Annotated in this window: 96 protein-coding genes; 52 read left to right on the top strand and 44 right to left on the bottom strand. The window is 72.1% G+C overall.

The genetic code is table 11. The features are described 5' to 3' along the window. Positions 1–208, bottom strand: a 208-nt coding sequence (locus tag ABD999_RS39720) for a hypothetical protein (RefSeq protein ID WP_345483162.1), incomplete at its 3' end; no start/stop codon positions are given. A gap of 96 nt (positions 209–304) precedes the next feature. On the opposite strand from ABD999_RS39720, the gene ABD999_RS39725 reads away from it, so the two are divergent. From ABD999_RS39725 to ABD999_RS39755, 7 genes are all read left to right on the top strand, one after another. Beyond that, a complete protein-coding gene (locus ABD999_RS39725) occupies positions 305–1,549 on the top strand; it encodes an RNA polymerase sigma factor (RefSeq protein WP_271280207.1) in 1,245 nt (414 codons plus the stop codon). A 270-nt stretch (positions 1,550–1,819) separates the two neighbouring features. Then, entirely contained in the window at positions 1,820–3,148 is a 1,329-nt protein-coding gene (locus ABD999_RS39730) for an ABC transporter substrate-binding protein (RefSeq protein WP_148032448.1), read from the top strand. Between the two features lie 69 nt (positions 3,149–3,217). Then, positions 3,218–4,174 carry a carbohydrate ABC transporter permease gene (locus tag ABD999_RS39735; protein WP_148032449.1) on the top strand — a complete coding sequence of 319 codons (957 nt, stop codon included), beginning with the start codon at positions 3,218–3,220 and terminating at the stop codon, positions 4,172–4,174. Then, the gene (locus ABD999_RS39740) at positions 4,171–5,022 is read left to right on the top strand and encodes a carbohydrate ABC transporter permease (protein ID WP_148032450.1); all 852 of its coding nucleotides are present in this window, start codon (positions 4,171–4,173) and stop codon (positions 5,020–5,022) included. The genes ABD999_RS39735 and ABD999_RS39740 overlap by 4 nt, the downstream gene beginning before the upstream one ends. Next, positions 5,019–6,428, top strand: a complete 1,410-nt coding sequence (locus tag ABD999_RS39745; protein ID WP_148032451.1) for a GH1 family beta-glucosidase — start codon at positions 5,019–5,021, stop codon at positions 6,426–6,428. Before ABD999_RS39740 ends, ABD999_RS39745 begins: the two co-directional genes overlap by 4 nt. Further along, positions 6,409–7,407, top strand: a complete 999-nt coding sequence (locus ABD999_RS39750; protein WP_148032452.1) for a LacI family DNA-binding transcriptional regulator — start codon at positions 6,409–6,411, stop codon at positions 7,405–7,407. Before ABD999_RS39745 ends, ABD999_RS39750 begins: the two co-directional genes overlap by 20 nt. 63 nt (positions 7,408–7,470) lie before the next feature. Beyond that, positions 7,471–8,508: a phosphotransferase family protein gene (locus tag ABD999_RS39755; RefSeq protein ID WP_271280264.1), complete on the top strand. Its 1,038-nt coding sequence runs from the start codon at positions 7,471–7,473 to the stop codon at positions 8,506–8,508. Here ABD999_RS39755 and ABD999_RS39760 read toward each other — a convergent pair. Together ABD999_RS39760 and ABD999_RS39765 are read right to left on the bottom strand one after the other, a co-directional pair. Then, a complete protein-coding gene (locus ABD999_RS39760) occupies positions 8,452–10,707 on the bottom strand; it encodes a M64 family metallopeptidase (RefSeq protein WP_271280265.1) in 2,256 nt (751 codons plus the stop codon). The two genes, ABD999_RS39755 and ABD999_RS39760, sit on opposite strands and share 57 nt — an antisense overlap. A gap of 94 nt (positions 10,708–10,801) precedes the next feature. Then, positions 10,802–11,557: an anti-sigma factor gene (locus tag ABD999_RS39765; RefSeq protein WP_345483163.1), complete on the bottom strand. Its 756-nt coding sequence runs from the start codon at positions 11,555–11,557 to the stop codon at positions 10,802–10,804. A 154-nt stretch (positions 11,558–11,711) separates the two neighbouring features. Here ABD999_RS39765 and ABD999_RS39770 point away from each other — a divergent pair, with 154 nt between their 5' ends. Together ABD999_RS39770 and ABD999_RS39775 are read left to right on the top strand one after the other, a co-directional pair. Continuing rightward, on the top strand, positions 11,712–13,046 hold the full coding sequence (locus ABD999_RS39770) for a class II 3-deoxy-7-phosphoheptulonate synthase (protein WP_271280020.1): 1,335 nt from the start codon (positions 11,712–11,714) through the stop codon (positions 13,044–13,046). 91 nt (positions 13,047–13,137) lie between these two features. Next, positions 13,138–13,905, top strand: coding sequence for an SAM-dependent methyltransferase (locus ABD999_RS39775; RefSeq protein ID WP_148032459.1), 768 nt, complete (start codon positions 13,138–13,140; stop codon positions 13,903–13,905). A 45-nt stretch (positions 13,906–13,950) separates the two neighbouring features. Here the strand turns inward: ABD999_RS39775 and trxA are convergent, their stop codons facing one another. Together trxA and ABD999_RS39785 are read right to left on the bottom strand one after the other, a co-directional pair. After that, entirely contained in the window at positions 13,951–14,325 is a 375-nt protein-coding gene (gene trxA / locus ABD999_RS39780; protein WP_148032460.1) for a thioredoxin, read from the bottom strand. Between the two features lie 138 nt (positions 14,326–14,463). Continuing rightward, complete coding sequence (locus tag ABD999_RS39785) at positions 14,464–16,155, bottom strand: ExeM/NucH family extracellular endonuclease (RefSeq protein WP_271280021.1); 1,692 nt, start codon at positions 16,153–16,155, stop codon at positions 14,464–14,466. A gap of 106 nt (positions 16,156–16,261) precedes the next feature. Here ABD999_RS39785 and ABD999_RS39790 point away from each other — a divergent pair, with 106 nt between their 5' ends. Further along, on the top strand, positions 16,262–17,311 hold the full coding sequence (locus ABD999_RS39790) for a pentapeptide repeat-containing protein (RefSeq protein ID WP_219544538.1): 1,050 nt from the start codon (positions 16,262–16,264) through the stop codon (positions 17,309–17,311). Between the two features lie 64 nt (positions 17,312–17,375). Further along, positions 17,376–18,035: a permease prefix domain 1-containing protein gene (locus tag ABD999_RS39795; RefSeq protein ID WP_271280022.1), complete on the top strand. Its 660-nt coding sequence runs from the start codon at positions 17,376–17,378 to the stop codon at positions 18,033–18,035. Here ABD999_RS39795 and ABD999_RS39800 read toward each other — a convergent pair. Beyond that, on the bottom strand, positions 18,013–18,357 hold the full coding sequence (locus tag ABD999_RS39800) for a PadR family transcriptional regulator (RefSeq protein WP_148032464.1): 345 nt from the start codon (positions 18,355–18,357) through the stop codon (positions 18,013–18,015). The two genes, ABD999_RS39795 and ABD999_RS39800, sit on opposite strands and share 23 nt — an antisense overlap. An 87-nt stretch (positions 18,358–18,444) precedes the next feature. Between ABD999_RS39800 and ABD999_RS39805 the strand changes: the two genes are divergently transcribed. The 8 genes from ABD999_RS39805 to ABD999_RS39840 all read left to right on the top strand — a co-directional run bounded on the left by ABD999_RS39805 (position 18,445) and on the right by ABD999_RS39840 (position 26,462). Further along, the gene (locus ABD999_RS39805; protein WP_148032465.1) at positions 18,445–19,611 is read left to right on the top strand and encodes a cytochrome ubiquinol oxidase subunit I; all 1,167 of its coding nucleotides are present in this window, start codon (positions 18,445–18,447) and stop codon (positions 19,609–19,611) included. Between the two features lie 10 nt (positions 19,612–19,621). After that, positions 19,622–20,386: a cytochrome d ubiquinol oxidase subunit II gene (locus tag ABD999_RS39810; RefSeq protein ID WP_148032466.1), complete on the top strand. Its 765-nt coding sequence runs from the start codon at positions 19,622–19,624 to the stop codon at positions 20,384–20,386. A gap of 7 nt (positions 20,387–20,393) precedes the next feature. After that, a complete protein-coding gene (gene cydD / locus ABD999_RS39815) occupies positions 20,394–22,142 on the top strand; it encodes a thiol reductant ABC exporter subunit CydD (RefSeq protein WP_148032467.1) in 1,749 nt (582 codons plus the stop codon). Continuing rightward, positions 22,139–23,818 (top strand): thiol reductant ABC exporter subunit CydC, encoded by a 1,680-nt coding sequence (cydC, locus tag ABD999_RS39820; RefSeq protein ID WP_345483164.1) that lies wholly within the window; start codon positions 22,139–22,141, stop codon positions 23,816–23,818. The genes cydD and cydC overlap by 4 nt, the downstream gene beginning before the upstream one ends. An 86-nt stretch (positions 23,819–23,904) precedes the next feature. Beyond that, the gene (locus ABD999_RS39825; protein WP_148032468.1) at positions 23,905–24,528 is read left to right on the top strand and encodes a hypothetical protein; all 624 of its coding nucleotides are present in this window, start codon (positions 23,905–23,907) and stop codon (positions 24,526–24,528) included. Then, the gene (locus ABD999_RS39830; protein ID WP_148032469.1) at positions 24,525–24,848 is read left to right on the top strand and encodes a winged helix-turn-helix domain-containing protein; all 324 of its coding nucleotides are present in this window, start codon (positions 24,525–24,527) and stop codon (positions 24,846–24,848) included. Before ABD999_RS39825 ends, ABD999_RS39830 begins: the two co-directional genes overlap by 4 nt. Further along, positions 24,845–25,729 (top strand): ABC transporter ATP-binding protein, encoded by an 885-nt coding sequence (locus ABD999_RS39835; RefSeq protein WP_271276454.1) that lies wholly within the window; start codon positions 24,845–24,847, stop codon positions 25,727–25,729. The genes ABD999_RS39830 and ABD999_RS39835 overlap by 4 nt, the downstream gene beginning before the upstream one ends. Next, positions 25,722–26,462: an ABC transporter permease gene (locus ABD999_RS39840; RefSeq protein ID WP_271276455.1), complete on the top strand. Its 741-nt coding sequence runs from the start codon at positions 25,722–25,724 to the stop codon at positions 26,460–26,462. The genes ABD999_RS39835 and ABD999_RS39840 overlap by 8 nt, the downstream gene beginning before the upstream one ends. A gap of 88 nt (positions 26,463–26,550) precedes the next feature. On the opposite strand, the gene ABD999_RS39845 is transcribed toward ABD999_RS39840, so the two are convergent. The 8 genes from ABD999_RS39845 to ABD999_RS39880 all read right to left on the bottom strand — a co-directional run bounded on the left by ABD999_RS39845 (position 26,551) and on the right by ABD999_RS39880 (position 34,693). Then, positions 26,551–27,789, bottom strand: coding sequence for a S1C family serine protease (locus ABD999_RS39845; RefSeq protein WP_271276456.1), 1,239 nt, complete (start codon positions 27,787–27,789; stop codon positions 26,551–26,553). A 141-nt stretch (positions 27,790–27,930) separates the two neighbouring features. Next, positions 27,931–29,457, bottom strand: a complete 1,527-nt coding sequence (locus ABD999_RS39850) for an AMP-binding protein (protein WP_219544530.1) — start codon at positions 29,455–29,457, stop codon at positions 27,931–27,933. A 95-nt stretch (positions 29,458–29,552) separates the two neighbouring features. Further along, positions 29,553–30,122, bottom strand: a complete 570-nt coding sequence (locus tag ABD999_RS39855; RefSeq protein WP_271276457.1) for a hypothetical protein — start codon at positions 30,120–30,122, stop codon at positions 29,553–29,555. A 93-nt stretch (positions 30,123–30,215) separates the two neighbouring features. After that, complete coding sequence (locus ABD999_RS39860; protein ID WP_271276458.1) at positions 30,216–31,028, bottom strand: MetQ/NlpA family ABC transporter substrate-binding protein; 813 nt, start codon at positions 31,026–31,028, stop codon at positions 30,216–30,218. Between the two features lie 10 nt (positions 31,029–31,038). Then, entirely contained in the window at positions 31,039–31,695 is a 657-nt protein-coding gene (locus ABD999_RS39865; RefSeq protein WP_219544527.1) for a methionine ABC transporter permease, read from the bottom strand. Then, positions 31,692–32,642: a methionine ABC transporter ATP-binding protein gene (locus ABD999_RS39870; protein ID WP_271276459.1), complete on the bottom strand. Its 951-nt coding sequence runs from the start codon at positions 32,640–32,642 to the stop codon at positions 31,692–31,694. The genes ABD999_RS39865 and ABD999_RS39870 overlap by 4 nt, the downstream gene beginning before the upstream one ends. A 291-nt stretch (positions 32,643–32,933) precedes the next feature. Then, positions 32,934–34,079 carry a Fic family protein gene (locus tag ABD999_RS39875; RefSeq protein ID WP_271276460.1) on the bottom strand — a complete coding sequence of 382 codons (1,146 nt, stop codon included), beginning with the start codon at positions 34,077–34,079 and terminating at the stop codon, positions 32,934–32,936. Positions 34,080–34,102: 23 nt separating this feature from the next. Beyond that, positions 34,103–34,693: a TetR/AcrR family transcriptional regulator gene (locus tag ABD999_RS39880; protein ID WP_271276461.1), complete on the bottom strand. Its 591-nt coding sequence runs from the start codon at positions 34,691–34,693 to the stop codon at positions 34,103–34,105. A gap of 77 nt (positions 34,694–34,770) precedes the next feature. On the opposite strand from ABD999_RS39880, the gene ABD999_RS39885 reads away from it, so the two are divergent. Next, positions 34,771–35,652 carry an alpha/beta hydrolase gene (locus tag ABD999_RS39885; RefSeq protein ID WP_271276462.1) on the top strand — a complete coding sequence of 294 codons (882 nt, stop codon included), beginning with the start codon at positions 34,771–34,773 and terminating at the stop codon, positions 35,650–35,652. Between the two features lie 51 nt (positions 35,653–35,703). Here the strand turns inward: ABD999_RS39885 and lon are convergent, their stop codons facing one another. Then, complete coding sequence (gene lon, locus ABD999_RS39890) at positions 35,704–38,064, bottom strand: endopeptidase La (protein ID WP_271276463.1); 2,361 nt, start codon at positions 38,062–38,064, stop codon at positions 35,704–35,706. A 174-nt stretch (positions 38,065–38,238) separates the two neighbouring features. Here lon and ABD999_RS39895 point away from each other — a divergent pair, with 174 nt between their 5' ends. The 5 genes from ABD999_RS39895 (at position 38,239) to ABD999_RS39915 (ending at position 43,583) form a co-directional block, all read left to right on the top strand. After that, positions 38,239–39,489, top strand: a complete 1,251-nt coding sequence (locus tag ABD999_RS39895; RefSeq protein ID WP_271276464.1) for a sensor histidine kinase — start codon at positions 38,239–38,241, stop codon at positions 39,487–39,489. Continuing rightward, positions 39,486–40,142: a response regulator gene (locus tag ABD999_RS39900; RefSeq protein WP_271276465.1), complete on the top strand. Its 657-nt coding sequence runs from the start codon at positions 39,486–39,488 to the stop codon at positions 40,140–40,142. The genes ABD999_RS39895 and ABD999_RS39900 overlap by 4 nt, the downstream gene beginning before the upstream one ends. 31 nt (positions 40,143–40,173) lie before the next feature. Then, entirely contained in the window at positions 40,174–41,532 is a 1,359-nt protein-coding gene (locus ABD999_RS39905) for a phenylacetate--CoA ligase family protein (RefSeq protein ID WP_271276466.1), read from the top strand. 212 nt (positions 41,533–41,744) lie between these two features. Continuing rightward, complete coding sequence (locus tag ABD999_RS39910; RefSeq protein ID WP_271276467.1) at positions 41,745–42,506, top strand: alpha/beta hydrolase; 762 nt, start codon at positions 41,745–41,747, stop codon at positions 42,504–42,506. 333 nt (positions 42,507–42,839) lie between these two features. Next, complete coding sequence (locus ABD999_RS39915; RefSeq protein WP_271276468.1) at positions 42,840–43,583, top strand: SDR family NAD(P)-dependent oxidoreductase; 744 nt, start codon at positions 42,840–42,842, stop codon at positions 43,581–43,583. A gap of 113 nt (positions 43,584–43,696) precedes the next feature. On the opposite strand, the gene ABD999_RS39920 is transcribed toward ABD999_RS39915, so the two are convergent. Next, a complete protein-coding gene (locus tag ABD999_RS39920) occupies positions 43,697–44,086 on the bottom strand; it encodes a DUF4180 domain-containing protein (RefSeq protein ID WP_271276469.1) in 390 nt (129 codons plus the stop codon). Between the two features lie 363 nt (positions 44,087–44,449). After that, positions 44,450–44,851: a helix-turn-helix domain-containing protein gene (locus ABD999_RS39925; protein WP_271276470.1), complete on the bottom strand. Its 402-nt coding sequence runs from the start codon at positions 44,849–44,851 to the stop codon at positions 44,450–44,452. Positions 44,852–44,950: 99 nt separating this feature from the next. Between ABD999_RS39925 and ABD999_RS39930 the strand changes: the two genes are divergently transcribed. Further along, positions 44,951–45,643 carry an MBL fold metallo-hydrolase gene (locus ABD999_RS39930; RefSeq protein ID WP_271276471.1) on the top strand — a complete coding sequence of 231 codons (693 nt, stop codon included), beginning with the start codon at positions 44,951–44,953 and terminating at the stop codon, positions 45,641–45,643. Positions 45,644–45,923: 280 nt separating this feature from the next. Further along, on the top strand, positions 45,924–47,321 hold the full coding sequence (locus ABD999_RS39935) for an MFS transporter (RefSeq protein ID WP_271276472.1): 1,398 nt from the start codon (positions 45,924–45,926) through the stop codon (positions 47,319–47,321). Here the strand turns inward: ABD999_RS39935 and ABD999_RS39940 are convergent. Further along, a complete protein-coding gene (locus ABD999_RS39940) occupies positions 47,303–48,532 on the bottom strand; it encodes a cytochrome P450 (RefSeq protein ID WP_271276473.1) in 1,230 nt (409 codons plus the stop codon). The genes ABD999_RS39935 and ABD999_RS39940 overlap by 19 nt on opposite strands. Before the next feature lie 67 nt (positions 48,533–48,599). Between ABD999_RS39940 and ABD999_RS39945 the strand changes: the two genes are divergently transcribed. Beyond that, positions 48,600–49,949, top strand: coding sequence for an FG-GAP-like repeat-containing protein (locus ABD999_RS39945; protein WP_271276474.1), 1,350 nt, complete (start codon positions 48,600–48,602; stop codon positions 49,947–49,949). A 16-nt stretch (positions 49,950–49,965) separates the two neighbouring features. Here the strand turns inward: ABD999_RS39945 and ABD999_RS39950 are convergent, their stop codons facing one another. From ABD999_RS39950 to ABD999_RS39960, 3 genes are all read right to left on the bottom strand, one after another. After that, positions 49,966–51,474: an alkaline phosphatase D family protein gene (locus ABD999_RS39950; RefSeq protein WP_271276475.1), complete on the bottom strand. Its 1,509-nt coding sequence runs from the start codon at positions 51,472–51,474 to the stop codon at positions 49,966–49,968. Positions 51,475–51,565: 91 nt separating this feature from the next. Further along, positions 51,566–52,144: an HAD family hydrolase gene (locus tag ABD999_RS39955; protein WP_271276476.1), complete on the bottom strand. Its 579-nt coding sequence runs from the start codon at positions 52,142–52,144 to the stop codon at positions 51,566–51,568. Further along, positions 52,141–52,947, bottom strand: coding sequence for a hypothetical protein (locus tag ABD999_RS39960; RefSeq protein ID WP_271276477.1), 807 nt, complete (start codon positions 52,945–52,947; stop codon positions 52,141–52,143). Before ABD999_RS39960 ends, ABD999_RS39955 begins: the two co-directional genes overlap by 4 nt. A gap of 168 nt (positions 52,948–53,115) precedes the next feature. On the opposite strand from ABD999_RS39960, the gene arfB reads away from it, so the two are divergent. After that, positions 53,116–53,523 carry an alternative ribosome rescue aminoacyl-tRNA hydrolase ArfB gene (arfB, locus tag ABD999_RS39965; protein ID WP_148032495.1) on the top strand — a complete coding sequence of 136 codons (408 nt, stop codon included), beginning with the start codon at positions 53,116–53,118 and terminating at the stop codon, positions 53,521–53,523. Here arfB and ABD999_RS39970 read toward each other — a convergent pair whose 3' ends face one another. From ABD999_RS39970 to ABD999_RS39980, 3 genes are all read right to left on the bottom strand, one after another. Beyond that, positions 53,524–54,057 carry an NADPH-dependent FMN reductase gene (locus tag ABD999_RS39970; RefSeq protein ID WP_271276478.1) on the bottom strand — a complete coding sequence of 178 codons (534 nt, stop codon included), beginning with the start codon at positions 54,055–54,057 and terminating at the stop codon, positions 53,524–53,526. An 83-nt stretch (positions 54,058–54,140) separates the two neighbouring features. Further along, on the bottom strand, positions 54,141–56,120 hold the full coding sequence (locus tag ABD999_RS39975; protein WP_271276479.1) for an ABC1 kinase family protein: 1,980 nt from the start codon (positions 56,118–56,120) through the stop codon (positions 54,141–54,143). A 24-nt stretch (positions 56,121–56,144) separates the two neighbouring features. Next, on the bottom strand, positions 56,145–57,068 hold the full coding sequence (locus tag ABD999_RS39980) for an acyl-ACP desaturase (protein WP_148032498.1): 924 nt from the start codon (positions 57,066–57,068) through the stop codon (positions 56,145–56,147). Between the two features lie 81 nt (positions 57,069–57,149). Here ABD999_RS39980 and ABD999_RS39985 point away from each other — a divergent pair, with 81 nt between their 5' ends. Next, positions 57,150–57,650 (top strand): NUDIX domain-containing protein, encoded by a 501-nt coding sequence (locus ABD999_RS39985; RefSeq protein ID WP_148032499.1) that lies wholly within the window; start codon positions 57,150–57,152, stop codon positions 57,648–57,650. Here ABD999_RS39985 and ABD999_RS39990 read toward each other — a convergent pair. After that, positions 57,613–58,236, bottom strand: coding sequence for a globin family protein (locus tag ABD999_RS39990; protein ID WP_148034703.1), 624 nt, complete (start codon positions 58,234–58,236; stop codon positions 57,613–57,615). The two genes, ABD999_RS39985 and ABD999_RS39990, sit on opposite strands and share 38 nt — an antisense overlap. A gap of 26 nt (positions 58,237–58,262) precedes the next feature. After that, positions 58,263–59,018 (bottom strand): HAD-IIA family hydrolase, encoded by a 756-nt coding sequence (locus tag ABD999_RS39995; protein ID WP_219544626.1) that lies wholly within the window; start codon positions 59,016–59,018, stop codon positions 58,263–58,265. 100 nt (positions 59,019–59,118) lie between these two features. Here ABD999_RS39995 and ABD999_RS40000 point away from each other — a divergent pair, with 100 nt between their 5' ends. The 8 genes from ABD999_RS40000 (at position 59,119) to ABD999_RS40035 (ending at position 68,096) form a co-directional block, all read left to right on the top strand. Next, entirely contained in the window at positions 59,119–60,330 is a 1,212-nt protein-coding gene (locus tag ABD999_RS40000; RefSeq protein WP_271276480.1) for a M20 metallopeptidase family protein, read from the top strand. Positions 60,331–60,364: 34 nt separating this feature from the next. Next, positions 60,365–61,288, top strand: a complete 924-nt coding sequence (locus ABD999_RS40005; RefSeq protein ID WP_378583837.1) for a zinc-dependent alcohol dehydrogenase family protein — start codon at positions 60,365–60,367, stop codon at positions 61,286–61,288. 163 nt (positions 61,289–61,451) lie between these two features. After that, positions 61,452–63,275: an ABC transporter substrate-binding protein gene (locus tag ABD999_RS40010; protein WP_271276482.1), complete on the top strand. Its 1,824-nt coding sequence runs from the start codon at positions 61,452–61,454 to the stop codon at positions 63,273–63,275. Between the two features lie 2 nt (positions 63,276–63,277). After that, on the top strand, positions 63,278–64,288 hold the full coding sequence (locus ABD999_RS40015; RefSeq protein WP_148032504.1) for an ABC transporter permease: 1,011 nt from the start codon (positions 63,278–63,280) through the stop codon (positions 64,286–64,288). Beyond that, a complete protein-coding gene (locus ABD999_RS40020; RefSeq protein WP_261808644.1) occupies positions 64,285–65,187 on the top strand; it encodes an ABC transporter permease in 903 nt (300 codons plus the stop codon). Before ABD999_RS40015 ends, ABD999_RS40020 begins: the two co-directional genes overlap by 4 nt. A gap of 2 nt (positions 65,188–65,189) precedes the next feature. Beyond that, positions 65,190–66,176 carry an ABC transporter ATP-binding protein gene (locus tag ABD999_RS40025; RefSeq protein ID WP_261808645.1) on the top strand — a complete coding sequence of 329 codons (987 nt, stop codon included), beginning with the start codon at positions 65,190–65,192 and terminating at the stop codon, positions 66,174–66,176. Next, positions 66,173–67,183: an ABC transporter ATP-binding protein gene (locus ABD999_RS40030; RefSeq protein ID WP_219544506.1), complete on the top strand. Its 1,011-nt coding sequence runs from the start codon at positions 66,173–66,175 to the stop codon at positions 67,181–67,183. Before ABD999_RS40025 ends, ABD999_RS40030 begins: the two co-directional genes overlap by 4 nt. Before the next feature lies 1 nt (position 67,184). After that, positions 67,185–68,096: a GNAT family N-acetyltransferase gene (locus ABD999_RS40035; RefSeq protein ID WP_271276483.1), complete on the top strand. Its 912-nt coding sequence runs from the start codon at positions 67,185–67,187 to the stop codon at positions 68,094–68,096. Between the two features lie 2 nt (positions 68,097–68,098). Here the strand turns inward: ABD999_RS40035 and ABD999_RS40040 are convergent, their stop codons facing one another. Beyond that, complete coding sequence (locus tag ABD999_RS40040) at positions 68,099–69,211, bottom strand: exo-beta-N-acetylmuramidase NamZ family protein (RefSeq protein WP_271276484.1); 1,113 nt, start codon at positions 69,209–69,211, stop codon at positions 68,099–68,101. Between the two features lie 57 nt (positions 69,212–69,268). Here ABD999_RS40040 and murQ point away from each other — a divergent pair, with 57 nt between their 5' ends. Together murQ and ABD999_RS40050 are read left to right on the top strand one after the other, a co-directional pair. Further along, positions 69,269–70,168 (top strand): N-acetylmuramic acid 6-phosphate etherase, encoded by a 900-nt coding sequence (gene murQ, locus ABD999_RS40045; protein ID WP_219544504.1) that lies wholly within the window; start codon positions 69,269–69,271, stop codon positions 70,166–70,168. Between the two features lie 62 nt (positions 70,169–70,230). Next, a complete protein-coding gene (locus ABD999_RS40050; protein WP_271276485.1) occupies positions 70,231–71,379 on the top strand; it encodes a serine hydrolase domain-containing protein in 1,149 nt (382 codons plus the stop codon). 98 nt (positions 71,380–71,477) lie between these two features. Here the strand turns inward: ABD999_RS40050 and ABD999_RS40055 are convergent, their stop codons facing one another. Continuing rightward, positions 71,478–71,882, bottom strand: a complete 405-nt coding sequence (locus tag ABD999_RS40055; RefSeq protein ID WP_271276486.1) for a type II toxin-antitoxin system PemK/MazF family toxin — start codon at positions 71,880–71,882, stop codon at positions 71,478–71,480. Between the two features lie 308 nt (positions 71,883–72,190). Then, complete coding sequence (locus ABD999_RS40060; RefSeq protein ID WP_271276487.1) at positions 72,191–73,084, bottom strand: TIGR03619 family F420-dependent LLM class oxidoreductase; 894 nt, start codon at positions 73,082–73,084, stop codon at positions 72,191–72,193. A 17-nt stretch (positions 73,085–73,101) separates the two neighbouring features. Between ABD999_RS40060 and ABD999_RS40065 the strand changes: the two genes are divergently transcribed. Further along, positions 73,102–73,953, top strand: a complete 852-nt coding sequence (locus ABD999_RS40065) for a phosphotransferase family protein (RefSeq protein WP_271276488.1) — start codon at positions 73,102–73,104, stop codon at positions 73,951–73,953. Positions 73,954–74,009: 56 nt separating this feature from the next. Then, positions 74,010–74,273, top strand: a complete 264-nt coding sequence (locus tag ABD999_RS40070; RefSeq protein WP_148032515.1) for a TFIIB-type zinc ribbon-containing protein — start codon at positions 74,010–74,012, stop codon at positions 74,271–74,273. 45 nt (positions 74,274–74,318) lie between these two features. Here ABD999_RS40070 and ABD999_RS40075 read toward each other — a convergent pair whose 3' ends face one another. Together ABD999_RS40075 and ABD999_RS40080 are read right to left on the bottom strand one after the other, a co-directional pair. Then, on the bottom strand, positions 74,319–75,296 hold the full coding sequence (locus ABD999_RS40075) for a hypothetical protein (protein WP_148032516.1): 978 nt from the start codon (positions 75,294–75,296) through the stop codon (positions 74,319–74,321). A 38-nt stretch (positions 75,297–75,334) separates the two neighbouring features. Then, positions 75,335–75,865, bottom strand: a complete 531-nt coding sequence (locus ABD999_RS40080) for a CGNR zinc finger domain-containing protein (RefSeq protein ID WP_148032517.1) — start codon at positions 75,863–75,865, stop codon at positions 75,335–75,337. Between the two features lie 25 nt (positions 75,866–75,890). Between ABD999_RS40080 and ABD999_RS40085 the strand changes: the two genes are divergently transcribed. Continuing rightward, positions 75,891–76,079 carry a hypothetical protein gene (locus ABD999_RS40085; RefSeq protein WP_148032518.1) on the top strand — a complete coding sequence of 63 codons (189 nt, stop codon included), beginning with the start codon at positions 75,891–75,893 and terminating at the stop codon, positions 76,077–76,079. Positions 76,080–76,112: 33 nt separating this feature from the next. Further along, on the top strand, positions 76,113–77,885 hold the full coding sequence (locus ABD999_RS40090; RefSeq protein WP_148032519.1) for an AMP-dependent synthetase/ligase: 1,773 nt from the start codon (positions 76,113–76,115) through the stop codon (positions 77,883–77,885). 10 nt (positions 77,886–77,895) lie between these two features. Here the strand turns inward: ABD999_RS40090 and meaB are convergent, their stop codons facing one another. The 5 genes from meaB to mtnA all read right to left on the bottom strand — a co-directional run bounded on the left by meaB (position 77,896) and on the right by mtnA (position 84,683). Then, positions 77,896–78,855 (bottom strand): methylmalonyl Co-A mutase-associated GTPase MeaB, encoded by a 960-nt coding sequence (gene meaB, locus ABD999_RS40095; RefSeq protein WP_148032520.1) that lies wholly within the window; start codon positions 78,853–78,855, stop codon positions 77,896–77,898. A 106-nt stretch (positions 78,856–78,961) separates the two neighbouring features. Continuing rightward, a complete protein-coding gene (gene scpA / locus ABD999_RS40100; RefSeq protein WP_148032521.1) occupies positions 78,962–81,100 on the bottom strand; it encodes a methylmalonyl-CoA mutase in 2,139 nt (712 codons plus the stop codon). Beyond that, a complete protein-coding gene (locus ABD999_RS40105) occupies positions 81,097–82,830 on the bottom strand; it encodes a methylmalonyl-CoA mutase family protein (RefSeq protein WP_271276489.1) in 1,734 nt (577 codons plus the stop codon). The genes scpA and ABD999_RS40105 overlap by 4 nt, the downstream gene beginning before the upstream one ends. 55 nt (positions 82,831–82,885) lie before the next feature. Continuing rightward, positions 82,886–83,662 carry a peptidoglycan recognition protein family protein gene (locus tag ABD999_RS40110; protein WP_271276490.1) on the bottom strand — a complete coding sequence of 259 codons (777 nt, stop codon included), beginning with the start codon at positions 83,660–83,662 and terminating at the stop codon, positions 82,886–82,888. An 82-nt stretch (positions 83,663–83,744) separates the two neighbouring features. Next, on the bottom strand, positions 83,745–84,683 hold the full coding sequence (gene mtnA, locus ABD999_RS40115) for an S-methyl-5-thioribose-1-phosphate isomerase (protein WP_148032524.1): 939 nt from the start codon (positions 84,681–84,683) through the stop codon (positions 83,745–83,747). A gap of 121 nt (positions 84,684–84,804) precedes the next feature. On the opposite strand from mtnA, the gene ABD999_RS40120 reads away from it, so the two are divergent. Together ABD999_RS40120 and ABD999_RS40125 are read left to right on the top strand one after the other, a co-directional pair. After that, the gene (locus ABD999_RS40120; protein ID WP_271276491.1) at positions 84,805–86,322 is read left to right on the top strand and encodes a serine/threonine-protein kinase; all 1,518 of its coding nucleotides are present in this window, start codon (positions 84,805–84,807) and stop codon (positions 86,320–86,322) included. A gap of 41 nt (positions 86,323–86,363) precedes the next feature. Continuing rightward, entirely contained in the window at positions 86,364–87,476 is a 1,113-nt protein-coding gene (locus tag ABD999_RS40125) for a DUF5925 domain-containing protein (protein WP_148032526.1), read from the top strand. Between the two features lie 51 nt (positions 87,477–87,527). Here the strand turns inward: ABD999_RS40125 and ABD999_RS40130 are convergent, their stop codons facing one another. After that, positions 87,528–88,859 (bottom strand): SWIM zinc finger family protein, encoded by a 1,332-nt coding sequence (locus ABD999_RS40130; RefSeq protein WP_148032527.1) that lies wholly within the window; start codon positions 88,857–88,859, stop codon positions 87,528–87,530. 81 nt (positions 88,860–88,940) lie between these two features. Between ABD999_RS40130 and ABD999_RS40135 the strand changes: the two genes are divergently transcribed. Genes ABD999_RS40135 through ABD999_RS40145 form a run of 3 tightly spaced genes read left to right on the top strand, consistent with a single transcriptional unit; the run spans position 88,941 to position 93,118 of the window. Continuing rightward, the gene (locus ABD999_RS40135; RefSeq protein ID WP_271276492.1) at positions 88,941–89,990 is read left to right on the top strand and encodes a peptidase C39 family protein; all 1,050 of its coding nucleotides are present in this window, start codon (positions 88,941–88,943) and stop codon (positions 89,988–89,990) included. 3 nt (positions 89,991–89,993) lie between these two features. Next, positions 89,994–91,859 carry a S9 family peptidase gene (locus tag ABD999_RS40140; protein ID WP_345483173.1) on the top strand — a complete coding sequence of 622 codons (1,866 nt, stop codon included), beginning with the start codon at positions 89,994–89,996 and terminating at the stop codon, positions 91,857–91,859. Beyond that, complete coding sequence (locus ABD999_RS40145) at positions 91,856–93,118, top strand: M20/M25/M40 family metallo-hydrolase (protein WP_148032528.1); 1,263 nt, start codon at positions 91,856–91,858, stop codon at positions 93,116–93,118. The genes ABD999_RS40140 and ABD999_RS40145 overlap by 4 nt, the downstream gene beginning before the upstream one ends. A gap of 5 nt (positions 93,119–93,123) precedes the next feature. Here ABD999_RS40145 and ABD999_RS40150 read toward each other — a convergent pair whose 3' ends face one another. The 6 genes from ABD999_RS40150 to ABD999_RS40175 form a co-directional block, all read right to left on the bottom strand. Next, positions 93,124–94,086, bottom strand: coding sequence for an ABC transporter permease (locus ABD999_RS40150; protein WP_271279255.1), 963 nt, complete (start codon positions 94,084–94,086; stop codon positions 93,124–93,126). Beyond that, positions 94,083–94,928: an ABC transporter ATP-binding protein gene (locus ABD999_RS40155; protein WP_271279256.1), complete on the bottom strand. Its 846-nt coding sequence runs from the start codon at positions 94,926–94,928 to the stop codon at positions 94,083–94,085. The genes ABD999_RS40150 and ABD999_RS40155 overlap by 4 nt, the downstream gene beginning before the upstream one ends. After that, positions 94,925–95,317 (bottom strand): GntR family transcriptional regulator, encoded by a 393-nt coding sequence (locus ABD999_RS40160; RefSeq protein ID WP_148032530.1) that lies wholly within the window; start codon positions 95,315–95,317, stop codon positions 94,925–94,927. Before ABD999_RS40160 ends, ABD999_RS40155 begins: the two co-directional genes overlap by 4 nt. Before the next feature lie 54 nt (positions 95,318–95,371). Further along, the gene (locus ABD999_RS40165; protein WP_271279257.1) at positions 95,372–96,112 is read right to left on the bottom strand and encodes a DUF427 domain-containing protein; all 741 of its coding nucleotides are present in this window, start codon (positions 96,110–96,112) and stop codon (positions 95,372–95,374) included. A 28-nt stretch (positions 96,113–96,140) separates the two neighbouring features. After that, entirely contained in the window at positions 96,141–96,728 is a 588-nt protein-coding gene (locus tag ABD999_RS40170; protein WP_271279258.1) for a phosphatase PAP2 family protein, read from the bottom strand. Positions 96,729–96,816: 88 nt separating this feature from the next. Then, positions 96,817–97,284, bottom strand: a complete 468-nt coding sequence (locus ABD999_RS40175) for an adenylyltransferase/cytidyltransferase family protein (RefSeq protein WP_148032533.1) — start codon at positions 97,282–97,284, stop codon at positions 96,817–96,819. 157 nt (positions 97,285–97,441) lie between these two features. Here ABD999_RS40175 and ABD999_RS40180 point away from each other — a divergent pair, with 157 nt between their 5' ends. Then, positions 97,442–97,882 (top strand): ATP-binding protein, encoded by a 441-nt coding sequence (locus ABD999_RS40180; protein WP_261808648.1) that lies wholly within the window; start codon positions 97,442–97,444, stop codon positions 97,880–97,882. 10 nt (positions 97,883–97,892) lie between these two features. Here ABD999_RS40180 and ABD999_RS40185 read toward each other — a convergent pair whose 3' ends face one another. Continuing rightward, the gene (locus ABD999_RS40185; protein ID WP_271279259.1) at positions 97,893–98,864 is read right to left on the bottom strand and encodes a helix-turn-helix transcriptional regulator; all 972 of its coding nucleotides are present in this window, start codon (positions 98,862–98,864) and stop codon (positions 97,893–97,895) included. A gap of 50 nt (positions 98,865–98,914) precedes the next feature. Between ABD999_RS40185 and thrS the strand changes: the two genes are divergently transcribed. Together thrS and ABD999_RS40195 are read left to right on the top strand one after the other, a co-directional pair. Continuing rightward, positions 98,915–100,234 (top strand): threonine--tRNA ligase, encoded by a 1,320-nt coding sequence (gene thrS, locus ABD999_RS40190; protein WP_271279268.1) that lies wholly within the window; start codon positions 98,915–98,917, stop codon positions 100,232–100,234. An 81-nt stretch (positions 100,235–100,315) separates the two neighbouring features. Next, positions 100,316–101,046 (top strand): hypothetical protein (locus ABD999_RS40195; protein ID WP_345483175.1); only part of this gene is annotated, 731 nt, incomplete at its 3' end.

Genomic DNA, 101,046 nt, shown 5'->3' on the forward strand with positions numbered 1-101,046 from the left:
TCACCCCGGAGACCGCCGAGCGCGACAAAGCCCTCCGCGAGTCCCTGGAGACCAACCCCCCGAACGCCTGACGGCAGCCCCAGGGCGACCCCCCGCACGCCTGCCGGAAACGCGCCACCCACGCCCGGGCGGGCGTGCCGCCCTCAACCAGGGCGGCACGCCCGCCGTGGACGACCATCACCGCTTCAACCAGGAGCCCGGCGCACATGCCCGGGACGCCGCTCCTTCTTGAAAGCGTTTCTCGCTTCCCGCGCTGAGGTGAGTGCCGGGCATGTCCCGGACGGGGTGACCATACGATGGGCCCGTGACAGCTTCGGAGACGCATGGGGCCATCGAGGCCGTGTGGCGGATCGAGGCGGCGCGGCTGATCGCCGGGCTGGCCCGGCTGGTGCGCGACGTCGGCCTGGCCGAGGAGCTGGCACAGGACGCGCTGGTCGCGGCGCTGGAGCAGTGGCCCCGCGAGGGCGTGCCACGCAATCCGGGCGCCTGGCTGATGACCGTGGCCAAGCGCCGGGGCGTCGACCTGATCCGCCGCAGGGAACGCTACGAGCGCAAGCTCGCCGAGATCGGCCGCGCCCTGGAGGACGACCCCGGGCAGGAGCCGCCCGGCCCCGAGGAGATCGAGGACGACCTGCTGCGGCTGGTGTTCACCGCGTGCCATCCGGTGCTGTCCACCGAGGCCCGGGTGGCGCTGACGCTGCGGGTGCTGGGCGGCCTGTCCACCGACGAGATCGCGCGCGCGTTCCTGACGCCCGAGCCGACGGTGGCGCAGCGGATCGTCCGCGCGAAGCGGACCCTGGCCACGCGGAAGGTGCCGTTCGAGGTCCCCGCGGGCGAGGAGCTGGCCGGACGGCTGTCGTCCGTGCTGGAGGTCATCTACCTGATCTTCAACGAGGGCTACTCGGCCACCGCCGGCGACGACTGGATGCGGCCCGGCCTCTGCGAGGACGCGCTGCGCCTGGGCCGGGTGCTGGCCGGGCTGATGCCGAAGGAGCCCGAGGTGTTCGGTCTGGTGGCGCTCATGGAGATCCAGGCGTCCCGCTCGGCCGCCAGGCTGGGCCCGTCCGGCGAGCCGATCCTGCTGCTGGAGCAGAACCGCGCCCGGTGGGACCGGCTGCTCATCCGCCGCGGCCTGGCCGCGCTGGAGCGGGCCGAGGAACTGACAGACACCATGGGCCCGTACACGCTCCAGGCCGCCATCGCGGCCTGCCACGCCCGCGCGTTCACGCCCGGCGAGACCGACTGGGTCCGCATCGCCGACCTGTACGCGCGGCTCGCGGCCCTGTCCGGCTCGCCGGTGGTCGAGCTCAACCGCGCGGTGGCCCTGGCCATGGCGTACGGCCCCGAGGTGGGCCTGGAGCTGGTCGACCAGATCGCCGGCGAGCCGGCCATGCGGGACTACCACCTGCTGCCGGGCGTACGCGGCGACCTGCTGTTCAGACTGGGCCGGCTCGGCGAGGCCCGCGCCGAGTTCGAGCGCGCGGCCGCGCTGACCCGCAACGAGCGCGAACGCGTTCTCATGGAGGCGCGGGCCGCGGCCTGCCGGTGAGACGCCTCTGGTTCTGGTGCGCTTTTGTGCCGGTGTGCGGGAGAAACGGTGCCCGTGGGATGGGAGCGCTCCCAAGTAGCGCTTTGGGCGATATATCCCCGTACGGCTACTTCTAGGGTCACAAAATACCCCAGAGGTAACGGTTGAGTTTCGGGACGTTGACGCCTGGACGCGCTACGGGCACTCTTTGTGGGAGCGCTCCCAAAGACACTCCAATCGCGGGACTGTCGCGATGCACCTCCCAAGATCCACACCCAAGAGGGGTACGGTATGACGAACCACAAGCGCTTTGCAGTAACCGGAGTCCTGGTCACGGCCCTGGCCGCGATGACCGCCGCCTGTGGTGGCGGTGAGGCTCCGGCCCCCTCAGCCGATGCGAGCACGCCGGCGGAGCCCGTCACCATCAACGTGCACACCTTCGGCGGCGGCGAGAACTTCGGCTACGACGAGGCCGTGAAGAAGTGGAACGCCGAGCACCCGAACATCCAGGTCAAGTACTCGAACCTGACCGACAGGTTCGAAGACGTCTATCTGCCGCAGCTGCTCCAGCGCCTGCAGGCCGGCAGCGGCGCCGGTGACATCGTCGGCATCGACGAGGGCGCGATGGGCCTGATGGCCGCCCGCCCGCAGTTCTTCACCGACCTGGGCGAGTACGGCCTGCAGGACCGCAAGGCCGACTTCCCCGCGGCCAAGTGGGAGACGGGCGTCAACGCCGAGGGCAAGCTGTTCGCGCTGGGCACCGACATCGGCGGCATGACCATGTGCTACCGCAAGGACCTGTTCGAGAAGGCCGGGCTGCCGACCGACCGTGAGGAGGTCGCCAAGCTCTGGCCGACCTGGGACGCCTACCTCGAGGCCGGCAAGAAGTTCTCGGCCGCCGACACCGGCGCGAAGTGGATGGACGGCCCGAACACCATCTACAACGTGATCCTGTCGCAGGAGGCGCCGAAGAACGGCAACATCTCGTACTTCGACAAGGAGAACAACCTCGTCCTGGAGACGAACCCGGCCGTCAAGACCTCCTTCGACTGGGTGCAGAAGTTCAGCCAGCAGGGCCTGACGGCCAAGCTCCAGGCGTTCACCCCGCCGTGGAACAAGGCCATCAAGGGCGGCGACTTCGCCACCATGGGCTGCCCGTCGTGGATGCTCGGCGTGATCTCCGGCGCGGCCGGCGAGGAGAACAAGGGCAACTGGGACGTCGCCGCGGTGCCGGGCGGCACGGGCAACTGGGGCGGCTCGTGGCTGGCCGTCCCCAAGCAGACCAAGCACCCGAAGGAAGCCGCCGAGGTGCTCAACTACCTGACGGGCAAGGACGGCCACATCGCGGCCTTCAAGGAGGCGGGCGCCTTCCCGAGCTCCATCCCCGCCCAGCAGGACCCCGAGGTCGCGGGCCTCAAGAACGAGTACTTCAACGACGTGCCGACCGGCGAGATCTTCTCGGCCTCGGTCAAGGACCTGCAGCCGGTCTTCCTGGGTGAGAAGCACGCCCAGGTGAAGACCTCGGTGGAGAAGGTGCTGGAGGGCATGGACCAGGGCGCGGTGGGTTACGACGAGGCCTGGACGAAGTTCGTCGAGGCGGGCGTCAAGGCAGCGGGCTGACGCTCCCACTGGACCGGGTGGCGCCCGCTCCGGGCGGGCGCCACTCCCGATCTGGCTCGAAAGGCTTCCATGACTCTCCAACTCGCGCCGCCGCCCCGGCACGCGTCGCCCAGGCGGGCGAGGCCGAGCAGGCGGGCCGGGCGCTTCGACCTCAGGGGCATGCCCTACCTCCTGGTCTCGCCCTACTTCCTGCTGTTCGCCGTCTTCGGCGTCTTCCCTCTTCTCTACACCCTCTGGCTGTCGCTGCACGACGCCGAGCTGGCCGGCAAGCGGGAGTTCGCCGGCCTCGCGAACTACGCCGAACTGATCGCCGACGCGGAGTTCTGGAACGCGGTGTTCAACACGGTCGGCATGTTCGTGCTGGCCACCGTGCCGCAGATCATCATGGCCCTGGTGCTGGCCAACGCGCTGAACAAGCGCCTGCGCGGCAGGCTGCTGCTGCGCCTGGGCGTGCTGCTGCCGATGGTCACCTCGGTGGTCGCGGTGGCGGTCGTCTTCAGCCAGCTCTACAGCCGTGACTACGGCCTGTTCAACTGGATACTCGGGTTCGCCGGCATCGAGCCGATCGCCTGGCAGAACGAGAAGTGGTCCGCCTGGATCGCCATCGCCACCATGGTCGACTGGCGGTGGACCGGCTACAACGCGATCATCCTGCTCGCCGCCATGCAGACGATCCCCAAGGACCTGTACGAGGCCGCGGCCATCGACGGCGCCTCGGCGCGCCGGCAGTTCTGGCAGATCACGCTGCCGATGCTGCGGCCGACCATCGTGTTCGTCGTCTTCATCTCCACCATCGGCGGCCTGACGCTGTTCACCGAGCCGGTGATGTTCGAGGGCGAGCAGATGATGACCGGCGGCACCACCGGCCAGTACCAGACCGTGGCGATGTTCATCGTCGAGGCCGCCTTCCGCGGCGGGTTCGAGATCGGCTACGCCTCGGCCGCCGCCTGGCTGCTGTTCGTGCTGATCCTCTTCGGCACCATGATCAACTACTGGTTCACGCGCCGCATCGGGGGTGCACGATGACCACCAGGCAACCGGTCAACCGGCTGTGGGACGCGGGGGCTCTCACTAAGGTTGTGCTCGCCCTGGCGCTGCTGCTGTCGGCCTATCCCGTCTACTACATGTTCATCATGGCGACGCGGACCAACGACGACGCGCTCGACACCCCGCCGCCGATGTTGCCGGGCGGCCATCTGGGCGAAAACGTCGAGCGGCTGCTCGCCACCGAGGACGCCTACTTCCTCACCGGCCTCATCAACTCGGCGATCGTGGCGACGACGGTGACCGTGTCGGTGGTGTTCATCTCCACCCTGGCCGGCTTCGCCTTCTCCAAGCTGCGCTTCCGCGGCTCGAAGATCCTGCTCGGGCTGATCCTGGTCACCATGATGGTGCCGCTGCAGCAGATGGGCATCGTGCCGTTGTACGAGCTCATGGTGACGCTCGGCTGGACCGGCCAGCTCCAGGCGGTGATCCTGCCGTTCCTGGTCAACGGGTTCGGCGTGTTCATGATGACCCAGTACGCCTCCCAGGCGGTGCCGGACGAGCTGGTCGAGGCGGCCAGGGTCGACGGGGCGTCAACACTGGGCATCTATCGCAAGGTCATCCTGCCCGCGCTCCGGCCGGGCATGGCGGTGCTCGCGCTGCTGGTGTTCATGCAGACGTGGAACGAGTTCATGTGGCCGCTCATCGTGCTGCTGCCGGAGAACCCGGTGGTGCAGACCTCGATCGCGGCGCTGAACCAGGCCCACGGCACCGACTACGTGATGCTGTTCACCGGCACCGCCGCCTCGGTACTCCCTCTCTTCGTAGTTTTCGTACTGTTCGGCCGTCAGATCGTGGGCGGCCTGATGGAAGGTGCGGTCAAGGCGTGACGACTCAGGAGGAACAGACCCGCTCCGAGCTGCGATTCCCTACCGGGTTCGCGTGGGGCGCGGCAACCTCGGCCTATCAGATCGAGGGCGCGGTGACGGCGGACGGCCGCGGCACGTCGATCTGGGACACGTTCACCAAGACGCCGGGCAGGGTGGTGGGCGGCGAACACGCGGACGTCGCCATCGACCACTACAACCGCTACCGCGACGACGTACGGATCATGGCGGATCTGGGTCTGAGCGCCTACCGCTTCTCGGTGTCCTGGCCGCGCGTGCAGCCGGACGGATCCGGGGCCGTCAACCAGAAGGGGCTGGACTTCTACAAGCGCCTGGTCGACGAGCTGCTGTCGCACGGGATCGACCCGTGGCTGACGCTCTACCACTGGGACCTGCCGCAGGCCCTGGAGGACAGAGGCGGCTGGCCGGCCAGGGACACGGCGCTGCGCTTCGCCGACTACGCGGCGATCGTGCACGAAGCGCTGCACGACAGGGTGCACACGTGGAGCACCGTCAATGAGCCGTGGTGCGCGGCCTTCCTCGGATACGCCTCGGGTGAGCATGCTCCGGGACGCCGCGAGCCCGAGAACGCCATCCGGGCCGCGCACCACTTGAACCTCGCCCATGGACTAGGGGTCCAGGCCATGGGCGCGCGCCGGGTGGGAGGTTGCGTGAACCTTTACGCGATCACCCCGGCCACGGCCAGCGAGGCGGACCAGGACGCGGCACGTCGCATCGACGGGCTGCAGAACCGGTTCTTCCTCGACGCGCTGCTGACCGGCCGCTATCCGCAGGACGTCCTCGACGACCTGCGGATGGACCTGGCCTTCATCGAGGACGGCGACCTGAAGACCATCAACGCGCCGATCGACGTGCTGCTGGTCAACTACTACAGCCGGTTCACGGTGTCCGGGGCGCCGGGCGGCAGGGCCTCGGCGGCGGCGGCGCCGACCGACTCGGCCTCGCCCTGGGTGGGCAGCGAGCACGTCTCGTTCGTGAACGGCGGCCGCCCGGTCACCGCGATGGGCTGGGAGATCGACGAGGACGGCCTGGTGGAGGTGCTCGCCAGGGTGGCGCGCGACTACCCGCGGATCCCGCTGGTCGTCTCGGAGAACGGCGCCGCGTTCGAGGACGTCCTGGCCGACGGCCGGGTGCGCGACGAGGAGCGGCGGGCCTACTTCGAGGCCCACCTGGGCGCCTGCCGCGAGGCGATCGACGCCGGAGTGCCGCTGGAGGGCTATTTCGCCTGGTCGCTCATGGACAACTTCGAGTGGGCCTGGGGCTACGGCAAGCGCTTCGGCATCGTCCGGGTCGACTACGAGACGCAGGAGCGGCTGCCCAAGGACAGCGCGACATGGTATGCCGAGATCATCCGGCAGAATAGGAACCATGAACCGACCGACTCTTGAGGCAGTCGCCGCCCGGGCCGGGGTCGGCCGAGGCACGGTGTCGAGAGTCATCAACGGCTCCCCCAATGTGAGCCAGCGAGCGCGCGACGCGGTGCAGGCGGCGATCCAGGAGCTGGGCTACGTCCCCAACCGGGCGGCCCGCACCCTGGTGACCCGCCGCACCGACACCGTCGCGCTGGTCGTCTCCGAGTCCGAAGGCCGGCTCTTCGACGAGCCCTACTTCGCCGGCACGATCCGGGGCATCGGCTCGGCGCTGTCGGAGACCGGCCTGCAACTCCTGCTGGCCATGGCGCGCACCCCCCAGGAGCACGCCAGGCTGCAGCACTACCTGACGGGGCAGCACGTCGACGGCGTGCTGCTCCTGTCACTGCACGGCGCCGACCCGCTGCCGGGCAGGCTGGAGGCGATGGGCGTGCCGACCGTGCTGGGCGGCCGCCCCGTCGGCCTGTCCCCCTACAGCTACGTCGACATGGACAACAGGGCAGGGGCCCGGCAGGCGGTCAAACACCTGCTGGGCCTCGGCCGCACCCGCATCGCCGCCATCGCCGGCTCGCAGGACATGGGCGTGGGCGTCGACCGGCTGGCGGGCTACCGCGACGCGCTGCTGCCTTCCGGCTTTCCCGAGCTGGTCGCGTACGGCGACTTCTCCGAGGAGAGCGGGGAGGCGGCGATGGCCGAGCTGCTGGCCGCCCATCCCGACCTCGACGCGGTGTTCGCCGCCTCCGACCCGATGGCGCTGGGCGCGGTCCGGGTGCTGAAGGCGGCGGGCCGGGCGATCCCCGGCGACGTGGCGGTGATCGGGTTCGACGACTCGAAGGCCGCCCTGCACGCCGACCCGCCGCTGACGACCGTCCACCAGCCGACGGAGGCGATGGGCCGCCAGATGGCGCTGCTGCTGGTGGCCCGCATCAACGGCGAGGAGCTGCGCCAGCCGGTCGTGATCCTCGACACCCACCTGGTGCGGCGCGAGTCGGCCTGAGGCGCGGCCCGGAAAAGCGCGGATGGGCTTGGTACGGCGGGAGCCGGTCTGAGGAGGGCGCGGGTGGACAGCAGGACCAAGCGCCGCTTATCGCGGCAGGAGCTCGACGCGCTGGCCCGCAGGGCGCTCGGCGCGGGCGTGCTCGATCACGCCGAGCTGACCGACGGCTTCGCGAACGCGGTGTGGCGGCTGCGCCTGGACGACGGCCGCGACGTGGTCTGCAAGCTGTCGCCGCCGCCGGAGCTCGACCAGCTGAGCTACGAGCGCGATCTGCTGCGGACGGAGGCGGCGGCCTGCGAGCTGGCCGCGGCGGCGGGCGTGCCGGTGGCGGCGCTGCTGCGGGCCGGGTTCGACGACCCGGTGCTGGGCGGCGACTACCTCATGCTGGCGGCGCTCGACGGCGTCTCCTGGAACCACGTCTCACGGCACGACGGCGCCCTGGGCGAGGGCTCTCCGAAGGTCACGCCCGAGGACGAGGCGAGGCTCCGCCGCGAGCTGGGCCGCCTCCTGGCCCGGCTGAACGCGGTCACCGGCCCCGTGTTCGGCTACCCGCACGCCGGGATCACCGGCTCGACCTGGCGCGAGGCGTACCTCGCCATGGTCGACGCGCTGCTCGGCGACACCGTCCGCTACCCGACGGCGCTGCCCGCGCCGGTGCCGCGCATCCGCGCGCTGCTGGCGGCGGCCGCGCCCGCGCTCGACGAGGTGACCACGCCCCACCTGGTCCACTTCGACATCTGGCCGGGCAACGTGTTCCTGGACCTGTCGGGGCCGCCCCGCATCCAGGCGATCATCGACCACGAGCGGGCGTTCTGGGGCGACCCGCTGGCCGAGTTCATCACCCCGACGATCTTCGCCGAGCTGCGTGAGGACGACCCGCTGGTGGCGGGCTACCGTGAGGTGACCCCGTTCGAGCTCACCCCGGCCGCGCGCGTACGGCTCGACCTGTACCGGGCGTACCTCTACCTGATCCTGCTGGTGGAGAACGGCCCCCGGCAGTATCCGGAGGCCGAGTACGCCCGCGTGCGCGACCAGGCCACGGCCTCACTCGCCGAGGTGCTGGACCGCCTCGTACCTCTCGCCCCCGGCACCGTCGCGTAGCTCGCGGCACTGCCCGGCGCCCGCTCCGCGCAGCGCGTTGGGCACGCCCAGGTCGGCGGGCGCGGGCGTGTTGCCGGTGCAGGCGAGCGCGCCCCTGACGGTGCTGCCCGACAGGACCGGCGCGTCGTTCCCGGTGAGCAGGACGGCGCCGCGCACGTCGGCGGAGACGATGTGCAGCGAGCCGGTGCGGTCGGCGCTGAACGCGCCGTCCAGACGGGCGCCGAGCAGGTGCACGGCGGCGGCCTCCGACGCGGTGAGCGTGCCGGTGACGCGCCCGCCGGTGACCACGAGGGACGCGCCGCGCCCCACGACGACCGGGCCGGTCACGCGGGCGCCGTCCAGGCAGGTGACGCCGCCGGTGACGGCCAGCGGCCCGCGGTGCTCGCCGGTGATCGTGCGGGTGCAGGCGGGCGGCGGCGCGATCGTGGTGACGGTGAACTCCCCCGGCGCGCCGTGGTTGCCGGCCGCGTCGATCGAGCGGTACTCGACCGTGTGCCGGCCGCGCGGCAGCTTGCCGAAGACGAGGTGGTCGATGACGGTGCCGTCCTCGCTGAACGTCCACGGCAGCTCGGATGAGGTGGGCCAACCGAAGTAGTTGAACCAGCCGTCTCCGTCCACCCGTGACTCCGGCACCACGTGGCCGTCGCGGTCGTCGGCGCCGGTGAGCCGCATGGTGAACGGGCCGTTGTAGACGTAGGTGTCGCCCGCCCGGGCCAGCGGCTCCGACAGCTCGTAGGCGGTGGTGGGCGGGGTGGCGTCGACCGTCCAGGTGAGGGTGTCGCCGCCGAGCGAGGCGGTCAGCTCGTGGGCGCCGGCGCTCAGGGCGAGCGCGCCCAGGTCGAGGTCGGTGCCGGAGCCGCCGACGCGCTCGCCGTCGAGCCGCCAGGTGACCTCGGGCACGGTCGCGACCGGGTGGGTGGTCTCCACGTACACGACCTCGTCCCTGCCGACCGGCCGGTGCACCGGGGTGGAGGAGACGAACCCCGGCTCGACGCCGTCCGGCGGGGTGGTGAGCGAGGTGTCCACGGTCCAGGTACGGGTGCGCGTCATGGAGTCGCGGACGGCGGGGTCGCGGACGAAGTCCGTCGGGTCGGTGACCGTGGCGGTGACGGTGTGCGTGCCGGGGGCCAGGCCGAGGGTGCGCAGGTCGAGGGCGTCGCGGTCGCCGTCCAGTTCCTCGCCGTCGACCGTCCAGGTGGTGACCAGGCCGTGGCTGACGGGGCGCATCGGCTCGGCCCAGAGCACCCGGTCGGCGCCGACCGGGGCGCCGGTGGGCGTGGCGTCCTGGATGACCATGGTCTTGGCGGTGATCCGCTCGGTCATGACCTCGCGGCCGACCTGGTCGAAGTAATAGCCGAGGCTCTTCATGATCGAGTGGGCGCTGGGCCGCCACACGCCGGTGCCCGCGTACAGGCCGCCCTCGTAGCGGGCGATCGGGCCGCCCGACTCGCTGGGCTCGCCCAGCCAGCGCCACCACTTCGCGCGCCGGTCGAGCATCTCCCGCTCGGTCAGCAGCGTGTGATGGGCCGAGTCCGGCTCCCGGCCGGTGTATGGGCCGCCGGGGACACCGCGCTGGTAGTAGTCGTACTCGTCCTGCAGCCCGCCCAGCGAGTGGCCCAGCTCGTGCGGGCTGATCAGGGCGGACATGGCGTTGCTGCCGGAGGCGGTCGCGTACGCGCCGCCCGCTCCCCCGTACGTGCCGCTGTTGCCCAGGGCGAGGATCTGGCGGTTGGCGGAGGAGGTGCCGGTGACCAGGTTCGCGTAGCGGGTGGCGGCGGTGTTGTCCATGGTGATGAGGCGCTGGACGCTGCCGGGGTTGCAGCGGCCCCAGAATCCCATGCTGAGCGGGGTGGTCCTGCGCGGCGAGGACAGGCCGGGGTCGCAGCTGATGCCGGACTCGCCGGAGACGATGTCGATCCGGTAGACGTTCAGGTAGTTCCGGTAGGACTTGAACGGCTCGATGGACCACATCACGTTGAGGTGGCGGTCCACGTCCTGGCGGAACTTCTCCTGTTCCGCCCCGGTGTAGCCGTCTCCCATGACGATCAGGTTGAACCGCTTCTCCGGCGCGCCCGTCACCTGGACGGGCACCACGGTCGCCGCGCCCGGCTCCGCCGCGTCGGCGAGCACTCCTCCGGCCGGGGACACGCCCAGGACGGCGGCGGCGAGCATCATCACCAGCACCGCTAAGATCCGCATGCACCGCACTATCCGCCAGAAAACGCGTCTCGTCTTCACCTTTCATGGTCACAACTCGGGCTGGGGTTCCCCGCGGCCTGGGCGACGGTCCGGCTCAGGCCGCGGGAAGCTCGGCGAACAGGATGGGGCGGGTGGTCGGCCGGTCGGAGCCGCCCGCGGGCTCGACGGTGAGGCCGAGGCGGACGTCGTCGCGGAGGTCGGCGACGACGGGCGCGGTGAGGCCGTCCTCCCCCCGGTCGAGCAGCCCGGCCGGGCGGACGCCGTCCGGGTTCATCAGCCACAGAGCGTAGACCTTGGACGGCGGCAACTCCGGCATTCCCGATGAAGTGAACAGTATCCGTCCCCGCTCGCGGGAGACGACGGCGACGCCGGTGCCGCCCGAGGCGATGCGGTGCCGTACCGTACGGGCGTCCGGGGCGGCCAGGACGGCGGCCACCTCCGTGACCAGCGCGCCGTGCCCGGCCCGCAGGTCGCCCAGGTCGCGGCGGGCGTCGAAGGCGACCACGCCGAGCGCGACGGCGGCGGCCGCGGACACGGCGGCGAGCCCCGCCACCGCCTTGGCCCGCCACCCGCGCCGCGAGGAAAGGACGTCGGCACGCGGAGTCCGGTCCGCCGCCGGGCGGACCGTGTCGTGCCGCCGGTGGGCGGCGGTCAGGACGCGGGGGCGCAGGGAGGCGGGCGGCGGGGTGGCGACGGCGAGGGCCAGGCGGGCGGCCGTCTCCCGGAGGCGGCTCACCTCGGACGGGCAGGTGCGGCAGCTCGACAGGTGCTCCTCGAACGACGCCACGTCGGCCGGCGGCAACGCGTGCGCGGCGTAGGCGCCGGACAGGGCGTGGAGTTCGTCGTCCATGTCCACTCCCGAGGTGGTGAGAGGCGGCTCACACCCGGTGATTCGGGCGCTCGGCGCTCATGGATGCCGTCAAGCTTTGACCGCCTTCTCACAACGTGGACATGGAGGTCGGCCAGAGGGATCCGGTGGAATACCCTCGTATCTCGTGAGCGCATTGAGCAATTCGCTGAATCTCGATTCCTGGCGAGCCCTGTCCGCGGCCCAGCAGCCTGACTGGCCTGAGCGCGACGAGCTCGAGAAGGTCGTCGCCGAGCTCGGCGGCCTGCCCCCGCTGGTCTTCGCGGGAGAGTGTGACCAGCTCAAGGAGGAGCTGGCGGCCGTCACCCGGGGCGAGGCGTTCGTCCTGCAGGGCGGCGACTGCGCCGAGACGTTCGCCGGCGCCACGGCCGACAACGTGCGCAACAAGCTCAAGACGCTGCTGCAGATGGCGATCGTGCTCACCTACGCGGGCAAGGTGCCGGTGGTCAAGATCGGCCGGCTCGCCGGCCAGTTCGCCAAGCCGCGGTCCAAGGGCACCGAAGTGCGCGACGGCGTGGAGCTGCCCGCCTACCGGGGCGACATGGTCAACGGGTTCGACTTCACCCCCGAGTCGCGCAGGCCCGACCCGTGGCGGCTGCTCAAGGCCTACCACTCCTCGGCGGTGACGCTCAACCTCGCCCGGGCGTTCACCAAGGGCGGCTACGCCGACCTGCGCCAGGTGCACGCCTGGAACCAGGACTTCGTGGCCGGGTCGCCGGCCGGTCAGCGCTACGAGCGGCTGGCCCGCGAGATCGACCAGGCGCTGGCCTTCATGCGGGCCTGCGGGGCCGAGCCGGAGGAGTTCCAGTCGGTGGAGTTCTACTCCTCCCACGAGGCGCTGATCCTCGACTACGACCAGGCGCTCACCCGCATCGACTCGCGCACGGGCCTGCCCTACGACGTGTCGGCGCACATGGTCTGGATCGGCGAGCGCACCCGCCAGCTCGACGGCGCGCACGTGGAGTTCTTCTCCAGGATCCGCAACCCGATCGGCGTCAAGCTGGGCCCGTCCACCTCCCCTGACGACGCGCTGGCGCTGGTGGAGAAGCTCAACCCGGACAACGTGCCGGGGCGGCTCACGTTCGTCACGCGGATGGGCGCGTCCAAGATCCGCGAGCATCTGCCGCCGCTGGTCAAGGAGGTCACGGCCGCGGGCGCGCAGGTGGCCTGGGTGTGCGACCCGATGCACGGCAACACCTTCGAGGCCCCGAGCGGCCACAAGACCCGGCGCTTCGACAACGTGCTCGACGAGGTGGCCGGGTTCTTCGAGGTGCACCGCGCGCTCGGCACTCATCCTGGCGGCATCCACATCGAGTTCACCGGCGACGACGTGACCGAGTGCGTCGGCGGCGGCCACGAGATCGCCGAGGGCGACCTGGCGACCCGCTACGAGACGGCCTGCGACCCGCGGCTCAACCGGAGCCAGTCGCTCGATCTGGCCTTCCGGGTGGCCGAGCTGTACCGCGGCTGAGTAACTCTCACCTTTCCGGGCCATCGCCGAGCGGTGGCCCGGAACATCTTCTATGATCAGCGGCTAAAGGCCGGGAATATTGGGAGATGTGGTGGACAGAGCTCCAGATGGCGTCGATCCGAACGTGCCCAACGTCGCGAGGATGTACGACTACTACCTCGACGGCAAGGACAACTTCGCGGCGGATCGGGAGGCGGCCGAGCGCATCCTGAAGCTGTTCCCCAACACCAAGACCTCGGCCGCGGTCAACCGCGGTTTCCTGCGCAGGGCCGTACGCCTGGTGACCGAGAACGGTGTCGACCAGATCGTGGACCTGGGGGCGGGGTTGCCGACCCAGGGCAACACGCACGAGATCGCGGTGGGCTCGCGGGTGGTGTACGTCGACAACGACCCGGTGGTGTGCACGCACGGCCGGGCGCTGCTGGCGCGCGGCGACGACGTCGACTTCCTCCAGGGTGACGCGCGCAAGCCGGATGAGCTGCTGGAGCAGCTCAAGCCCTTGATCGATTTCGACCGGCCGGTCGCGTTCATGATGCTGACGATCCTCCACTTCCTGTCGGACGAGGAGGCGTTCGGGCTCATCGCCCGGCTGCGCGAGGTCAGCGTGCCCGGCAGCCACCTGGTGATCAGCCACGCGATCGACGACAACACCGATCTCACGCCGCAGGCGCTCGAGGTCTACAAGCAGTCCACGGCGGCGCTCAACCTGCGCACGCACGAGGAGATCCTGCGCTTCTTCGAGGGCTACGAGCTGCTGGAGCCCGGCCTGGTGGACCCGAAGGACTGGCGCCCGGACGACGAGCTGGCCGCCTCGGGACGGCGCAGCCCGGGATACGCGGGCGTCGGCCGCAAGGCCTAAAAAGCACGGCGGCCCCGCCCGAGGGCGGGGCCGTGCCGGAGTGGGTCAGTTCTTCTGGGCGTTCTTGAGCTCCTTGTCGAGCTCCGCCCTGATCTCGTCCATGTCGAGCGCGCGCACCTGACGGATCAGGTCGTCGAGGGCCGGCGCGGGAATGGCGCCGGGCTGCGCGAAGACCACGATGCCGTCGCGGATGGCCATCAGGGTCGGGATCGACCTGATCTCGAAGCCCTGCGCGAGCGCCTGCTCCTGGTCGGTGTCGATCTTGCCGAACGTGATGTCCTCGTGCTTCTCGGAGGCCTTCTCAAAGATCGGGCCGAACATCTTGCAAGGACCGCACCACTCCGCCCAGAAGTCGAGCAGGACGATCCCCTTGTCGGCGATGTCGTTGAAGTTGGTCTCGGTTACTTCGATGGTCGCCACAAGTGGCTCCTCTGACGTCGGTCCGCTTCCGGTGATTGTCTCCGTGACAACCACGTACCCCTCACCAGCATTCCATGCTCCGGGCCGGGCCGCGCGCACGCGGCCCGGCCAGGGGACGGGCACGGGGACGGGCGCGGGTCAGCGGCCGGGCAGGGTGAGGCCGACGACCAGGGGGTCGTGGTCGGAGGACCGGTAGGCGTCCGGCCGGTAGAGGTGCGGCGGGTTGAACTCGGTGTTGTAGTCGCGGATGCGCGGCTCGTCCGCGTTGACGTGCCAGATGGCCGCGCTGGTGACGCGCCTGAGCAGCTGCTTGCTCGCCATCATGTGGTCGAGCTCGCCGGCCAGCCCGTCGAAGAGGTAGCTGTAGCGCAGCGGGGCGGGCACGTACCGCTTGGTGAGGCTGGTGAGGCCGCCCGCTTCGAGGGCCTCGATCGGGTCCTCCTCGCCGTAGGCGTTGAGGTCGCCGAGCACCAGCGGGGCCGGCAGGTCCTCGATGAGGCCGAGCAGCGCCTGTGCCTGCGCCACCCGGGTGGGGTTCCAGCAGCCCTGGCCGTCGCCCTGGTCGGCGTCGGGCCCGCTGTCAGGGCAGGAGCCCTTGGACTTGAGGTGGTTGACCACCATCGTGAACGGCTGGCCGCCGTGCTTGCGACGGAAGCTCTGGACGAGCGGCGGGCGGCTGAACACCGGGTCCTCTGATGAGCGGGCCTGACCCACCGGGGTCAGCTTGCCCGGCTTGTAGATGAGCCCGACCTGGATCGCGTCGGTGCCCGGGTAGGGGTGGGTGAGAGCCGCGTACGTACCCGCGCCCATCTCGGCGTTGACCGCGTCGACCAGGGCCTGCAGGGCGGTCTGGCCGTTGTTCTCGACCTCCATGAGGCCGACGGCGTCGGCGTTGAGTCCCTTGAGCGCGGAGACGAGCTTGGCGAGCTGGCGCTGCTGCTCCTCGGCGGTGCTCGCGCCGCGCGAGCCGATCGTGGTGAACCAGTTGAGCGTGTTGAAGGAGGCCACCGTGACGTTGCCGATCATCGGGAACGGCCGGGGCAGGCGCGGGTTGGTGCTCTGGTAGCGGATCGGCTCGGTGGGTTGCAGCCGGTAGCGGTCGAAGCCGTAGCCGAGCACGCCGGTGATGCCGGTGGCGCTGTCCCCGGCGCGCACGACGGGCGGCAGCGTGGCCGGGTTCTGCTGGTTGGAGCCGTCGTCGACGAGCAGGGAGCGGCGGGCGTTGTCGTCGGCGGTCACGCCCGGCCGGTCGGTCGGCTGGAAGAGCCTGCCGCCGGAGGACAGCGTGACCTCACCGAAGCGGCCCAGGTTGTAGTTGTCGTTGACGGTCAGCCGCTGGGGGAAGGTGAGCAGCATGTTCTCCACCGGCTCCAGGTCGGCGCTGGGCAGCCGGTGGCGCTGTGGCGCGATGGAGCCGGTGCCGCACACGTCGACGGCGGTGACGGGCGACAGCTCGGTCCAGCCGTTGAACTCGATCGCCCGGCCGGTGACGAGCACGCGGTCGCCGACCTTGACGTCCTTGAAGGACTCGCGGGCGAAGGCGAACAGCGCGTCGGAGGTGGCCGGATCGGCGTCCGGCGTCGGGTCCTGCAGGAAGAAGCCGCTGAGCTGGTCGGTGCGCTGGAAGTCGGCGGTGACCACGCCCTCGACGCGGACGGTCTGCCCGGCGAGCGGGGTGGCGGCGCCGCTGCCCTGGACCTCGGCGATCTCCCGGTCGGGCGGGGTGTCGCAGGGGCCGGCGGGCGTCGCGGCGGCGGGGGCCGACAGGAGGCCGGCGGTGAGTGCGGCCGCGGTGATCGCGGCCCAGGAAGCCCGGGGTAAAGCATGCATAAGCCGCACTCTAGAGCCAGGGTCCGTGACAGGTGTCTACAGAGATGTGACCTCAAGCTTCCATCGCCGAACCTTGACAGTGCGGCCCACCGGGTATGAGCAGGGCATGGACTGGGTCACCTGCGCGCAATCGGCGGCCTGCACAGGGATCGCCCGCCGGCCGTACGGCCTCTGCCTCGCCCACCTCTCCCCCGACCAGGTCTCCGCCGTGCTGGCGGGCATGGCTCCGGGCCGGCTGCTCGACCTGCGCGGCACGACGCTCAGCGGCGACCTGCTGGGCAGGGTCGTGGAGGCCACCCTCGGCCGGCCCGGTCGCGCCCGGCTCGACCGCGCCCGCTTCACCGGCGACGTGCGGCTGGCGGGGGTGACGTTCACGGGCGACGTGTCGCTCGACGGCGCCCGGTTCGAGCGGCTCGCGTCGTTCTTCGGCGCCCGCTTCGAGGGCAACGTGTCGCTGGCGAGCGCCAGGTTCGCCAGGGAGCTGTCGTTCCACGGGGTGACGGTGCGCGGGCACGCCTCGCTCGACGGGGCGGTGATGACCAGGGACGCGCTGTTCAGCCAGGCGGTGTTCGAGCACGGGCTGTCCTGCGAGGCCGCCAGGTTCGAGGGGTACGCGACGTTCGACGGGGCCCGGATGGGCGAGGCGGCGCACTTCCGCGGCGCCCGGTTCGGCCGCACGCTCTCGTTCCGCAAGGTGAGCGGCAGCGCCGGGTTCGACTCGGTGCGCTTCGCCGCCGACGCCTACCTGTCGGCCACCGGCAGGTTCTCGGCCACGCGGGCGCAGGCGGGTGGCACCCTGGACCTGGCCGTCCGCGGGTGCGGGGTCGACCTGCGGCGGCTGGTGGTGGCGGGGGCCACGACGGTGCGGCTGACCGACTCGCAGGCCGACCTGGAGGGCGCGGTCCTGCGCGGCCCCGCGACGGTCACCGGCGGCGGCACGTCCACGCTGACGTCGCTGCGCGAGGTGGACGCGGCCAGCCTGGCCTTGACGGGGCTCGACCTGTCGGCCTGCCTCTTCACCGGGCTGGCGCACCCGGCGGGGGTGCGGCTGAAGGAGTGCACGTTCGCGCTCACCCCGCGCGGCATGCGGGTGAGCATGCGCCTGCCCATGCTGCGCTGGTTCTCCCGCCGCCGCGCGCCGGCGCAGCACGGCTAGCGTGACCGCATATCAGGGAGATCCCCGATGGGGGCCCGGGGTGCCGCTTCGTAGACTTGAGTCCATGCTCATCGACGACTACGTGACCGAGCTGCGCCGGTCCCTGTCGGGTCCGTACGGGCCGAAACATGACCTGGTCGTCGAGGCGCGCGACAGTCTGGTCGACTGCGCCGAGGCCTACGAGGCCGAAGGGCTGCGCCGGGCCGACGCGGAGCGGCGGGCGGTCGAGGAGTTCGGGCCGGTCCAGGAGGTGGCGCCGGGCTACCAGGAGGAGCTGACCGCTTCGGCGGGGCGCAGGCTGGGGCTGTTGCTGTTCGTCAGCGTGCCGGCGACCGTGCTGGCGTGGGGCCTGGTCTGGAACTTCGCGCCCGCCGATCCGGTCGTGTGGGAGAGCCGGCCGAGCTGGTTCATGCCCGCTTCCCGGCTGCTCGACGTCATCCAGCTCGCCACCGGCCTGTACGGCGGGCTCGCGCTGCTGGCGCTGGGCCGGGGCGCCCGCTGGATCCCGAAGGCGCGGCTGGTGACGCGCTCGCTCGGCCTGGCGGTCTGGCTGATGCTGCCGCTGACCTCGCTGCTCGGCCTGGTGCTCTCGCAGGGCTCGTACGTGTCGGCGAGCATGGGGCTCTCCCTTCCCGTCGTCCTCGCCAACCTGATGACCTACGCCTGCGCCGGGCTGCAGCTCTACTGCGCGACCCGGTGCGTCAGGCTGACCCGGAGGGCCTGACCTCCCCGGGCCCCAGCACGCTCCCGATGGCGCTGGTGAACGCCTGCCAGGCCGACCGCTCCCCCTCCAGCTGCTTCCTGCCGGAGTCGGTGAGCCGGTAGGTGCGCCGCCTGCGCCCGCCCACCGTCGCCCACTCGCTCACCAGGTGGCCGGTGCGCTCCAGCCTGCGCAGCGCCGGGTAGACGGTGCCGGTCGGCACGTTGAGCGCTCCCCCGCTCCGCTCCTGCAGGGCCTCGATGATGGCGTAGCCGTGCAGCGGCTCCCGCTCCAGCACGGAGAGCAGCAGAGCGTCCATGTGGCCGCGCAGCGCGTCGGGGTTCATGGCAACGATCCTAAGCACCGTCTCGCATGTAGGCAGTCTACATGTAGGCTGTCTATATGTAGACAGGCACAACGACGGAGTGGAGAGATGGACGCACTCGATCTGGCCCGCTTACAGTTCGCCCTGACGGGGAGCCTGCACTTCCTGTTCGTCGTGCTCACGCTCGGGCTGGCGCCGCTGGTGGCGATCATGAACACCCGGTGGGCGCGCACCGGCAGGCCGCTGTTCGAGCGGATGACCCGCTTCTGGGGGCAGATCTACGTCATCAACTACGCCCTGGGCATCGTCACCGGCCTGGTGATGGAGTTCCAGTTCGGCCTGTCGTGGAGCGGTCTGTCCCACTACGCGGGCGACGTGTTCGGGGCGCCGCTGGCCATGGAGACGCTGGTGGCGTTCTTCCTGGAGTCGACGTTCCTGGGGCTGTGGATCTTCGGCTGGGGGCGGCTGCCGAAGTGGGCGCACGTGGCCTGCATCTGGGCGGTCACCGCGACCGCGTACGCCAGCGCGTTCTTCATCATGGTGGCCAACTCGTTCCTGCAGAACCCGGCCGGCGCGGTGGACGCGGGCGACCGGCTGGCCCTGGTGGACGCCGGCGCGCTGTTCACCAACAAGACGCTGGTGTTCGCGCTGCCGCACGTGCTGGGCGCCGGGCTGTTCACCGGGGCGATGGTGCTCGTCGGGGCCAGCGCCTACCAGTTGCGGCGGCGTACTCACGAGCAGGAGTTCTTCACCAGGTCGATGAAGACGGGGATCGTGGCGGCGGCCGTCGGCATCACGCTGACCGTGGCGTACGGCTACGCCCAGTTCGGCGGGATCCAGGACGGCAAGTTCGACGACAACCCGGCCGCCGCGGTGCCGCTGGGGCTGATGATGGAGGGCGGCAACCTGCTGTCCATGGTGGTGCTGCTCTTCATGCTGCCGCTGATCAGGAAGCTGCCGCGCTGGCGGTGGGCGCATCCCCTGCTGATGGCGCTGACGCCGGTGCCGTTCGTGCTGGCCATCCTCGGCTGGCTGGCCAGGGAGCTGGGGCGGCAGCCGTGGATGATCTGGGAGAAGCTGACCGTGGCCGACGCCATGACGCCGGGGCTCACGACCGGCATGGTCACCGCCTCGCTCACCGGGTTCGTGGCCGTGCTGGGGCTGCTGGCCGTCGTCGACTACGTGCTCATCGCCCGGGTGGTCAGGCGCGGACCGCGCGACCTCGCCCTCGGCGCCACCGCCACCGAACAGCGCTCGCCCGCGCTGAGCCACTAGGAGTGCCCCGATGGAGCTGATCTGGTTCGCCGTCTTCGCCCTGCTGCTGGCCGGCTACTTCGCGCTGGAAGGCTTCGACCTCGGGGTCGGGCTGCTGCTGCCGGTCCTCGGCAGGAACCGCGACGACCGGGACCGCATGGTCGCCGCGATCGGGCCGTACGTGCTCGCGAACGAGGTGTGGCTGGTCGCCGTCGCCGGGACGCTGTTCGGCGTCTACCCGCTGCTGGAGGGCGAGTTGCTGCCCGCGATCTACCCGCTGGTGGTGGCCATGCTGCTGGCGTGGATCGTGCGGGACGCCGGGCTGTGGTTCCGGCGCAGGATCGGCGGTGCCCGGTGGCGGGCGTTCTGGGACCTGATGATCGTGCTGGGCTCGCTCTGGCTGTCGTTCGGCTGGGGGCTGGTGATCTACGCGGCGGCCACCGGGTTCGACGGGCCGCTCATGCACCCGCTGGGGCTGCTGCTCGGCGCGGCGGTGACCCTGCTGTTCGCCTGGCACGGCCGCGTGTTCCTGGGCTGGCGGCTGCCCGGGTTCGCCGGACCGGCGCGTACCGGCCGGGCCCTGCTGGCGTCGGGGGCGCTGGCCGCGACGCCGGCGCTCGCCCTGCTCGGCGGGGGGATGTCCTACATGCTGGAGCACAGCGCGCCGGCGGCCACGCTGAATGTGCTCAGTCTCATGGTCCTGCCGTTCGCACCCATCATGGTGGGCGCGCAAGTATGGATATGGCGCACTTTCCGTCCCGGCAAGGGCGCCGACCTGAACCCATCCTTCTTCTGAGGCGCCCGTGCACAAGGATCTACTCCGCCTGATCCGGGGAGAGCAGCCGGTCCTGCGTCATCTGGCCGTCACGTTCGCGGCCGCGATGGCGGCCGGGCTGCTCGTCCTCGTGCAGGCGGAGCTGCTGGCCGGGGTGCTGTCCGGCAGGTTCACCGCGGTCGCGCTGGCGGCCGTGGCCGGCGTGGTGGCGCTGCGGGCGCTGCTGGCCTGGACGCAGGGCGTCTTCGCCGGGCGCACCGCCACCGGCGTCAAGTCGGCGCTGCGGCACCGCCTGCTGGCCAGGTTCCGCGAGCTCGGCCCCGTCCGGCTGGCCGGTCACCGCTCCGGGGAGCTGGTCACGCTCACCGGGCGCGGCCTGGACGGGCTGGACGACTACCTGACCGGCTACCTGCCGTCGATCGCGGTGGCCGCGGTGGTGCCGCTGGCGGTGCTGGTCCGGTTGTTCGCCGCCGACCTGGCCAGCGCCGTCATCGTGCTGGTCACGCTGCCGCTGATCCCGATCTTCGGGGCGCTGGTGGGCATGACCACCAAAGCCGTCACCGAGCGGCAGTACCGGGCGCTGACCCGGCTCGGCGGCCACTTCCTGGACGTGGTGCGCGGCCTGCCCACGCTGCGCGCCTTCGGCCGGGCCCGCTACCAGGCGACGGTGATCCGGGAGGTGGCCGGCGCGCACCGCTCGGCCACCATGCGCACGCTCCGGGTCGCCTTCCTGTCGTCGCTGGTGCTGGAGCTGTGCGCGTCGCTGTCGCTGGCGCTGGTGGCGGTGCCGATCGGGCTGCGGCTGCTCGGCGGCACGCTGGACCTGTCCACGGCGCTGCTGGTGCTGCTGCTGGCGCCGGAGGCCTATCTGCCGCTGCGCGCGATGGGCACGCGCTTCCACGCCTCGATGGAGGGGGTGGCCGCCGCCGACGCCGCCTTCTCCGTCCTGGACCGCTCGGACGACCCCGCCGCGCCGGCCCCGGGACGCACCGCGGCCGTGTCCGGGCGGCCGCGGATCGAGCTGGAGAACGTCACCGTGCGCTATCCCGGCCGTGCCGACCCGGCGCTGGACGGTGTCACGCTCACCATCGAGCCCGGCGAGCGGGTGGCGCTGGTGGGTGAGAGCGGCAGCGGCAAGAGCACGCTGCTCAACCTGCTGCTCGGCTTCGTGCCGCCGTCGGAGGGCCGGGTGCTGGTCGACGGGGCCGACCTGCGGACGCTGGACCTGGAGACGTGGCGGGCCCGGCTGGCGTTCGTGCCGCAGCGCGCGCACCTGTTCACCACCTCGGTGGCGGACAACATCCGGCTCGGCGCGCCCGCCGCCTCCATGGACGAGGTGCGGCGGGCCGCCCGCGCCGCCTACGCCGACGAGTTCGTCGGGGAGCTGCCCGACGGCTACGAGACCCGGGTCGGCGAGCGGGGCGCCAACCTCTCGGCCGGCCAGCGCCAGCGCATCGCCCTGGCCCGCGCCTTCTGCCGCCCGTCGACCTCGGTTCTGCTGCTGGACGAGCCGACGGCCCGGCTGGACGGCCGCAGTGAGGCCGCCGTGGTGGCGGCGACCGCGGAGCTGAGCAAGGACCGCACCGCCGTCATCGTGGCCCACCGCCCGGCCATGATCGAGCTGGCCGACCGGGTCATCCGCGTCCACGAGGGCCGCGTCGTCGCGGACACCACCCGCACGGAACCCGCCCTCGCTCCCCCGGGTCCCGGCGCGGCCTCGCCTCAGCAGGAGAAGACCGGCGACGAGATTCCGACGAGCGGGCGGGTGGAGCGATGAAGGGGCAGATGCGGGCCCGGCTGGTGTACGCGGTGCTGGCCGGGGCCGCGGCCGATCTCGCGGGCCTCGGGCTGATCGCCGCGGCCGCCTGGCTGATCACGCGGGCGGCGGAGCAGCCGCCGCTGGCCGCGCTCAGCGTGGCGATCGTGGCCACCCGGGCGTTCGCCACCGGGCGCGGCGTGTTCCGCTACGCCGAGCGGCTGACCGGCCACGACGTGGCCCTGCGGGCGCAGGCCGGCACGCGGGAGCGGCTGTACGAGTCGCTGATCCCGCCGCAGCGGCCCCGGGTGGGCGGCGCCGACCTGCTCAGCCGCATGGTCGACGACACCGACGCGGTGCAGGACCTGCTCGTGCGCTGCCTGCTGCCCGCCGCGGCGGCCGCCATCGCGGGCCTCACCGCGGTGGTGATCGGCCTGACGATCCTGCCCGTCACCGGGTCCGTCCTGCTGGCCGGGCTGCTGCTGGCCGGGGCGCTGCTGCCGGCGGCCACCGCCGCCGCGGCGCGCCGCTGGTCGGCGCGGATGGCGCCGGCGCGGGCCGAGATGGCGGGCCGGGTCGCCGACCTGGTGCACGGCGCCGCCGAGCTGTCCGCGTACGGGGCCGGGGACCGGGCGTTGCGGGACGCCGGGGAGGCGGGCGACGCGCTGGGCCGGCTGGAGCGCCGCCAGGCCCGGGTGCACGCCACCGCCCTGGCCGGCGGCACGCTGGTGCAGGTGCTGACCGTGGTCGCGATCGTGCTGGTCGCGCAGGCGGGCGGCGTGGGGACGGTCGGCACGGCCGTGCTCGCGCTGACGGCGCTGGTGGCGTTCGAGCCGGTGCTGCCGCTGGCCGCCGCCGGCGAGCGGTACGCGGGCATCGCGGCGGCGCTGCGCCGCCTGCGCGAGGTCCGCTCCGCCTCCCCGGCCGTCACGGAGCCGGCCACGCCCGCCGCTCCCCCGTCGCCGCCGCTGACGGTCGAGGTCGAGGATCTCGTGGTACGGCACGCGCCCGGCGGCAGGCCGGCCGTGGACGGGGTGTCGCTCACGCTGGCCCCGGGCAGGCGGGTGGCGCTGGTGGGGCCGAGCGGCGCGGGGAAGAGCACGATCCTGGCGGCGCTCATGCGGCTCGTCGAGCCCGAGTCCGGAAATATCAGGATCAACGGTGTGGACATCGCCGACCTGGACTCCGACGACGTGCGGGCCATGATGACCGGCCTCACGCAGGACCCGTACCTCTTCCGTACCTCGCTCCGCGACAACCTGCGCCTGGCGGGCCCGGAGGCCGACGACGAGCGGCTCGCGCGGGCCGTGCGGGACGCGCGGCTGGAGCACTGGGTGGAGCGCACCGGCTGGGACGCCGAGCTGGGCGAGGACGGCAGCACCGTGTCCGGCGGCCAGCTCCAGCGGCTGGCGCTGGCCAGGGCGCTGCTGTACGACCCGCCCGTGCTGCTGCTGGACGAGCCGGCCGAGGCGCTGGACGAGGAGACGGCCGACGAGCTGATGGCCGACCTGCTCGACGTCACGCACGACCGGACCACGCTGCTCGTCACCCACCGCCTCAAGGGGCTGGAGCAGGTGGACGAGATCGTGGTGCTGGAGGACGGCCGCGTGATCCAGCGCGGCGCCCACGACGACCTGGTCTCCCGGCCCGGCTACTACCGGGATCTGTGGGAGTCGGAGGTGCTCACCCGGCGTTAGGGAACTCCGCGGGCCCGCCGCCCGTTGTACGGGCATGGCAAACTGGTTTACAGTACAAACCAGTTTGGTGTTCCGAGGAGTTTGCGATGACAGACGACGGCGAGCGGGCCTCCTCCCCCGAGGAGACGCTCCGGCTGATCGAGCGGCAGCGCGCCGCCGCAGTGAAGGCGCTGAACGGCGACCCGCTGCTGCTCTACACGCCGTGGGGCGTCGCCTGGCTGCTCGGTTTCGGGGCGTTCTTCCTGCACTACGGGCTGCACGGCGTGCCCTACGCGCCCATCACCTGGCAGCTCGCGCTGGGCATCCTCCTCGCCGCGCAGCTGGTGGCGGGCGCGTTCATGGCGACCGGGCTCGTCAGGTTGAGCTCCGCCATCCGCGGTGAGAGCTCGGCCAAGGGCATGATGTATGGCTACGCCTGGTTCGTCGGCATGGTGCTGATGACCGTGATCAACATCCGGTTCAGCTCCATGCTGCCCCCTGAGGAGAGGGGCCTGATGTGGTCGGGCGTGTCGCTGCTCGTGGTGGCCGTGCTCTACATGGCCTGCGGCGCCCTCTACACGCAGTGGCCGATGTTCTTCATGGGGGTGTGGGTCGCCGCCGTCAACGGCCTGGGCGTCATCCTGGGGCCGGGCTGGCACGCGCTGCTCACCGCGGTCCTCCTCGGCGGCGGCCAGATCGTCACCGGGATCCTGCTGCGGCGGCGCGCATGACCTCCGGCGACGCCGCGCCCGAGCTCGACCCGGTCATCCACGCCCAGGCCAGGCTGCGCGTGATGGTCACGCTCAGTGCCCTCGGCGAGGGCGACGAGATCGCCTTCCCCTCACTCAAGGACCTGCTCGGCATGACCGCGGGCAACCTTTCCGTCCATCTGACCAAGCTCGAAGAAGCGGGCTACGTGCGCATCACCAAGACCCACAGGGGCCGCACCCCCGTCACCTACGTCTCGATGACCACGCGGGGGCGGCTCGCGCTCGAGGACTACACCAAGGCCATCCGTTCCCTACTGGACTCCGCAGGAGGAAATCCATGACAGTCCTCGCCAGAACGGTCGAGGCCACCCGGCGCTACGGCGACGTGGTCGCGCTCGACCGGGTCTCCGTCGAGATCCGGGCCGGCGAGCTGGTGGGCCTGCTGGGCCCCAACGGCGCGGGCAAGTCCACGCTGATGAACCTGTTCGTGGGGCTGCGCCGGCCCACTTCCGGCACGGTCGAGCTGCTCGGCGGCTCGCCGTCCGACCCGGCTGTGCGGCGCGGCATCGGCGTCACCCCGCAGGAGACCGGGCTGCCCGAGGTGCTGCGGGTGGGCGAGGTCGTGGACTTCGTCTCCTCCCACTTCCCGAAGCCGGTGGCCAAGGCCGAGCTGCTGGACAGGTTCGGCCTGGGCGAGCTGGTCAAGCGGCAGATCGGCGGCCTGTCCGGCGGCCAGAAGCGGCGGCTGGCCGTGGCGCTGGCGTTCGCCGGCGACCCGAGACTGGTGTTCCTGGACGAGCCGACCACCGGGCTGGACGTCGAGGCCAGGCGTACGCTGTGGGACGGCATCAGGGCCTTCCACGAGGGCGGCGGCACCATCCTGCTGACCAGCCACTACCTGGAGGAGATCGAGGCGCTGGCGGAGCGGGTGGTGGTCGTCGGCCACGGCCGCGTGCTCGCCGACGACACCGTGGCGGCCGTGCGTGACGTGGTCGGCGCGCGGCGGGTCTCGTTCGACGCGGGCGAGCTGCCGGAGCTGCCCGGCGTGGCCGGCGTCCAGCGCGAGGGCGGCCGGGTCCACCTGGTGACCCCCGACCCCGACCGGCTCGTGGTCGAGCTGGTGCGCAGCGGCACGCCGTTCTCGGGCCTGGAGATCAGGCCCACCTCCCTGGAGGAGGCCTTCCTGACCATCACCGCCGCGAAGGAGCACGCCCATGCCTAGCCTCGTCCTGGCCCACACCCGCTATCAGGTCATCGAGCAGATCCGGGTGCCGATCGGCCTGCTGGCCAGCGGGCTGTTCCCGGCCATCGCGATGCTGGCGTTCGCGGTGCCGTTCGTCGGCGACGACCCGGTGGCCTCGACCCTGTCGATGGGCTCGATGATGCTGGTGGGCGCCATGTCGGCGGCGCTGATGGGGCTGTCGATCTCGGTGGCGATGGACCGCGAGCAGCCGTTCAACCCCTACCTGCGCACGCTCCCCGCGGGGCCGTTCCCGCACTTCGCCGGGCGGATCCTCACCACGACGGCGCTCATGGTGGTCTCGACGTTCCCCGTCATCCTGGTGGCGGGGCTGTTCACCGAGGCCGACCTCGCCCCGGCGCGGCTGGCCGCGATCGTGGGCGCGGCGCTGGCCGGGTCGCTGCCGTTCATGCTCATCGGGCTGTTCCTCGGGCTGGTGCTGCCGTCGAAGGCGGCGATCGCGGTGTCGCAGATCCTGTTCTTCCCGTTCGCGATCGTGGGCGGGCTGATGCTGCCGCCGCAGGTCATGCCCGAGTTCCTGACCGCGATCTCCCCGTACGTGCCGAGCCGGGGCGGCGGCGAGCTGGTCTGGTGGGCCGGCACCGGAGCCGCCCCGGACACTCTCGCGCTGGTGGTGCTGGCCGGGTGGACCGTGGTGGCCGGGGCCGCCGCCGCGTGGGCCTACCGGCGTGACGAGGGCCGCCGGTTCACCTGATCGGCCGGGATTTCCCGGTGAACGGAAGGGGGTGTGCCGCCGAGTCCGCAGCGATCTCGACGGCACACCCGTCCGTGTGGGGGTCCTGTTATTGCATTTCAGCGAGGGTGGCGGTGACGGTCTTCTCCGCGCCGTCCCTCATATATGTGATCTGAACCTGTTGGCCCGGTTTGAAACCTCTGATCTGCCCGACGACGTCATCTCCGCCGTCGACGGCCTTGCCGTCGATCTTGGTGATGAGGTCGGCCGACTGCAGTCCGGCCTTCTCCGCGGGGCTTCCCGCGGTGATCTGCCGGACCAGCGCGCCGGGCACGTCGCCGGTGGCGTCGGTGACGCTCACGCCCAGGAACGCGTGGGTCACCTTGCCGGTGCTGATCAGCTGGTCGGACACGTGCTTGGCGGTGTTGATCGGGATCGCGAAGCCGAGGCCGATGCTGCCGTTGCTGCCCGCGGTGGCGATCGCCGTGTTGATGCCCACGACCTCCCCCGCGGCGTTGACCAGCGCGCCGCCCGAGTTGCCCGGGTTGATCGCGGCGTCGGTCTGGATGGCGCCGCCGATCGTGGAGACCGCGCCGCCGCCTCCGCGCTGCTGTTGCGGCCAGCCGGGCGGGGCCTGCTCCTGCTCGCCGCCGACGGTGAGCGTGCGGTCGAGCGCGCTGACGATGCCGAGGGTGACCGACCCGTCGAGGCCGAGCGGGCTGCCGAGGGCGAGCACGGAGTCGCCCACCTTGAGCTTGCCGCTGTCGCCGAGGGTGGCCGGGGACAGCCCCGACACGTCCTCGGCCCTGATCACGGCCAGGTCGGTGGCCGGGTCGGTGCCGACGACGGTGGCGGCGGCGGTCCTGCCGTCGCTGAACTTCACGCTCATCCGGCCGCCGCCCTGGCCGGCGCCCTCCACCACGTGGTTGTTGGTGAGGATCAGCCCATCGGCGGTGAGGACCACTCCGGAGCCCTCGCCCGTCGAGCCCTGGATCATCACGACCGAGGGCTGCACCTTCTCCGCGACCTGCGCCACGCTGAGCGAGTTGGATGCCTGGCTGAACGTGGGGCTCGGGGCGCTGACGGTCGTCACGACGGGATCCTGGAACGCGGTGGCGACGGTGGCGCCCACTACGCCGCCGCCGACGGCCACGGCCGCCAGGGCCAGCCCGGCGATCGCCTTCCGCCCGGCCGTGAAGCCGGGCTTCTTCGGCGGAGGCGGAGGCGGTGGCACCGGCTGACCCATGATCATGGTGTCCCGCCGGGGGAAGCCCCCGGCGGAGGGCGGCGTGTCGCCGAACTGGCTCCAGCCGCCGGCGCCCTGCTCGCGAGGCTCGTTCGCGTTCATCGTCATCTCCCTCGAGTTCCTCTTACCCAAGGGTGCCGCAGCAGGCGTAAGTCCTGGTTAAGCCGATGATCGACGGCGGCTGAACTCGTAAACGACGACTTTATCCTCCCTGCTCGAAGCCCGTTGCCCGGCGCGGAAAAATCACTTCCAGTACTCGTCCTTGAGCAGCCGCTTGTAGAGCTTGCCCGTGGGATGCCGGGGCAGCTCCGCCCTGAAGTCGACCGACTTGGGACACTTGTAGTGAGCCAGCTGCGAACGGCAGTACTCGATCAGCTCCTTCTCCAGCTCCGGCCCCGCCTCGTCCATCGACACCGGCTGCACCACGGCCTTGACCTGCTCGCCCATCTCCTCGTCCGGGACGCCCAGCACGGCCACGTCGGCGACCTTGGGGTGCACGCACAGGACGTTCTCGGCCTCCTGCGGGTAGATGTTCACCCCGCCGGAGATGATCATGTACGAGCGGCGGTCGGTGAGATAGAGGAAGCCCTCCTCGTCCAGGTAGCCGATGTCGCCGAGGGTGGTCCAGCCGCGGCCCCGGGGGTCCTGCACCGAGCGGGTCTTGTCCGGGTCGCCGTGGTACTCGAAGGCGGCGGCGCTCTCGAAGTAGATCGTGCCGTGCTCGCCCGGCGGCAGCTCCTCGCCCTCCTCGTCGCAGATGTGCACCGGGCCCAGCAGGGAACGGCCGACCGTGCCCTTGTGCTCCAGCCAGTCCTTCGATCCGACGTACAGGAAGCCGTTGCCCTCGGTGCCCGCGTAGTACTCGTGGATGATCGGGCCCCACCACTCGATCATCTTCTCCTTGACCGGGATCGGGCAGGGCGCGGCCGCGTGGATGGCGGCCTCCAGCGACGACAGGTCGTATCTCGCCCGGGTTTCCTCCGGCAGCTTGAGCATCTTGATGAACATGGTCGGCACCAGCTGCGAGTGCGTCACCCGGTACTTCTCGACCAGCCGCAGGTACTCCTCGGGGTCGAAGCGCTCCATGACCACGAGGGTGGCGCCGATGCGCTGGAACGTCATGCAGTAACGCAGCGGGGCCGCGTGGTAGAGCGGGGCGGGCGACAGGTAGACGCTGTCGGCCGACGGCGCGAACAGGAACTGGATGAGGCCGAACAGGGCGCCCGGCTCGGTCAGCGGCTCCAGCGCCAGGGCGGGCTTGACGCCCTTGGGCCTGCCGGTGGTGCCGGAGGAGTAGAGCATGTCGGTGCCCTGCACCTCGTCGTCGATCGGGGTGACCGGATGGGCCGCGACGGCTTCCTCGTACGACTGGAAGCCCTCGGCGGTGCCGTCGAGCATCAGCCGCAGCTCCACGCCCGGCGTGTCGGCGGTGATGGAGGTGGCGACCTCGGCGAGGGCGGCGCTGGAGACGAACACCCGGGCGCCGCAGTTGTCGACGATGTAGGCCAGCTCGTCGCGTTGCAGCCGCGAGCTGATCGCCGTGTAGTAGAGGCCGGACCGGTGCGCGGCCCAGGCGATGGCCAGGAAGAGCGGATGGTTGGGCAACATGAAGGCGATGTGGTCGCCCGGCCGCAGGCCCGCGGCGCGGAACAGGTGGGCCAGCCGGTTCGACTCCTCGTCGAGCTGGCGATAGGTGACGACCTGACCGGAGCCCGCCATGATCACAGCGGGCTTGTCGGGGGTGACGGCTGCGATGGCTCCCGGGTACATGACCGAACAGTATTCTGTTCTCGCCGGGAAAAGCCAGCCTCCGCACAGGGCGAAGCCGCGACCTCGCCTTCGAGGCCGCGGCTCGCTGTCATGGATCAGACGGCGTGGTAGACGTCCTGCCAGCCGGAGTGCCAGCCCTTCGGGCCCCAGTGGTCGCCGCGGCTCACGTTCACGTAGATGTGAGCGACGTCCTTACCGGAGAACGAGAAGTGCTTCGGGTGCTTGTGGCAGTTCTTGAACCGCTCGAAGGAGGTGTCGCCGTCGTTGGTGACGACCTTGAAGGTCTCCCACGCGCACTTGTTCTTGCCCCACCACTTGTCGTTGTGGAGCTTGCTGTGGACGTCGAAGGTGTCGACGTGCTTCCACACCCACACGCGCTTCTTGTCCTTCTTCTTCACCCACCAGCACTTCTTTTCCCCGTCGTGCCACTTGCAGACCTTCTTGGGGGTCCAGACGGTCTTCCAGTACCAGTGCTTGTAGGTCTTCTTCTCCACCTTCACATGACCCTCGGCCTTGGCGTTGTGGTCACTGGAGTGGTACGGGCCCCAGCTGTCGTAGGAGGCGGAGGCACTGGTCGTCGTCGTCGCGCTCGCCGCGGCGGGGGCGGCGACGGCCACCATGGAGGCGGCCGCGACGCCGATCAGGATTCGAGTTGCGAATCGCACTTGAGGGCTCCTCGGGAAGAGGTCGGTTCTGCTGTCGGGTCATTGATAAGCGGAACCGATTGCCCCCGGCTTGCAAGCCGCTTTAACGTCGCCTTATCCGGCGGCGGTCACCGAACCCGCGTACTTCTGCGCGATGAAGTCCTTCACCTTCTGGTCCTGGAGCAGTTTGCCCAGCGTGACGATGTCCGGGTCCCGCTCCTGCCCGGCGGCGACGACCAGGCCGTTCACGTACGGGTTGTCCTCGCCCTTCTCCAGGGTCAGGGCGTCGGACGCGGGCTTGAGTCCGGCCTCCATGGCGTAGTTGCCGTTGATCACGGCCGCGTCCACGTCGTCCAGGGAGCGCGGCAGCTGCGCGGCCTCCAGCGGCTCGAACTTCAGGTTCTTCGGGTTGCCGGTGACATCGCGCTCGGTGGCGGCGGTGCCCGCGCCCTCCTTGAGCGTCACCACGCCGTTGTCGGCGAGCAGCTTGAGCGCGCGGCCCAGGTTGGTGGCGTCGTTCGGCACGGCCACGGTGGCGCCGTCAGCCAGGCCGCCGAGCTCGGTCACCTTCTTGGAGTACAGGCCGAGCGGCTCCAGGTGGACCGGCGTGACGAAGGCCAGGTCGGTGCCCTTGGAGGCGTTGAAGTCGTCCAGGTACGGCTTGTGCTGGAAGAAGTTGGCGTCCAGCTTGCCCTCGCTGAGCTGGACGTTCGGCTGCACGTAGTCGGTGAACTCGACGATCTCCAGGTCCAGGCCGGCGGCCTCGGCGAGGTTCTCGTCGATGTAGGCGAGGATCTCGCCGTGCGGCACCGGGCTGGCGCCGATCTTGAGCGCGCCGTCCGGCTCGCTGGTCGCGGACTGCGACGCACCGCATGCGGCGAGCGACAGAGCCAGCGCAGCAGCACCCACTATTCGACCAAATTTCATGATCTTTCCTTTACTTGTGCGATAGACGCCGGGCGGCGTAGTCGCCCAGGCTCTGCATGAGTTGCACGATCACGACCAGCAGCACGACGGTCGCCACCATCACGCCGGTCTCGAACCGCTGGTAGCCGTACCGGATGGCCAGGTCGCCCAGCCCGCCTCCGCCGATGGTCCCGGCCATGGCCGTGTAGCCGATGAGCGCGACCACCGTCACCGTGATCCCGGCGACGATCCCGGGCAGCGCCTCGGGCAGCAGCACCTTGGCCACGACGGTGGCGCGGCCCGCCCCCATCGCCTGCGCGGCCTGGATCACGTCCCGGTCCACCTCGCGCAGCGAGGTCTCCACCAGCCGGGCGAAGAACGGCACGGCGCCGACGGTGAGCGGCACCACCACGGCGGCGGTCCCGATGGTGGTGCCGACGACCAGCCGGGTGAACGGGATGATGGCGATCATCAGCACGATGAACGGCAGCGACCGGCCCACGTTCACGACCATCCCGAGCACGGACTTAAGAGCGGGCAGCGGCCGCAGCCCGCCGCGGTCGAACACCACCAGCGCCACGCCCAGCGGCAGCCCGAGCAGCACGGTCAGCAGCGCCGACCAGCCGACCATGATCGCGGTCTCGACGGTGGCCTCCACCAGCAGGGGCGCCATCTCTTCCCAGGTCATGACACCTCCACCAGCAGCCCGCTCTCGCGGAGATAGTCGAGCGCGGCCGGAGCCTCGTCACCGGTGAGCGCGACCCGCAGCCGGCCAGCCGAGCCGCCGGCGATCTCCTCGATCGCGCCGCCCAGGATGCTCACGTCCACGTCGAACTTGCGCACCACCTCCGACACCAGCGGCCGCTGCGGGTCGCCGGTGAAGGTGAGCGTCACCGAGCCCGCGGGCGCGGGACCGGGCAGCGGGAAGATCTCCCGGGTGAGGCGCGAGCCGGGGGTCCTGATGAGGTCGGCGACGGCGCCCGACTCCTCGACGCGCCCGCCGGACATGATGGCGGCCGAGTCGCAGACGCTCTTGATGACGTCCATCTCGTGCGTGATGAGCAGGATCGTCAGGCCCAGCTCCGTGTTGAGCCGCTTCAGCAGGTCCAGGATCGACTGGGTGGTGGCAGGGTCGAGCGCGGAGGTGGCCTCGTCCGACAGCAGCACGGCCGGCTTGCCGGCGAGCGCCCTGGCGATGCCGACGCGCTGCTTCTGCCCGCCGGAGAGCTGGTGCGGGTGGTCGCGCTCGCGCCCGTCCAGCCCCACCAGCTCCAGCAGCTCGGCGACGCGGCGGTGGCGCTCCGCCCTGGGCACGCCCATGACCTCCAGCGGGAAGGCCACGTTGCCCGCCACGGTCCGCGAGGAGAGCAGCGCGAAATGCTGGTGGATCATGCCGATGCGGCGGCGGGCGCGGTTGAGGTCACGGCCGCCGAGCCCGGTGAGCTCCTGGCCGGCCACCCTGACCGTGCCGGAGTCGGGCCGTTCCAGCAGGTTGACGCAGCGCAGCAGCGTGCTCTTGCCGGCGCCGCTGCGCCCCACCACGCCGTAGACCTCGCCTTCGCGCACGCTCAGGTCCACGCCGTCCAGCGCGACGGTGCGGCCGTACGCCTTGCGCAGGCCGGAAACCTCGATCACGACACTTCCCCATGGCTGAAAGGCGGCCCATGGCCGCGGAGCTGGAAACGATCCCGTACGAGAGCCGGTCGCTCTATCGCGAACCCGGATGGAACGGCAGATGGCTCAGCCGGCGCAGCACGTAACAGGGCATGATCACGGGAAGACCTTCGAGGGAGGGCGGGCGGTTATCGGGCCTGGCGGGCGGTCATCCGCCCCATGCGCAGGCGACGACACCGGCCGGATCGGCGATGCGCGTGTCCCTCGGTCATGCTCATGCCAACGACGCCCCGCGGCGCGGCTATTCCTGACTCACGGGGTGACGTCGCTCACTCGGTAGGGGTCGCGGAGCGGCTCGGCCCGCCGGGCGAAGTCGGCCTTGATCGCGCGCATGCGCGGGCCCGGCTCGTAGAAGCGTCCCTTGGTCTCCCCGTACGGCTGGAGCCAGCCCTTAGCGGCCAGCTCCCGCAGGTCGCGGGCGGCCTGACCCTGGCTGAGCCCTTCGTCGGCCTGGTAGCGGCTCCTGCGCAGCCTGCGGTTGACGAACACCTCGTAGAGCGCGGACACGGAGCGGGTGTTGAGCCCGTCGGCGTCGACCCGCTCTTCGAGCAGCATCCAGATCTCCCCTGCCTGGGTGAGCCGCTGACGGACGCGCTGGGCCTGCATGTGGTGGGCACGCAGGCAGAACCGCACCCAGGAGTGGGTGTCGCCGTGCGGCCCCCACGCCCCGTGCTGCACTTCCCGGAGCGCGCGGTAGTAGTCGGTCGTGTTCTCGCCCGTGCCGAGCCATTCCTCGATCGAGGAGAATTCGGGCGTGAGAATCTGGTCGCGCCCCAGCACCAGGGTTTGCAGGGCCCGTGACATCCTGCCGTTCCCATCACGCCAGGGGTGGATCGCCACCAGGTTGAAGTGCGACATGGCAGCCCGGACATAGCTCGGCGCGTCGAGATCTCCGGAGTTGAGCCAGTCGACGAGCTCGTCGAGCAGGCCGGGCACCTCCTCGACGTCCGGCCCCTCGTAGACCACCTCGCCCGTCGCGGCACTGCGGACGTAGATGCCGCCCGGGCGCACCACCCCCGGGGTCTTGTCACGGTGGTGGCCGATCATCATGAAATTGAGCGCGTTGAGCAGGCCGATGTCGTAGCGGAACACCGGGGCCCTCGACAGGAGCTGGATATAGGTGAGCGCCTGCTGGTAGCCCGCGATCTCGCGCGCCACCTGACCTGACGCCTCCAGCGGGTCTTCACCGGACATGATCGACTCGATGTCCTCGACGCTGGCGTGGTAGCCCTCGATCGAGTTGGAGCCCTGGATCGCCCGCGCCCGCAGCTGGCGGCGCAACTGGCCGTCCCAGCGGTGGGTCTCGGCCAGCCGGTATTTGAGATCGCGGCGCATGTCCTCGATCTCCACCAGCACGGCCTTGTCGGCCGGCTCCAGCTCGGGCGTCCCGTACAGCATGGAACCATGGAAGCATGACCGAATCATTCGGTCAAATGAGCGGATGATTCGGTCATTTGGGAGATCTGCCGATCGAGGATGCGTATCGCGCGATCCGCCGTGAGGTGTCCGAGCAGCAGGTCAGAGGCCAGCCCGTCGGTCAGCGCCAGGAGGGTGTCCGCGGCCGTCGCGGGATCGGCGGTGAGCCCTTCCAGGCGCTCGGCCACCGCCGCGGACAGCAGGGCGCGGCCCTCCCGGTAGCGGGCGGCCATGGTGTCGTCGTTGAGCGCGCGGAAGAAGACCGCCACCCCGACCAGCGTCGCCGTCCGGGCCTCGGCGTCCAGCGGCAGCATCGCCAGGAGCAGGGCGCGCACCAGGTCGCGGGGCGTGGCGGACTCCATCCCCGCCAGGCTCCGCCCGAGGCGTTCTCTCAGCTGATCGCGCAGGCGGGCGGTCGCGTACAGGAGCATCTCGTCCTTGCTCGCGAAGTAGTGCTGGACCAGCCCGATGGACATGCCCGCCGCCGCGGCCACCTCGCGCATGCTGACCGCCTCCAGGCCGCGCGAGGCGGCGATGCCCCACAGCGCCTCGGTGATCTGCTCGCGCCGCTGCTCGTGGTCGACCTTCTTCGGCATCCGCCCGCCTTCCCGATTTTCGCCATATGATCGTACGACAAAGGATGCAATATGATTGTATGGCAAAGGAGGGTGAGATGCCGAAGATCGGCCGCTTCGCCACGCCCGCCGCGCGGGCGGCGTACGAGAAGGTCTATGACGTGACGCTGGCCGCGCTGCCGTCACCGGCCGGGACGCATGACGTGGCGACGCCGTTCGGGCGGGTGCGCGCGTACCGGTTCGGCGAGGGCGGCGGCACGCCGCTGGTGCTGCTGCACGGCAAGTCGGCGACCGGCGTCATGTGGCTGCCGAACCTCCCCGGGCTGGCCGCGGCCCGCCCCGTGTACGTGCTCGACCTGCTCGGCGAGGGCGGCCGCAGCGAGCAGACCGCGCCGATCAAGGACGCCGGCGACCAGGCCGCCTGGCTGTCGGCCGCGCTCGACGGGCTCGGGATCGGCGCCGCCCACCTGGTCGGCATGTCCATCGGCGGCTGGCTGGCGTGCAATCAGGCCGTGCGGGATCCGCGCCTCGTGGCCTCGATCAGCCTGATCGACCCGGCCGGCACGCTGGCCCCGATACCGGCCGGGCTGATTCTGCGGACGATCCCGGTCATGCTGCCGTTCGTCTCGCGCTGGGCGCGGCCGCGCTTTCTCAGGTGGATCGACGGCACCGGCGGCGAGATCGCGCCGGACGACCCCGTGGCCCGGCTCATCTCCGCGACGATGGCGCACTACAGGCCCGCGCTCCCGCCTCCCGCGCGCTTCACCGACGAGCAGCTGCGCTCGATCACGGTGCCCGCGCTGGTGCTGGTGGCCGGGCGAAGCGTCATCCACGACCCGGCCCTGGCGGTGCGGCGGGCGCGTGACCTCATCCCCGGCGTGCGCGCCGAGCTGTGGCCGGAGGCGACGCACTCGATCTCCGGCCACTTCGCGGCCGAGGTGAACGAGAGCGTGCTGGAGTTCACCGCCTCCCTGCCTTGAGACCTCCCATACGGAAGACGCCCCGCCTGAGCGGGGCGTCCTCGTACGGGATCAGGCGGCGACGCTGCCGGCCACCTGAGCCGGGACGAGCGCGATGTCCAGGACCTCGCGCACGTCGCTGACCGCGTGGATGGTCAGCTCGTCGCGGACCTCCTGGGGCACGTCGTCCAGGTCCGGCTCGTTGCGCGCCGGGATGAGCACCGTGGAGATGCCCGCCCGGTGCGCCGCCAGCAGCTTCTGCTTGACGCCGCCGATCGGCAGCACCCGGCCGGTGAGCGAGATCTCGCCGGTCATCGCCACGTCCCCGCGGACCTGCCGGCCCGACAGCAGCGAGGCCAGCGCGGTCGTCAGCGTCACGCCCGCCGACGGGCCGTCCTTGGGCACGGCGCCCGCCGGGAAGTGGACGTGCACCGAGCGGTCCTTCAGCGCGGTGACCGGCAGCTCCAGCTCCGCGCCGTGGGAGCGCAGGTAGGACATCGCGATCCTGGCCGACTCCTTCATCACGTCGCCGAGCTGGCCGGTCAGGGTCAGGCCGGTCTCGCCGGTCTCCGGGTCGGCCAGCGACGCCTCCACGTAGAGCACGTCGCCGCCGGCGCCGGTGACCGCCAGGCCGGTGGCCACGCCCGGCACCGAGGTGCGCTGGGCGTTCTCCGGCAGCGACGACTCCGGCACGAACCTGGGCCTGCCCAGGTAGGCGGTCAGGCCGTCGGCGCCGACCGTGACCGGGAGCTCGTCGCCGGCCGCGACCTTGCGCAGGATGCGGGCGACCGACCGCTCCAGGGAGCGGACGCCGGCCTCGCGGGTGTACTCGGTGGCCAGCCTGCGCAGCGCCTCGTCCTCGACGGTGACCTCCTCGGCCGTCAGACCGGCCAGCCCGAGCTGGCGGGGCACCAGGTGGTCGCGGGCGATGGCGACCTTCTCGTCCTCGGTGTAGCCGTCGAGCGTGACGACCTCCATCCGGTCGAGCAGCGGGCCGGGGATCGCCTCCAGGACGTTGGCCGTGGCCAGGAAGAGCACGTCGCTCAGGTCGAGCTCGACCTCCAGGTAGTGGTCGCGGAACGTGTGGTTCTGCGCCGGGTCGAGCACCTCCAGCAGCGCGGCCGTCGGGTCGCCCCGGTAGTCGGCGCCGACCTTGTCGACCTCGTCGAGCAGCACGACCGGGTTCATCGAGCCGGCCTCGCGGACGGCGCGGACGATGCGGCCGGGCAGCGCGCCCACGTAGGTGCGCCGGTGGCCGCGGATCTCCGCCTCGTCGCGGACGCCGCCGAGCGCGACCCGGACGAACTTGCGGCCCATGGCGCGGGCGACCGACTCGCCGAGCGAGGTCTTGCCGACGCCGGGAGGGCCGGCCAGGGCGAGCACGGCGCCGCTGCGCCGGCCGCCCACCACGCCGAGCCCCTTCTCCTGGCGGCGCTTGCGCACGGCCAGGTGCTCGATGATGCGGTCCTTCACATCGGACAGGCCCGTGTGGTCGGCGTCCAGCACCTCGCGGGCGCCGACGATGTCGTAGTTGTCCTCGGTACGCACGTTCCACGGCAGGTCGAGGACCGTGTCGAGCCAGGTGCGGATCCAGCCGGTCTCCGGGGACTGCTCGGAGGTCCGCTCCAGCTTGTCGACCTCCTTGAGTGCGGCCTCGCGCACCTTCCCGGGCAGGTCGGCCGCCTCGACGCGGGCGCGGTAGTCCTCCTCCTCGGTCTCGGCCGAGTCGCCGTTGAGCTCCTTCAGCTCCTTGCGGATGGCGGCGAGCTGCTGGCGCAGCAGGAACTCGCGCTGCTGCTTCTCCATGCCCTCCTGGACGTCCTTGCGGATCGTCTCGGCCACGTCCAGCTCGGCCAGGTGCTCGCGGGACCATTCGACCAGCTTGGCCAGCCGGTCGGCGGGGTCGCCGGCCTCCAGCAGCTCCACCTTCTGGGCGGTGGACAGCCACGGGGTGTAGCCGGAGCTGTCGGCCAGCACCGAGGGGTCGTCGATCTGGTTGACCTGGTCGACCACCTGCCAGGCGCCGCGCTTCTGCAGGATGGTGGTGGCCAGGGCCTTGTACTCCTTGGCCAGCTCGTGGGCGCGCTCACCGGCGGGGACCGCGTCCACGGTCACGGCCTCCACCCACAGCGCCGCGCCGGGGCCGGTCGTGCCGGCGCCCATGCGCACCCGGTCGACGCCGCGGACCACGGCGGCGGGCTCGCCGCCGGGCAGCCGCCCGACCTGCTCGACGACGGCGCGCACGCCGACGGCGCCGTAGCGGCCGTCGATGCGGGGAACGAGGAGCACCTGTGGCTTGTTGCCATCGGATGCCTGGGCCGCGTCGATCGCGGCGCGCACCTCGGAGTCGGACAGGTCCAGGGGAACCACCATGCCCGGCAGCACGACGGCGTCGTCCAGCGGCAGAACCGGCAGGATCAAGCTCTCACTCATGCGAACTCCAAAGGGTTGAGTTATACCGACTCAATTCATCGGAGCCTCGTAATGTTCCCTTGCTTGCCGATGTTCGCTCAGAGCGAGCGTAATCATGTAAGTGATACCTAAGGGTGAGAACGGATCAGACCTGGGTGCGACGCGCGGCGCGCACCCGGCTCGTAGTCTTCAACCGTGTTCTCGGCCGTGCTGCGCCCCATCCCTCTCGTGCTCTACAAGGGCGAGGCCGACCCGCCCACGCCCCGGTCCCGCCGGCTGGCCATGCCGGTGCCGCGCTGGCTCGGGCTGCTGCCGTTCCGCACGCTCGACCTGGTGCGGACGGCCGACGCGCTGCTGGCCCTCATCCTGTTCCTGACCACCTACGACCGGGTCCTCCAGCATGACGAACGCCTGGCCGTCGCCTATCTGGCCGCGCTGGGGGTCGCGGTGCCGCTCGTGCTGCGCGACCGGAGGCCGCTGGCGGCCTGGCGCGCCTCGCTGGCCCTGCTGCCCGCCGGGCTCTGGGTCTCCTTCGAGCTGGGCATCGACTACGAGGACAACCCCTACACCCCGGAGATGGTGCTCTCCTACCTGCTCGTGGCCTACTCGGTGGCGGTGCGCTGCGATCGGCGGATCACCGGCGCTGCCTGGGTGATCAGCGTGCTGGTGATGTGGATCGCCTTCCCCAACGGCATGCCGCTCGGGTCGGTCATCGTGGGCGCCGTCATGCTCCTCGGCTACAACGTTCGGGTGCGGCGCAGCGCCACCGAGCGGCTCGCCCTGGAGGAGCGGCGCAGCCAGGAGGCCATGGGCGCGCAGGCCGTGCTGGAGGAGCGCGCCCGCATCGCCCGCGAGCTGCACGACGTGGTGGCCCACCACATGTCGGTGATCGCGATCCAGGCCGAGGCGGTGCCGCTCAAGGCGGCGGGCGACCCGGCCCAGCTGGAGGCGGGGCTGGCCGGCATCCGCGCGCTGTCGCTGGAGGCGATCGCCCAGCTCCGGCAGGTGCTCGGCGTGCTGCGCGACGAGGAGGGCCGCACCGACACCGCCCCGCAGCCCGGCCTGGAGCAGGTGGACGACCTGGTGGCCAACGCGCGGGCGGCCGGGCTGTCCGTGCTGGTCAGGCGGCCCGAGTCGCTGGAGAGGGTGCCACAGGCGGTGGGCATGTCCGCCTACCGGATCGTGCAGGAGTCGCTGAGCAACGCGATGCGCCACGCCCCCGGCGCGACCGTCGTGCTCGACATCGGCCGCGACGACCACGGCGTGCGCCTGCACATCACCAACGGCCCCGGCTCCTCCCCCGCCCACTCGCCGGGCGCCGGTCACGGGCTCGTCGGCATGCGTGAGCGGGCGGCGCTGCTCGGCGGCACACTGGAGGCGGGGCCGGTCCCGGTGGGAGGCTTCCAGGTGACCGCGGTGCTGCCGACCGGACGGGGTTCAGGGTGATACGGGTTCTGATCGCCGACGACCAGGGCATGGTGCGCACGGGCTTCACCGTGTTCCTGAGCTCCCAGCCCGACATCGTGGTCGTGGGCGAGGCGGGCGACGGGCGGGAGGCGATCGAGCGGGCCGCCGAGCTGGCGCCCGACGTGGTGCTGATGGACGTGCGGATGCCGGTGATGGACGGGCTGGAGGCCACCCGGCGGCTGTGCTCGCCCGGCTCGCGGTCCAAGGTGCTCATCCTGACCACGTTCGACCTCGACGACTACGTCTACGAGGCGCTGCGGGCCGGCGCCAGCGGGTTCCTGCTGAAGGACGCCTCGGCCGCCCAGCTCGCCGAGGCCGTCCGGGTGGTGGCGGCCGGCGACGCGCTCATCTCACCGGGCGTGACAAGGCGGCTCATCCACGAGTTCGCCCGGCTGGGGCCGCGGCCCGCGCCCTCGGCCGTCCGGCTGAGCCTGCTGACCGAGCGCGAGAGCGAGGTGCTCACGCTGGTCGCGCAGGCGCTGTCCAACCAGGAGATCGCGCGGAAGCTGGTGCTGGCCGAGCAGACGGTCAAGACGCACGTCGGGCGGGTGCTGATGAAGCTGGGGCTCCGCGACCGCGCTCAGGCGATCGTGTACGCCTACGAGACCGGGCTGGTGCGGCCGGGCGAGTGACGGGCCGGGGTTCCGGTCGTACAGTCGGCTGGTGGACCTGGTCAAGCTGTTCCATGACGTGGTGGAGACGGTGCCCGCGTACCGGGCGTTCCTGGCGGAGCACGACATCGACCCCGCCCAGATCCGGACATTTCAGGATTTTGTGGGCTTGCCGATGACAAGCAAGGACACGTACACGCGACGCCACCCGCTCCCTGACCTGTGCCGTCATGGGGTGATCGGTGACATCGTCGCGGTGTCGTCCGGGTCGACGGGTGAGCCCGCGTTCTGGCCGCGCACCGCCGCCGACGAGAAGGCCGTCGCGGCCCGCTTCGAGGAGGTGTTCCGCGACTCCTTCGCCGCCCACGAGCGGCGCACGCTGGCGGTGGTCTGCTTCACGCTCGGCACCTGGGTGGGCGGGCTGTTCACGCTCGCCTGCTGCCGCCGGCTGGCCGAGCTCGGCTACCCGGTGACGGTGGTGGCGCCGGGCGGCGACAAGCGGGAGATCCTGCGGGTGGTGCCCGAGCTGGCGCCGCACTTCGACCAGGTGGTGCTGCTCGGCTACCCGCCCTTCCTCAAGGACGTGATCGACGCCGGGCTGCCCTGGTCCCGCTGGCAGGTCAAGCTGGTCACCGCCGGCGAGGTCTTCAGCGAGGAGTGGCGCACGCTGGTGGCCTCCCGCGCCGGCATCGCCGATCCGGTGCGCGGGATCGCCTCCCTGTACGGGACGGCCGACGCGGGCGTGCTCGGCAACGAGACGCCGCTGTCGGTGGAGATCCGCCGCTTCCTGGCGGAGCGGCCGACGGTCGCGCGTGAGCTGTTCGGCGAGTCGCGGCTGCCCACGCTGGTCCAGTACGACCCGGGGGCGCGCTTCTTCGAGGAGCACGAGGGGACCCTGCTGTTCTCCGGCGACAACGGCATCCCGCTGATCCGCTACCACATCGCCGACGACGGCGGCCTGATCCCGTACGAGCGGATGCTGGCCTTCGTCCGCGACCACGGGCTGGAGCCGTCGGCGCCCGGCCCCGAACGGCCCTTCGCGTACGTCTTCGGACGCAGCCGCTTCACCGTGTCGTACTACGGGGCGAACGTGTACCCCGAGAACATCTCCGTGGGGCTGGAGCAGCCGGAGGTGGCCGGGCTGGTGACGGGCAAGTTCGTGATGGAGGTGGCGGAGGACGAGCGGCGCGACCGGCACCTGACGGTGACGGTGGAGTTGGCCCCCGGCGAGAAGCCGTCGGACGGCACGGCCGAGGCCGTGGGCGCGTCGATCCTGTCCCAGCTGCGGCGGCTCAACAGCGAGTTCGCCCACTACGTGCCGGAGGTGCGCCAGACGCCGGTGATCCGGCTGCGGGAGACCGGCGACCCTGACTACTTCCCCCCGGGGGCCAAGCACCGCTACACCCGCTGACTCCTCCGGAGGCCAAGCACCGCCACACCCGCTGACTCCCCCGGAGGCAAGCACCGCCACACCCGCTGGCGTCCCGAAGGTGGCGGGCCCCACCCCTGACGCGGGGGTCGGCCGGTCATCCTTCCGGCGTCGCGATCCGACTCCGGTACTACCCGCAAGATCAGCCCGTGCGGTGACGCGGAATCCGGGTCCGGATCCGTACCTTCGACGCCATGCGATTCAGGCACGGGATCCTCGGCATGCTGGCGCTCGGCGCGCTGCTGGCCCCACCCGCCCAGTCCAGCGGACGGCTGGTCCGGGTCTACGGCGATGTGGCCACGGCCGACCGGGTGGCGGTCATCGTGCCGGGCGCCGACATCACGGCGGAGACCTTCGACACCGGCAGCCACCGGCCGGGCGGCTCGGCCCGCGCCCTCCTGGCCGAGGCGGCCGACCAGTCGCCGGGCACGCGCCTGGCGGTCGTCGCCTGGCTGGGATACGACTCCCCACCGACCTGGAGCCTGAAGGTCATGACCGACTCATCGGCCGGTGAAGGCGCGCAGGCGCTCCGCGGCATGGTCACCGACCTCCGCCGCCGGACCGCGGCCCCGATCGCGCTCCTGTGCCACAGCTACGGCTCGGTGGTCTGCGCCGAAGCCGCCGCCTCCGGCCTCCCGATCGCGGATCTGGCCCTCGTCGCCAGCCCCGGCGTGGAGTCCCCCGCCGCCACGTTCAGCCCCGCGCGGGTCTGGGCCGGCCTGGGCTCGGACGACTGGATGAGGTTCGTCCCGAAGACCAAGCTGGGCCCCCTGGGTTTCGGCCAGGACCCGACGGACCCCGCCTACGGCGCCCGGCTGTTCGACGCGGGCGAGGCCGGCCACAGCGAATACTTCCGCCCCGGCTCCACGTCCCTCCGCAACCTCACCCGGATAGCTCTCGGCCACATTGAGGAGGTCGGCCGTCCCCCGCCAGGGAAGACGACCACTGGGCCATGACCGCGCGATCGCCGCCTCTCCGGGCGCATGCGGCACCGTCCCCCGGACGGCCACCGCTTACATGCAGCGCTGTTCCGGCAGGCCATCGCTTGCCTCCGGGCACATGCAGCGCCGTCCCCGACAGACCATCGCTTGCCTCCGGCACATGGAGCGCCGTCCCCCGGACGGCCATCGCTTGCATGCGGCGCTGTTCCGGCAGGCCACCGCTTGCCTCCGGCACACGCGGCACCGTTCCCGGCAGGCCACCACTGGAGGGTGCAGTCCTTACTCCGACCGGCCATGCTTGCTGTGCTCGCGGCCTCGATCCGAGTGAGCACGGCGATGAGTTGGAGTATGTCGGCCCACACCATGACCGATGCCGTCCTCGACGTCCGCATCATGACGGTTCGCTCGGCGAGATCGGGGGTCGACATCCTGCTGGCCGACTGGAGCGGCGTGCTTCTGCCGCACCTGCTCGCCGCACCCGATCCACGGGTGGTCACCGTCAGCAGTGGGGGGCAACGCTTCGCCCGCTTCGACCTGGAGAACCTCAACGCCGAACGCCGCTACCGCACGGCGTTCGCCTATGTGCAGTCCAAGCGGGCCAACCTCTACTTCGCCGTCGAACTGCAGCGCCGGGCCGACGCCGCCCGGCTGAAGCTGCGCAGCATGGCCGTCGCGCCCGGGCTGACCCGCACCAACGTGCTCACCGGAGGCGCCGACGGCAGCAGAGAACGGCTGCATGCGACTCGTACGCGCCTGCTGGTCCGCGTCGCCTTCTTGCCCACTCTGGAGGGCGCGAAGACCTCCCTGTACGCGGCGACCGTGCCCGATCTGCCCGGCGGCAGCTACATCGTTCCGGACGGGCCGCTGCAACTGCGCGGCGAGCCGACTCCCCGTACTCGCGAGCGCGCCATCCACGACACCGCCACGGCCGCTCACCTCTGGCGGCTCCGAACGGCTGACCGGCGTCACCTATGCCCTGTCCGCCGCCACAGCGACCCGCCCGCCGTAGTGTTCAACGCCGTTGAGTACGCCTACAGGACGTCCTCGCCGGGCCAGTTGCGGAGAACCCCTGAGGGTCGGCGGTGGGCCTGACGAGCCCGGTGAGCCCGCTGAGCCTGCTGAGCCCAGTAAGGCCGGTGAGCCCAGTAAGGCCAGACCCGGCGTCCGCAGCCGCCCCGCTGCCGCCGGTACGCACCAGGGCGTCCCTACAGGTTCGTAGCCGCGGGCTCGTCGGGAAGCCGGGCGCGAAGGGCTTCCAAGTCGGGGAGGAACCAGAGCTCGTCGCCTCGGTTGGCTTCGCGTACCCAGTCCCTGAGGGCACCGCTGGAGGCCACGTATTCGGAGATGTCGCCGATGACGGCGACCTTGATGCGGTAGTTGGCGAACTTCTGGATGATCTCGCCGGCGACGCGGGTGCTGAGACGCCAGAAATCCTCGTGCAGCCTGCCTGCGGGGATGGCCACGAAGTGCGCGCGGTGATACCACGCGTCGCCGATCAGGTCGAGGGCGTCGCGCTCCGTCCGCACCGGCGGGCCGTCCGCCTCGCACAGCAGGACACCGGGCATCAGGGTGGCGGGAGCGGGCTGGTCAGGCATGCGAGATCTCCAGGAGTAGGTCCGGCCGGTCACGGGCCGGGCAGGTCATGCGCCCAACGGGCGGGTCGGTGATGCGGCTAACGGACGGGGCTTTATTGCGACTAACGGGCGGGTCGGTGGCCTGGCGGGCGGTCAGAAGTACGTCTGGTGGGCTGGGCCGGTCATGGCACCGACGGGTCGAGGGCTACCGCTTGACCAGGGCGTGAACAAGACGGAGCACCTGGGCGAATGCGCCTGGCGGGCTCGGCCAGTCATGACGCCGGTCGGTCCGGTCTACCGTTTGACCAAGGGCGTCGACCAGCCGGAACACCTGGGCGGATGCGCCTGGTGGGCTGGGCCGGTCGTGACGCCGGTCGGTCGGGGCTACTGCTTGACCAGGGCGTCGATCAGCCGGAGGACCTGGGCGGTCGCCTCGAGGTCGCCCAGGACGACGACTTTCAGCCGGCCGCGTTCCTCGTCGTACACGCATTCGGCGCGGACGCCGGTGGGCCGGCCGCCGAGCGAGGCCAGGAGCATGGTGCTGACCCGGTCCATCTCGGCACGGTCGATGCCGTCGACGTTGACGATGGCCGACGCCTCGGCGTGCCGACCGGCAGGGGGTGGGGCGATCGGCAGGCCGGTGAACGCCTCAAGGTCTTCGCGGGCGATCCGATACTGCTTGCCGATCTTGACGGCCTTCAACCGGCCGTCACGGACGTACGCGCGGACGGTCTTGACGTGCAGGTCGAGCAGGTTGGCCACCTGCTCGACGGTATATCGTTCCATATACTTCCTCAACCTACCCTATTCAAAGGATTAATAGGGAATGGATCGCCGTTAGTGAAGAAGCTCTCGGGACCGGAGAGGCGGACGTACGTTGCCCGCATGGAACTGATCGAGCTGACCCCTCAGTTGCGTCTCCTCCGTTTCCCCGTCGGCAACGCCTACCTGTGGCACGAGCGCGACGCGCTGACCCTGATCGACACCGGCGTGGCGGGGTCGGGCAAGGACGTCGAGGGCGCGATCCACTTCCTCGGCTTCACCCTCGCCGACCTGCGGCACGTGATCGTGACGCACGGGCACGACGACCACCACGGCGCGCTGGCGGAGATCGCGGCCGATGCCACCGTCATGGTCCACCGGGCCGACGCGCCGGTGGTGCGGGGAGAGGCCGCGCAGCAGACGCCGGAGCGGGCGGACATGCCCGAGTGGGAGCGGGAGATCTACGACAGCCTGCCTCCGATGCCTCCCGTGCCCGCGGCCCGGGTGGACCGGGAGCTGGAGGGCTGCGAGGTGATCGACTTCGGGGGCGGCGCCGAGGTGATCCCCATTCCGGGACACACCGACGGCAGCATCGCGCTGCACCTGCCGGCGCACCGGCTGCTGTTCGCCGGCGACACCGTCGCGAACGTGAACGGGCAGGTCATCCTGGGCGTGTTCAACGCCGATCGGGCCAGGACGGCCGCGTCCTTCCGTCGGCTGGCCGACCTGGACCTGGGCCTGGTCTGCGTCGGGCACGGTGACCCGATTTCCGGCGACGCCTCCGCGTGCCTGCGCGAGGTCGCGGCCCGGCTCTGAGCCGCATACCGCCTGCGCGAGGCGGCGGCCCGGCTTTGAGCCGCATGCCGCCTTCGCCCCCCTGCGCGAGGTGACGGCCCAGCTCTGAGCCGCATGCCGCCGCGCCTGCGCGAAGGTCGCGGCCCAGCTCTGAGCCGCATGCCGCCGCGCCTGCGCGAAGGTCGCGGCCCGGGTCTGAGCCGTATGCGCGAGCGACGCCGCCCGTGATCCTGGTGCCCGGCGTTGAGCTGCGGGGAATGCCTGAGGCCGCCGGCTGTGCTGCTGCCTGGGGAGGTTCGCAATGGACGACGGGCACATCGAGCTCCGATCGGCGCGTGGCCGGTGGGTGCTGGCGGCGACCGTGCTGGGGTCGGGGCTGGCGATGCTCGACAGCACGGTGGTCAACGTGGCGCTGCCCTTCCTCGGCGCCGAGCTGGGGGCCGGCATGGCGGGCCTGCAGTGGACGGTGAACGCCTACACGCTCACGCTCGCCGGTCTGATCCTGCTGGGCGGCTCACTGGGCGACCGGTTCGGCAGGCGCCGGGTGTTCCTGATCGGGATGGTCTGGTTCGCGCTGGCGTCGGCGCTGTGCGCGGCGGCGCCGACGATCGAGTTCCTCATCGCGGCCCGCGCCCTGCAGGGGGTGGGCGGGGCGCTGCTCACGCCGGGCTCGCTGGCGATCATCCAGGCGTCGTTCTCCAAGGCGGACCGGCCGCGGGCGATCGGCGTCTGGTCGGGGCTGGGCGGGGTGGCGAGCGCGGTGGGGCCGCTGCTGGGCGGGGCGATGGTGCAGACGGCCGGCTGGCGGTGGGCGTTCCTGATCAACCTGCCGCTCGCGGCGCCGGCGCTGCTGGTGGCGGCCCGGCACGTGCCGGAGAGCAGGGACGAGCAGGCGGCGGGCCGTTTCGACGTGCTGGGGTCGGTGCTGGCCGCGCTGTCGCTGGCCGGGATCACGTACGGGCTGATCGAGCTGGACGCGCCGGTGCCGCTGGTCGCGGGCGTGCTGCTGGGAGCGGCGTTCGTGGTGCTGGAGTGGCGCCGGTCGCCGGACGCGCTGGTGCCGGTCGGCCTGTTCGCCGACCGGGTGTTCTCGGCGGTGAACGCGGTCACGCTCGTCATGTACGGGGCGATGGGCGTGGTGTTCTTCCTGCTGGCCGTGCAGTTGCAGGTGGTGTCGGGGTTCTCGCCGCTGGCGGCGGCGTCGGCGCTGCTGCCGGTCACCGCGCTGATGCTGCTGCTGTCGCCGCGCGCCGGCGAGCTGGCCAAGCGGCACGGGCCGCGCTGGCCGATGACGGGCGGGATCCTGCTGGCTGGCGTGGGGTTCGTGCTCATGAGCACGATCGGCGCCGACGTGTCGTACGCGCTGGTCGTGCTTCCGGCGGTCACCGTGTTCGGGCTGGGGCTGTCGGCGGCGGTCGCGCCGCTGACCGCGACCGTGCTGGCCACCGCCGACGACCGTCACGCGGGCACCGCGAGCGGGATCAACAACGCGGTAGCCCGCACCGGCGGGCTGCTCGCGGTGGCCGCGGTGCCGCCCCTGGTGGGGCTGGTCGGGGACGCCTTCAGGAACCCGGCGGTGTTCGACGCGGGGTTCCGCCGGGCGATGCTGGTCAGCGCGGTGATGATGGGCGTGGCGGCGCTGGTGACGGCCGTCGCCGTCAGGGAGAACGTGCTCGACCCTCAGAAGGTGAAGGCCTGACTGCGGACGCTGTTGTCGAAGTTGGACTCCAGCAGCTCCGGCTCCCCGACGGTGCGGATGCCGGGCAGCCTCGTCAGCAGCGTCCTGAACATGGTGCGCAGCTCCTGCCTGGCCAGGTTGGCGCCGAGGCAGAAGTGGGGGCCGGGGCCGCCGAAGCCGACGTGCGGCTTGGTGTCGCGGGTGATGTCGAACCGGTCGGGGTCGGGGAAGACGGACTCGTCGCGGTTGGCCGAGCCGTAGAAGAGCACGACCTTGTCGCCCTTCTTCAGCTCCAGCCCGCGCAGCGAGTAGTCCTGCGTGAGCGTGCGCCGGAACTGCATGATCGGCGAGACGTGGCGCACCATCTCCTCGATGGCGTTGCCGATGTGCGCGTCGAAGTCGCTCATGAGCAGCTCGCGCTGCGCCGGGTTGTCGGTGAGCAGCTTGATGCCGTGGGCCATGGTGTTGCGCGCGGTCTCGTTGCCGGCGACCAGCAGCAGCGCGAAGAACGAGCCGAGCTCGCGGTAGGTGAGCTTCTCGCCGTCGGGGTTGGCGGTGACCAGGAGGGAGACCAGGTCGCCCTTGGGGTCGGCGGCGCGTTCGTGGCCCAGCTTGATCACCATGCGCTGGAGGGCGAGCAGGGCCAGCATGTTCTGCCCGGCCATCTGGACGGTGCGGGCCAGGCTGGGCCGGATGCCGGTGTAGGCGGTGGAGATGTCGACGTGCTTGTGGACCCGTTCGCGCCACTCTTGCGGAATGTCGAGCATGTCGCAGATGACGTGGATGGGCAGCCGGGCGGCGACCTGCTGGACGAAGTCGCGCGGCCCCTGCGCGACGGCGTCGTCGACGATGCGCCCGCAGGCCGACTCGATGTCGGACTGCAGCCCCGCGAGCATCTTGGGGCTGAACGAGCGGGTCACGATGCGGCGCAGCCGGGCGTGTCGCGGGTCGTCCATGTTGACCATCGACTCGCCGAACACCTGCTTGACCCAGCCGGGCGGCTCGGGGTTGGTGACGGCCGGCTCGCTGGAGAAGACCTTGGCGTTGCGGCTGGCCTCGACCACGTCGGCGTGGCGCACCAGGGCGTAGAAGCCGGCGCCCGAGCGCAGGAACGGCACCTTCTTCTCCGGGAAGAACACCGGATGGTCCAGCTGCCGGAGCCGGGCGAACGCCTCGTGCCGCTCCTTGAGCGGCCTGCGCCAGAAGTCAAGATCAGCGAGGTCGATGTCCACGTGCCTATCCTGGCACGTTCCCGGGGCGTTCAATCCGGGTTCGGCTGGGCGCGACATGACTTGAGGTGTGAATGTTCTGCTCTCCGCGTGCCTGATTCTTCCCCTCGTCACCGGTACGGGCGCGGCGCTCCCGGCGTGTTCCGGCGCCCCCTCCGACTTCGACGGCGACGGCCGTCCGGACCTGGCCGTGGCCGCCCCGTACGACGACCGGCGGGCCGGTTCCGTGACCATCCTGTACGGGTCGGGACGCGAACAGCGGCTGGCCCAGGACGAGCCCGAGCCGGGTGACGCGTTCGGCGCGTCGCTGGCCGTGGGCCACTTCGACGGCGACCGGTGCGCCGACCTGGCGGTGGGGGTGCCGGACGAGTTCCTCGGCGACCGGGTGCCCGGCGCCGACGGGAACGGGGTGGTGCAGCTCTACCACGGCTCCCCCGGCGGGCTGCGGCCCGGCGAGGAGCTGTCGCTGGACGAACCGTCGAGCGACCGGTTCGGGGCGTCGCTGGCCGCCGGCGACTTCGACGGCGACGGCCGGGACGAGCTGGCCGTGGGCGCTCCCGGGCGCGGCCGAGGCGGCGGGGTGACGGTGTACTGGACGAAGGGGCGCGAACCGTACCCGATCACCCAGCGCACCGGCTGGGTGCGGCAGGCGGCGCGGGCCACCGACGGGTGGGGCGAGACGCTCGCCGCGGGCGACTTCGACGGCGACGGGCGCGACGAGCTGGTGGTGGGCGCGCCCGCCGACACGGTCACGAAGGACGGCCAGGGCTCGGTCACCGTGCTGGACCCGCGCCGGCGGCGGGCGCTGCGGCTGACCCAGAGCTCGCCGGGGGTCGCCAGCTCGGCGGAGAAGTGGGACGCGTTCGGCGCGGCGCTGGCGACCGGCGACTTCGACGGCGACGGGCGCGACGACCTGGCCATCGGCGTCCCCGGCGAGGGGCTCACCGCCGGGCAGCGGGCGATGGACTACGGCGACGGCGCCCTGCACGTGGTGTACGGGACCCGGAACGGGCTGCGCGGCGCCCGGTCGGAGATGTGGACGCAGCGGCTGCTGAAGGGCGAGCCGCGCTACTACGACCGGTTCGGGGCGTCGCTGGCGGCGGGCGACCTCGACGGCGACGGGGACGACGAGCTGGCGGTGGGGGTGCCCGGCGAGGACTCGGTGCAGGTGATGCCGGGCTCGCCGCGGGGCGGCCTGTCCCGGTACGGGGACGTACGGATCAAGGAGAAGGGCAGCACGGTGTCGGTGCTGCCCGCGCCGGGCGGGGGGCCCGCCACGCTGGTGGTGGCCGCGCCGGGCAGGGGCGTCGTGACGTCCCTGCCGGGGAGGCGCGGCGAGGGGACGGCGCCGCGGTTCGGCAGGGCGCGCGAGATGGGCTCCGGCGAGGGGTTGTACGGATACGCGCTGGGCACCCGCTGACCGGCGGCCGCGGCGTTCAGGCCGACTCGGCCGGGATGGTGGTGCGGTGGGAGGTGCGGGCGGGGGCGCCGCGGCGGGAGACGTAGTCCAGGGTGCGGAAGTCGACCGACAGCTCGTCGCCCGTCAGGCGGGCCATGAGGTACCCGCGCCGCTGGTCCATGTACGAGATGTGCGGGTTCTCCGCGAGGGACTCGGCGATCCAGGTGCGGTCGCGGTAGCCGTCGCCGTCGCTGGCGATCGAGGTGGCGATCAGTTCGCGGGCCACCACGGGCGCGTCCGGGTCGTCGAAGTCGGTCTTGAGGTCGGCCAGGTGGTGCATGTGGGCGTCGCCGGTGAGGACGACGGGGTTGGCGGTGCCGGACAGGGCGTTCAGCACGCGGGTGCGCTCGGGGGCGTAGCCGTCCCAGGAGTCGAGGTTGACGTCCCGTCCCGGGCCGGCGCGGAAGTCGCGGTGGGTCATCATGATCTGCTGGCCGAGCAGGTTCCAGCGGGTGCCGGAGCCCTGGAGGCCGTCCTCCAGCCAGCGCCACTGGCCGTCGCCGAGCAGGGTGCGCCCGGTGGACAGGCGCTCGTCGCAGCCGGAGCGCACGCCGTCGCCGCAGGCCTGGTCGTCGCGGAACTGCCGGGTGTCGAGCAGGTGGAAGCGGGCGAGCGAGCCCCAGGAGACGCGCCGGTTCACCTGGATGGCGGCGCCGCGCAGGCTGCCGCGGCGCAGCGGCATGTTCTCGTAGTAGGCGCGGAAGGCGGCGGCCCTGCGCCGGGCGAAGGCGGGGGCGCCGGTGCTGGAGACGGGGCCGGCCCAGTTGTTCTCCACCTCGTGGTCGTCGAACGCCACCAGCCAGGGCGCGGCGGCGTGCGCGGCCTGGAGGTCGCGGTCGCTCTTGTACTGGGCGTGCCGCAGCCGGTAGTCGGCCAGGGTGGCGCACTTGCCGGGGGTGTGGGTGCGGACCCGCTTCCCGGACAGCGCGGTGTAGCCGCTCGGCGCGTACTCGTACAGGTAGTCGCCGAGGAACACCACCAGGTCGGGCTCCTGCTCGGCCAGGCGCCGGTAGGCGGTGTAGAAGCCGTGCTCGAAATGGGCGCAGGCGGCGACGGCGAAGGCCAGCGGCGTCTCCACGCCGGCGGCGGGCGTGGTCCTGGTGCGGCCCTCGGGTGAGAGCCGGCCTTCGGCGCGGAAGCGGTAGAAGTACTCCCTGCCCGGGTCCAGGCCCTCGACCTCGACGTGCACGCTGTGGGCGTCGCGGGCGCGGGCGGTGACCGTACCGGAGGTGACGATCTCGGAGAAGCGCTCGTCGGCGGCGAGCTGCCAGCTGACGTCGACGTCGCGGGAGGGCATGCCGCCGAGGCCGGCGCCGCCGAGCGGGTCGGTGGCCAGGCGGGTCCAGAGCACGACCCCGCCGGGGGACGGGTCTCCGGAGGCGACGCCGAGGGTGAACGGGTCGGCTCTGAGCGTTCTGCGCGACGTGCCGGCCCGCGGGGCGAGGAGGCCCGCGGCGGCCGCGGTGAGGAAGGATCTGCGGTCCACGCTCCAGGTATGTCCGCACCCGCTGACCAGGCCGTGAAAGCGGCGTCAAAGGGGGATGAACAACACCCGTCGCCCTCCTCCGGCCCCCGGCTCACTCCAGGTGGGCGCGGAGGGCCGAGGCGCCGGTGTAGCGGACCGCCCGCATGCCGGCCGCGCGGGCGCCCTCGACGTTGTCCTCGCGGTCGTCGACGAAGAGCACGTCGGCGGGGTCGGCCGCGAGCTCGGCGGCGACGTGCTCGTAGATCCGCCGGTCGGGTTTGACCAGGCCGAGCCGGGCGCTGTAGAAGCGGTGCGGGATGGCGGCGATCCAGGGCAGCTCGTCCAGGGCGTCGGCGACGCAGGCGGGCGCGTTCGACAGCAGGGCGACGTCGCGGCCCCGCTCCAGCAGCTCGCGCAGGATCGCCAGGGAGCCCTCGTCGGGGTGCGACCAGCTGGCCGCGTCCATGGCGATCAGCCGGTCGAGCTCGGCCGCGGACAGGGGCCGGCCCGCGGCCTTCGCCCAGTACTCGGCCGGGCCGAGGGCGCCCCGGTCGAACTCCAGCCGGTGCGCCCAGTATTCACGCAGGAACTCGGCGGGGTCGGCGCCGGCGGCACGGGCCATGGCCTCCGCCTCGGCGACCGGCTGGGCGAGGGACAGGACGTTGCCGTAGTCGAAGAGGATCCATCTCATCCGAGGAATGGTCGCAGATGCGGCCCGAGCGCCGGGCAGCCGAGGTACTTCTCGGCGGTGTGGAAGTCAATCCAGTCGAGGTTGACCAGCTCCTCGGCGTCGACGCCGGTGAAGCAGCCGGCCAGCGCGGGCGGGATGGCCGCGATGTCGTCCTTGTCGGCGATGTTCACCCAGCGCCGCACGCCCTTGGGCCGCTCGCCGCGGCCGTTGACCGGGGCGGGCAGCAGCCGCTCGAAGATCACCTCGCGCATGCCGAGCGGACTGCCCAGCGTGATGAGCAGGTCCGTCTCCAGGTCGGGATACGCCCAGAAGGTCTCGTACGTGACGACGCTGCCGAGAGAGTGGGCGATGACCACCCTGGGCCGGTTGCGGCGGATGGTGTCGGCGACCGCCCCCCTGACCCGCTCACGCCTGCCCTGGTCGGTGAGGTACGCGGCGACCTCGGGGGCGAACAGCTCGGCGAACGCGGCCGACCGGCCCTCCAGCCGGGACAGCACCCAGGCGGTGAACGACCTCAGCGTGCCGGTGACGTACTCGCCGAAGCCGAGGTTCCCGGCCCAGCCCGCCGCGTCGCGGCGGGCGGCCGGCAGCGGGGCCGCGCGCGTTGTGGCGGGGTCGCGGAGCAGGTGGGAGAAGTACGCGACCTCGCTGAAGTACGTCCTGGCCGGGCCGCCGAGCGAGGCGTGCAGGTAGCGGTCCCACTTCTCGCGCATGGCCGTGGCCGCCCCGGCGGCGGACCCGCCCGCCCTGAGGTAGTAGTCGTACTTGCCGATGCCGTGCACGCCGACGATGCCTGCCGTCATGACTCCCCCAGGTGATGGATGCGCGATAGTGGCATACGCCGCTTGCGGGGCGCCGTCAACCCCGCGGAATCACGCACATACCGGGGATGTTGGGGGTATGACAGGAAATGTCGTTGCCCGGCACTCCCGCCCGTCTATACGTTGACCGTGCACAGAGGAAGGATCGTCATGCCCGCCACGCTGGTCGTCAACGACTCGGTCGTCATCCCCGACGCCGAGCTCGTCTGGCGTTTCTCCCGGTCCTCGGGCCCGGGCGGGCAGGGGGTCAACACCACCGACAGCCGGGTGGAGCTGACCTTCGACGTGGCGTCCAGCACGGCGCTGCCGCCCGCGCTGAAGGCCCGCGCCCTGGAGCGGCTCGGCTCGCCGACGATCACGATCGCCGCCTCCGAACACCGTTCCCAGCTCCGCAACAGGGAGGCCGCGCAGCAGCGGCTGGCCCAGCGGATCCGTGAGGCCATCGCGCCGCCGCCCAAGCGCCGGCGTCCCACCAAGCCGACCCGCGGCTCGGTCGAGCGCCGCCTGGCGGGCAAGAAGCAGCGCTCCGAGGTGAAGCGGCTGCGCCGCGATCTCTGATCAGACCGACAGCACCGGTTCGCGCAGGTGCGCCTGGCACAGCTGCCCGACCGTCTCGCGCACCTGGGCGCGCAGGTCGCGGGCCCAGAGCCGGCCGTCGTCGTCGAAGTGCGGGCACACGGGCGAGATCACCAGCTCGGACCCGACGGCCACCGCCCCCGCGCCCAGCAGCTCCTTGTAGAGCTCGGCCTGCGCCCACATGGCGCCGCACGCGCGGGCGCTGGCGCACATGACGGCGACGTGCTTGCCGTCCAGCACGCCGGCCCGCGCCATCCAGCCGAGCGCGTACTCCAGCTCGACCGGCAGCAGGCTGTGCTCGGGCGCGGTGAGCACCAGCGCGTCCGACTCCCCCACCAGCGCGAGCAGCTCGCGGACCACCGAGGGGGCCGGTCCCGGCTCGTGCGGGGGCACCTCGCGCAGGCGGGGCCACGCCTCGAGATCGGCGCCCGGCGGCAGTTCGCAGCGGATGGCGTCGAGGAGCCGGTTGACGTACGAACCCGCGTGGAGGCTGGCGGCGATCCCGATGATTTTCACCTACTGCTCCCCAAGGGGTCTTGTGTACGGCTGATGGGTCAGAAACCTGCCCGATGCCGTGGTTGTCCAAGACCATCCCTAAGTCAAGAGGATGTACGTTTCGCCGGAGTGTCCCGGGGGCGGCGGAAGATCAGAATCAGCACGCGCAGCACGAGCACGGCGCTGATCACCAGCAGGTTGTAGCCGATGAGCTGGAACAGCGTCATGCCGAGCTCCTCGCTGGCCACCGGCCCGCCGTCGACGCCGAGCAGGATGACGGCCATCAACCCGGCGGTCGCGCCGAGCACGGTGAGCAGCACCTGGTGCAGCAGCCCGGTCAGGAAGCCACGGTCGCGCTCGTCGGCCAGCAGCCGGACGTTGAGGCCGAGCCTGCCGTGCTCGGCGGCGCTGGCGATGCGCTCCACGCGCCGCGGCAGGCGGCGCAGCATCGGCAGCAGGGCGGCCAGCTCTTGCGCGGCCGCCTCCTTGAGGTTGCCGCCGTCGAACTGCTCGGACAGGTAGCGGCCGGCGAAGGCGCGGGCCTCGCTCATCAGGTCGAAGCCGGGTGAGAGCCGCACCAGCGTGCCCTCCAGCGTCGCCAGCGCCCTGAAGACCGCGGCCACCTCGGGCGGGATCGAGAGCCCGTACGAAGAGACGATCTTGAACAGGTCGGTGAACATCCGCACGCTGTCGAGGCCCGGCCCCAGGTGCTTGGCCATGAACTGGCCGAGCGCCCGCTCCAGCGCCGGCTCGTCGATGTCCTCCGGCCTGGGCACCACCTCCAGCAGGGCGTCGGTCACCGCGAGCGGGTCCTGCCGGTTCATGGCGAGCAGGAAGCGCTGCAGCGCGGCGCGGGCGGAGGCGTCGAGGCGGCCCACGGAGCCGAAGTCGAGCAGGCCCAGCGTGCCGTCGTCGAGCAGCATGAGGTTGCCCGGATGCGGGTCGGCGTGGAAGACGCCCTCGACGAGGATCTGCCGCAGCAGGCAGTCGAGCAGGTCGCGGGCCAGGCGGGGGCCCTGCTCAGGGGTGGCGGCGGTGACGGGCTTGCCGACCAGGCGCTGCATGACCAGGACCCGCTCGGTGCAGAGCGCGCCGACCGGGGTGGGATAGGTGACGCCGCCGCCGTCCGAGGCGGCGACGGCGGCCATGTTGGCGGCCTCGACGCGGAAGTCCAGCTCTTCCCTGATCGCCACCGCGAACCCCTCGGCCAGGTCGCGCACGCCGAGCCCGCGACCCCACCGGGTGCGTGACTCCAGGGTGACGGCCAGGCGGCGGACGATGTCGAGATCCCTGGCCACGGTGCGGCCGATGCCCGGCCGCCGCACCTTGACCACGACGTCCTCGCCGGTGCGCAGCCGGGCGGTGTAGGCCTGCGCGATCGAGGCGGCGGCGAGCGGGGTGCGGTCGAAGGCGGCGAACACCTCCTCGACGGGCCCGCCCAGCTCGGCGCGGAGCACCGGCTCGACGAGCTCCCACGGCTCGGCCGCCACCTGGTCCTGCAGCCGGCCCAGCTCCTCGATGAACTCGGGCGGCAGCAGGTCGCGCCGGGTCGACAGCACCTGCCCCAGCTTGACGAAGGTGACGCCGCCGTCGTCGAGCGCGAGCCGCAGCGAGCGGGCCAGCCGCACGGCGCCGGTGTGGTCCTCCGGCCGGTCGCCGCGCCCGCGCAGGTACGGGCCGAGCCCGTGTCTGACGGCGATCCGGGTGATCTCGGAGTAGCGCCTGGCCCGCGACAACCGGCCGCGCAGCGACCTGACCAGCTCCAGCGGCCCGGGGATCGACCCCGTGGGCACCAGCGCCTCGGCGACGACCAGGATGACCATCGGGATGAGCACGATGCACATCACGACCAGGATCAGCACCCACAGCGGGCCGAGGCCCACGTCCCGCGTGCCGTCCATCTGCGGAAAAGGGCTCAGGATCGGCGTGGTCAGCGGCCCGGCCAGCGAGAACGCCAGGAGGGCCGCCAGGAAGGTGCGCACCGCGCCGAACCGGACGCCGAGCAGACGCTGGGCGGCCGCGGCCAGCGCGATCACCATGACGATCGTGACGACCGCGACGACGAGCGTGACGGGGAGATCCATGGGGACGAATCATCCCATGCTGGATCAGCCTCTGGCTCGGGCCCTGCGCTCCTCGCGGCGGGCGACGAACCGGGCGGCCGTCTCGTCGGTCCTCTGCAGGAACTCCGACAGCTCCTCGCGGGCCCGCTCGCCCTCGGGGCCGAGGCCGGTCTTGTCGAACACGGACCACTGCCGCAGCACCGGCATGAGCACGTCGTCGAGGTGGAGGCGCAGGTCGTAGATGCCCTCGTGGGCGATGGTCATCGCCATGCGGGTGAAGCCGGCGATGTTGGAGCCGGGCATCTGGAAGGTGGTCACCACGTCGGTGACGGCCCGCATGGTCTGGTCGGGGTCGAGCTCGAAGGCCGCCTTGAGCAGGTTGCGGTAGAAGAGCATGTGGAGGTTCTCGTCGGCGGCGATGCGGGCGAGCAGGCGCTCGCAGCCCTCGTCGCCGGAGGCCGTGCCGGTGTTGCGGTGCGCGATGCGGGTCGCCAGCTCCTGGAAGGAGACGTAGGCGAGCTGCTGCAGCATCGTGCCGTAGTCGGTCATGAAGCCGCTCTGCATGTGGGCCATGCGGGCGCGCTCCAGCTTGACCGGGTCGACGGCGCGGGTCACGGTCAGGTAGTCGCGGATCGCGGTGCCGTGGCGATCCTCCTCGGCCGTCCAGCGGTGCACCCACGTGCCCCAGGCGCCGTCGCGGCCGAAGGTGGTGGCGATCTCGTGGTGGTAGCTGGGCAGGTTGTCCTCGGTCAGGAGGTTGACGATGAGCGACACGCGGGCCGGCTCGGGCAGCTTGGAGTCGCCCTCCTGCCAGGCCTCACCACCGTAGGGGCCGTCGAAGTCGCGCCCCTCGCTCCACGGAACGTACTCGTGGGGGAACCACTCCTTGGCCATCTTCTCGTGGCGGTCGAGCTCACCTGCCACGATCGGCTCGAGCTCGTGGAGCAGTTGCGTCTGCGTCATCGGCATGAAGGGATCCTCTCCTCCTCAAGGTTACGGCACCGTAGGTTAGGGTACCCCAGGGACGCCCAGGTGAAATATGGTGTCCTCATGCGACCCAGCGTCCGGGGCCTGCTCCTCGACGACGACGAGCACCTGGTGATCTTCCGCCGCACGGTGCCGGGCCGCGCCGTCTACTGGTCGGTGCCCGGCGGTCACGTCGAGCCCGGCGACGCCACGCTCGAACACACCCTCCGCCGCGAGCTGCTGGAGGAGCTGGGCGCGACGGTCTCGGCCGTGACGCCGCTGACCACGGTCAGCTATCCGTGGGAGGGCGGGGTGAAGACCCAGCACGTGTACGGGTGCCGCCTGGTGGCGATGGACCCCGCGCTGCGCCACGGGCCCGAGCTCGACGACCCGGGCCGGGGCGTCTACGAGGTGGAGCGGCTGCCGCTGGAGCGCGAGGAGATCACCTCCCGCCACGTGGTCCCCGAGGCGGTGGCCGCCTATCTGTCCGGCCACATCGAGGCGCTGCCCCGGCTCATCGAGGATCGTCCCCCCGCCGGCGCGGCCGTCAGCGACGGTCCTCGATCTCCCACAGATGGTCGATGACGTGCCAGGCGAGGCGGCGCCGGGCGTAGGCGGGCGGCCAGGCGGTCTCCACCGGCGGCCGCCACGGGCGCGAGAGCACCTCGGCCAGCTCGGCGCGGAGCGCGTCCACGTCGGCGCGTGACCGGTAGGGCTTGTGGCGCACCCCGACCTGCCGGGCGTAGGCGCGCTCGGAGTCCTGCAGGTGGTTCACCATCTTGGTCAGGTCGCGCCCGCCGCCGCGCGGCCCCTTGCGCAGCTCTTCCGGCGACTCCCCCGCGACCTCGTCGAAGAGCTCCCAGGCGGCCCGCAGCAGCGCCACCTCGCGCCGGGCGGTCTCCTCGCCGACCGGTTCCAGGTCCTGCTCCGGGACGGTCTCGGGAGCGCCGAAGTCGGTCGTCGTGCCGCCGCGCACGCGGGCGACGACCTCGGGCTCGCCGGGGTCGAAGGCCAGGCCGGCCCGCTCGGCGATCACGCGGTAGCGCGGGGCGTACTCCATCAGCCGGTCGATCGCGGCCTCCCCGCCCTTGGCCACACGGCACCAGCCGGGCCAGGCGAACGAGCAGGCGAAGACCTTCTTCGGCCCTTCTTCCAGGTAGATCCGGGTCATGGCGGCAAGCCTGCCACCCATACCTGTCAGTCTCCGGCAGGTTCCACCAGATCGACGAGGTCGGCGACCGAGTCGACGATGAGCGACGGACGGAAGGGGAAGCGGTCGACCTCGTGACGCTGGGTGACGCCGGTCAGCACGAGGATGGTGAACAGCCCGGCCTCCATGCCGCACACGATGTCGGTGTCCATCCGGTCGCCGATCATCGCGGTGGTCTCGCTGTGGCCGCCGATCTCGTTGAGCGCGCTGCGCATCATCCGCGGGTTGGGCTTGCCGACGAAGTACGGCTGCACCCCGGTGGCGCGAGTGATCATGGCCGCGACGGCGCCGCAGGCGGGCAGCGACCCCTCGGTGGACGGGCCGATCGGGTCCGGGTTGGTGGCGATGAACCGGGCGCCGCCCTCGATGAGCCTGATCGCGCGGGTGATCTGGGTGAAGCTGTAGGTGCGGGTCTCGCCCAGCACGACGTAGTCGGGGTCGAGGTCGGTGAGCACGTAACCGGCTCCGTGCAGGGCGGTGGTCAGCCCGGCCTCGCCGATGACGTAGGCGGAGCCGCCGGGCCGCTGGTCGTCCAGGAACTGGGCGGTGGCCAGCGCGGAGGTGTAGATGGACTCGGCGGGCACGTCGAGCCCGGCCGCGGCCAGCCGCACCGACAGGTCGCGCCGGGTGTAGATGGAGTTGTTGGTCAGCACCCGGAACCGCTTGGAGGAGTCGCTGAGCCGCTTGATGAAGGTGTCGGCGCCGGGCACCGGCCGCCCTTCGTGCACCAGGACCCCGTCCATGTCGGACAGCCAGAAGTCGATCCGCTTACGCTCGGTCACCGGATCATCCTAGCGAGTGCGGCATATCGACTTCTCCACCGGTGCATGAAGAATGTGACTCATGTCGTTCACCGAAGCCGCACAGGACATGCGGGACGAGCTCGTCCGGCTGCGCCACTCGCTGCACACCACGCCGGAGATCGGCCTGACGCTGCCCCGTACCCAGGAGAAAGTGCTGGCGGCCCTCGACGGACTGCCCCTGGAGATCACCCTGGGCAAGGCGCTCAGCTCGGTGACCGCCGTCCTGCGGGGCGGCCGGCCGGGACCGGCCGTGCTGCTGCGCGGCGACATGGACGCGCTGCCCGTCGCCGAGCGCAACGACCTGCCGTACATCTCCCAGGTCGAGGGACGGATGCACGCGTGCGGGCACGACCTGCACACGACCATGCTGGCGGGCGCGGCGCACCTGCTGAGCGCGCGCCGCGAGGAGCTGGCCGGAGATGTGATCTTCATGTTCCAGCCGGGCGAGGAGGGGCAGCACGGCGCCAGGCACATGATCGAGGAGGGGGTGCTGGACGCCGCCGGCGACCGGCCGGTGGCCGCGTACGGGATGCATGTCGTCTCCTCGATCCTGCCGGCGGGCGTGTTCGCCTCGCGGCCGGGGCCGATCATGTCGGCGGCCGACGTGTTCGAGGCCACGGTGAAGGGGCGCGGCGGGCACGGTTCCACCCCGCACCTGGCGCGTGACCCGATCCAGGCCGGGTGCGAGATGGTGACGGCGATGCAGACCATGGTCACCCGGACGTTCGACGCGTTCGACCCGGTGGTGGTGACCGTCGGCAGCTTCCACGGCGGGTCGGCCGACAACGTCATCCCGGACGAGGCAAGATTCGAGGCGACGGTCCGGACGTTCAGCGCGGGCAACCGGGCCCTGGCCAAGCGGCGCCTGGTCGAGGTGGTGGAGTCCATCGCGGCGGCGCACGACCTGAAGGTGGAGGCGTCGATCCGCATGGGCTATCCGGTGACGGTCAACGACGCCGCCGAGGCGGCGTTCGCGGGCGCCGCGGTGGACGAGCTGTTCGGTCCCGGCCGCTACGTCGTCGCGCCGAATCCGGCCATGGGGTCGGAGGACTTCTCGTACGTGCTGCAGGAGGTGCCGGGGACGTTCGTGTTCCTGGGCGCCTGCCCGCCCGGCCGCGACCCGGCGACCGCGCCCTACAACCACTCCCCCAAGGCGCTGTTCGACGACTCCGTGCTGCCCGACGGGGCGGCCCTGTACGCCTCGCTGGCCCACAGGCGCCTGGCGGCGGCCGATGCGGGCCTGGGCGGTTGACCGGCCGGGGCCGATCGCGTCCCGGCCGCTGGTCATGGTGGAGCGCCCGATGCCCGAGCCGGGCCCGGGCGAGGTGCTGGTGCGGGTGGAGGTGTGCGGCGCCTGCCGCACCGACCTCCACCTGGCCGAGGGCGACCTGCCGCCCCACCGGCCGCTGACCACGCCCGGCCACCAGGTGGTCGGGCGGGTGGTGCGGCCCGACGGGAGCGACGGGGAGCGGGTCGGGGTGGCCTGGCTGCGCTCGACCTGCGGGAGGTGCCGCTACTGCCGGCGCGGCGTGGAGAACCTGTGCCCGGAGTCCACGTACACGGGCTGGGACGCCGACGGCGGCTTCGCCGACTACCTGACGGCGCCGCGCGACTACGTCTACCCGCTGCCTGACGACGTGCCGGCCGAGCGGCTGGCGCCGCTGCTGTGCGCGGGCATCATCGGCTACCGCGCACTGCTCCGCAGCGACCTGCCCGAGGGCGGGCGGCTGGGCATCTACGGGTTCGGCGCGTCGGCCCATCTGACCGCGCAGGCGGCCATCGCCATGGGCGCGGTCGTGCACGTGGTCACCCGCGCCGCCCGTCACCGGGAGCTGGCGCTCGAACTGGGCGCGGCCTCGGCCGGGGACCGGCCGCCCGAGCCGCTCGACTCGGCCATCCTGTTCGCGCCGGTCGGCGACCTGGTGCCGCCCGCGATGGAGGCGCTGGACCGGGGCGGCACGCTCGCCGTCGCCGGGATCCACCTGAGCGACATCCCGCCGCTTGACTACGACCGCCATCTCTTCCGGGAGCGGACGCTGCGCAGCGTCACGGCCAACACCCGGGCGGACGGGCGCGCGTACCTGGAGCTCGTGCGCGAGCACCCGCCGCAGGTCAGTAGCGTGGCATACACGTTCGAAGAGGCCGGCAGGGCGCTCTCGGACATCGCGCGCGACCGGGTCAAGGGCGCCGCCGTCATTCTCGTGGGCTGACGAGCCCGAGGCCTGTGGAGACAAACGCCGTCACGAGCACCCATGAAGGAAAGTTACATTAGCCTCACAACCACTGGAGATTATTGACGCACTCACCGCCTGACCGTAGGGTCCGGTCAATCCCACAGATCCTCATCAGGTCCGAACTTCCCCGGAGCGGTACATGAAGCGACTAGCAGCTGTAGTGGCGTTGCTGGGCCTTACCGCCGTCACAGCAGCGTGCAGTGGCAGCGGCACCCCCACCAATCAGTCCTCTTCGGGCGGCGGTGGCGGCGGGCTCTTCACCACGATCGACGTGAACAGGCCGGGCATCGACGCGAGCGGCCCCGCGAACCCGTACAACCCGAAGGGCAACTCCTTCCTCGGGTACAACGCGATGAAGCTCGCATGGGTCAAGAACCACCTGACCGACCCGAACCAGTTCTACCCGGGCATCGCCGAGAGCTGGGAGATCGCCCCGGACAACTCCGCGATCACCATCAAGCTGCAGCCGAACAACAAGTGGTCCGACGGCAAGCCGGTGACCGCCGAGGACGTCAGGCTGTCCATCGGCATCGCCTACACGCAGGGCAGCACCGCCTTCGCGATCACCCCCGGCGCGGCGGGCGCGGCGGCCGACGTCGAGGTCGTCGACGACAAGACGGTCAAGGTCACGCAGGACATGACCAACCCCAGCAGCAAGTTCGCCCGCGGCGTGCTCGACACCTTCGTGGCCCCCGCGCACATCTGGGGCAGCGTGCTGCCGGCCGACTTCTGGGACAAGCTCAAGGCCTCGCGCGGTGAGGGCGCGGACGCCGAGAAGGCCCGCGAGGAGATCACCGCCCTGGGCGAGAAGATCATCACCTTCGCCCCCGAGAAGGACGTCTCCGCCGGCCCCTTCATCCTGGAGCGGGTCAACCCCGGCGAGGCGCTGCTGGTGAAGAACAAGGAGTTCTACAACGCCGCCAACGTCGCCCCGGACCAGGTGAAGTTCCTCAACTACACCGGTAACGAGCAGATCTGGAACTACCTGATCTCCGGCAAGCTGGACCACGCGGGCTTCACCGCCGCCCCGGCCGACGTGATGAACCGGATCAAGCAGGCGCCCGGCACCAACATCATCAAGGGCTTCTCGCCGGTGGCCGTCGGCATGGCGTTCAACCAGACCAAGAAGCCGTACGACAACGTGCACGTGCGCCGCGGCCTGGCCTACCTGATCGACCGCGCCGAGGTCACCAAGGTCGCCTCGCCCGAGGGCGGCAACGCCGCGGTGACCACCTCCGGCATCCACCAGAAGCCGGCCCAGGAGTGGCTGGGCGCCGAGCTGAACAGCCTGGAGCCGTACAACGTCGACCCGGCCAAGGCCGAGGAGGAGTTCAAGGCCGCCGGGCTGCAGAAGAAGGACGGCAAGTGGGCGCTGGCCGACGGCAGCCCCTGGAAGGTCACCATGACCGCCCCGTCCGGCTTCTCCGACTGGATCTCCGCGCAGGAGAACATCAAGGGCCAGCTCGTCGAGGCGGGCGTGGACGCCGAGGTCGTCACCGTCGCCGACTACCCGCTGTACCTGGAGGAGATCGCGGCCGGCAAGTACGACGTCGGCTTCTGGCTGATCGCGCTCGGCCCCGCGCCGTACGACATCTACCAGCGTCTCTACGGCGCCTCCAACGGCTGGACCAACGTGGCCGGCAAGATCAAGCACGCCGAGCCGGGCAAGAGCGGCAACTGGATGGGCGGCGCGGAGAAGGTCGAGGTCGACGGCACCGAGATCAACCCGGGTGAGCTCACCGGCAAGCTGAACTCGGTCAGCGCCGAGGAGGCCAAGCCGATCATGCTCCAGCTGGCCAAGGCCGCCAACCAGGACCTGCCGGTCATCCAGCTGTGGGACTACGTGAACACCCAGTTCACCAACACGAGCCGGTTCACCGGCTTCCCCGAGCAGGAGAGCGACCTGCTCCGCCTGCCCGCCGGAGTCTGGATCCAGCTCGGCATGGTCAAGAAGACTCAGTAGGCATGACGGTCATCGCACGACGTCTCGCGGGCCACCTGGCCCGCGGGATCGTCATGATTCTCGTCGTCGCCACGATCAGCTTCTTCATCGTCCGCAACATCCCCGGCGACCCGGTTGCGGCGCGCTACCAGAAGCTGCTGGAGCAGGGCATGTCGCCGGAGGCGGCCGAGCGCGCCACGGCCGTGATGTACGGGTTCCTGCCCGAGGGCACGCTGTGGCAGCAGTACACGGACTACATGGCGGGCCTGTTCAGGTTCGACCTCGGCGTGTCCGTCACCCACCCCGGCTCTCCCGTGACCTCGGTGCTCGGCGAGGCCGCCAAGTGGACCGTTCTACCGGTGCTGGCCGGCACGCTGCTGAGCTTCCTGGTGGGCGTGATCATGGGCGTGTACGCGGCCATCAAGCGCTCCGGCAAGCTCGGCGACTTCCTGGCCATCTCCGGCTCGCTGCTGCACGGTGTGCCGCAGTACGTGCTGGCGCTGCTGATGGGCGCCATCTTCACGACGCTGATCCCGATCCTGCCGCAGGGCGGCACCGCCGACATCCTGTTCGAGCCCGGGTTCAACGCCGGCTACATCGGCTCGCTGATCGAGCACGCCACGCTGCCTGTCGTGACGTACGCGCTGGCCAGCTACGGAGGCTGGATCCTGGCCATGAAGTCGAGCGTGGTCACCGTGCTGGGCGACGACTTCATCCTGGCGGCCGAGCTGCGCGGGATGCGGCGGTCGATCATCTTCAGGTACGTGGCGCGCAACGCGATCCTGCCGCTGTTCACGATCCTGGCGCTCTCACTCGGCCTGCTGTTCGGTGGCGCGATCTTCATCGAGAAGATCTTCAACTACCCGGGGCTCGGGTTCCTGCTCATCGACAGCGTCGTCAACCGCGACTACGCACTGATGGGCGGCGCGTTCCTGCTGATCACGGCGGCGATCATCGTGGCCAACATCCTGGCCGACCTGTTCTACACGGTCATCGACCCGCGGGTCCGCTCCGGTGAGGAGGCGTCGGCGTGAGCAGCGCGATCCTGGAGACCACCAGCACGGCGGCGACCATGCGCCGCAACTTCTGGCGCGGCGTCTGGCGGGTGATGAAGCGCAAGCCCAGCCGCCTGGTCGGCGCCGTCATCGTGCTCGGCTTCACGTTCATGGGCGTGTTCGGGCCGATGTTCTACCCCGAGGTGCTGCCGCGCGACACGAGCCAGCTGTACGCGCCGATGAGCGCCGAGCACTGGTTCGGCACCGACGGGCAGGGCCGCGACGTGCTCGCCCAGGTCATCACCGGCTCCCGGTACGTGCTGCTGAGCGCGCTGGTCACCGCGGTGATCACGGTCGTGCTCGGCACCGCGATCGGGCTGTTCTCCGGCTTCAAGCGGGGCCGCTGGGACACCGTGCTCATGCGGCTGACCGACATGAAGCTGACCATCCCCGGGCTGCCGCTGCTGCTCGTGCTCTCCACCGTGTGGTCGTTCGGCAGCGCGCTGGAGATGGGGCTGCTGCTGGGGCTGCTCGGCTGGGGCGGCGTGGCGCGGGCGGTGCGCTCGCAGACGCTGTCGCTGCGCGAGCGCGGCTTCATCGAGGCGGCACGCGGGCTCGGCCTGTCCACCACCCACATCGTGGGCAAGGAGCTGCTGCCGAGCATGGCCCCGTACATCGCGATGAACATGCTCATCGCGGTCACCGGCGCCGTGTACGCGCAGGTGGGCCTGTTCTTCCTGGGCGTGCTCCCGTACGAGGCGGACAACTGGGGCGTCATGCTCAACCTGTCCGTGTTCGGCGGCGGGGCGCTGACCACGACCGCCGCGCTGCCGTACATGCTGGCGCCGCTGCTGGCGATCCTGCTGCTCACGCTCGGCATCGTGCTCGTGGTCGACGCCATGGACGAGATCTTCAACCCCCGGCTGCGTGAGGAGTAGGAGTGCCAGGACAAGCGCCGGGAGTGCGCATCGACGGCCTGACGGTCGTCTACAAGACACCCGCGGGCGAGCTGCCCGCCGTACGGGACGTGGCGCTGACGCTGGAGCCCGGTACGATCACCGGCATCGTCGGGGAGTCCGGCTCGGGCAAGTCGACGCTGGCGCTGTCGCTGCTGAACGCGGTGCAGCCGCCCGGCCGCATCGCGGCGGGCAGCGTGGACATCGACGGGCTCGGCGACGTGGTCGGGCTGCGCGGCGAGGAGCTGCGCAAGGCGCGCGGCAAGCACGTCGGGTACGTCTTCCAGGCCGCCCAGAACTCCCTCAACCCGCTCAAGACGGTCGGCAAGCAGGTGCTCGACCTGGGCCGCTCGCACGGCGTGGAGGACCTGCGCGGCCTGGTCCGCGACGCCAGGGAGCTGCTCGGCCGGATGGGCCTGGACGGGGCGCGGGTGCTCGACTCGCACCAGCACGAGCTGTCGGGCGGCATGCGCCAGCGGGTCGGCATCATGCTGGCGCTGGTGCTCAACGCCCACCTGGTGGTGCTGGACGAGCCGACCACCGCGCTCGACATGATCACTCAGGCGAACATCCTGAAGATCGTCCGCGAGGTGCACGCCGAGCGCGGCCTCACCACGCTGGTGATCACCCACGACATCGGGGTGGTGGCCGAGGTCGCCGACCGGCTCGCGGTCATGTACGGCGGCAGGCTGGTCGAGCAGGGGCCGACCAGGCAGGTGCTCGGCGACCCCCGCCACCCCTACACCAAGGGCCTGATCAGGGCCATCCCCAGGCTGACCGGCGACATCGCCGAGGCGCGGGCGCTGCCCGGCCGGCCGCCGACGCTGACGACCGTGCCCGAGCGGGGCTGCGTGTTCAGGGACCGGTGCGAGCTGCGGATGGACGTCTGCGACACCGACGACCCCGCGGCCGTCGCGCACGGGGACCGGATCGTGGCCTGCCACGCGGTGAAGGTGAGGGAGCACGCGTGATCACCGGAGAAGGCATCGTCAAGACCTTCAAGCAGCGCGGCAACGTGCTCGGCGCACGCGAGGTGCGGGCGCTGCGCGGGGTGGACTTCGCCATCCCCAAGGGCGGCGCGGCCTCGTTCATCGGCGAGTCCGGGTGCGGCAAGACGACGCTGGGCCGGATCATCGCCGGCCTGGAGACCTACGACGAGGGCGAGCTGACGCTCGACGGCGTGCCCATGTCGTCGCTGAAGCCCAAGCAGCGCCAGCCGCACTTCCGCAAGATCCAGCTGATCCACCAGGACCCGTACTCGGCGCTGAACCCGACCCGCACCATCCACCAGACGCTGAACGCCCCGCTGACCCTGCGCGCCAAGCAGACCGGGCGGTCCAAGGCGTGGATCGAGGAGCGGGCCGCCGAGGTGCTGTCGATGGTCGGGCTCGACCCGGGCAGCGTGCTGGCCCGCTACCCGCACCAGCTCTCGGGCGGCATGCGGCAGCGCGTGGTCATCGCGCGGGCGCTGACCGTGGACCCGGAGATGCTGGTCGCCGACGAGGCCGTGTCGATGATCGACGTCTCGCTCCGGCTGGGCATCCTGGCGCTGCTGAAGGACCTGCGCGAGCGGCTCGGGGTGGCGGTGCTGTTCATCACCCACGACGTGGCCACCTCGCGCTACATCGGCGACGACGGCGAGCTGTACGTGATCTACCGGGGTCAGGTCGTGGAGCGGGGGCCGGTGGACACGGTGATCGCCGACCCGGTGCATCCGTACACGCAGTCGCTGCTGTCGGCAATCCCGGTGCTGCACGGCCTGGAGCGGCCCGGCGAGCAGCCGGTGACGCCGGTGGAGTCGATGGAGGCCGGGCAGGACGAGTCGGGCTGCCTGTTCGCGCCGCGCTGCCCGTTCCGCGGCGAGCGCTGCGCGGACGAGCGCCCCCTGCTGCAGGTGACGGAGGGCATCCCGCAGGAGCACGCCTGCTTCTACCCGGAGCGGCGCAGTGTCGTGGCCCGCCCGATGAGCGAGGTGTGAGGTGACCTCCCACCCCACCGTCCCCACGCCCCCGCCCGGAGAGACGGGGGAGGTCCGGGTGCTGCGCAAGCTGCGCGGCGCCGATCTGGCGCGGGCCGCCGAGGTGGCGCGGGCGGCGCTCGTCCATGACGCGGAAGAGGCCGGGGCGCTGGTGGAGAGGCTGGCCGCGCCGCCGGCCAACCGCCGCTGGGCCGCGCTGGTGACCGGCGGCGGGCTCGCCATGGCGTCGATGTCCACCGCGGATCCGGCCGTCGGCCACGTCGACCTCCTCGCCGTACACCCCGATCACCAGGGCCTGGGCGGCGGCCGGGCGCTGCTGCGCGCGGCCGAGGAGTGGCTGCGCGGCCAGGGCGCCCGCCGGGTCCGCCTGGCCGGGAACCCGCCCTGCTACGCCTGGCCCGGCATCGACGTGCGCTACACGCCCGCCGCCTGCCTGGCCGAGAGCCTCGGCTACGAGCTCGACCGCACGGCCTGGAACATGACCGCGGACCTGGACACAAACCTGGACGTGCGGGCCGACGTGGAGCGCCTGGCCAAGATCGGCATCGAGGTCCGCGCGGCCGGCGGCGACCGGGAGCGGGTGGCGGAGTTCGCCCGTGAGCACTGGAACGACGCCTGGGCCTGGGAGGCCGTCAACGCCTCCGGCCTGCACTACGCCGAGCGCGACGGCCGCGTGCTGGCCTTCGCCGCCTGGGGCACCCGCCCGTCCTGGTTCGGGCCGATGGGCACCGCGCCCGAGGCCCGCGGCACCGGCCTGGGCCGGGTGCTGCTCCGGCTCTGCCTGGCCGACATGCGCGCGGCCGGGCAGCGGACCGCCCAGATCGGCTGGGTCGGCCCGCTGCGGTTCTACGCGCGCGGCGTCGGCGCCCGCGCCGAGCGCGTCTTCTGGCTGTACGGGCGCGAACTGGCGTGAAGTCAGCCGTAGAGGAGAGGTCCGTCAGGGGGAGCGGGCTCGGCGCACAGGCCGCGCGGATCCTCCCCGGCGTCCAGGCACCTGGTCAGGCTGCCGGACCCCCACAGGTGGTCCATGAACTGCTCCGGCCCCCGCCACTCCAGGTGCCCCGGGTAGAGCGTGCGCGCCACGTGCAGCATGCTCACCCCGGTCAGCACCGGCCGGAACGCCTCCGGGTCGTGCACGTGCAGCTGAACTCCCCGTACCGGGAGGCCGGCGTGCTTGTGGAAGGTGGGCGTGAACCACGTCTCCCTGAACCGTACGCCGGGCAGGCCGAGCGCGGCCAGCGCGGGGGCGAACCGCTCGTCGGCGAAGGGGGCGCCGACGAGCTCGAAGGGCCGGGTGGTGCCGCGGCCCTCGGAGAAGTTCGTGCCCTCGAACAGCCCGGTCCCCGGGTAGACGAGCGCGGTGTCGGGGGTGGGCATGTTGACCGACGGCATCACCCAGGGCAGGCCGGTGGCCGCGAACGTCATGTCGCGCCGCCAGCCCTCCATGGTCACCACGCGCAGGTCGGCGTCGAAGCCGAACAGCGTGGCCAGTTCCCCCGCGGTCCTGCCGTGGCGCAGCGGCAGCGGGAAGCGGCCCACGAAGCTGGCGAACGCCGGGTCGAGCGGCGGGCCCTCGGTGACGGTCCCGCCGAGCGGGTTCGGCCGGTCCAGCACGACGAACCGCAGGCCCAGCCGGGCGGCCGAGGCGAGCAGGTCGTACATCGTCCAGACGTAGGTGTAGAAGCGGGCGCCCACGTCCGCGATGTCGAACACCAGCGTGTCCACGCCGGAGCGCTCCACCAGCTCGTCCAGCGCCTCGCCCTCGGTCTTGTGCGTGTCGTGGACCGGCAGCCCGGTCCTGGCGTCCACCGCGTCGCCCTCGCTGAAGCCGGCCTGCGCGGTGCCGCGGACGCCGTGCTCGGGGCCGAACAGCGCCGTCAGCGGCACTCCGGCCGCCAGCAGCGCGTCAGCGGTGGGGGTCAGATCGGGCAGGACCCCGGTGGGGTTGGTGATGAGGCCGAGGCGCGTCCCGCCGGCCAGCGACGGATCCGCGGCCAGCCGTTCGGCTCCGGTGCGTACGTATGACATGAACCCATTGTCTGAAAGATATTTACAAGAGAGAAGTAGAGGGTGGAAATTAGCGTCATGATTGATCCGCTACCAGAGCCGTCCACCGAGCAGAGCGATCCCCGTTACAGCCAGATCGACCGGCTGCCGACGCTGCAGATCGCCCGACTGATGAACGAGGCCGACGCCGCGGTGCCGGCGGCCGTGGCCCTCGCCATCCCGGCCATCTCCGACGCGATCGACGCGATCGCCGAGCGGATGGGCAAGGGCGGCAGGCTGCTGTACGTCGGCGCGGGCACGTCGGGCCGGCTGGCCGTGCTGGACGCGTCCGAGTGCCCGCCGACCTTCGGCACCGACCCGGAGCTGGTCCAGGGCGTCATCGCGGGCGGTCATGAAGCGCTCACCCGCTCGGTCGAGGGCGCCGAGGACGACGCGGACGCGGGCGCCGCCGCCCTGGCGGAGCTGGAAGTGGGCCCCCTCGACTCGGTGGTGGGCGTCTCGGCCAGCGGGCGCGCCCCTTTCGTGCTGGGGGCGCTGGCGGAGGCGGGCCGCCGGGAGGCGCTCACCGTCAGCCTGTCGTGCAACGAGGGCGCGCCGCTGTCGGCCGCCGCCGAGCACCCGATCGAGGTCGTGGTGGGCCCCGAGGTGGTGACGGGCTCCACCCGGCTCAAGGCGGGGACGGCCCAGAAGCTGGTGCTCAACATGATCTCGACGATCTCGATGGTCCGGCTCGGCCGCACGTACGGCAACCAGATGATCGAGATGTCGGCGATGAACAGCAAGCTGGCCTCGCGCGCGGTGCGCATGGTCAGCGACATCACCGGGGCGGGCCACGAGGCGGCCGGCCGGGCGCTGGCCGAGGCGGGCGGGCAGGCCAAGGTGGCGGTGCTGATGATCAGGCACAAGCTGGACGCGGAGGGCGCCCGCGCGCTGCTGCGTTCCCACGGGGAGCGGCTCAGCGACGCGCTGAGCGGCTGACGGGGATCTGTCGACTCGGGGGTCCTGGGTTTGGGTTCATTCGACGTACGGGGGGCTAGAGGATGTCCGATCGGCTGGACGCGATCTTGGCGGAGGCCGTGCCGGGGGTGTGCCCGGCGGCTGTCGCGCTGATCGCCGTGGACGGCGCGGTCGTGGCGGCCTCGGCCGCCGGCGAGCTGGTGCGCTACCGGGACGCCGCGTTCACGCTCGCCGAGTACAGGCCGCCCGCGAGCCGCGAGGCCGTCTTCGACCTGGCCTCGATCAGCAAGCTGTTCACCACGGCCGCCGTCCTGTCGCTGGCCGAAGAGGGCGTGCTGGGCCTGGACGAGCCGGTGGCGGCCTGGCTGCCGGGCCGCGACCCGCGGATCACCCTGCGCCGCCTGCTGACGCACACGGCGGGGTTCCAGCCCACCCGCCGCATCGACCTGGAGCTCCCGGACGCCTCTCCGGCCGCGCGCATGGCGGCCATGGTCTCGACGCCGGTGACCTCTCCGGTGGGCGGGCCGTACCTGTACTCGGACGTGGGCCTGGTGATGGCGGGCCGGGTGGCGGAACTGGCCTCCGGCTTCCCCCTCGACCAGCTGGTCCGCGCCCGCGTGACCGGCCCCCTGAACCTGACGGCCACGGGTTACCGCCCGGTCTCCAGCCCTCCCACCCAGCCCACGACCGACAGCGGGCCCCCGTACGAGATCGGCTCCCCCACCCCGCCTGCGCCCACCGGCGGGCTGTCCCAGGGGGTCGCTGACCTTTCACGGGTCGCCGCCACCGAGTGGAAGCCCGAGCGACCGGGGCCGGGCTGCGTGCGGGGTGAGGTGCACGACGAGACCGCGTACGCGCTCGGCGGGGTGGCGGGACACGCCGGCGTCTTCGGCACCGCGGACGACGTGCTGGCGCTCGGCGAGGCGCTCAGGCTGGGCGGCGGGGCGGCGCTGCGCCCGGACACCGTGGCCGAGATGCTGCGCGACCAGGGCGTGACGGGCGCGCCGTTCCGGCACGGGCTCGGCGTCCGCATCGGCGACCCGGGCATCGTCGGCCCGCTGGACGACGCGTTCGGCCACTCCGGCTTCACCGGCACCTCCCTGATCGTCTCCCCCTCCCGCCGTCTGACGGCCGTCCTCCTGACGAACGCCGTACACCCGCTACGCGGCCGCCCAGGCGTCCGCGACCTACGCACCGCGATCGCAACCGAAGCCCTGCGCCTGTCCTCCTAGTGCTCCAGCCGTAGATCGTGATCTTGTCGCTGGAGTGCGGTGAAGAGGGGGCAGCGGTCAGTCGTCGGCGAGATCGAGCTGGGCAGCACAGGCGTCCGCTACTCGAGTCCTTCGAGACGGCGGGCATCTTTGATCTCGCTGATCCTGGCAGCCGTCATCGGGGTCCACTCCCTCCTCTGTCCAGCGGCGCGGAGGGCTTCTCCAACCTCGCTGAGCTTCACGGAGGACAACAAGCCCGCCCGCTCGATCAGGTCGTCCCGGGCCACGGTGGTCAGCCATGTGCACGGAGTGAAGCCCGGACGCGGGAACGCGAACCGCAGCACGCCTTCGAAGGGCAGTCCTTCCGGGGCTCCTACGGCCACTTCAACGCCCAGGCCGCTCATGTCGACGCCCGCTGGCGCAACGACCTGCATCGCCTGAAAGGCGGATGACTCCTCGTCCGAGAGCAGCACGACCGGGCGTCGCTCATCGAAGTCGACCCACCAGACTTCACCGCGTTGCATGTGTCCTCCTGGCACGAGACGGCGGGCGAACACTGCGTGCCCCGTGCGGGACACGGAAGGGATGCGGCCCCGTCTTCGCACGTCGTGACCGGGGGCGGTGAAGACGGGCGCAGCCATCTTTGATCATCGGTGTGTGAAGACTGGAGATCATGCGGTGCCCGCGAGTCACAGCGTAGACCCTGCCCGCTGGCAGGAGGCGTTCGAGGTCCTGATGTGCGGTACTGGACACCGCCCGCAAACCCCACACGCTGAACGTCCCAGGAAGCGCGGACGGACCGGTCCGCGCTCCCGGGCATGTTCCGGAACGGCTAGGCGGACGGGGCGAGGGCCTCCAGGAGGGCCTCGGCGTGGCGGAGTGCTTCGTCAGGGTCGGCGGTGACGACGTGCGGGTCGAAGTTGAGGTCGTGGAAGAGGTCGGTCACGCCCTGCTCCGCCAGCCAGGCGACATCGCCCCTGATCTCCTCCACGGTGCCCGTCAGCCGCCGCCGCTCCCCCGGCTCGGGCCGCACCCGGGTGACGCCCCGGCAGACGAACCGCAGCGACCCGGCGTCCCGCCCCGCCTCCGAGGCCGCCGCCTTCACCAGGGCGATGCGGCCGGCGATGCCCGACAGGTCCTCGCGGCTGGAGCTCACCCACCCGTCGGCCAGCCGCCCCGCCCTGCGCAGCGCCACCTCGGCCGTGCCGCCCAGCAGGATCGGCGGCGCCGGGGACGGCTTCGGGTCGGCGTACGACGGCGAGATCCGGTAGAACTCGCCCCGGTGCTCCACCACCTCGTCGCCCCACATCTTGCGCAGCACCTCGACGAACTCCTCGCCCCTGCGCCCGCGCCGCGCGAAGTCGACCCCCGCCGCCTCGAACTCCTCCTCCACCCACCCGAGCCCCAGCCCGGCCGTCAGCCTGCCGCCCGAGAGGGTCTGCAGGGTGGCGAGCTGCTTGGCCAGCGGCACCGGCTGCACGAACGCGTTCACCACCGCCACCCCGAGCCGGATCCGCTCGGTGACGCCGGCCAGGTAGGACAGCGTGATCAGCGGGTCGTGCACGCTGCGATAGGTGGGCCCCATCTCGTGCCCCACCGGGTAGAGCATCCGCTGGAAGGTCCACAGCTCGTGGTATCCGAGCCGCTCCGCCCGGGTGGCGATCGTGCGCATGGCCTGCGGCGCGGCCCACGCCCCTGACTGGGGCACGGCGAATCCGATTCTCATGCCCCTAGTCTGTACGAGTGGGTCTTGAGGGGGAGCTGGCCGGGGTCGCCGGCACGTACGGGGGCAGCGGCGATCCGGTGCGTCACCAGACGCGCTCGGACTCGGTGGTGGTGCGGCGCGGCGAGGTGGTGGTGAAGGCGCACGCCGTCCGGGAGGACGTGCCCGGCCTGCGCGCGCGATTACGCGCCTGCGCGTCCGCCGCGCTGGCCGGGGTGATGCTGGCGCCGCTGGTGCCCGACGTGCTCACGGTGTCGGGGCGGGCCGTGACGGTGTGGCCGGCGGGCCGCCCGATCAGGCGGGAGGAGGCGGATGACGCTCCCTGGGAGGAGGGCGCCAGGCTGCTGGCCCGGCTGCACGCGGTGCCTCTCACGCTGCTGCCGCGGCTGCCCGCGGCCGGCGGCCCTGGCAGGGCGGCCAGGGCGGTGCGGCGGATGGAGGGCGACGGTCCGGTGGAGCGGCTGATCCGGCGCGCGTTCGCGGAGCTGCCCGAGCCTGAGCCGGGGCCGGGGTTGCTCGCGCACGGCGACTGGCATCTGGGCCAGCTCGTGTTCCGCGACCGGTGGCTGCTGATCGACGCCGACGACCTCGGGGTGGGCGACCCTGCGTGGGACCTGGCCAGGCCGGCCGCGTGGTACGCGGCGGGCCTGCTGGAGCCGGAGGTCTGGGACCGTTTCCTGGGCGCCTACCTGGCGGCGGGCGGCCCGGCGCTGGGCGGCGACGACCCGTGGCGCCGCCTCGACCTGCCCGCCAGGCAGGTGACGGCGCAACTCGCGGCCGTGGCCGTCTGCCATGCCCACCGGGAAGGCAGGGAACTGGACGAGGTCGAGCATTCGTTGGTCGAATCGTGCAGCAGAATCGTCAGGGCGTGACGGCGACGCGCGCGATAGGTTTCACCCAGGACATCGAGGCCAAGGAGTGCGTGTAGATGCAGTGCCCGAAGTGCCGCGGCAACATGCGGACGTATGAGCGCAACGGTATCCACATCGAGCAGTGCGACAACTGCCGTGGGATCTTCCTGGACTACGGCGAGCTCGAGACGCTGACGCAGATGGAGGCGGCCTACCACGCCGCTCCTCCGCCGCCCGCGCCGGGCGGCCCGGCCTGGGGCGCGCCCCGGCCCGGCGGCCACTACGGCCACAGCAAGCATCACCGCCAGCGCAGCTGGGTGGGCATGCTCTTCTCCAGCTGATCCGTCAGAACGGGGCCGCGCGACCGCGAGGCCCCGTTCGTGCGATCAGGCCGGGAAGTCGTCCGGGTCGACCTTCGCGGTGCGGGCGTTGCCGCCGGAGATCGCGTGCAGCGTGATCCGCCAGTCGTGCCAGCGGATCTGCGTGGCGGTGTAGGTGGTCTTGAACCGCACCGACTTCTGGAAGCGCTCGAAGCTGCACTCCCGGGTGAACGAACGGCTCTTGCCGTCCCAGTCGACGCCGTGGGTGAAGTAGATGCGGTAGTTGCCGTCACCCACGTTGTTGATCTTGAACTTGGCCTTCTTGCGCACGTACACGCTGTAGACCTTGGACTTCCCCCGCACCAGGCTGATCACCGCGTCGCGGGTGCCGCCGTTGTGGATCTGCAGTGAGCTGCGGCCGCCGGAGCCGCCCTTGCGCAGGAAGTGGCCGTTGCCGAGCCGCCTGTTCTTCTTGCCCGCGGCCTTCACCGACACGATGTCGGCCTCGTAGTCGCCGGCGTCCTCCAGCGCCTTGCCGGCCCGGCCGAGCGCGGTCAGCGGGTCGTCCAGGTCGGTGAAGACGGCGGACGGGGTGCACAGGTCCCTGCTGCCCACCTTGGTCGCCGACGTGCCGAGCTGGAGCGCGACCTCGCGCAGGCTCTCGACGTACGCCGTGTGCTGGGCCTGGACCTCGGGCGGCGGGCTGAGCCGGGCCAGTTCGTCGGCGGCGCTCTGGAGGGTCTCCTGGGCCTTGACGACGCGCTGGTCGAGCGACTTCAGCGAGCGGGCGCCGGCCAGGGACTTGATGGCCTTGCTCATGTCGTCGCGCCGGCCGTCGAGCTCGCCTTTGTAGGCGTCGGCGGTCAGCGCGGTGGGCACGGGGGCGGACGAGGTCGACGGGTCTCCCGCGACCGCCGCGCCGTCGCCGCCCGCCACGCCGCTCGCGCTGGTCTCACCACCGGTGACGGTGGGCGCGGCGCTGCACGCTCCGATTGTGAGAGCCGCCAGGGCGAGCGTGCAGGTGAAGATCCGAGGGGCAGTCACCTGCCACACTATCGCCCGCTTCATCCCCCGACGTCAATTCACGTTCCCGTGAGTCCCTTCTGCCGGGTACGGTGCGCCGCCACGTTGACCCGGTTGGCGCAGGCGAGCGAGCAGAAGCGCCTGCGCCCGTTGCGCGAGGTGTCCACGTACACGGTGCGGCACCCCTCACGGTCGCAGCGGCCGAGCCTGCGCCCGTCGGAGAAGCAGATGGCCATCGCCAGGCCGCCGGCGGTGGTGTCCTTGGCCCTGGCCACGATGTCGCCTTCGGTCGAGGAGAAGTGCAGGTGGGGCGTCAGTCCGTCGTGGGTGCTCACGAACGGCCTGGCCGCGGTGATCTCCAGCAGGTCGTTGACCAGGGTGATCTGCTTGGCGACCTCGGGCTCGCCGAAGACCGGGTCGAGGCGGAGAGCCCAGGCCTCCATCTCCCCCGCCTGGGCGGGCGTCATCGCGGTGCGCAGCATCTCGTGCTCGGTCAGCAGCCCGGCGAGCGGCTCCGGCCGGAAATCGGTGGCGTTGACCAGGGCCGCCGAGAGCGCGGCCCCGTTGCCGCCGTAAGTGTTGAAATGCACAAGACCATTACATCACCTTGGGGGCATGGACTCCAGACACCTCCATGACCCGCTCGCCCTGACCCTCGTCTCCACCCACGCCACCTCCGACGGCGTGGTGTCGTATCTGCGGTGCGCCTGCGGCGCCTGGGAGGTACGCACGTCGTGCCTCGTGGGGAGGACCTCGGGGGGCCGGGGGCGCAGCCCGTCGACTGGAGGCGCGCACTCGTCCTAGAGTCTGCTGCAACACCCCCACAGGAGGTCAGGCATGTCCAGCATCCCCTCTCTTCTCCGCGACCGGATCGCGGCCACCCCCGAAGCCGAGGCGTACCGGACGCCGTCAGGCGACGGATGGACGTCGCTGTCCTGGCGCGCCACCGGGGAGCGGGTCCGGGAGCTGGCGCTCGGCCTGGCCGCCCTCGGCGCGGGCCCCGACCGCCGGGTCTCCATCCTGTGCTCCACCCGCCTGGAGTGGATCCTGTGCGACCTGGCGGTGCTGTCGACCGGCGCGGCGACGACCACGATCTACCCGTCCAACACCGCGGCCGAGTGCGCCTTCGTCGTCAACGACTCCGGCACCTCGATCGTCATCGCGGAGAACGACGACCAGGTGGCCAAGCTGCGCTCGGTGCAGAAGGAGCTGCCGGACGTCACGCAGGTGATCGTGATCGACGGCACCGCGAGCGACGACGGCTGGGTGATCAAGCTCGACGACGTGCCGGGCAAGGCCGCGGCCGAGGCCGACTACGACGCCATGGTCGACGCCATCGGCGAGGCCGACCTGGCCACGCTCATCTACACCTCCGGCACCACGGGCCGCCCCAAGGGCGTGGAGCTCACCCACGACAACTGGCTGTACGCCGCGAGCGCGGTCCGCGAGCTCAACCTGATCACCTCCGACGACCTCCACTTCCTGTGGCTGCCGCTGTCCCACTCGTTCGGCAAGCTGCTGGAGGTCGTGATGATCGACATCGGCACGCCGACCGCGATCGACGGGCGGCTCGACCGCATCGCCGACAACCTGGGCGCGCTGCAGCCGTCGTTCATGGCCGCCGCCCCCCGCATCTTCGAGAAGATCCACAACACCGTGGCGGCCACCCAGCAGCGCGAGGGCGGCGCCAAGCTGAAGATCTTCAACTGGGCGCGCAAGACCGGCGTCCGGGTGGTCCGGGCCCGCCAGCACGGCGCCCCGATCCCGCTGACGACCAAGATCGAGTACGCGATCGCCGACCGGCTGGTGTTCAGCAAGCTGCGCGCCCGCTTCGGCGGCCGGATCCGCTACTTCATCTCCGGGGCGGCGCCGCTCTCGCAGGACATCGCCGAGTTCTTCGACGCGGCCGGGCTGACGATCCTCGAAGGCTACGGGCTGACCGAGTCCTCGGCGGGCAGCTTCCTCAACCGCCCGGCGAACGTGAAGTTCGGCTCGGTGGGCCAGCCCCTGCCCGGCACGGAGGTGCGCATCGCCGACGACGGGGAGATCCTCATCGGCGGTCGCGGCATCATGCGCGGCTACCACGGCCTGCCGGAGGAGACCGCCGAGGCGCTCGAGGACGGCTGGCTCCACACCGGCGACATCGGCGAGCTCGACGACCAGGGCCGGCTGACCATCACCGACCGCAAGAAGGAGCTGATCAAGACCTCCGGCGGCAAGTACGTCGCGCCGACCCACCTGGAAGGCCGCATCAAGGCCGCGTGCCCGTACCTTTCGCACGTGTTCGTGCACGGCGACCGCCGCAACTTCTGCACCGCGCTGATGACCCTCGACATGGACGTGACCAGGCCGTGGGCCGAGGCCCAGGGCCTGCCGACCGACCCGGAGGAGCTGCGCGCGCACCCCCGGATGCGCGAGGAGGTCCAGAAGGCGGTCGACCAGGTGAACGCCGACCAGGCCAGCTACGCGACGATCAAGAAGTTCTCGATCCTCTCGCAGGACTTCGCGGTCGAGACCGGCGAGCTGACGCCCAGCCTGAAGGTCAAGCGCAAGGCGGTCGAGGAGCGCTACGGCGAGACCCTCGACTCCTTCTACGACGGCCAGGCGTAGGCGGCGGTCCTCAGGAGCGCTTGAAGGCGGCCAGCAGGCGGTCGGCGGCGAGCGACGGGGTCAGGGTGCCGGCGAGCACCTCGCGCTCGATCCCGTCGCGGATCTCCGACACCCGCGGGTCGTCGCGCAGCTCGGCCAGCAGCCGGTCGTGCACCATCGTCCAGGTCCACCGCACCTGCTGGCGGCGGCGCTTGTCCGCCAGGTCCAGGCCCTCCTGATGGGCCAGGACCTGGCGCCACAGCTCCTCCAGCCCGTCGCCGGTCAGGCCGCTGCAGGTGAGCACGGGCGGCGGCGCGCTGTCGGAGCGCAGCATGCGCAGCGCCCCGGCCAGCTCGCGCGCGGCCTTGCGCGCCGCGAGCGCGTGCTCGCCGTCGGCCTTGTTCACCGCGATCACGTCCGCCAGCTCCAGCACGCCCTTCTTGATGCCCTGCAGCTGGTCTCCGGTACGGGCGAGCGTGAGCAGCAGGAACGTGTCGACCATGTCCGCGACCGCGGTCTCCGACTGGCCGACGCCGACGGTCTCGACCAGCACCACGTCGAACCCGGCCGCCTCCACCACGACGATCGCCTCCCTGGTGGCCTTGGCCACGCCGCCGAGGGTGCCTGACGTGGGCGAGGGTCTGATGAACGCGGCCGGGTCGACGGCCAGCCTCGACATCCGGGTCTTGTCGCCGAGGATGCTGCCGCCGGTCCTGGTGGAGGACGGGTCGACGGCCAGCACCGCGACCTGGTGGCCCTCCCCGGTGAGCATGGTGCCGAACCCGTCGATGAACGTCGACTTGCCCACCCCGGGCACTCCCGAGATGCCCACCCGCCGCGCCTTCCCGGTGAGCGGGGTCAGCTCGACCAGCAGCTCCTGGGCCATCGCCCGGTGGTCGGGCCTGGTGGACTCCACGAGCGTGATGGCACGGGCGACCCAGGCCCGCGCCCCCGCCTTGACGCCCCGAACGTAGTCCTCCAGCGAGCGCACGCCACGCCCCTTCCTCGCAGATCCGGCTACAGCCTGACATCTTCGCCCACGCCGCAATGACACCGCCCCGGCACCTCGGATGCCGGGGCGGTGTCACGCGGGAGCGCTACGCCCGCCCGCGCAGATCCTCCAGCAGCTCCAGGGCGGCGGTGGCGATCACGGTGCCCGGTGGGAAGATCGCGGCGGCTCCGGCGGCGCGCAGCTCGTCGAAGTCTCCCGGCGGGATGACCCCGCCCGCCACGATCATGACGTCCTCGGCGCCGAGGTCGGCGAGCGCCTTCTTCAGCGCGGGCACCAGGGTGAGGTGCCCGGCGGCGAGCGTGGAGACGCCGACGACGTGCACGTCGGCCTCGACCGCCTGCCTGGCCACCTCCTCCGGCGTCTGGAACAGCGGGCCGACGTCGACGTCGAAGCCCAGGTCGGCGAAGGCGGTGGCGATCACCTTCTGGCCGCGGTCGTGGCCGTCCTGGCCCATCTTGGCGACCAGGATGCGCGGCCTGCGGCCCTCGGCGCGCTCGAACTCGGCGCACGCCTCGCGGGCGCGCTCGATGTCGGCGGCCGGGCCCGCCTCGTCGCGGTACACACCTGAGATGGTACGGACCTGCTCGGCGTGCCGGCCGAACACCTTCTCCAGCGCGGAGGAGATCTCGCCCACGGTGGCCTTCGCTCGGGCGGCGTCCACCGACAGCTTGAGCAGGTTGGCGTCGGGGCCGGGGTTGGCGGCGGCGTGGGTGAGCGCGTCGAGCGCCCGGCCGACCGCGGCCTCGTCCCGCTCGGCCCGCAGCGCGCGCAGCTTCTCCAGCTGCTGGGCGCGGACCGCGCTGTTGTCGACCTTGAGCACCTCGATGGGCTCGTCGGCGTCCGGCCGGTACTTGTTGACGCCGATGACGGGCTGGCGGCCGGAGTCGATGCGGGCCTGGGTGCGGGCCGCGGCCTCCTCGATGCGGAGCTTGGGCAGCCCCGCCTCGATGGCCTTGGCCATGCCGCCCGCCGCCTCCACCTCCTGGATGTGCTCCCAGGCGCGCTCGGCCAGGTCGTGGGTGAGCCGCTCGACGTAGTAGGAGCCGCCCCACGGGTCGATCACCTGCGTGGTGCCCGACTCCTGCTGGAGCAGGATCTGGGTGTTGCGGGCGATTCTGGCGGAGAAGTCGGTGGGCAGCGCGAGCGCCTCGTCCAGCGCGTTGGTGTGCAGCGACTGGGTGTGGCCCTGGGTGGCGGCCATGGCCTCGACGCAGGTGCGCGCGACGTTGTTGAACACGTCCTGCGCGGTCAGCGACCAGCCCGACGTCTGCGAGTGCGTGCGCAGGCTCAGCGACTTGGGGTTCTTCGCGCCGAACCCGTCGACCAGCTTGGCCCAGAGCAGCCGGGCGGCCCGCAGCTTGGCGACCTCCATGAAGAAGTTCATGCCGATGCACCAGAAGAACGACAGCCGCGGCGCGAACCGGTCGACGTCCATCCCGGCGGCGATCCCGGCCCGCAGGTACTCGACCCCGTCGGCCAGGGTGTAGGCGAGCTCCAGGTCGCAGGTGGCCCCGGCTTCCTGGATGTGGTAGCCGGAAATGCTGATGGAGTTGAATTTCGGCATCTTTTCGCTGGTGTACGCGAAAATATCCGAAATTATCCGCATCGACGGCGCAGGCGGATAGATGTACGTGTTCCGTACCATGAACTCCTTGAGGATGTCGTTCTGGATGGTGCCGGCCAGCTGCTCCGGCGTCACCCCCTGCTCCTCGGCCGCCACGATGTAGAGCGCCAGGATGGGCAGCACGGCCCCGTTCATGGTCATGGACACCGACATGCGGTCCAGCGGGATGCCGTCGAAGAGCTGGCGCATGTCGTAGATCGAGTCGATCGCCACCCCCGCCATGCCGACGTCGCCGGCCACGCGCGGGTGGTCGGAGTCGTAGCCCCGGTGGGTGGCCAGGTCGAAGGCCACCGACAGGCCCTTCTGCCCGGCTGCCAGGTTGCGGCGGTAGAAGGCGTTGGAGTCGGCGGCGGTGGAGAAGCCCGCGTACTGGCGGATGGTCCACGGCTGGTTGACGTACATGGTCGGGTACGGCCCGCGCAGGTAGGGCGCGGCCCCCGGGTAGGTGCCCAGGAAGTCGAGCCCGTCGAGGTCGCGGCCGGTGTAGAGCGGCTTGACCGCGATCCCTTCCGGCGTCTCCCAGGCGGGGGCGTCGGGCCCCGGGCCGTCGCCCCCGGACGAGCGGGCCGTGAGCGGGACGGTCGAGAAGTCGGGGATCATCGGGTCACCTCCAGGTCGCGGAAGGTCGTGCGCAGGACGCCGAGCGCGTCGCAGCCGGCGTGGACGTAGCCGTCGACGCCGTCATAGTCACCCTTCCCCGCCAGCCAGACCGTGCGCGCGCCGGCCCGTCTCAACGCGGCGGCGACCGCCTCGGCGTGCTGGCCGTAGAGCTTGTCGCTGGAGCACAGGCAGGCGACGGTGGCGCCGCTGACGGCGAAGGCGGTGGCGATCTGCTCGGGGTCGGCGCCGGGGCCCGCGGTCTCGGTGTCGAGCCCGCCGGCCCGGAAGAGGTTGGCGGCGAACGCGGCCCGCGGCGTGTGCACGGCGACCGGCCCGATCGTGGCCAGGAACACCTTGGGCCGCTCGGCCTGCGCGTCGGCCAGGTCACGCAGCTCCTCGAACTCCTGCGCGTACCGGATCTTCGGCAGCCCGGCGGCGAGGGCGGCGGGCGAGTGGGACGCCAGGAACGGTCCAGAGGAGGAGGCTCCGTTGAGAGGCTTCTCCTCCAGATCGGGGAACTCGCTCACGCCGGTGAGCGGGAGGCGGCGGTGCGCGAGGTCGGCGGCGCGGCGCTCCCGGGTGGCGGCGACGCGGCCGGCGACCAGCTCGGCGGCGGCCTCGATGCCGCCGGCCGCCTCGATCTCCTGGAACCAGGCCCAGGCCTGCCCGGCGAGCTCCTCGGTGCGGCGCTCGACGTACCAGGAACCGCCCGACGGGTCGACCACGCGCCCGACGCCGGCCTCCTCCAGCAGCAGCGACTGCGTGTTGCGGGCGATCCGGCGGGAGAACGCGTCCGGCGGCCGGACCACCGCGTCGAACGGCTGCACGGTCACCGCGTCGGCGCCGCCGACCCCGGCTGCGAAGCAGGCGACGGTGACGCGCAGCATGTTCACCCAGGGGTCGCGGCCGGTCATCATGGCCGAGCTGGTCACCGCGTGCTGGCGCTGCGGCCCGGAGGCCCCGGTCACCTCGGTGACCCGGTCCCACAGCCGCCTGGCCGCCCGCAGCTTGGCGATGGTGGCGAACTGGTCGTCGGTGGCGGCGTACCGGAACTCGAGCTGGTCGCACGCCTGCTGGACGGTGAGCCCGGCGGCGGTGAGCGCGCGCAGGCCGGCCACGGCGAGCGCGAGCGAGCAGCCGAGCTCCTCGGCGTCGCCGCCGCCCGCGTCGTGGTAGGGGGTGGCGTCGACCGTGACGGCCCGCAGCCCGGGATGCCCGGCGGCGCACCGGGCCGCCAGCTCCGCGGCCTCAGGGCTCAGCGGCGAGGCGCCCAGGTTGCCCTGGAGCGGGGTGTCACCGGCCAGGGTGAGCAGGGCCTCGGCGGCCTCGGCCGTCAGCTCGCCCGCTTCCAGGACGACCGGCGCGAGGTCGAGGAAGACGCCCTTCAGCACCCGGGGCAGCTCGGCCACCGGGATCGCGCCGTCGCCGACGACTAGCCAGAGCGAGGTCACCCCGTTCTCCAGGTCGGCCATCACCGCCTCGGGGTCGGGCAGCGCGTGCCGCTGCCTGACGTCCCAGCCGCCGGCAGGTCGCGAGCCGCGCTCGAACGGCGCGGACGCGGGCAGGTCGGCGGCGTCGTACAGCGGTGCGACAGCCAGCCCGTCATAGGTGGAGTGGGACAGCGCCTCTTCGGGCGTCTCCGCGTCGACGCCGGACTTGCGCAGCACCGCTATGGCCAACGCCCGCCAGTCGTCGCGCGAGGTGGAAGGAAACCCCGCAGCCAGATCCATGGTCGGATAGTACGCATAGGCTGATTTACGAGGTAACCGGGGGTCGGCCCCAGTCCTACCCCTGAGGTGCCTCCCACGTGCGCCGCCATGTGACGGGGCCCACTACGCCGTCGTCGTCGATCTTCTGCTGGCGCTGGAAGCGGCGGCACACGTCGCGCGACTGGGGCCCGTACGCGCCGTCCACGTCGATCTCCCACTCGCGCTCGGCCATCTTGGCCTGCCACGTGCGCACGTCGTCGCCGCGCGTCACCGGCGGGTACTTGAGCAGCCGGCCGGGGAACGGCGGCACGCCCGGCGGCTCAGGGGCGCCGTTGCCCCCGCCGTCGGGCCGGGGCGCGCCCCGGCGGACCCACGCGTACAGCGGCCCGCCCGGGCAGTCGGTGGCGTACCCGTCGCGGTGCCCCTTGATCTCATCGCCAGCCCGCCCGTTCTGCCGGGTATGGTCAATGGCGTCCAGAATCGCGTGCAACATCCCGTCAGGCGGTTCCAACAGCCCCGCGTTGCCCACCAACCCGAGCACCGCGTAGTGGCCCCGGTTGAGCCCGGAGCCGTTGGCGGCGGGCAACCGGTTGAGCCCCCGTCCTTCGAAGACCTTTTTGTGCGGACATGCCACGAACGAGTAGCCGATGTCGATCCACCCGTTGCCGTCCATGTGCGAGTTCTGGATCGAGCGGACCAGCGCCGTGCAACGGTCGTGCTCGTCGACGATGCGAGGGTCGACCCGCCCGCCGGTGTAGTGGACCTTCACGCCCTTGGTCGAGTCGAGCCGGGTATGGCTCCCGCGCGGCGATCGGGCACCCCACGCTTTCCTGCTGATCAAGTCAATAGCCATGACTTACTCCCGGAAGACGTCACCTTGAACACTCAGCGTAACGTCCTCCCTCATTCAGGTGAGGATATTCGGTTGATTTTACCTATGGCCGGATGACCCGCTCTTCCGTCACGATCGCCGTGATCAGGTCATGTGGTGTCACATCGAAGGCGGGATTGAGCGCGTCCGTGCCTTCGGGAGCCACGCGCGTGCCGCGGAAGGCCACGATCTCGTCAGCTCCGCGGTCCTCGATCTCGATGTGCTCGCCCGACGGGGTGGCCGGGTCGATCGTGCTCTCGGGGGCGACGACGATGAACGGCACCCCGGCCCGCTCCGCGCCGAGCGCGAGCGCGTACGAACCGATCTTGTTGGCGGTGTCGCCGTTGGCGGCGATCCGGTCGGCGCCGATCAGCACCGCGTCGACGCCTCCCCTGGCCAGCAGGTACGGTCCGGCGCCGTCGGTGACGAGGCGGTGCGGCGCGCCCATCCTGGCCAGCTCCCAGGCGGTGAGCCGGGCGCCCTGCAGCAGGGGGCGGGTCTCCAGGGCGAGGACCTCGGCGAGCCTGCCGCGCTCGTGCAGGGTCTGCGCGACGCCGAGCGCAGTGCCCCGCTCGACGCAGGCCAGGCCGCCGGTGTTGCACACGGTCATGATGCGCAGCCGGTCGCCTTCGAGCAGCTCGGCGCCCCGCTCGCCCATGGCGTGGCAGGCCGCGATGTCGTCGTCCCTGATGCGCAGCGCCGTCTCCAGCACCGCCTCGGGCCCCTCCGGGATGCGGGCGGCGGCCCGGTCGACGCCCCAGGCGAGGTTGACGGCGGTGGGCCGGGCCGCGCGCAGCCGGGCGACGGCGTCCTGGTCGCCGCGGGCCAGCACCACGCCGAGCGCCCCCGCCACGCCGAGCGCGGGCGCGCCCCGCACGGAGAGCCTGCGGATCGCGCCGACCAGCTCGTCCACGGTCTCGACGCGCAGGGTCACGCACTCGTCGGGCAGCCGGGTCTGGTCGACGAGCTCGACGGCGCCGTCCACCCAGTCGATGGTCCTCACCCGCCGAACGCTAGCGCAGCTTCCAGGTACGGATCAGCGCCCGGCGATCACCCCGACGCCCCCGCCCGGAGAGATCGATCACCATACCGGCGAACCGGGGCGACCTGTAACGTAACGAACCATGGCGACTCCCCTGACGCCCGGCGATCCGGCCGAGCTCGGCGGCTACCGGCTGGCCGGGCGGCTCGGCGAGGGCGGGCAGGGCGTCGTCTACCTGGCGCATTCCGAGGCCGGCGAGCCGGTCGCGATCAAGCTGCTGAGCACGGGCGACCGCGAGACGCGGGCGCGGCTGGCGCGCGAGCTGGCGGCCCTGGAGGGCATCGCCTCGTTCTGCACGGCGCGGGTGCTGGCCGCCTCGACCGACGGGCCACGCCCGTACGTGATCAGCGAGTTCATCGACGGCCCCTCGCTGTTCGAGCGGGTGCGCGACCGGGGGCCGCTGGCGGGCGGAGACCTGGAGCGGGTGGCGATCGGCACGGCCACGGCCCTGGCGGCGATCCACGCGGCCGGCATCGTGCACCGCGACCTCAAACCGGCCAACGTGCTGCTGGGGCCGGACGGGCCGCGGGTGGTCGACTTCGGCATCGCCAGGGCCGAGGGGGCGGCGACCATGACGTCGGGGCTGATCGGCACCCCCGCCTACCTGTCGCCCGAGCAGATCGGCGGCGCCCCGGCGTCCCCGGCCTCGGACGTGTTCGCGTGGGCGGCGACGGTGCTGTTCGCGGCGACCGGGGTGAGCCCGTTCGGCGCCGACACGGTCCCCGCCGTGCTCCACCGCGTCCTGCACACCGAACCGGACCTGCGACCGCTCCCCCCGCGACTGCGCGGCCCCATCGCCTCGGCCCTCGCCAAGGACCCGGCCCTGCGCCCCACCGCCCCCTCCCTGATGGTCCAGCTGGTCAACCCCGGCTCCCCCGGCCCGGTCGACGGCCCCACCGGGACGGGTGCTGGCGAAGGGCGGAGGGTGGATCGGACAGGGCCGGGGGCCCCCGCTCTCACCACCGGGCCGGGGCGCGGGCGCTCCAGGGCGGTGCTGGTCGGCGCGCTGGCCGTGGTGGTGGCGCTGGCGGCCGGCGGCGCGGCGCTGCTGTGGACGTACTTCGGCGCGAGGGACTCCGCCGCCCTTCCCACTCAGAACACCGTCTCCACGACGGTCCCGCCGTCCCCGAGCGGGGAGCCGACCCCGGCCGGGGAGCCGACCCGAGCCGGAGAGTCCACCCAGGCCGAGGAGCCCGTGCGTCAGGAGCCCACCCGCTCACCGGCTCAGAGCGGCCGGGGCGACCTGCGGATCCCGGCCGCGTTCGCCGGCACGTGGGAGGGCACCGCCGACAGCGAGATGCTGGACAGGAAGTTCGAGGACGAACCCGTCGCCATCACCCTCAAGGAGGGTGAGAGCACCGGCACCTGGCACGCCCCCGGCGAGGACGCGGGCTGCGAGACCGGCACACTCCAGGTGACGGAGGTGTCGGAGAAGAAGCTGTCGTTCCGGCTCGGCGGGCTGGGCGGTCTGTGCGCGGTGTACGACAGCGCCGGCGGCATGCGGGTGACGCTGGAGCGCACCGACGACAACGAGGCGGATTACCGGCTGACCATGCCGATGGGCGGAAAAAGTGACGGTGAGCTGAAGCGAGCAGGTTAAAGTTTTCGACACGCACACCCGAGGATGTGATCATAGACCCCATGTCTGTCATCAGGGAGGTGCCGTTCCCCAGCCCGGAAGACGCCGAGCTTCCCATGAACATCTGGCTCGACGACTCCGACTCGGCCGTCGACGTGATCGACGCGCTGGCCCTGTCGCCGTTCGCGACGGGCCTGCAGCCGTGGTCGCGGGTCGCCAGCCTGGAGCGGGTCCGCGCCGACGCGCCGCTGCGCCCCGCCGAGGGCCGCGTGGTGCGCACCGCCATGGTCGAGGACGGCATGGAGTCGCGGCTGATCTGCGGCGAGGGCTGGACCCTGCGGGTGATCAGGCACCGCAACCGCTCGGCCACCCTGAGCGTGAGCGCGATCAGCGAGGACCTGGCCCGCACCGTGCTCAAGGAGAGCGTCGCCGGCGCCGAGGAGGCCGCGCCGGAGACCGACCACGTGGAGATGGGCTTCTGGTGGCGCGGCTCCCACGGCGGCAACCGGTCGGAGAAGCCGATCACCGCCCAGCCGTGGGACCAGATCAGCGGCAACTACGCCGAGCGGGTGCGCGGCGGCCTGGCCGACCTGATGACGATCACCCCCGGCGACGTGAACGGCCGCCTCCTCCTGCTGCACGGCCCGCCGGGCACCGGCAAGACGACGCTGCTGCGCACGCTGGCCAAGCAGTGGCACGACTGGTGTCAGGTCGACTGCGTGCTCGACCCCGAGCGGCTGTTCGACGACCCCGGCTACCTGATGGAGGTGGCCGTCGGCTACGACAACGACGAGGACGAGAAGCAGCGCTGGCGGCTGCTCGTGCTCGAAGACTGTGACGAGCTGATCAGCGCGTCGGCCAAGTCGCAGGCGGGCCAGGGCCTGTCGCGGCTGCTCAACCTGACCGACGGCCTGCTCGGCCAGGGCCGCGACGTGCTGGTGGCGATCACCACGAACGAGGACCTGACCCGCCTGCATCCCGCCGTCGTGCGTCCCGGCCGCTGCCTGGCGCAGCTGGAGGTCGGCCCGCTGTCGCGCGAGGAGGCGGTCGCCTGGCTGGGCTCCTCCGACGGCATCGGCCCGTCGGGCGCGACCCTCGCCGAGCTGTACGCGCTCCGCACCGGCCGCACCTTCACCCCGGCCGCGTCCGACGACAACACCGGCCTCTACCTGTAGCCCGGCCGGCCCTACGACACGGCGACACGGACGCCTGAACCCGGGCCCGTGTCAGACGGGGGCCTCCACGGTGGCGCGGGCGGCGATCCTGGCGGCGAGCACGTGCTTGCACGGGCCGCGGGAGCCGCGGTGGTCGAACCACCACTCGCAGGTGCACGAACCCGGCCCGACCGCGACCCGGCGGACGCCGCCCGGCGTGGTGACCTCCGCGTGGTCGCCCTCCAGCCGCACCGCGCCCGACTCCACCAGGGCGCGGGCCGCGGTGAGCCGCGGGTTGAGCTCCGCGACCTGGTCGCGGTCGTACGGGAGCTCGCGGTGGAAGTGGGACGCGTCGTGCAGGTCGTACCCGACGCGGCCGGCGGTGCCGAGCTGGGTGAGCGCGGCGCGCACCCGCGCGGGCGGGAGGCCGGAGCGGTCGGCGAGCAGCCCGATCTCCACGGCGGGCTCGAAGTTGAGCAGCATGCCGATCAGGTCGGCGTCGCCGGCGGCCTCGTCGGTGGCCAGGTCCTCCAGCACCTGGCCCTCGCCGGAGAAGCCGCGCCACGGCTGCGGTGAGACCGCCAGCGTGTAGCGCATCCCGGGCAGCTCCAGCTCCCACGCGCTCGCCTGGTGCTCGGCGTCGCCCGCGGGGCCGTACACGCGCAGCGCCTTAGCGAACCTGAGCAGCGGCATGAGCGTGACGATCCGCCCGGTGCCCGACAGGCAGACGGCGCCGCGGCCGGGGCCGGCGGCCAGGCGCAGGTCGCGTCCGGCGGGCGCGGCCCAGACGGCGCCGCGCGCGCGGCGCGGCAGCGAGCGCAGGAAGCGCACCGCCTGCGGCCCGTTCAGCTCGGCCCGCAGGTCGAACCCGGCCGCGATCACCTGCACCTCGGCGAAACCGCGCAGCCACCGGGTCGGCAGCGGCACCTTCTTCTCCACCACGGCGCCGTCGAGCGTGGTGACGGTCAGCTCGTCGGGGCCAACGCCCAGGTGGAGCGGGTCACGGCCGCCGACCCGGCGCAGCGACTCGCGCAGCGGGCCGTTGACGTCGACGTTGGTGGTGCCGCGGTCGAGCACCTCGCCGTCGAGGGCGGTCACGTCGAGCCGGGCGTAGACGCCGCCGCAGGCGGAGAACGACTCGAACCTGAGCCGGTCGCCGTCGCAGGTCACCACCGGGTCGCGGGTCCAGCCGGGGCGCGGCTGGTGGTAGCGGGCCAGCGCCACGTCGGCCACCGCCAGCAGCCCGGCCGCGGCCGGGGCGGCCTGGGTGAGCAGGCCGCTGAAGAACCTCGGGTGCGTGTGGGGCCCGGACAGCGCCGTGCCGCCGGAGGTCGACAGGCCGAGCCTGCCGTCGGCGAGCGTGGAAGCCCCGGCGTAGGAGTACGCCTGCACTGCTTGAGTCATGGGCCGGACGATAGTGATCACGACCGACAATCAGGCCAGTACGTAAAACATCCGATGCGTGACCTGCGGCGCGACCCCACAATGGGGCTGGTGCTCACTGTCGACCGGCCCCGCGTCGCCCTCACCCGCTTCGCCGTGCCCCCCGTGCTCCCGGACACCGGGGACGGCTGGACCGGTGACGACCAGCGGATCGGCTTCCCCGCGACGCAGCTGGTGCCGTCGTGGACCGCGCGCACCCCGCCGGGCTCCTGGATCGAGGTCGAGCTGCAGGCGGTCACCGCCGAGGGCCGCCGCACCAAGTGGTACGTGATGGGCCGCTGGTCCGAGCACGGCGAGCCGCGCACGTCGGTGGCCGGCCAGGGCGACGACGACGGCGACGTGGCGGTCGACACGTTCGTGGCCCGGCGGCCCGTCACCGCCTACCGGGTCCGGGTGCGGGCGTGCGGGGCGGGCGCGCGGGTCGACGGGCTCGCGGTGATGGCGTCGGCGCTGCCGCCGCACCCGTCCGGCTCGCCGCCGTCCGGCCGCGAGCCGGTGGAGCTTGACGTGCCGGCGTTTTGGCAGCACGCGCACGCGGGCCACCACCCGGAGTACGACGGCGGCGGCGCCAACTGGTGCGGCCCCGCCGCGACGTCCATGGTGCTGGCCTACTGGGGCCGCGGGCCCGACGATCTGGGATGGGTCGGCGGCGGCTGCCCCCACCCGGCCGTCGACCACGCCGCGCGCGGCACCTACGACCGCAGCTACCTGGGCACCGGCAACTGGCCGTTCAACGTGGCGTACGCGGGCTCGTACGGCCTGCGCGGGTTCGTGACCCGGCTGAGGTCGGCGGCCGAGCTGGAGCGGTTCGCCCGCGCCGGGATCCCGGTGGTGGTGTCGCTGTCCTTCAAGGAGCGCGAGCTGCCCGGGTCCGGCTACTCCACGAGCGGCAACCTCATGGTCGTGACCGGCTTCACGGCCGGCGGCGACGTGCGGGTCAACGACCCGGCCGTGCCCGACGGCCGGGTGCGGCGGGTGTATCCGCGGGCGGCGTTCGAGCGCGTGTGGCTCAGGAGTTCCGGCAGCGGCGGCATCACGTACGTCCTGCACCCACCCGAGATGTCCCTGCCCGAGTCCGATGGCAATTGGTGAGACATGAGTATTGAAGCGATTGATGTGGCCCGCACCGACGGCGGCCCCCAGTGGGTCGAGGCCGTCGCCACGCCCGCGGGCGTGGAGGTGTGGTGGGACGAGCCGCGCCCGCACGAGGGCGGCAGGCGGTGCGTGGTGCGCGGGCTGCCCGGCGGCGGGCGCGCGGACGCGCTGCCCGGCGGCTGGAACGCGCGCAACCGGCTGGTCGAGTACGGGGGCCGCTCGTGGCGGCCGTTGCCCGGCGGCGGCCTGGTGTTCACGAACTGGGCCGACCAGCGGGTCTACCGCGTCGACGGCGGCGACCCGGTGCCGCTGACGCCGGAGGGCCCGGCCCGCTACGGGGACCTCTACCTGCCGCCGGGCCGGGCCGAGGTGTGGGCGGTGCGGGAGACCGACGACGTGCGCGACCTGGTGGCGATCCCTCTTTCCGGCCTCCTTTCCGGCGGCGAGGTGCGGGTGGTCGCGAAGGCGCAGCACTTCCTGATGAACCCGCGTCTCTCCCCCGGCGGCGGCCACGTCGCCTGGATCGGCTGGGACCACCCGGACATGCCGTGGGACGGCACCGAGCTGTGCGTCGCCCCGCTCGGCGACGACGGCGTCGCGGGCCCGTACACGGTGGTGGCGGGCGGCCGGGAGGAGTCGGTCGTGCAGGCCGAGTGGCGCGACGACGACACGCTGTACGCGGTCACCGACCCGACCGGCTGGTGGAACGTGCACGAGATCGGCCGCGACGGCGTCCGCGGCCGTAACCTCACGCCGATGGAGCTGGAGTTCGGCAACGCGCCGTGGAAGCCGGGCATGACCTGGCTGGCGCTCGCCGGCGACCGCCTGGTGCTGGTGTACGGCACGGCCGACCGGCGGCGGCTGGGCGTGCTCGACCCGGCCACCGGCGAGCTGCGGGAGATCGGCGGCGAGGCCACCCACTGGGCCTCGACCGTCTCGGCGGCGGGCGGGAAGGCCGCGGCGGTGCCCGCGACCCCGTTCTCGCCCCTGGAGGTGGTGCTGGCCGACCTCGACGGCGGCGGGCTGGAGACCGTGTCGGCCCCCCGGCCGCTGCCGGACCGCGCGCTGCTGCCCGAGCCGGAATCGATGACGATCGAGGGGGTGCACGCGCACGTGTACCCGCCGCTCGGCGTCCAGGGCCCGGCCCCGTACGTGATCTTCGTGCACGGCGGGCCGACCGGCAGCAGCCCCGTCATGCTCGACCTGGAGATCGCCTACTTCACCAGCCGCGGGCTGGGCGTGGCCGAGGTCAACTACGGCGGCTCCGCCGGATACGGGCGGGCCTACCGGGAGCGGCTGCGCCACCAGTGGGGCGTGGTCGACGTGCAGGACTGCGCGAAGGTGGCGCGCGGGCTGGTGGAGCTGGGCCGCGCCGACGCGGCCAGGATCGCGATCAGGGGCGGCAGCGCCGGCGGCTGGACGACGGTGGCGGCGCTGGTGCACAGCGACGTGTTCGCGGGCGGCGTCGCGCAGTACGCGATCACCGACCCGGAGAGCTGGGCGGCCGAGACGCACGACTTCGAGTCTCGCTATCTGGACGGGCTGATCGGGCCGCTGCCGGAGACGCGGCAGCGCTACACCGACCGTTCGCCGCTGCTGCACGCGCACCGGGCGTCCGGCCCGTGCCTGATGCTGCACGGGCTGGAGGACGCGATCGTGGACGTGAGCCAGGCCGAGCGGTTCGTCGCCGAGCTGGACCGGCACGGCAAGCGGTGGGCGCTGCTCACCTTCCCCGGCGAGCAGCACGGCTGGCGCAGGGAGGAGACCATCGTCGCGGCGCTGGAGGCCGAGCTGGCCTTCTACGGTCAGCTGTTCGGGTTCGAGACGCCCGAGGTCGCGCCGCTGAAGCTGGAGGGCGGGAAGTGAAGAGCGTCGCCGAGATCTGCTCGGACCTGATCAGGTTCGACACCACCAACCCGGGCTCCGGCGAGCGCCCGGCGGCCGAGTACGTCGCCACGCTGCTGGCCGACGCCGGGCTGGAGCCTGAGGTGTTCGAGTCCGCGCCCCGGCGCACGACCGTGGTGGCCAGGATGGCCGGCGACTCCTCCGACGCGCTCCTGATCCACGGCCACCTGGACGTGGTGCCCGCCGACCCGGCCGAGTGGCGGATGCACCCGTTCTCCGGCGAGATCGTCGACGGCTGCGTGTACGGCAGGGGCGCGGTCGACATGAAGGGCTCGTGCGCGATGACCCTGTCCACCGTGCTCGGCATGCGGGCGCGCGGGCAACGGCCGAAGCGCGACCTGGTGCTGGCGTTCCTGGCGGACGAGGAGGCGACCGGCGACTACGGCTCCCGCCACGCGGTGACCGAGCACCGTGAGCTGTTCGACGGGGTGACGGAGGCGATCAGCGAGTCGGGCGGGTTCAGCGTCACGTCCGGCGGCCACCGGGTCTACCCGGTGGCGGTGGGCGAGCGCGGCACCGCCTGGATGAAGCTGACCGCGCACGGCGTGGCCGGTCACGGCTCCAAGCCTCCGGTCGACAACCCGGTGGCCACGCTGGCGCACGCGCTGTCGCGCCTGGCCGCACACCAGTGGCCGGTACGGCTCACGCCGCCGGTCGCGGCGCTGATCCGCGAGCTGTCGGCGATCACCGGACAGCCGGTGGACCTGGACCGGCTGGACGCCGAGGCGGCCCGGCTCGGCCCGCTGGGCGAGCTGTTCAAGGCCCAGATCCGCAACTCGGCCAACCCGACGATGCTGGCCGCCGGCTACAAGGTGAACGTGGTGCCCTCCTCGGCCGAGGCGCACGTCGACGGCCGCTACCTGCCGGGGCTGCGGGAGGAGTTCCTGGAGACGCTCGACGAGCTGCTCGGCCCGAAGATCACCCGCGAGTTCGTCAACCTGGAGGACGCCCCGGCGGCGCCGTACCCGTCGTCGTTCTTCGACGAGCTGGCCGGCTCGCTGGTGGCCGAGGACCCGCTCGCCAGGCCGGTGCCGTACGTGATGAGCGGCGGCACGGACGCCAAGTCGTTCGCCGGGCTCGGGATCCAGGGGTACGGGTTCGCGCCGCTCATGCTGCGGCCGGATCTCGACTACTTCGGCATGTTCCACGGCAAGGACGAGCGGGTGCCGGTGGCGGGGCTGGAGTTCGGCACGAGGGTGCTGGCCAGACTGCTCACCTGACGGTCTCACCCCCGGCGGCGCAGCACGCGGCGCGCGGTGAGGGCGCACAGCAGGGCGGAGGCGGCCACCAGGATGCCCGCCTCCGTCCACTGGAAGCGCCAGAACCGCTCCGGCGGGTGGTAGGTGACGGCGTAGGCGTAGCCCTCGGCGAACAGGCAGTCCTGCCACGCCTCGGCTTTCGCGCTGCTCCGCCCGGTGTCGAGGCCCCGTTCGCAGGCGGCGGGGTCGTCCACCGCCCGCCCCGACGGGTCCACCCAGGTGGCGCCGACCAGCCGGGCGTCGGGGTCGTCGAGCACGACCGTGCCCGACAGCACGGCCCGGTCCGGCGGGGCGTAGTGGTCGCTGAGCGCGAACAGCGTGAACATGGTGGCCGCGACCCCGGCCACGACCAGCGCCATCGCCGGGAGCGTGCGCCTGAACAGCGTCCCGGCGAACACTCCGGCCGCGAACGCGTACAGCCACCACGCGGCCGGCGCCACCCCCGTCATGTTGAACACCCCGATGTTGCCGAACCCGGAGTCGATCCCCTCCCTGAACACCGGACGCCACAGGCTGACCATGAGCGACAGCAGCAGCCCGCCGGCCACCACCGCGCCGCCCAGCACGCCGAGCTTGACCGCCAGCCACCGCCGCACCGGCACCGACTGGGTCCAGGCCAGCCGGTGGGTACCGCGCTCGTACTCCCTGCCGAGCAGCGGCGCCCCCCAGAACGCGCCGATCAGCGCGGGCAGCACCAGCGGCATCCAGCCGAACAGCGTGTAGACGGCGTCGTACCGCTCCCCCAGGCCCACCGCCACCTCGACCGACCCGCAGTGGGCGAAACCGGCGGGGCAGCCGTCAGGGAAGTAGCCGGACACATAGCTCCGGGCCTCGGTCGCGGAGCCGAGCAGCAGCAGCCCGAGCACGACCAGGAAGCCGGCGGTGGTCAGGAGCTGCGCCCGGTGCTGGCGCCAGGTGACCCAGATCATCGCGCCACCCCCGCAGGGCCGGGCAGCGCCGCCGCCTGAGGGCTGCGCAGGTAGCCCATGACCAGTTCGTCCAGGTTGGGGCGGCGGGTGCTCCAGCGCGGGTCGAGCGCGCGGTCGCCGCGGACCAGCAGGGTGGCGTGCCTGCCGGTGCCGGTCGCGGAGACGGCCTCCAGCCCTTCGGCCGCCTCCGCCGGGCCGGACAGCAGCAGATGGCCGGCGAGCAGGTCGTCGATGTCGCCGCTGACCTGGAGCCGGCCGCCGTTGAGCACGACCAGCCAGTCGCAGGTGTCCTCCAGGTCGGCGATCACGTGCGAGGACAGCAGCACGGTGAGGCCGCGCCCGGCCACCTCGCCCATGAGGGTGCGCATCACGTCGTGCCGGGCCAGCGGGTCGAGGTTGGCCAGCGGCTCGTCCAAGACCAGGAGGTCGGGCGTCCTGGCCAGGGCGAGGGTGATCGCGACCTGCGCCTGCTGCCCGCCGGACAGCCTGCCCGCCCTGCGGCCGAGGGGGACGCCCAGCGCGTCCAGCCGGGCCCGCGCGCCCTCGCCGTCCCAGCGGGTGTTCGTCCGCCGCCCGAACTCCAGCAGCTCGCCGACGGTGAACGACTCGTACAGCGGCTTGTCCTGGGCCACGAACGCGGCGGTCCCCCGTACCGAGATGTGTCCCCGGTCGGGCGTGAGCAGGCCGACGGCGGCGAGCATGAGCGTGGTCTTCCCGGCCCCGTTGGGGCCGACCAGCGCGGCGACCCGCCCGGCGGGCACGGACAGCGAGCAGTCGCGCAGCGCCCACGCGCGCCGGCGCCGCACGCCCAGCCCTGTCACCTCCAGGATCGGCGCGCTCACGCCACGCCCTCCCGGGAGGCGTCGGAGAGGACGGCGGCGAACAGCGCCCGCAGGTCCTCCTCGTCCAGCCCGGCGTCCCTGGCCTCACGCACCCACGCGGCCAGCCCCCGCCGCAGCCGCGTGTGCTCGGCCAGCCCGGCCCCGCCGAAGCCGCGCTCCACGAACGTGCCGAGCCCCGGCCGGCCCGTCACGAGCCCCTCACGCTCCAGCTCCCGGTAGGCCTTGAGCACGGTGTTGGGGTTGATCGCCAGCTTCTCGACGACCTCCCGCGCGGTGGGCAACTGGTCACCGGGGCGCAGCGTGCCGAGCCGCAGCGCGTGCTTGACCTGGTGGACGAGCTGGAGGTACGTGGCGACGCCCGACCCGCGGTCGAGCTGGAACTCGATCATAACACCCTTTCACTAATGAAGTAGTGAAAGGGTGATGGACTCGGCCCCGGCCTGTCAACCGAAGACGGTCTTGGGGCGTTCCTGAAGCTCGCCGTCGACGTAGATGTCGACCTTCTCGTCGTAGAAGGCGATCAGGCCGGCGACGCGCTCGCTCTCGGGCAGCGGGGTCGGGTACGACCACGCCAGGTCCTGCTCGCCGTTGACCGACCAGTATTCGGCGGTGCCCTTGTAGGGGCAGTGCGTCACGGTGCCGGTGTGTTCCAGGAGGTCCAGCCGGACGTCCGTCTTCGGCAGGTAGTAGCGGGGCGGCAGGCCCGTCTCGAACAGGATGCGGGCGTGCCGCGAGTCGGCCACCGTCACGCCTCCGACCTCGACCCGGACGTGGCGGGAACTGGGGAGGATGTCGACGCGGGTGTAGGGGCTGCGGGCGTGCACGTACACCTGTTCGTCCTCCTCGAACCAGGCGTCCATGGCGTCCCAGGTGAAGCGGACATGACCCCTGATCGCCTCCAGCGGCGAGTCCGGGTACGTGACGGCGGCGTCGGCCGCCTCCTTCCCGCCCGCCGTCACCGTGTGGACGACCCCGTCGCCCCGGCTCGGCGAGCGCTCGACCGCTCCCGTCGGCTTGAGCTCGGCCTCGACGTCGTCCAGCGGGACGTAGTAGGCCGGGTAGTAGGGCACCTCCCACACCAGCAGGGCGCGGGTGGTGTCGGCGACCGGACGTCCACCGAGAAAGATCCTGACACGCTTGGCCGAGGGCTCGACGCGGACCCGGCCACGGCTCACGGCATCCATACCCACGCAAACCCCGGCTCCCGCGGGGCTATTCCATCCCGAACGCCGCCAGCGTCGCCCACGTGACGAGCGCGCCCACGGCCGTGCCCGCGGCCACCTGGGCGGGGGTGTGGTGCGCCAGCCGGACCCTGGCCCAGCAGACCAGAGCCACCACCGCCGCCCCGGCCAGCAGGACCGGCACGGCGGGCAGCACGTACGCGAGCACCACGACCGTGCCCGCGCACACGGCGGCGTGGAAGGAGATCTTCCAGCGGAACGTGACCGGGATCGTCACGGCCAGCGCGGCGAGCATCGCGGTCACGGCGGCCAGCAGCAACCGCGGCGCGCCCAGCCAGGCCAGCAGCACCAGCGCGCCCAGCACGCCCGCGACGGCGGCCAGCAGCGGCCCCGGGCGGCTCGCCCGATCCACGATGTGGTGGGAGTCGAGGCGGCCCGACCGCACCCCGGCGGCGATCACCGCAGCGGGCACTCCCCCGCACAGCACCGACGCCACCAGCCCCCACGCGGCCCCCGTCCAGCCCTGGGCGACCAGGCCGATGGCCGGCGGCATGGAGATCACCAGGACCTGCGGGGCGAGCAGGTCGGTGACCCCGCGCGCGAGCCGATCGGACATCATGTCAGGAGGGTACGCGATCATGCTCCGCACCCCGGTGACCCCGGGCCAGGTGTCTTCCCATCCCGGCCGTCGTACGGGAGAGGCCGGGCTATCCCTTGCCCGCGGCGTTGACGATGCGGGTGGTGGAGCGGTCGGGGATGGCCTCCATCTCCCAGCACTCGGCCCCCAGCAGCGCCGCGGCGGCGCGCCGGCCCCCGGCGTGCGGGTCGCCGGCGGTGTGGGCGAGCGCGCCCGGCCGCATCGGCGCCAGCAGATCGATGTAGTGCTCAGGCGCGTGCGCCTCCGGCGGCCCGGTGACGATGAACACGCCGGTCACCGCGCGCAGCGCGGCGAGCACCTCGGCCCGCTCCACCGCCGGGTTGAACGGCCGCGACGGGCCCTTCCACGCCCGTACGCGAGGATCGTCCTCGACGCCGACGACCAGGGGCAACCCCCGGGCTGCCACCTCTCCGAGATAGCGCACGTGGCCAACGTGCAGGATGTCGAAAACTCCGGTCACGACCGCCGCCCCCGGGTGGTCGTACCGCTGCACCCAGACGGCCTCCAGGCTGCTCACCCAGGCACCCCTCCTAGTCGACTCGTCGATCGCAGCGTACAAGGTCCGGCGCGGCACCCCGACAGCCGATCGCCGGAAAGGCGATTCCTACCTTTTCGCGATAATCCGCGGGGGTGGGTTCACGCGTCGAACAACGTCGCCGAAACGGGGGGTCAGCGTGACACGACCGGACGTCCATCAGCCCGAGCACGACCTCGAGATGCGCTTCCCCGGGGACCCGGCGGCGGTCGCCAGGGCGAGGGGCCTGGTCACCGGCACCCTCGGCCGCGACCACCCGCTGCACGACGACTGCGCGCTGCTGATCAGCGAACTGGCCACGAACGCGGTGCTGCACACCCGCTCGGGCGGGGGCGGCTCGTTCACGGTGCGGCTGCGCGCGACGGGAGCGACGGTGCTGGTGTGCGTCGAGGACGCGGGCTCGGACGGCCCGCCGTGCGTGTGCGGCGCCGACCCGCGGGCGACGAGCGGGCGCGGGCTGCCGATGCTGGAGGCGCTCAGCAACCGCTGGGGCTACACCCGGGGCGACGGGACGACGACGGTCTGGTTCGAGCTGCTGCTGGTGACGGTGCCGGCCGGCTGGGCGGCCGAGCCGGTCTAGACGAGCCGGTTTAGACGTCGAGCCGGCACAGGCCCTCGGCCAGCGCCTTCGTGGTCAGCCGGGTGCGGCTGTCGCAGGCCAGCTTGGCGAAGATGTGCTCAAGGTGGGTGGTGACGGTGCGGACGCTGAGCACGAGCGCGGCGGCGATCTGCGGGTTGGAGTCGCCGGCCGCGACCCGGGTGAGCACGTCCACCTCGCGCCCCGTCAGGTCGTACGGCAGGGAGCAGGGCCGCTCGGCCACCACCGCGCCCTGCAGCGAGCCCTGGTAGCCGACGCCGGCGCGCAGCAGCCGGGTCTCGTGCCACTGCCCGCTCCGGTCGAGCCAGAGGCCGTGCCGGCCGAGCTCGCGCGAGTCGATGAACGCGCGCGCGTAGGCGGGCATCGCCGGATCGTCGCGCAGCGCCTCGGAGACCGGCCGCCCGGGGACCTCGCGCAGAATGCCTGCCCGGTCGAAGGCGACCGCGCGGAACCCCGGCGGCAGCCCCACCGGGTCGATCACGCACCGGGTGAGGTCGGTGACGTGCGCCAGCATCGGGCTCACGGCCGTCACCAGCCGACCGGTCAGCGCGGGGAACGCGTCGCGGGCGGCCAGGTGGAGCAGGCCCGTGTAGCGGCCCTCGGCCAGGAACAGCGGCGCCGTCAGCCCCGCCCGCCACCCGTAGGGCGCCAGATGGCGGCGGAAGTAGAGCTCGGTGCCCGGCTCCGGCATGACGACCGGCCGGCGGGTGGCCATCGCCGTGCGGTAGGCCTCCAGCCCGGTGTATTCCTCGGCGGCGTCGCCGTCGACGCGCCGGTGCCCGTCGGACACGACGCTCTGGTGGCGGCCGGTGGCGGGGTCGAAGGCGACGAACTCGTAGGCGTCGACAGGCACCACCTCGCGCAGCGCGGTCATCGCGCCGTGGGCCCCGGCTCCCGCGGCCACCTGGTAGCCGACCTCGGCGAACGCCTGCAGCTGGCGGACGTTCAGGGTGATCTCGGCCACGGTTCTTTATACCACTGCCGAATTTTCCGGGGGCGGACGCGAGAGTCAGGCTGCTATCGTCGGACCCATGCAGCGCGCTCTCGTCACGACGACGCCGGACCCCGTCCCGGCGCGCTGATTCCTGCTCCCGGGCGAATGCCCGGGAGAGTCGGTCGTTCGCCCTTTCCACGCGAAGGACGATCATGAACGACCACCGCAGACTCGGGCGCGAGCTCGGCCTCTTCGACACCGACCCGCTGATCGGCTCCGGGCTCCCCTTCTGGCTGCCCGCGGGCGCCGCCGTCCGCAAGGCCGTCGAGGACTACGTGTACGAGCTGGAGCGCCGCAACGGCTACCAGCACGTCAACTCGCCCGTGCTGGGCAAGCGCGAGCTGTACGAGCGATCCGGGCACTGGGCGCACTACGCCGAGGACATGTTCCCGCCGATGCGGGTGGGCGGGGAGGAGTTCGTGCTGCGGCCCAGCCTCTGCCCGCACCACGCGCTCGTCTACCGCTCCCGCCCGCGCACCCACCGCGACCTGCCGCTGCGGATCGCCGAGCTGGGCGGCATGTACCGCTCGGAGCTGTCCGGCGTGCTCGGCGGGCTGACCAGGGTACGGGCCATCCAGCTCAATGACGGGCACGTGTTCTGCCGGCCCGAACAGGCGGCCGGCGAGGTGTCGGCCGCGCTCGACCTGATCGAGGCCGCGCACGCCCAGCTCGGCATCGAGGCCGCCCGCTACCGGCTGTCGCTGCGCGGCGAGGGCGCCAAGTTCGTCGACGACCCGGAGATGTGGGACCGCTCGGAGTCGATCCTGCGCGAGGTGCTCCACCGGCGCGGGCGCGCCTTCGACGAGGAGCGCGGCGAGGGCGCCTTCTACGGCCCCAAGATCGACATTCAGATCGCGGACCCGGCGGGGCGCGAGTCGACCCTGTCGACCGTGCAGGTCGACTCCTTCCAGCCGGAGCGCTTCGACCTGGAGTACGCGGGCGGCGACCGGCCGGTGATGGTGCACCGCAGCGTGGTGGGCGGGCTGGAGCGGCTGGTGGCCCACCTGATCGAGGTGCACGGCGGCGCGTTCCCCGCCTGGATGGCGCCGGTGCAGGCGGTGGTGCTGCCGCTGTCCGACGCCGAGCTGCCCGCCGCGGGCGACGTGGTACGGCGCTGCGTGGCGGCGGGGATGCGGGCCGAGCTCGTCGAGCCGGGGCGGGGCACCCTCGGCGCCCGGATCAGGGCCAACCGGCTGGTTCCCTTCCAGCTCGTCGTGGGACCGCGCGAGGCCGCCGGCGGCGGGGCGGCGGTGCGGCTGCGCGACGGCAGCCAGGCCGGGGTGGTGCCGATCGCCGAATTGGCGGCGATGTGCGCGCCGCGCTTCCAACCCGGGCAATAGATCAAATAAACGTCACGACTCTTCCCACAGCCGGTAAAGGGCTCGTACATTGCCCCCAACGCCGTGTCAGAGGGAGTTGTTTTGACCGAGTCGAGCGACCGACAGGCCGGGCCCGTACAGGCCCGCGAACAGGAACGCCCGGCCCGGCAGCTCGCAGGCCCCTTACGGCTCGGCGTGTGGGTCGTCGGCGGGCTGCTCTCGGCCTACTCGATCGCGGTCGTGTTCTGGCCGGTCGAGGCGTTGCAGCACCGGATGACGTTCCTGGCGGCGGCGCTGCCGCTGGTGTTCCTCTGCTACCGGTCGGGGGCGGCGCAGTCGCTGAGCCGCCTCCATCACCTCCCCGGCGAGCTGCGGCGCCTCGGCCGGCGGCTGGACGGGCCGTTCCCGCGCCGCCTGCGCGCCCGCTTCTCCCGGTCCGGGCCGCCCGCCGGGGCGGCGACGCACCCGGACGCCAGGGCGCTCACGTTGGGCGAGGCCCCGACGCTGCCGGAGGTCCGCGCTACGGGGGTCCTCCCGGACGCGCCGACGCTGCGCGACGTCCCGGCCGCCGACCCGCCGAAGGGCGCGAGCCCGTCGGCGGACACGGTGGTCATCGGCGTCGCGCCGGACACCCCCTCCCGCCCGGACACTGACCCCCGCCCGGACACTGACCCCCGTCCGGACACCGACCCCCCGGACACCGCCACCCGTCCGGACACCGACCCCCCGGACACCGCCACCCGTCCGGACACCGACCCCCCGGACACCGCCACCCGTCCGGACACCGACCCCCCGGACACCGCCACCCGTCCGGACACCGACCCCCCGGACAC

It is taken from the genome of Nonomuraea ferruginea (assembly GCF_039540635.1).
GTDB classification, from domain to species: Bacteria; Actinomycetota; Actinomycetes; order Streptosporangiales; family Streptosporangiaceae; genus Nonomuraea; species Nonomuraea ferruginea.

Bases quoted from the DNA above. Each gene is read 5' to 3' on its own strand.
- ABD999_RS40110 (WP_271276490.1), bottom strand. From the start codon at position 83,662: ATGGCTATTGACTTGATCAGCAGGAAAGCGTGGGGTGCCCGATCGCCG.
- ABD999_RS39785 (WP_271280021.1), bottom strand. From the start codon at position 16,155: ATGCATGCTTTACCCCGGGCTTCCTGGGCCGCGATCACCGCGGCCGCA.
- ABD999_RS39925 (WP_271276470.1), bottom strand. From the start codon at position 44,851: ATGGAACGATATACCGTCGAGCAGGTGGCCAACCTGCTCGACCTGCAC.
- ABD999_RS40040 (WP_271276484.1), bottom strand. From the start codon at position 69,211: ATGTCATACGTACGCACCGGAGCCGAACGGCTGGCCGCGGATCCGTCG.
- ABD999_RS40005 (WP_378583837.1), top strand. From the start codon at position 60,365: ATGGTGGAGCGCCCGATGCCCGAGCCGGGCCCGGGCGAGGTGCTGGTG.
- ABD999_RS39985 (WP_148032499.1), top strand. From the start codon at position 57,150: ATGCGACCCAGCGTCCGGGGCCTGCTCCTCGACGACGACGAGCACCTG.
- ABD999_RS39735 (WP_148032449.1), top strand. From the start codon at position 3,218: ATGACTCTCCAACTCGCGCCGCCGCCCCGGCACGCGTCGCCCAGGCGG.
- arfB (WP_148032495.1), top strand. From the start codon at position 53,116: ATGCCCGCCACGCTGGTCGTCAACGACTCGGTCGTCATCCCCGACGCC.
- ABD999_RS39795 (WP_271280022.1), top strand. From the start codon at position 17,376: ATGCTCATCGACGACTACGTGACCGAGCTGCGCCGGTCCCTGTCGGGT.
- ABD999_RS40165 (WP_271279257.1), bottom strand. From the start codon at position 96,112: ATGGATGCCGTGAGCCGTGGCCGGGTCCGCGTCGAGCCCTCGGCCAAG.
- ABD999_RS40060 (WP_271276487.1), bottom strand. From the start codon at position 73,084: ATGAGAATCGGATTCGCCGTGCCCCAGTCAGGGGCGTGGGCCGCGCCG.
- ABD999_RS39830 (WP_148032469.1), top strand. From the start codon at position 24,525: ATGACCTCCGGCGACGCCGCGCCCGAGCTCGACCCGGTCATCCACGCC.
- ABD999_RS39995 (WP_219544626.1), bottom strand. From the start codon at position 59,018: ATGGACGGGGTCCTGGTGCACGAAGGGCGGCCGGTGCCCGGCGCCGAC.
- ABD999_RS39835 (WP_271276454.1), top strand. From the start codon at position 24,845: ATGACAGTCCTCGCCAGAACGGTCGAGGCCACCCGGCGCTACGGCGAC.
- ABD999_RS40105 (WP_271276489.1), bottom strand. From the start codon at position 82,830: ATGGATCTGGCTGCGGGGTTTCCTTCCACCTCGCGCGACGACTGGCGG.
- ABD999_RS39860 (WP_271276458.1), bottom strand. From the start codon at position 31,028: ATGAAATTTGGTCGAATAGTGGGTGCTGCTGCGCTGGCTCTGTCGCTC.
- ABD999_RS40120 (WP_271276491.1), top strand. From the start codon at position 84,805: ATGGCGACTCCCCTGACGCCCGGCGATCCGGCCGAGCTCGGCGGCTAC.
- ABD999_RS39990 (WP_148034703.1), bottom strand. From the start codon at position 58,236: ATGACCCGGATCTACCTGGAAGAAGGGCCGAAGAAGGTCTTCGCCTGC.
- ABD999_RS40125 (WP_148032526.1), top strand. From the start codon at position 86,364: ATGTCTGTCATCAGGGAGGTGCCGTTCCCCAGCCCGGAAGACGCCGAG.
- ABD999_RS39885 (WP_271276462.1), top strand. From the start codon at position 34,771: ATGCCGAAGATCGGCCGCTTCGCCACGCCCGCCGCGCGGGCGGCGTAC.
- ABD999_RS39880 (WP_271276461.1), bottom strand. From the start codon at position 34,693: ATGCCGAAGAAGGTCGACCACGAGCAGCGGCGCGAGCAGATCACCGAG.
- ABD999_RS39980 (WP_148032498.1), bottom strand. From the start codon at position 57,068: ATGCCGATGACGCAGACGCAACTGCTCCACGAGCTCGAGCCGATCGTG.
- ABD999_RS40170 (WP_271279258.1), bottom strand. From the start codon at position 96,728: ATGATGTCCGATCGGCTCGCGCGCGGGGTCACCGACCTGCTCGCCCCG.
- ABD999_RS39865 (WP_219544527.1), bottom strand. From the start codon at position 31,695: ATGACCTGGGAAGAGATGGCGCCCCTGCTGGTGGAGGCCACCGTCGAG.
- ABD999_RS39875 (WP_271276460.1), bottom strand. From the start codon at position 34,079: ATGCTGTACGGGACGCCCGAGCTGGAGCCGGCCGACAAGGCCGTGCTG.
- ABD999_RS39750 (WP_148032452.1), top strand. From the start codon at position 6,409: ATGAACCGACCGACTCTTGAGGCAGTCGCCGCCCGGGCCGGGGTCGGC.
- ABD999_RS39975 (WP_271276479.1), bottom strand. From the start codon at position 56,120: ATGGATCTCCCCGTCACGCTCGTCGTCGCGGTCGTCACGATCGTCATG.
- ABD999_RS39765 (WP_345483163.1), bottom strand. From the start codon at position 11,557: ATGGACGACGAACTCCACGCCCTGTCCGGCGCCTACGCCGCGCACGCG.
- ABD999_RS39930 (WP_271276471.1), top strand. From the start codon at position 44,951: ATGGAACTGATCGAGCTGACCCCTCAGTTGCGTCTCCTCCGTTTCCCC.
- cydC (WP_345483164.1), top strand. From the start codon at position 22,139: ATGAAGGGGCAGATGCGGGCCCGGCTGGTGTACGCGGTGCTGGCCGGG.
- ABD999_RS39920 (WP_271276469.1), bottom strand. From the start codon at position 44,086: ATGCCTGACCAGCCCGCTCCCGCCACCCTGATGCCCGGTGTCCTGCTG.
- ABD999_RS39915 (WP_271276468.1), top strand. From the start codon at position 42,840: ATGTCGGCCCACACCATGACCGATGCCGTCCTCGACGTCCGCATCATG.
- ABD999_RS39740 (WP_148032450.1), top strand. From the start codon at position 4,171: ATGACCACCAGGCAACCGGTCAACCGGCTGTGGGACGCGGGGGCTCTC.
- ABD999_RS40050 (WP_271276485.1), top strand. From the start codon at position 70,231: ATGTCCGATCGGCTGGACGCGATCTTGGCGGAGGCCGTGCCGGGGGTG.
- ABD999_RS39845 (WP_271276456.1), bottom strand. From the start codon at position 27,789: ATGAACGCGAACGAGCCTCGCGAGCAGGGCGCCGGCGGCTGGAGCCAG.
- ABD999_RS40000 (WP_271276480.1), top strand. From the start codon at position 59,119: ATGTCGTTCACCGAAGCCGCACAGGACATGCGGGACGAGCTCGTCCGG.
- ABD999_RS39955 (WP_271276476.1), bottom strand. From the start codon at position 52,144: ATGAGATGGATCCTCTTCGACTACGGCAACGTCCTGTCCCTCGCCCAG.
- ABD999_RS39850 (WP_219544530.1), bottom strand. From the start codon at position 29,457: ATGTACCCGGGAGCCATCGCAGCCGTCACCCCCGACAAGCCCGCTGTG.
- ABD999_RS40085 (WP_148032518.1), top strand. From the start codon at position 75,891: ATGGACTCCAGACACCTCCATGACCCGCTCGCCCTGACCCTCGTCTCC.
- ABD999_RS40090 (WP_148032519.1), top strand. From the start codon at position 76,113: ATGTCCAGCATCCCCTCTCTTCTCCGCGACCGGATCGCGGCCACCCCC.
- ABD999_RS40140 (WP_345483173.1), top strand. From the start codon at position 89,994: ATGAGTATTGAAGCGATTGATGTGGCCCGCACCGACGGCGGCCCCCAG.
- ABD999_RS39840 (WP_271276455.1), top strand. From the start codon at position 25,722: ATGCCTAGCCTCGTCCTGGCCCACACCCGCTATCAGGTCATCGAGCAG.
- ABD999_RS40150 (WP_271279255.1), bottom strand. From the start codon at position 94,086: ATGATCTGGGTCACCTGGCGCCAGCACCGGGCGCAGCTCCTGACCACC.
- ABD999_RS39810 (WP_148032466.1), top strand. From the start codon at position 19,622: ATGGAGCTGATCTGGTTCGCCGTCTTCGCCCTGCTGCTGGCCGGCTAC.
- ABD999_RS40135 (WP_271276492.1), top strand. From the start codon at position 88,941: ATGGGGCTGGTGCTCACTGTCGACCGGCCCCGCGTCGCCCTCACCCGC.
- ABD999_RS40015 (WP_148032504.1), top strand. From the start codon at position 63,278: ATGACGGTCATCGCACGACGTCTCGCGGGCCACCTGGCCCGCGGGATC.
- lon (WP_271276463.1), bottom strand. From the start codon at position 38,064: ATGAGTGAGAGCTTGATCCTGCCGGTTCTGCCGCTGGACGACGCCGTC.
- scpA (WP_148032521.1), bottom strand. From the start codon at position 81,100: ATGATCCCCGACTTCTCGACCGTCCCGCTCACGGCCCGCTCGTCCGGG.
- ABD999_RS39800 (WP_148032464.1), bottom strand. From the start codon at position 18,357: ATGAACCCCGACGCGCTGCGCGGCCACATGGACGCTCTGCTGCTCTCC.
- ABD999_RS40055 (WP_271276486.1), bottom strand. From the start codon at position 71,882: ATGCAACGCGGTGAAGTCTGGTGGGTCGACTTCGATGAGCGACGCCCG.
- ABD999_RS39805 (WP_148032465.1), top strand. From the start codon at position 18,445: ATGGACGCACTCGATCTGGCCCGCTTACAGTTCGCCCTGACGGGGAGC.
- ABD999_RS39935 (WP_271276472.1), top strand. From the start codon at position 45,924: ATGGACGACGGGCACATCGAGCTCCGATCGGCGCGTGGCCGGTGGGTG.
- murQ (WP_219544504.1), top strand. From the start codon at position 69,269: ATGATTGATCCGCTACCAGAGCCGTCCACCGAGCAGAGCGATCCCCGT.
- ABD999_RS40130 (WP_148032527.1), bottom strand. From the start codon at position 88,859: ATGACTCAAGCAGTGCAGGCGTACTCCTACGCCGGGGCTTCCACGCTC.
- ABD999_RS40070 (WP_148032515.1), top strand. From the start codon at position 74,010: ATGCAGTGCCCGAAGTGCCGCGGCAACATGCGGACGTATGAGCGCAAC.
- ABD999_RS40160 (WP_148032530.1), bottom strand. From the start codon at position 95,317: ATGATCGAGTTCCAGCTCGACCGCGGGTCGGGCGTCGCCACGTACCTC.
- ABD999_RS39825 (WP_148032468.1), top strand. From the start codon at position 23,905: ATGACAGACGACGGCGAGCGGGCCTCCTCCCCCGAGGAGACGCTCCGG.
- ABD999_RS40010 (WP_271276482.1), top strand. From the start codon at position 61,452: ATGAAGCGACTAGCAGCTGTAGTGGCGTTGCTGGGCCTTACCGCCGTC.
- ABD999_RS39760 (WP_271280265.1), bottom strand. From the start codon at position 10,707: ATGCGGATCTTAGCGGTGCTGGTGATGATGCTCGCCGCCGCCGTCCTG.
- ABD999_RS39730 (WP_148032448.1), top strand. From the start codon at position 1,820: ATGACGAACCACAAGCGCTTTGCAGTAACCGGAGTCCTGGTCACGGCC.
- ABD999_RS39910 (WP_271276467.1), top strand. From the start codon at position 41,745: ATGCGATTCAGGCACGGGATCCTCGGCATGCTGGCGCTCGGCGCGCTG.
- ABD999_RS39790 (WP_219544538.1), top strand. From the start codon at position 16,262: ATGGACTGGGTCACCTGCGCGCAATCGGCGGCCTGCACAGGGATCGCC.
- ABD999_RS39960 (WP_271276477.1), bottom strand. From the start codon at position 52,947: ATGACGGCAGGCATCGTCGGCGTGCACGGCATCGGCAAGTACGACTAC.